This window comes from Aquimarina penaris (assembly GCF_040786285.1).
Classification (GTDB): domain Bacteria; phylum Bacteroidota; class Bacteroidia; order Flavobacteriales; family Flavobacteriaceae; genus Aquimarina.
In genome coordinates this window covers 115,344-230,686 of the sequence record NZ_JBFMKQ010000003.1, presented here as the reverse complement: position 1 = coordinate 230,686, position 115,343 = coordinate 115,344, and the positions used below count along the sequence as shown (strand labels likewise).

Annotated in this window: 97 protein-coding genes, 1 tRNA gene and 1 pseudogene (1 of these 99 only partly in view); 32 read left to right on the top strand and 67 right to left on the bottom strand. The window is 34.0% G+C overall.

The genetic code is table 11. The annotated features are described in order from the left end of the window. Together ABW637_RS14850 and ABW637_RS14845 are read left to right on the top strand one after the other, a co-directional pair. Nucleotides 1-205 carry the 3' end of an MBOAT family O-acyltransferase gene (locus ABW637_RS14850; RefSeq protein WP_367585500.1) on the top strand. Its footprint begins 1,232 nt before the window's first position, so 205 of the gene's 1,437 nt are visible here — the last part of the coding sequence; its start codon lies off the left edge, out of view; the stop codon is at nt 203-205. Nucleotides 206-211: 6 nt separating this feature from the next. Continuing rightward, nucleotides 212-1,138, top strand: a complete 927-nt coding sequence (locus tag ABW637_RS14845; protein ID WP_367585499.1) for a D-alanyl-lipoteichoic acid biosynthesis protein DltD — start codon at nt 212-214, stop codon at nt 1,136-1,138. 185 nt (nt 1,139-1,323) lie between these two features. On the opposite strand, the gene ABW637_RS14840 is transcribed toward ABW637_RS14845, so the two are convergent. The 19 genes and pseudogenes from ABW637_RS14840 to ABW637_RS14750 all read right to left on the bottom strand — a co-directional run bounded on the left by ABW637_RS14840 (nt 1,324) and on the right by ABW637_RS14750 (nt 23,531). Next, on the bottom strand, nt 1,324-2,703 hold the full coding sequence (locus tag ABW637_RS14840) for a phenylacetate--CoA ligase family protein (protein WP_367585498.1): 1,380 nt from the start codon (nt 2,701-2,703) through the stop codon (nt 1,324-1,326). 2 nt (nt 2,704-2,705) lie between these two features. Next, nucleotides 2,706-3,809 carry a glycosyltransferase family 1 protein gene (locus tag ABW637_RS14835; RefSeq protein ID WP_367585497.1) on the bottom strand — a complete coding sequence of 368 codons (1,104 nt, stop codon included), beginning with the start codon at nt 3,807-3,809 and terminating at the stop codon, nt 2,706-2,708. A 33-nt stretch (nt 3,810-3,842) separates the two neighbouring features. Further along, nucleotides 3,843-4,730, bottom strand: a complete 888-nt coding sequence (locus tag ABW637_RS14830; protein WP_367585496.1) for a glycosyltransferase family 2 protein — start codon at nt 4,728-4,730, stop codon at nt 3,843-3,845. A gap of 14 nt (nt 4,731-4,744) precedes the next feature. Then, nucleotides 4,745-5,839 (bottom strand): EpsG family protein, encoded by a 1,095-nt coding sequence (locus tag ABW637_RS14825; RefSeq protein ID WP_367585495.1) that lies wholly within the window; start codon nt 5,837-5,839, stop codon nt 4,745-4,747. Nucleotides 5,840-5,863: 24 nt separating this feature from the next. Further along, nucleotides 5,864-6,100 (bottom strand): acyl carrier protein, encoded by a 237-nt coding sequence (locus ABW637_RS14820; protein ID WP_367585494.1) that lies wholly within the window; start codon nt 6,098-6,100, stop codon nt 5,864-5,866. Beyond that, nucleotides 6,097-7,827 (bottom strand): HAD-IIIC family phosphatase, encoded by a 1,731-nt coding sequence (locus tag ABW637_RS14815; RefSeq protein WP_367585493.1) that lies wholly within the window; start codon nt 7,825-7,827, stop codon nt 6,097-6,099. Before ABW637_RS14815 ends, ABW637_RS14820 begins: the two co-directional genes overlap by 4 nt. Before the next feature lie 21 nt (nt 7,828-7,848). After that, nucleotides 7,849-8,775 (bottom strand): hypothetical protein, encoded by a 927-nt coding sequence (locus ABW637_RS14810; RefSeq protein ID WP_367585492.1) that lies wholly within the window; start codon nt 8,773-8,775, stop codon nt 7,849-7,851. Between the two features lie 6 nt (nt 8,776-8,781). After that, on the bottom strand, nt 8,782-10,152 hold the full coding sequence (locus tag ABW637_RS14805; RefSeq protein ID WP_367585491.1) for an MBOAT family O-acyltransferase: 1,371 nt from the start codon (nt 10,150-10,152) through the stop codon (nt 8,782-8,784). A gap of 124 nt (nt 10,153-10,276) precedes the next feature. Continuing rightward, nucleotides 10,277-10,453, bottom strand: a pseudogene (locus tag ABW637_RS21740) (hypothetical protein); the annotation flags it as partial. Nucleotides 10,454-10,854: 401 nt separating this feature from the next. After that, the gene (locus ABW637_RS14795) at nt 10,855-11,970 is read right to left on the bottom strand and encodes a glycosyltransferase family 4 protein (RefSeq protein WP_367585489.1); all 1,116 of its coding nucleotides are present in this window, start codon (nt 11,968-11,970) and stop codon (nt 10,855-10,857) included. A gap of 55 nt (nt 11,971-12,025) precedes the next feature. Then, nucleotides 12,026-13,003 carry a glycosyltransferase family 2 protein gene (locus ABW637_RS14790; RefSeq protein WP_367585488.1) on the bottom strand — a complete coding sequence of 326 codons (978 nt, stop codon included), beginning with the start codon at nt 13,001-13,003 and terminating at the stop codon, nt 12,026-12,028. Nucleotides 13,004-13,005: 2 nt separating this feature from the next. Further along, nucleotides 13,006-14,115 (bottom strand): glycosyltransferase family 4 protein, encoded by a 1,110-nt coding sequence (locus ABW637_RS14785; RefSeq protein ID WP_367585487.1) that lies wholly within the window; start codon nt 14,113-14,115, stop codon nt 13,006-13,008. A 15-nt stretch (nt 14,116-14,130) separates the two neighbouring features. Next, the gene (locus ABW637_RS14780; RefSeq protein WP_367585486.1) at nt 14,131-15,093 is read right to left on the bottom strand and encodes a class I SAM-dependent methyltransferase; all 963 of its coding nucleotides are present in this window, start codon (nt 15,091-15,093) and stop codon (nt 14,131-14,133) included. 42 nt (nt 15,094-15,135) lie between these two features. Next, a complete protein-coding gene (locus ABW637_RS14775; RefSeq protein WP_367585485.1) occupies nt 15,136-16,101 on the bottom strand; it encodes a polysaccharide pyruvyl transferase family protein in 966 nt (321 codons plus the stop codon). A gap of 12 nt (nt 16,102-16,113) precedes the next feature. Further along, nucleotides 16,114-17,385 carry a hypothetical protein gene (locus ABW637_RS14770; protein WP_367585484.1) on the bottom strand — a complete coding sequence of 424 codons (1,272 nt, stop codon included), beginning with the start codon at nt 17,383-17,385 and terminating at the stop codon, nt 16,114-16,116. 10 nt (nt 17,386-17,395) lie between these two features. Continuing rightward, nucleotides 17,396-18,916 carry a lipopolysaccharide biosynthesis protein gene (locus ABW637_RS14765; protein ID WP_367585483.1) on the bottom strand — a complete coding sequence of 507 codons (1,521 nt, stop codon included), beginning with the start codon at nt 18,914-18,916 and terminating at the stop codon, nt 17,396-17,398. Nucleotides 18,917-18,956: 40 nt separating this feature from the next. After that, the gene (locus tag ABW637_RS14760) at nt 18,957-20,237 is read right to left on the bottom strand and encodes a nucleotide sugar dehydrogenase (protein WP_367585482.1); all 1,281 of its coding nucleotides are present in this window, start codon (nt 20,235-20,237) and stop codon (nt 18,957-18,959) included. A 35-nt stretch (nt 20,238-20,272) separates the two neighbouring features. Further along, nucleotides 20,273-21,271 (bottom strand): SDR family oxidoreductase, encoded by a 999-nt coding sequence (locus ABW637_RS14755; protein WP_367585481.1) that lies wholly within the window; start codon nt 21,269-21,271, stop codon nt 20,273-20,275. Between the two features lie 253 nt (nt 21,272-21,524). Next, nucleotides 21,525-23,531: an alpha-ketoacid dehydrogenase subunit alpha/beta gene (locus tag ABW637_RS14750; protein WP_367585480.1), complete on the bottom strand. Its 2,007-nt coding sequence runs from the start codon at nt 23,529-23,531 to the stop codon at nt 21,525-21,527. A gap of 254 nt (nt 23,532-23,785) precedes the next feature. On the opposite strand from ABW637_RS14750, the gene ABW637_RS14745 reads away from it, so the two are divergent. Genes ABW637_RS14745 through ABW637_RS14730 form a run of 4 tightly spaced genes read left to right on the top strand, consistent with a single transcriptional unit; the run spans nt 23,786 to nt 26,908 of the window. Continuing rightward, on the top strand, nt 23,786-24,736 hold the full coding sequence (locus tag ABW637_RS14745) for an isopenicillin N synthase family dioxygenase (RefSeq protein WP_367585479.1): 951 nt from the start codon (nt 23,786-23,788) through the stop codon (nt 24,734-24,736). A gap of 9 nt (nt 24,737-24,745) precedes the next feature. After that, complete coding sequence (locus ABW637_RS14740; protein ID WP_367585478.1) at nt 24,746-25,075, top strand: translation initiation factor; 330 nt, start codon at nt 24,746-24,748, stop codon at nt 25,073-25,075. A 14-nt stretch (nt 25,076-25,089) separates the two neighbouring features. Next, a complete protein-coding gene (locus ABW637_RS14735) occupies nt 25,090-26,028 on the top strand; it encodes a DUF1835 domain-containing protein (protein ID WP_367585477.1) in 939 nt (312 codons plus the stop codon). Nucleotide 26,029: 1 nt separating this feature from the next. Further along, nucleotides 26,030-26,908: a nucleoside phosphorylase gene (locus tag ABW637_RS14730; RefSeq protein WP_367585476.1), complete on the top strand. Its 879-nt coding sequence runs from the start codon at nt 26,030-26,032 to the stop codon at nt 26,906-26,908. 88 nt (nt 26,909-26,996) lie between these two features. On the opposite strand, the gene ABW637_RS14725 is transcribed toward ABW637_RS14730, so the two are convergent. Continuing rightward, nucleotides 26,997-27,143: a hypothetical protein gene (locus tag ABW637_RS14725; protein WP_367585475.1), complete on the bottom strand. Its 147-nt coding sequence runs from the start codon at nt 27,141-27,143 to the stop codon at nt 26,997-26,999. 150 nt (nt 27,144-27,293) lie between these two features. Between ABW637_RS14725 and ABW637_RS14720 the strand changes: the two genes are divergently transcribed. Together ABW637_RS14720 and ABW637_RS14715 are read left to right on the top strand one after the other, a co-directional pair. Then, on the top strand, nt 27,294-28,145 hold the full coding sequence (locus ABW637_RS14720; protein ID WP_367585474.1) for a substrate-binding domain-containing protein: 852 nt from the start codon (nt 27,294-27,296) through the stop codon (nt 28,143-28,145). A gap of 297 nt (nt 28,146-28,442) precedes the next feature. After that, a complete protein-coding gene (locus ABW637_RS14715; protein WP_367585473.1) occupies nt 28,443-28,616 on the top strand; it encodes a hypothetical protein in 174 nt (57 codons plus the stop codon). Here ABW637_RS14715 and ung read toward each other — a convergent pair whose 3' ends face one another. Then, nucleotides 28,617-29,282, bottom strand: a complete 666-nt coding sequence (gene ung / locus ABW637_RS14710) for a uracil-DNA glycosylase (RefSeq protein ID WP_367585472.1) — start codon at nt 29,280-29,282, stop codon at nt 28,617-28,619. Nucleotides 29,283-29,369: 87 nt separating this feature from the next. Between ung and ABW637_RS14705 the strand changes: the two genes are divergently transcribed. From ABW637_RS14705 to ABW637_RS14695, 3 genes are all read left to right on the top strand, one after another. Then, nucleotides 29,370-31,544 (top strand): endonuclease MutS2, encoded by a 2,175-nt coding sequence (locus ABW637_RS14705; RefSeq protein WP_367585471.1) that lies wholly within the window; start codon nt 29,370-29,372, stop codon nt 31,542-31,544. Between the two features lie 113 nt (nt 31,545-31,657). Then, nucleotides 31,658-34,156: a PIG-L family deacetylase gene (locus tag ABW637_RS14700; RefSeq protein ID WP_367585470.1), complete on the top strand. Its 2,499-nt coding sequence runs from the start codon at nt 31,658-31,660 to the stop codon at nt 34,154-34,156. Nucleotides 34,157-34,330: 174 nt separating this feature from the next. Further along, nucleotides 34,331-36,016 (top strand): sodium:solute symporter family protein, encoded by a 1,686-nt coding sequence (locus ABW637_RS14695; protein WP_367585469.1) that lies wholly within the window; start codon nt 34,331-34,333, stop codon nt 36,014-36,016. Nucleotides 36,017-36,027: 11 nt separating this feature from the next. Here the strand turns inward: ABW637_RS14695 and ABW637_RS14690 are convergent, their stop codons facing one another. Beyond that, a complete protein-coding gene (locus tag ABW637_RS14690) occupies nt 36,028-36,363 on the bottom strand; it encodes a hypothetical protein (protein ID WP_367585468.1) in 336 nt (111 codons plus the stop codon). A gap of 241 nt (nt 36,364-36,604) precedes the next feature. Here ABW637_RS14690 and ABW637_RS14685 point away from each other — a divergent pair, with 241 nt between their 5' ends. Then, nucleotides 36,605-37,585: a Gfo/Idh/MocA family protein gene (locus tag ABW637_RS14685; RefSeq protein WP_367585467.1), complete on the top strand. Its 981-nt coding sequence runs from the start codon at nt 36,605-36,607 to the stop codon at nt 37,583-37,585. Between the two features lie 107 nt (nt 37,586-37,692). Here the strand turns inward: ABW637_RS14685 and ABW637_RS14680 are convergent, their stop codons facing one another. Then, nucleotides 37,693-38,535, bottom strand: coding sequence for a DUF2911 domain-containing protein (locus ABW637_RS14680; protein ID WP_367585466.1), 843 nt, complete (start codon nt 38,533-38,535; stop codon nt 37,693-37,695). A gap of 117 nt (nt 38,536-38,652) precedes the next feature. Here ABW637_RS14680 and ABW637_RS14675 point away from each other — a divergent pair, with 117 nt between their 5' ends. From ABW637_RS14675 to ABW637_RS14650, 6 genes are all read left to right on the top strand, one after another. Continuing rightward, nucleotides 38,653-39,312, top strand: a complete 660-nt coding sequence (locus ABW637_RS14675) for an MIP/aquaporin family protein (protein ID WP_367585465.1) — start codon at nt 38,653-38,655, stop codon at nt 39,310-39,312. Between the two features lie 85 nt (nt 39,313-39,397). Next, complete coding sequence (locus ABW637_RS14670) at nt 39,398-39,754, top strand: P-loop NTPase family protein (RefSeq protein ID WP_367585464.1); 357 nt, start codon at nt 39,398-39,400, stop codon at nt 39,752-39,754. Between the two features lie 84 nt (nt 39,755-39,838). Beyond that, nucleotides 39,839-40,333, top strand: coding sequence for an SRPBCC family protein (locus tag ABW637_RS14665; RefSeq protein ID WP_367585463.1), 495 nt, complete (start codon nt 39,839-39,841; stop codon nt 40,331-40,333). Between the two features lie 10 nt (nt 40,334-40,343). Further along, entirely contained in the window at nt 40,344-41,042 is a 699-nt protein-coding gene (locus ABW637_RS14660; protein ID WP_367585462.1) for an SDR family NAD(P)-dependent oxidoreductase, read from the top strand. Further along, complete coding sequence (locus tag ABW637_RS14655) at nt 41,043-42,350, top strand: cryptochrome/photolyase family protein (protein ID WP_367585461.1); 1,308 nt, start codon at nt 41,043-41,045, stop codon at nt 42,348-42,350. Nucleotides 42,351-42,444: 94 nt separating this feature from the next. Further along, a complete protein-coding gene (locus tag ABW637_RS14650; RefSeq protein ID WP_367585460.1) occupies nt 42,445-42,807 on the top strand; it encodes a SnoaL-like domain-containing protein in 363 nt (120 codons plus the stop codon). Between the two features lie 25 nt (nt 42,808-42,832). On the opposite strand, the gene ABW637_RS14645 is transcribed toward ABW637_RS14650, so the two are convergent. Beyond that, a complete protein-coding gene (locus ABW637_RS14645; protein ID WP_367585459.1) occupies nt 42,833-43,468 on the bottom strand; it encodes a porin family protein in 636 nt (211 codons plus the stop codon). 246 nt (nt 43,469-43,714) lie between these two features. Then, nucleotides 43,715-44,599: a LysR family transcriptional regulator gene (locus ABW637_RS14640; protein ID WP_367585458.1), complete on the bottom strand. Its 885-nt coding sequence runs from the start codon at nt 44,597-44,599 to the stop codon at nt 43,715-43,717. A gap of 84 nt (nt 44,600-44,683) precedes the next feature. On the opposite strand from ABW637_RS14640, the gene hutH reads away from it, so the two are divergent. The 7 genes from hutH to ABW637_RS14605 all read left to right on the top strand — a co-directional run bounded on the left by hutH (nt 44,684) and on the right by ABW637_RS14605 (nt 53,493). After that, entirely contained in the window at nt 44,684-46,264 is a 1,581-nt protein-coding gene (gene hutH / locus ABW637_RS14635) for a histidine ammonia-lyase (RefSeq protein ID WP_367585457.1), read from the top strand. A 39-nt stretch (nt 46,265-46,303) separates the two neighbouring features. Beyond that, nucleotides 46,304-47,557, top strand: coding sequence for an imidazolonepropionase (gene hutI / locus ABW637_RS14630; protein ID WP_367585456.1), 1,254 nt, complete (start codon nt 46,304-46,306; stop codon nt 47,555-47,557). 6 nt (nt 47,558-47,563) lie between these two features. Further along, nucleotides 47,564-49,570, top strand: a complete 2,007-nt coding sequence (gene hutU, locus ABW637_RS14625) for a urocanate hydratase (RefSeq protein ID WP_367585455.1) — start codon at nt 47,564-47,566, stop codon at nt 49,568-49,570. 23 nt (nt 49,571-49,593) lie between these two features. After that, nucleotides 49,594-50,538, top strand: a complete 945-nt coding sequence (gene hutG / locus ABW637_RS14620) for a formimidoylglutamase (protein WP_367585454.1) — start codon at nt 49,594-49,596, stop codon at nt 50,536-50,538. Between the two features lie 142 nt (nt 50,539-50,680). Then, nucleotides 50,681-51,895 (top strand): carboxypeptidase-like regulatory domain-containing protein, encoded by a 1,215-nt coding sequence (locus tag ABW637_RS14615; RefSeq protein ID WP_367585453.1) that lies wholly within the window; start codon nt 50,681-50,683, stop codon nt 51,893-51,895. Between the two features lie 717 nt (nt 51,896-52,612). Next, complete coding sequence (locus ABW637_RS14610) at nt 52,613-53,107, top strand: hypothetical protein (protein ID WP_367585452.1); 495 nt, start codon at nt 52,613-52,615, stop codon at nt 53,105-53,107. A gap of 194 nt (nt 53,108-53,301) precedes the next feature. Further along, a complete protein-coding gene (locus ABW637_RS14605; RefSeq protein WP_367585451.1) occupies nt 53,302-53,493 on the top strand; it encodes a cold-shock protein in 192 nt (63 codons plus the stop codon). Between the two features lie 73 nt (nt 53,494-53,566). Here ABW637_RS14605 and ABW637_RS14600 read toward each other — a convergent pair whose 3' ends face one another. The 12 genes from ABW637_RS14600 to ABW637_RS14545 all read right to left on the bottom strand — a co-directional run bounded on the left by ABW637_RS14600 (nt 53,567) and on the right by ABW637_RS14545 (nt 64,829). Further along, nucleotides 53,567-54,031, bottom strand: coding sequence for a MaoC family dehydratase (locus ABW637_RS14600; RefSeq protein ID WP_367585450.1), 465 nt, complete (start codon nt 54,029-54,031; stop codon nt 53,567-53,569). Between the two features lie 10 nt (nt 54,032-54,041). Continuing rightward, nucleotides 54,042-54,779, bottom strand: coding sequence for a 3-oxoacyl-ACP reductase FabG (gene fabG, locus ABW637_RS14595; protein ID WP_367585449.1), 738 nt, complete (start codon nt 54,777-54,779; stop codon nt 54,042-54,044). Nucleotides 54,780-54,985: 206 nt separating this feature from the next. Further along, nucleotides 54,986-55,963 carry an NADPH:quinone oxidoreductase family protein gene (locus tag ABW637_RS14590; RefSeq protein WP_367585448.1) on the bottom strand — a complete coding sequence of 326 codons (978 nt, stop codon included), beginning with the start codon at nt 55,961-55,963 and terminating at the stop codon, nt 54,986-54,988. Between the two features lie 163 nt (nt 55,964-56,126). Then, nucleotides 56,127-57,131, bottom strand: a complete 1,005-nt coding sequence (locus ABW637_RS14585; protein ID WP_367585447.1) for an NADP-dependent oxidoreductase — start codon at nt 57,129-57,131, stop codon at nt 56,127-56,129. Nucleotides 57,132-57,177: 46 nt separating this feature from the next. Then, nucleotides 57,178-57,933 carry an SDR family NAD(P)-dependent oxidoreductase gene (locus tag ABW637_RS14580; RefSeq protein WP_367585446.1) on the bottom strand — a complete coding sequence of 252 codons (756 nt, stop codon included), beginning with the start codon at nt 57,931-57,933 and terminating at the stop codon, nt 57,178-57,180. Nucleotides 57,934-57,943: 10 nt separating this feature from the next. Further along, nucleotides 57,944-58,330 (bottom strand): hypothetical protein, encoded by a 387-nt coding sequence (locus ABW637_RS14575; RefSeq protein WP_367585445.1) that lies wholly within the window; start codon nt 58,328-58,330, stop codon nt 57,944-57,946. Nucleotides 58,331-58,359: 29 nt separating this feature from the next. Then, on the bottom strand, nt 58,360-58,995 hold the full coding sequence (locus ABW637_RS14570) for a transglutaminase-like domain-containing protein (RefSeq protein WP_367585444.1): 636 nt from the start codon (nt 58,993-58,995) through the stop codon (nt 58,360-58,362). A gap of 71 nt (nt 58,996-59,066) precedes the next feature. Beyond that, the gene (locus ABW637_RS14565; protein WP_367585443.1) at nt 59,067-60,140 is read right to left on the bottom strand and encodes a phosphotransferase family protein; all 1,074 of its coding nucleotides are present in this window, start codon (nt 60,138-60,140) and stop codon (nt 59,067-59,069) included. A gap of 63 nt (nt 60,141-60,203) precedes the next feature. After that, entirely contained in the window at nt 60,204-61,418 is a 1,215-nt protein-coding gene (locus ABW637_RS14560; RefSeq protein ID WP_367585442.1) for an acyl-CoA dehydrogenase family protein, read from the bottom strand. Between the two features lie 50 nt (nt 61,419-61,468). Further along, nucleotides 61,469-62,245, bottom strand: a complete 777-nt coding sequence (locus tag ABW637_RS14555; protein WP_367585441.1) for an SDR family NAD(P)-dependent oxidoreductase — start codon at nt 62,243-62,245, stop codon at nt 61,469-61,471. Nucleotides 62,246-62,272: 27 nt separating this feature from the next. Next, on the bottom strand, nt 62,273-64,087 hold the full coding sequence (locus tag ABW637_RS14550) for an acyl-CoA dehydrogenase family protein (RefSeq protein WP_367585440.1): 1,815 nt from the start codon (nt 64,085-64,087) through the stop codon (nt 62,273-62,275). A gap of 166 nt (nt 64,088-64,253) precedes the next feature. Next, nucleotides 64,254-64,829 carry a Crp/Fnr family transcriptional regulator gene (locus ABW637_RS14545; protein WP_367585439.1) on the bottom strand — a complete coding sequence of 192 codons (576 nt, stop codon included), beginning with the start codon at nt 64,827-64,829 and terminating at the stop codon, nt 64,254-64,256. A 263-nt stretch (nt 64,830-65,092) separates the two neighbouring features. Between ABW637_RS14545 and ABW637_RS14540 the strand changes: the two genes are divergently transcribed. Continuing rightward, nucleotides 65,093-66,970, top strand: coding sequence for a PAS domain-containing sensor histidine kinase (locus ABW637_RS14540; protein WP_367585438.1), 1,878 nt, complete (start codon nt 65,093-65,095; stop codon nt 66,968-66,970). A gap of 510 nt (nt 66,971-67,480) precedes the next feature. Here the strand turns inward: ABW637_RS14540 and ABW637_RS14535 are convergent. The 8 genes from ABW637_RS14535 to ABW637_RS14500 form a co-directional block, all read right to left on the bottom strand. Next, nucleotides 67,481-68,278, bottom strand: a complete 798-nt coding sequence (locus tag ABW637_RS14535; protein WP_367585437.1) for a DUF3050 domain-containing protein — start codon at nt 68,276-68,278, stop codon at nt 67,481-67,483. Between the two features lie 408 nt (nt 68,279-68,686). Further along, the gene (murA, locus tag ABW637_RS14530) at nt 68,687-70,000 is read right to left on the bottom strand and encodes a UDP-N-acetylglucosamine 1-carboxyvinyltransferase (RefSeq protein WP_367585436.1); all 1,314 of its coding nucleotides are present in this window, start codon (nt 69,998-70,000) and stop codon (nt 68,687-68,689) included. 45 nt (nt 70,001-70,045) lie between these two features. Further along, a complete protein-coding gene (locus ABW637_RS14525) occupies nt 70,046-70,696 on the bottom strand; it encodes a DUF4290 domain-containing protein (RefSeq protein WP_367585435.1) in 651 nt (216 codons plus the stop codon). 156 nt (nt 70,697-70,852) lie between these two features. Beyond that, nucleotides 70,853-71,137 carry a DUF493 family protein gene (locus tag ABW637_RS14520; protein WP_367585434.1) on the bottom strand — a complete coding sequence of 95 codons (285 nt, stop codon included), beginning with the start codon at nt 71,135-71,137 and terminating at the stop codon, nt 70,853-70,855. An 87-nt stretch (nt 71,138-71,224) separates the two neighbouring features. Continuing rightward, the gene (locus tag ABW637_RS14515; RefSeq protein WP_367585433.1) at nt 71,225-71,866 is read right to left on the bottom strand and encodes a nucleotidyltransferase family protein; all 642 of its coding nucleotides are present in this window, start codon (nt 71,864-71,866) and stop codon (nt 71,225-71,227) included. Beyond that, nucleotides 71,820-72,890: an XdhC family protein gene (locus ABW637_RS14510; protein ID WP_367585432.1), complete on the bottom strand. Its 1,071-nt coding sequence runs from the start codon at nt 72,888-72,890 to the stop codon at nt 71,820-71,822. The genes ABW637_RS14515 and ABW637_RS14510 overlap by 47 nt, the downstream gene beginning before the upstream one ends. 8 nt (nt 72,891-72,898) lie before the next feature. Next, nucleotides 72,899-75,052, bottom strand: a complete 2,154-nt coding sequence (locus ABW637_RS14505) for a xanthine dehydrogenase family protein molybdopterin-binding subunit (RefSeq protein ID WP_367585431.1) — start codon at nt 75,050-75,052, stop codon at nt 72,899-72,901. A gap of 20 nt (nt 75,053-75,072) precedes the next feature. Beyond that, nucleotides 75,073-75,534 carry a (2Fe-2S)-binding protein gene (locus ABW637_RS14500; protein ID WP_367585430.1) on the bottom strand — a complete coding sequence of 154 codons (462 nt, stop codon included), beginning with the start codon at nt 75,532-75,534 and terminating at the stop codon, nt 75,073-75,075. Nucleotides 75,535-75,712: 178 nt separating this feature from the next. On the opposite strand from ABW637_RS14500, the gene ABW637_RS14495 reads away from it, so the two are divergent. The 5 genes from ABW637_RS14495 to ABW637_RS14475 all read left to right on the top strand — a co-directional run bounded on the left by ABW637_RS14495 (nt 75,713) and on the right by ABW637_RS14475 (nt 80,278). Next, complete coding sequence (locus ABW637_RS14495; protein ID WP_367585429.1) at nt 75,713-76,270, top strand: AAA family ATPase; 558 nt, start codon at nt 75,713-75,715, stop codon at nt 76,268-76,270. A gap of 1 nt (nt 76,271) precedes the next feature. Continuing rightward, nucleotides 76,272-78,179 carry a RecQ family ATP-dependent DNA helicase gene (locus ABW637_RS14490; protein WP_367585428.1) on the top strand — a complete coding sequence of 636 codons (1,908 nt, stop codon included), beginning with the start codon at nt 76,272-76,274 and terminating at the stop codon, nt 78,177-78,179. Beyond that, nucleotides 78,179-79,126, top strand: coding sequence for a methionyl-tRNA formyltransferase (fmt, locus tag ABW637_RS14485; protein WP_367585427.1), 948 nt, complete (start codon nt 78,179-78,181; stop codon nt 79,124-79,126). Before ABW637_RS14490 ends, fmt begins: the two co-directional genes overlap by 1 nt. Nucleotides 79,127-79,313: 187 nt before the next feature. Further along, nucleotides 79,314-79,586, top strand: a complete 273-nt coding sequence (locus tag ABW637_RS14480; RefSeq protein WP_024769076.1) for an HU family DNA-binding protein — start codon at nt 79,314-79,316, stop codon at nt 79,584-79,586. A gap of 131 nt (nt 79,587-79,717) precedes the next feature. Then, nucleotides 79,718-80,278 carry a YqgE/AlgH family protein gene (locus tag ABW637_RS14475; RefSeq protein WP_367585426.1) on the top strand — a complete coding sequence of 187 codons (561 nt, stop codon included), beginning with the start codon at nt 79,718-79,720 and terminating at the stop codon, nt 80,276-80,278. Here the strand turns inward: ABW637_RS14475 and ABW637_RS14470 are convergent. Together ABW637_RS14470 and ABW637_RS14465 are read right to left on the bottom strand one after the other, a co-directional pair. Further along, entirely contained in the window at nt 80,275-81,123 is an 849-nt protein-coding gene (locus ABW637_RS14470; protein WP_445012727.1) for an aminotransferase class IV, read from the bottom strand. The two genes, ABW637_RS14475 and ABW637_RS14470, sit on opposite strands and share 4 nt — an antisense overlap. Nucleotides 81,124-81,187: 64 nt before the next feature. Beyond that, the gene (locus tag ABW637_RS14465; protein ID WP_367585424.1) at nt 81,188-81,580 is read right to left on the bottom strand and encodes an START-like domain-containing protein; all 393 of its coding nucleotides are present in this window, start codon (nt 81,578-81,580) and stop codon (nt 81,188-81,190) included. 148 nt (nt 81,581-81,728) lie between these two features. Here ABW637_RS14465 and ABW637_RS14460 point away from each other — a divergent pair. Then, nucleotides 81,729-81,802: transfer RNA gene (locus ABW637_RS14460), tRNA-Met, on the top strand. A gap of 330 nt (nt 81,803-82,132) precedes the next feature. Here the strand turns inward: ABW637_RS14460 and ABW637_RS14455 are convergent. The 20 genes from ABW637_RS14455 to ABW637_RS14360 all read right to left on the bottom strand — a co-directional run bounded on the left by ABW637_RS14455 (nt 82,133) and on the right by ABW637_RS14360 (nt 115,307). Further along, complete coding sequence (locus ABW637_RS14455; protein WP_367585423.1) at nt 82,133-82,396, bottom strand: hypothetical protein; 264 nt, start codon at nt 82,394-82,396, stop codon at nt 82,133-82,135. Between the two features lie 44 nt (nt 82,397-82,440). Then, a complete protein-coding gene (locus ABW637_RS14450) occupies nt 82,441-83,886 on the bottom strand; it encodes a nicotinate phosphoribosyltransferase (RefSeq protein WP_367585422.1) in 1,446 nt (481 codons plus the stop codon). A 108-nt stretch (nt 83,887-83,994) separates the two neighbouring features. Beyond that, nucleotides 83,995-84,723 carry a metallophosphoesterase family protein gene (locus tag ABW637_RS14445; protein ID WP_367585421.1) on the bottom strand — a complete coding sequence of 243 codons (729 nt, stop codon included), beginning with the start codon at nt 84,721-84,723 and terminating at the stop codon, nt 83,995-83,997. A 4-nt stretch (nt 84,724-84,727) separates the two neighbouring features. Beyond that, a complete protein-coding gene (locus tag ABW637_RS14440; protein WP_367585420.1) occupies nt 84,728-85,639 on the bottom strand; it encodes an ADP-ribosylglycohydrolase family protein in 912 nt (303 codons plus the stop codon). Further along, on the bottom strand, nt 85,636-86,178 hold the full coding sequence (locus ABW637_RS14435) for an RNA 2'-phosphotransferase (protein ID WP_367585419.1): 543 nt from the start codon (nt 86,176-86,178) through the stop codon (nt 85,636-85,638). The genes ABW637_RS14440 and ABW637_RS14435 overlap by 4 nt, the downstream gene beginning before the upstream one ends. 1 nt (nt 86,179) lies before the next feature. Continuing rightward, complete coding sequence (locus ABW637_RS14430; protein WP_367585418.1) at nt 86,180-86,656, bottom strand: macro domain-containing protein; 477 nt, start codon at nt 86,654-86,656, stop codon at nt 86,180-86,182. Next, a complete protein-coding gene (locus tag ABW637_RS14425) occupies nt 86,653-87,288 on the bottom strand; it encodes a DUF4291 domain-containing protein (protein ID WP_367585417.1) in 636 nt (211 codons plus the stop codon). The genes ABW637_RS14430 and ABW637_RS14425 overlap by 4 nt, the downstream gene beginning before the upstream one ends. Before the next feature lie 22 nt (nt 87,289-87,310). Further along, nucleotides 87,311-87,859 carry a riboflavin biosynthesis intermediates N-glycosidase gene (gene ybiA / locus ABW637_RS14420; protein WP_367585416.1) on the bottom strand — a complete coding sequence of 183 codons (549 nt, stop codon included), beginning with the start codon at nt 87,857-87,859 and terminating at the stop codon, nt 87,311-87,313. Further along, on the bottom strand, nt 87,856-88,671 hold the full coding sequence (prs, locus tag ABW637_RS14415; protein WP_367585415.1) for a ribose-phosphate diphosphokinase: 816 nt from the start codon (nt 88,669-88,671) through the stop codon (nt 87,856-87,858). The genes ybiA and prs overlap by 4 nt, the downstream gene beginning before the upstream one ends. Nucleotides 88,672-88,786: 115 nt before the next feature. Next, entirely contained in the window at nt 88,787-89,467 is a 681-nt protein-coding gene (locus ABW637_RS14410) for an NUDIX hydrolase (RefSeq protein ID WP_367585414.1), read from the bottom strand. An 82-nt stretch (nt 89,468-89,549) separates the two neighbouring features. Next, a complete protein-coding gene (locus tag ABW637_RS14405) occupies nt 89,550-91,925 on the bottom strand; it encodes a porin family protein (protein ID WP_367585413.1) in 2,376 nt (791 codons plus the stop codon). A 179-nt stretch (nt 91,926-92,104) separates the two neighbouring features. Further along, entirely contained in the window at nt 92,105-93,883 is a 1,779-nt protein-coding gene (locus ABW637_RS14400; protein ID WP_367585412.1) for a hypothetical protein, read from the bottom strand. A gap of 147 nt (nt 93,884-94,030) precedes the next feature. Beyond that, on the bottom strand, nt 94,031-94,597 hold the full coding sequence (locus ABW637_RS14395) for a hypothetical protein (protein WP_367585411.1): 567 nt from the start codon (nt 94,595-94,597) through the stop codon (nt 94,031-94,033). A gap of 64 nt (nt 94,598-94,661) precedes the next feature. Beyond that, on the bottom strand, nt 94,662-95,549 hold the full coding sequence (locus ABW637_RS14390; protein ID WP_367585410.1) for a hypothetical protein: 888 nt from the start codon (nt 95,547-95,549) through the stop codon (nt 94,662-94,664). 8 nt (nt 95,550-95,557) lie between these two features. Next, nucleotides 95,558-102,847 carry a hypothetical protein gene (locus ABW637_RS14385; RefSeq protein ID WP_367585409.1) on the bottom strand — a complete coding sequence of 2,430 codons (7,290 nt, stop codon included), beginning with the start codon at nt 102,845-102,847 and terminating at the stop codon, nt 95,558-95,560. 43 nt (nt 102,848-102,890) lie between these two features. After that, nucleotides 102,891-104,252, bottom strand: coding sequence for a PKD domain-containing protein (locus tag ABW637_RS14380; protein ID WP_367585408.1), 1,362 nt, complete (start codon nt 104,250-104,252; stop codon nt 102,891-102,893). A gap of 75 nt (nt 104,253-104,327) precedes the next feature. Beyond that, nucleotides 104,328-107,717 (bottom strand): T9SS type A sorting domain-containing protein, encoded by a 3,390-nt coding sequence (locus ABW637_RS14375; RefSeq protein ID WP_367585407.1) that lies wholly within the window; start codon nt 107,715-107,717, stop codon nt 104,328-104,330. 1 nt (nt 107,718) lies between these two features. Then, on the bottom strand, nt 107,719-109,797 hold the full coding sequence (locus tag ABW637_RS14370) for a fibronectin type III domain-containing protein (RefSeq protein WP_367585406.1): 2,079 nt from the start codon (nt 109,795-109,797) through the stop codon (nt 107,719-107,721). After that, entirely contained in the window at nt 109,797-114,584 is a 4,788-nt protein-coding gene (locus tag ABW637_RS14365; RefSeq protein WP_367585405.1) for a hypothetical protein, read from the bottom strand. Before ABW637_RS14365 ends, ABW637_RS14370 begins: the two co-directional genes overlap by 1 nt. A gap of 243 nt (nt 114,585-114,827) precedes the next feature. Continuing rightward, complete coding sequence (locus tag ABW637_RS14360; RefSeq protein ID WP_367585404.1) at nt 114,828-115,307, bottom strand: hypothetical protein; 480 nt, start codon at nt 115,305-115,307, stop codon at nt 114,828-114,830. Nucleotides 115,308-115,343: the final 36 nt, after the last annotated feature.

Below are 115,343 nucleotides of genomic sequence, written 5' to 3'. Positions count from 1 at the left end.
GCCTCAATTTTTTCCTCTAACAGTTATATTTTTCATTATACTATTTGTGATTATCGAATGGTTACAGAGAGATAAACAGCATGCCCTAGAATTTAAAAACACAAAAATGCCACGACTGGTTAGATTTGCATTATACTATATTTTAATCGCTGTCATATTTTTATTCGGTGGTCAACAACAAGAATTTATATACTTTCAATTTTAAGTCAAAATGAAACGATTTTTAAAAACACTACTGATTTTTATAATTCCGCTAGGGATTGTAACTCTGGCGTTTGAAGTGTATCTAAGAACAATGAATACCGAATACAAGCAAAAAATCAATGGATTAACGGCTAACTATGGAGATATAGAAATATTGGCTCTGGGTAATTCTCATGCGTATAATGGTGTTGATCCGCGCCAATTTGAATTAGAGACGTACAATATGGCTGCAGGTAATCAGTCTTTATATTTTGATAAGAGAATTACACTTAAGCATATCGATAGTTTAAAAAAATTGAAATATGTGCTTATTAGTGTAGATCAACATTCGCTTTACTTTTCGAGCCAGGGAATACGAGATACCTGGCTATACTATGATTACGACATAAAATATAAAGATAAAACCGAATTTTGGAACGATATATCACACTTTTGGTTAGGGTATACTCCAAGAATTGCCGTATCTATAGTAAAAGATAAACTACTAGAGCAATTTAAAGAGAAACAAACCCATAGCGCAGAAGTAATCAAAGGTTTTATGCCACATTACGGAAGTGCTACAAACGCTTTTACTGATAAGAATATTAAACGAAAGGCTAATTTTTTTAATAGAGAAGTTAAAGATTCTAACGAAAGAGAAGAAAACCTTGCAGATTTAGAGGATTTTATTGTTCAACTCAAAAAAAGAGACATCACACCGATCTTATTTACATTACCCATGCATAATGACATATATGGATATTTGCTTAAAGAGTATGTTGATCAAAACAATGAAGATGTCCAGTATTTAAAACAAAAATATAATATCCAACATTTTAATTTTTCTAATCAAGGTGATGATCAATCTCTTTTTTATAATAGCGATCATCTTAATGGTAAAGGCGCAGAAGTATTCTCTAAAAAAATAAATACAGAGCTTAAAAAGTTATTGTAATAGCTGAAAAGAAGTATTTAACGAGTGATAACGGTATCGTGCTAAAAAACTAGGTCACTTCGAGTAATTTTTTGCAGAAAAATTGTATCGAGAAGTTTTTATAAACGAAAATTTACTTGTCTTCGATACAATTTTCTATCGAAAATCACTCAGACTGACGTAAATTTTCTAATCTATTATTCTAGCTAAACACCTTTTAGGGAGTTTTTTACGATTCTAAATTTACCACTCTTTTCTACAGGAATTTCATCTACATACTGCAATTCTATTGTCATCTTATCACCCACTCTATCTCTCAAGTTTTTAAGAAAGATTTCTTCGTATTTAGCAGTATACTGTTTTTCATCTTTTTCAATTAAGACAAAAATTTGATCCACAGTATCTTGTTGAATCTGAAACTTTACAATGCCTTTCACTCCTTTTAGGCTATTAGAAATATTGCCTAAATTAATTTTTCCTATCTCTTCAGAATATATATAATCTGATATACGGCCTAAAATCTCTTTCACCAATGGATTATGATTGCCGCAAGTACAGGATTCATCGCTCAACTCTATCTGATCACCTATGTCATAACGTATAAGAGGGGTACCATGCGTATTAAAAGAGGTAATTACTAAACGTCCTTTTTTAGAGGGATTATACGCATCATCAAACACCTCAAAGACACCACTTTGCAGTTCTAGATGTAGTTTTTTGTTTTTACATTCGAGTATAAAGGGTGCTCCTTCAGAAGATGCATATTGGTTGTATAAATTCGTTTTAAAATAGCCTTCTAACACATTCCGAATATCATCTGTTATAGTTTCTGCAGTGGGAAATATCGCCTTAATTGTTTTTGCCGGAAAATCAATATTATTGGCCATACCGTACTTGGCAATCTCATACATCGTAGAAGGAAAACCTACCATATATTCTGGTGCATACTTTATTAAATCTTGCACATAGTATCCAAGATATTTATTATGAATATGGAACGTTGAGTAATATCGTACATTATAGAAAAAATCTGTTTTCCAGAATCTATTTTTTTTAATATCGCGATTGCTCAAAAGGCTCTTACCACTAAACCATGCGGTTTTTTTACCTAAGGCATATCCAAAGCTATTTCTAAAATTATCAAGTATCGCAAATCGTTCTTCGATATCATCAAAAGTGAATACCACTTCTAGGGATTTTCCTGTAGTACCACCCGTTTTAGAAACACCCCCTTCACTTTTGTTGATCGTATATACCGTTTCTATATTCTGCCTCAGTGCTTCTTTATCAACTATGGGTAGTTTTTCAATATTATTTAGATCTTCTGGGGATTCTATACTAGCAAAAGCATTTTTATAGTATAAAGATGTATCATTTACATGGGTAATAAATCTTTTGTATTTCTCTGCTTGAATATCTTTTAGCTCTTCAATAGACAAATTATTATTGCTCTTATAGTGTTCTAAAAAGCCTTTATATTTTTTAGAATATCTTTTCCTGTACGCTAAGATATTATATAGGGATACTATACAATTTTGAATAAAATGGGGTGATTTCGAATAAACCTGTTCTTTAATATTTCCCATATTTAATTAGAAGTTAATGATAAATAAAAATCTTCAAAGGCTTTTACACCAGACTTAATATCATATCCATGTTTTTTGAGCGCATCAAAGTTATTCCCTCTTTTGTATGTATGATGCTTCAAAATGTCATCTGCCCATACCGAAGGATTGTCTAGTATTGAAAGGAAAGTAATGTCATCTGTGATATGAACTTCTTTGGTTATGGTGTCTGACGCAAAAATCTTAAGTCCGGCGGCTTGTGCTTCGATTAATGTAACCGGTAAGCCTTCATACAAAGATGGAAAAATGAAGACATCAAGCATCTGACAAAGATTAGCTATATCGGTTCTTAAGCCTAAAAAGTGTACTTTATGATCAATAGACAGGCTCTTGGCTTCATTTTCTATACTTTTACGTAAGGGTCCATCTCCTATAAGTACCAGACTACTGTCTTCTTTTTTCTGAAGTACTTTCTGAAAAACTTTAAGTAAATAGGTGTGATTCTTAGGATCTGTAAAATTTCCTATATGGCCTAGTACTAATTCATCCTCTAGGTTCAATTCTTTTTTATAATCCTCAGACACCTTTGGGTTATATGTAAATTTTTCGGCATCAATAGCATTATTCATAATCTCAAAAGACTGCTCGGCACCAAATAACCAATTTCCTGCTTTTTCTCCGCATGAAAAATAATGAGTCGTATGATTATGAATACGTTTCTTAAGTTGAAACTTTACAGATTTTTTAAGTGCTTCTTTCGCGCTTTTGGGATGAAGCATATCTTTTAACTTAATACGCTCTGTAGCCGTATGTGCATGTGCTATACGATAAGGGATTTTAAACTCCTCTGCTATTTTGAGTACAAAACTGCTAAATGTATTGAGGTGGGAATGAACGATAGTGTATTCACTATGCTCTTTAAAGAAAGATCTTAGCTCATTATAATAGCTATTCGGAAAAAACGGATTGATGGGGTTCATTCTATATATTGTACCTCCCAAGTTTTCTATTTCGTCATCAAAAGCTCCTCGCTCTTGTCGATGCACCAGGAAATCAAACTGAATTTTTTTTCTATCAATATTTCGATAGTAATTCATGATCATCGACTCTGCTCCTCCGCGCCCCATAATTGTAAAAACTTGTAAAACCCTTACCATTTGCTATAGTCCATTTTTTGTTTTCAACCGTATATACAAGTTTAACAACACCCCAAACGGAATGGCTAAAATTGTAATTAATTTCTTCGGAGATTCACTGATAAATTTCCAATTCTTAATAAAAATTGAGCTCGACACATAATGAATTGCATTCTTGAATTTATCTTTAAATGTTTTTGCCAAGCGCATTCTGTTTTTTCTTGAAAATGCAAATCCATTTGGATGTCTTCTGTATTGCTTTAACATATTCATACTAGAGCCATCCTCCATATATTCTACAATACACAACACTTCATTTAGCGTCAAAAGTTGATAATCCTGGTCAATTAATTGATACAAATACCCTAATGGAACAAATCTTTCACCTTTAAAAAGAGGATATTTGGGGTATTTTTTGACAACTTCTGTTCTGTATACTATTTTCTTATCTCCCAGTGCATTATGAATATTATACAAATCATACATCGTGGTCTGACGTAAAGTCTCAGGAATCTTAGTTCCTATTACTTCTCCGCTTACATAGGCATCAAGACCAACCATTCCCGCATATTGATCAGATCCATTTGCCTTCCAAAAGGAAATAATTTTTTCTACAGCATCATCAGGCATATAATCGTCAGAATCGATGCATACATTTAATTCGGTTTCGATCAAATCATATGCTGTATTATGAGCACCATGCATTCCTTGATTTTCTTGATACTGATACTGTATTTGGATTTTATTTTCTTTAATCCAACCTTCTACCACATTTTTGGTATCATCAGAAGACCCGTCATCAATGATCAACCATACAAAATCATTACTAGTTTGGCGCACCAAACTTTTATAACAATTATCAAGACAATACGCCCTATTATAACTAGGTGTAAAAACAGTTAAGGTCTTCATTTTATAAAATTTTATTAGCTATAATATATTAAATACATAAAATAGGTGAAACCAAAATATCCAAGCACCACCCTACCAATGGCTACATGTTGATTTTTAAAAAAATGTTGTTTTAAGAATGGGTAGATGATCACAATAGCCATCATAAACCATGATAAATATGCAAATCGATTAGAAAAATTGGCACGTATCACCAGTATCCAAAAAGCATTACATATTACATACACATTAAACAATTGATGATATAAAACATCTTCAAATTTTCGTTTAAAAATAAAATACCATCCTGCATATACTGCTCCTGCACTATAGATTAGAAAATCCCAACGAAATCCTGTTTTACCATAAGATTCTCCACTTGTATTTTCTGATAAATATCCCCCTAATCTTTCTTCTGCAAAACCAAGGCTTCCAAATAATGATTCCCAAAATCCGCCAAGTGCCAAAGACAAAGGAATAGCAACAAACCAAGCAATAATATAGGTTTTGGGTTTGTTATAAAAATACGCTAGTGCATAGGCTAATGCGGGTAACATCACTGTTTGATGAACAAGTGTTGCTAACACCATAAACGCTATCATTACCGGTAATCGTTTGTAGTATGACAATCCCAATAAAAATATTGAAGTTGCCATTCCATTTCGCATTCCGTTAACACCATAGGTCCAGAACGAAAATGAAATAATTAATAATAAAAAGCTATAATACCAGTATTCTTTAAAAAAAGATTTAGAAACACGATACAAGGGATATATATAAATCAACGCACAAGAAGCAAAGAAAAATTTTGCACTCATTACAGAAGAACAAAACTTCATAAAAAGATTAAAGGCTATGTCTTTATCTGTATTGGCAGGAGCTCCGTTAGCATAGTTTTTATATTGTATGTCATAGTTTCCCATATCACCAAATAAATAACTAATCGGCCTGAAACCCATGTATATTACAATAAAAAACAGGAGAACATATCCCATACCATTTATGAACGTAATATTTTTCTGATCATGCAATGATAGCATATAGGTATGCAATAAAGTAAACGTAACTATACCCAGGCATATATTAATATACACATCAAAATATTTTATTACGGGTATAAAATCAAACACTTTATATTGCTTTAGAAAGTAGTATTATTGTTTTTTCTCTTTTATTGCTTCTAACATTTCACCCACATTTTTCCATTCTAAAATTTGAGCACTGGTAAATTTGATACCAAAATGTTTTTCTATTTCTACAACCAAATAAATATGATTAATAGAATCCCACTCGTCAATATCACTCGCTACAGTTTCATTAGTAAGAGTAATATCATCATTTTCAAGAACTTCACGAAAAAGTAAGGTCAGTTCGTTATGAACGTCATTCATGATATATAATTATTAAAAGGTTTATAATGTAAAGGATTAAGTTTATATATATTTTTTGTTTCTGAAGCATTAAAAGTTAATTTCTCTAATAAATCAGAAACCAGTTTATTTTTTGGTGTCTCTAAATATTCGCTAACAATCAATTCTGCTCCTCTATCAAGTACATTTGAAACGATAGTGTTCATCGCATAATGTTCTACTCCACGCTTTAGCACTCTACAGCTCATAATCCAGGTATCGATAAAGAAAGAACCATCTTTGCTCTTCTCTAAAATTATAACCGAAATTAAACCATAATCACCAAACTTATCCTTTAATTTCACAGAGTATGTGAGATGATTTTCAGAGGTCATGAATGCTGTGATATCATTTTCTGTATATCGCTTCGTTCTTAAGTTAAACTGGTTGGATCGCTGGGTAAGTTGAGCTATCCTGGAAACATCTTTTTCTGTAAAGCTCTCTATCTCACCTTGCATCTCTAAAGACTTCAGGTAATCATCCATATTGGTCACCGAAGATATTAGCTTTTTACGTTCTGCTTCTTGTTGGTATTGTGCCGTTCTATCTTTATCATTATCAGAATACGAAGCTGTTTCGAATAAATTTAAGCTTGTTAAATAGGGTACGTATAAAGCAGGGTCTTCGGGTAATTCGGGTACAGTAACTTCGGGTAGACTTTGTCTTACGATATCTCGCTCAGCCGGGTTATCATCGATAAACACCATAGAATCAAAACCTATATTTAGAACTTCTTGAATGTATCGTATATTATCTGCCTTATTTTTCCAATTGGCGACAAACACAGAGATATCTTTTAGTCGAAGTACCATTTCGCTATGTTTTTCGAAAGGTTCTTTGGCTACCTCTTCGGTGTTTTTAGAACATACCGCTAAAATAATGCCTCGTTCTTTAAGTTCTTTAGCCCATTTTTGAAGTTTAGAGAAGGCTTTCCCTATTCCTAATGATCCTACCTGGATATTTTCTATTCCGTCGTCTCCAATAATACCGCCCCAGGTCGTATTATCCAGATCCAGGATCAAACATTTCTTAAAACTTCCTTTTAGTGCCTTAACAAATTGAGTAATATGATGAGTTAACACTGCAAAAGTATCAATAGAGTAGTGTAAATCTGAGTTAATAAATGCTGGCCAATCCCTATAATCGTTTATACCTTGAAGGTATTTATTAATTTCAAAGACATAGAAATCTTGTACCTCATCAGCAAGACTCATCATATCATTATTGATCTTCCATAGTTGTTTATAAAAACTATGAGGTATTTTAGAAAACAAGTTTCCATATAATTGATCATCAATTAACTCATAAGAAAAATAAATAATTTTGGCCTTAGCATTATTTGCTCTTATAAGGGATATTCTGTTTTTAACCGATTCGTTGACATCTTTATAGAATTGAGCCCTACCTTGATTATCTTCTATTGCATAAAATTTATCTTTAAGCTTTAATGCAGATTCGAAAATAATGATAACCTCGGGGTCAAATTCATACAGACCAGATTCAGCATCTATAATTGTAATATCTATTTGATCATAATCTGATTCATACACCTGAGTATCAAACCCCGCAACGGTTAACTGATTCTTTAATGCCTTAGAAAAAAAAGTGGTGGTATGATTACCCAAAACAGCTACTTTAACTTCTCTAGCATTTGAATCTATTTTTTTAGCTTCTTTCTGTAGTGCCCTAAAACTTAAAATTGGTTCCATATTTCTTCTTACTCTTACTACTTATACTTTTAATACCGACTTAATCGAATCACTAACAATTTTACTAAAATACTTGCTTCCCTCTTTATCAAGATGATGACCATCGTATGTTTTAAACTTCAATTTTGATGTTCCATTATTAAAATTAAAATAACGGGCATCGTGCTTGTTGCACACTTCATTTATATACACATCAAAATCGGTAAAGAAAGTATTCTCGATCTCTAGAAAATCATCGTCTATAGGAGTTCTTACTATAAAAACCTTACCATGCTCTTTAAGCGATATTAATAACCCTTCTAAACTTTGTAATCGTTTTTTAGATACCTGATAATCGTCTACAAATCGTAAAAGCATATCTTTTTGAGTCTTTTTCCAGCTTAAAAAAGTTGCACTATCCTCTGGAAAATATCTTTGCTCTAACCAACCGTCTTTGTGCATCTTTGAGTTCTGTCTAAAAATCCCTTTAAAATGAAAATAACTCAAATTTTTCAGAAAGTACTCATAATTCGGATTCATTGATACGTTTACCATGTTATGCGGTGGTTGGTCAACTTCTCTAAATATTTCTTCTCCTCCATCATCTGGTATTTCGTTAGCCAGCATCCATGGCGTAATAGAGATGATAAATATTCCATTTTTGGTATCTGAATCTAACTTTTTAAATATACTCTTATTATAATGTGTGCCTATGGGTGCTTGCGATACTGTAAAGCTATAGTTGAAAAAAGGTAATTCTTTTCCTAAACTTTGTAATTCTTTATCCAATATCTTAGGCTGAAGACCTTGCATGCTTCGCGAACCACCAATAATCATTGATTTGGCTTTTGGGGTAGTAAACTTTGTATAGAAAAAATCTACATATCCACCAAAATAGATAAGAATCATACTTGTAATTACAAAACAAGTGAACGAATATATAGTTGCTTTTAAAAGAAATTTTTTCATAGTCCCCTAAAATTGAAAATAAATAAACGGTGCTGGTGAAGCGCCAAATAACAGAATTAAAACAAAAAGAAACGTATAGATAAAACCTCTTGCCATCGGGAAATTGATTTTAGAGATCGATAATCCATGTTCTTCATTTCTTTGAATCCATTCACACAAAATTAATAAAGGAATCAACCCTAAAAGAATAATATTGGGCAGTGCAACGTCAAAAACAGAAGCTGTAAAAAGACCTTCAAAAATACTCACTATATAATCTATAGCATGTGACAGACTCTGTGCTCTAAAAAAGATATAGGTTAAACAAACCATAGCAAAAGTAAGGATCATCTTATGAAGATCCTTTAATGAGCTTGTATTCTTGGCTCCTTTATTAGTAGAGATTGCGGTAAACCTTTTTTTAGAAAAAATGATCGGAATATAAAACAGACCGTGTAACCCACCCCAAACAATAAAATTCCATCCTGCACCATGCCATAATCCAGACAATAAGAACGTAATAAAAACGGCAGAAAAAATACCGTATTTCTTATAGTTTCTAAGATCCACTGCTAACGGGGTAAAGACATAATCATTAAGCCAACTGGATAAGGATATATGCCATCTTTTCCAGAAATCTGATATGTTAACGGAAAAATAGGGGTAATTAAAGTTTCGTTTAAATTTAAATCCAAATAGTTTAGCGACTCCAATTGCGATATCGGTATACCCACTAAAGTCGGCATAAATTTGAAATGCAAAAACAACGACTCCTAAAATTAAGGTTCCACTGGACTGATTTCCGTAATTTTCAAAAATAGTATTCACATAAGGTGCACAATTATCTGCAATAACCACCTTTTTGAAAAGTCCCCAAAGCATCTGGCGTCCACCATCTACTGCAGTTTCATAATTAAACTTTCTTTTATTAAAAAATTGTGGTAATAGATTAGAAGCTCTTTCTATAGGACCCGCCACAAGTTGAGGAAAAAAGGCCACAAATGTAGCAAAAGCGACAAAATCTTTGGTAGGCTCTAGTCGTCTCTTACTTATATCTAAAGAATACGACATGGTCTGAAACGTATAGAAAGATATACCTACAGGTAATATTATACTTAACGAATAGTAATCCATTTCATACCCCACGGTATTAAATGCGTCAATAAAAGAAGTAATGAAAAAATTGAAGTATTTAAAAAACCCTAATAAGCTTAGGTTAAAACCCATAGACAACCATAGCCATCTTTTTCTTCTTTTCGGATTTTCTTCTTTATGAATTTGAAGGCCAACAAAATAATCAACTATGGTACTCAATAAAATTAAGGAGAGAAACCGCCAATCCCACCATCCGTAAAACACATAACTTGCGGCTAGTAATAAGAAATTCTGATATCTCAAATTTTTATTAATCACAAACCAATACAAACAAAACACTATTGGTAGAAATAAGAAAAATTCTATTGAGTTAAAAAGCATATTCGATATTCATTAATTGTTTAGACCCCTGGTTTTTATACGTTAATCATTTTTGTGACCCCTCATTCACATCAATTGTTTTAATCACTTTGGCCGGATTACCTACTGCAACAGAGTTATCCGGAATACTTTTAGTTACGACTGCTCCTGCACCAATAATGCAATTATTGCCAATCGTAATATCGCCTATTATGGTACAATTTGTATACAGCTTTACATGGTCTCCTATGACAGGCTTTTTTCCCTCTTTTTCTCCTATGGTTACTAATTGATTAATGTATAAGCCTTTACCTACTTGTTTTGCATTAATTATTGAGCTATATGGGTGTGCTAAAATCACTCCTCCATCTATTTTGGTATGCATGTCGATGGTAAAGCGCTTATCACGAGGATAAAATATCCTAAGTATATTGCTAAAAAAACCTGTAGTTCTAAAATAAAAGAGTGTTCTAAAATATTTACTTTGGGATAAGCGTCTGGTTAAATCATACGCTACACGCATAGAAGAATTAGGTATTACATCTACACAATATACATCTTCTATAATGAGAGCCTTATTTTTACTACTCAAGAAAAGTATTAAATGGGGTAGAAAAAAAAGCTGATGTATTATATAAAATATCCTCATCGTATTTCTTTTTTATTTATAATCTCCTTATCCCAAATTGTCATGATCGCATCCAAAGTATATTTCTTTGCATTCACAAATCCATTTTTTGCCAATTGTATTCTTCGGGATTCGTTTGTAGTCATATCGATTAACTCTTCTACAAATAATTCTTGATTATCCATCTCTACAAGAACACCATTATGGTTATGGGTAATTATGTTTCTGGGACCCGTAGGGCAATCGTATGAAATAATCGGAAGACCACAAGACTGCGCCTCTAAAAGAACCATAGGAAAACACTCTGCAACCGAAGTCATCAAATAAAGACCATAGCTAGCCATTTTTTCTTCTATCGTATTAGTAGATCCTTTGATTTCTACATGATCAGATAGCTTCAATGTTTTTATTTTCTGTTTTAAGAAATCTACATCTTCTTTCTCCCCATCTCCATAAATTTCTAGTTTCCAATCTTTTCTTTTCTCAATAAATTGAGCCCAAATATCGATAAGAACATCAAAACGCTTAACTCCGGATATACGACCGGCAGCCATAGCGATTTTTTTTCTATCTGTATACACGGGTACTATATCTGTATTTACCCGGATAGGGTTTGAGATCGTTACCACATTATTGTATTGATAAAATGCCCTTTCTTCTGGGTTTAGCACTACCAAAAAATCAAATTTCGACTCCAAATAGCTTTCAAACCTTCGAAAGAGCGTTTTCTTACGCTTAGAAAGGTAAAATTTGGAGAAATGAAACTCTTTAAGAATTTTTGCTTTTGTTATTAATAAAGGAAAGAAAAAAGTAACCGGAATATGGTTTGCCACAATAATAATATCGGGTTTTATTTTTCTCAATTTCGATTGTAATCGAAAAAGGTTTTTAAGAATCTTTATTAAATTTTTCGGGCTAAAATAGCTAGAATACCGATGATAATTAATATCAAGATCATGAAGTTGTACTTCACTATTCATTGGATAATAAGGCTTTTTACCTTCTTGCTCTGTAGTGATCACATGCACCTCATGTTGATCTTGAGTAACCCAATAATTAGCCTTAAGGTAAATGAGACTTGTGATCCCCCCTATTTTGCAAATCTGATCTGTTAAAATAACTATCTTCTTCATTGGTATGATATTGTTTTTAGATGTACTACTGCAGTTACTAAAAACATATACAATATTACTTTAGTACTCTTTTCACCCTACATGCAAGTAAAAAAAGAGTTTTTTTATTGGCTATACTCATAAATAATTTCTTTTTCTTATTCATGCTATTTGTTGCTATAGGATAATTCTTATTACGCCTTAATGACACTATAATTTCGTCAATAAATTGTACGCTATATTTAAACCGAAAAAGGCTAAACATTAGTCCGTACAGAAAATTATCTACCCAAGGTTTAAACGCCTTTTTTCTTCCCGGATAATCAGATTCATTAAGATCCAAAAAAAAATTAATGTTTTCGGTTACCTTGACAGTGTCTATTGCTAACCTTTCTAAATGATCTTTAGACCTTATATTACTTACAGAACTATCATTTACTACATAATTATAGCCTACATCGCTAATGGTAATCACTTTTTCAGAAAAATAAAGCGACCTAAAACTAAAATCAAAATCTTCTGCCGTAATTACACCCGTATCAAACCGTATCTTGTTTGAAGTTACAACACTTGCATTTATAACTTTGCAACATACCGAGTTACTATATATCGATGAATTAATTAACTCTTCAGATGTAAAGGTTTTATCATCATAGGTAAGGACAGAAACCTCATTACCTTCTGAAGTAACTCTTTTATACCCAAACAAAATCATTTCTGGAGTTTGGTTTACTAAAGTTTCATAAATCTTCGGAATAAAACCATGGTCGATATAATCGTCTGAATCAATAAACCATATATACTGCCCTTTGGCTTTTTCTATGCCTACATTACGAGTATACCCAACTCCATGATTCTTATGTGTAAAGAGCCTTATGTTGTTATATTCGGTTTTTAGTTGTTCTAATAGTTGGAAACTACCATCTGTAGAACCATCATCAACAACCACTAATTCAATATCCTTATATTCTTTTACTTGATTAGCAACAGAACGTATACATCTATCTATAAAATTCTCTGTATTGTAAACCGGTATAATTATACTTAAAATCATGTTTAATCTTCTATTAATGATTTAAATAACATATCCCATTGTGGTACAATATTTTCGGGCAGGTATCGCTTTACATTTTCTTTTGCGGCCGTACCCATCGAAATCCTTTTTTCTTTGTCTTCTATCAAATCGATCAATGATTGACCGAAAGATTCTATATCCCCGTTTTTAACTAAAATCCCATCTTCGTTATGCAAAATAATATCTGAAGGGCCATGAGGGCAATCATATGATACAGAAGGAACCCCACATGACATCGCTTCTATAATTACCATTCCAAAACCTTCAAATCTTGAAGCCAAGACATGTATTGATGCCTCTAAAAATTTATCTTTAATGTTTTTTACCGGAGCACAAAACCGAACACTATCCTCTACTTCTAATTCTCTTGATAGTTTTTCGAAATCATGATCAGGATTTGAAGCACCATATATTTCTAAGCACCAATTTGGGTGTTTTTTTATAACTTCTTTCCAACTCAATAACAAGCGATCATATCCTTTTTGACCACATTGTTTTCCTACCGCAATAATTTTTTTATTATCGAGTGATGCTGTTTCTTCTGGAAAAAACGATAACGGATTAGAAATTACTTTTAAATTTTTTACGTCCCATTCTTCTAAATTACCATTGGTTAGAACCACAAATGCATCAAAACTCTTTGCTCCATAGTCCATTAGCATATATTTGATAGCAGTAACCATCTTTTTTTTGAAGCTTGGTTTCCAGACTTCTTCGGCAATTAACTTAGATACATGTCTTTCATAAATTATTGGGCATGACTTACCAATAATTTTGGGAACAAAAAACCCTTTTATTCCATCATCACATACGCAGATAACATCTGGATTTACCTTATCTACAGTATCTCTGATTCCTTTCCTGTATCCTTTAATATATTGGATAGGATTACGAACTACAGTCATATCATGAAATATGATTTTAGAACTAAAATCATAAAATAAAGATGCGTCCCCTTGATTAAGAGTTAAAATATGAACTTCATAACCTAAAACATCTGCCAGATAGCTAGCTTTTATAGACAACACACGCTCTAATCCTCCTGATCCTGATATGTTATTGGTTATATATAGTAGTCTTTTAGAATTCAAAATTGTTGGTGCTGATTAGTTCTTTTTTATAATAATATCCAGATACGGATAACAAAATCCTTTTGCTAAACCTTTATGGCAACTTCTTAAAAATTTGGTATACTTCACACCTTTAAGTCCATATTTTAAAAAATGTGATTTTTCAAACTGAGCGAGGCTACTTATCACATTAATGTCTTTTAGTGGTTGAATAGCAACTTCAAACTCATGATAACTCATACCTCGTCCCCATCTTAAAAACTTATTCATTTGATCATCATCCAATTCTCTATATAAATCCTTAAAATTATCTCGTTTAGAAAATTTAGAATAGTAAAAAGCTAAATCATCTGGTAGCCAGTCATAAAATGGTAATGCGGCTGTATGCGAATCAAAATACCATAATCTGTTTGGTGTTTCTATGACTGTTAAAAAGGAGTCCTTTTTTAAGATCCCCCATGCTTGTTTTAGGGATTCGATTCTTTCACTTATCGTCATATGCTCTAATGAAGCATAAAAGATTACAAAATCAAATTGTTGATCTTTAAAATGTTCTTCGATCTGGTTGGCATTAAGCTCTAAAAAATTAGCTTCCATATTCGCTAATTTTAATCTGTCTTCTGCAACTTTTAGAGCTCCAGCGTCAATATCGACTCCGGTTACCTTAGCTCCTTGTTCGGTTAAAGCCAATGTTGATATCCCAGTACCACAACCTATTTCTAAAATACTACACTCACTTAATGGCTTCGCTTTATCAAGCCAAGGGATAATACGGTTTCTATTGTAATTAAGCCTACCCATTAATTGCCCCTGAATAGCATCTTCATAAGCCGCCTTGGTTAATTGCTTTTTGGTATCACCCCTATCCAAATAATTCTTTTCAATAGAAACGATTAATTTTTCTGTTTGATCGTTACTAAATTGAGTATGATTCTTGGTATATCTTTTAGGAATTTTTAAAAAATATTTTTTAAGTGAGTTTAATATGAGTCGTTTCATAAAAGATGGTTTATTTCTGTTTCGTTGTGAAAAATTTCGTTTTTAGCGAATAAAATCTTTACATTTTTCTTTTAAAGGTTCTGCCAATTTATGGTGAAGCCCAAGGTTCGTGACCATAGTATCCAGAGTTATTTTCCCCTGAAGATCAAAGTTGGTTGTATAACTACCATTATCTGCAACATCTATTCGATTAAATAATTCTAAAATCCCATCAAAACGGCATGTATCAACAAAAGTATTGAAGGCATTAAGAAAAATAACCGGAGTACCCATTGCCAAACATGGCAATGCACAATGAATCCGAGATGTTATGACTAATTTAGCTTTAGCATATTTCTTTAAACAGTCTTCCGCATAGGCAAACTTTTCTTCTTCAGTATGAATTCCTGATGGTAATACTTGAGTAACGTAATTCGCTTTCTCTAGTACTTCTTTAGATACTACTTTTTTTAGATGTTTCTGCAGTTTGTTTAATTGAAACGCATCTCCTTTTAAGATCCCTCTAATTAAACTTTTGTATGAAAAGAACAGTTTTTCTGTGTTTGGATAATTATAAAAAGGATCTACAATATAGATTTCATCGTTACGCTCACTATCATCAACCTTGTAGTTATCAAGAGTTAACGTAAGACAGCCTGTAAAATAGGCTTCGATTCCTTTTTCTTGCAATATTTGGGCTGTATACTTATCTCTACAACCAATGGGTTGGTGTTTTTTAAGATAATCTATTCCTTTTGGTGTTAACATAAAAGGTGCCGCTGTAGAATTCATGTGAAATGACACAAAAAGCGGATCAATCTTATCAGAAGGCACCCAGTTATGAATATTATGAGTAAACCATCCATTCATGATCAATTGTGCCTGATCACCTGTATAATCTCCTAATTCTTCACGATTTAAGAGTTCATCAACTTTTGGTAAAAATTGTTTGGCACCCAAACTTTGAACATAGTCTCCTACGTTGTAACTTTTTTTACCTTCTTCATAAGTCAATAGGCCGTGCTTCATATTATAATTTTTTTAATATCTTATTTTTCTATACAATTCTCTTAGCCAAGGGAATTTATTTCTTATTATAAATCTAAGTTTTTGTTTTGTTTTCCTGCTTTCGGACTTTTGATTAATTATCCGATCCAGATCCAAAGTCATAAACCTTTCAATTTCTTTTTGTTCTATCTCTTTATCACGCAATATGAAAAACTCAGTACTCTCTGACGCTTTTATTTGCAAGCATTTCCATTCATATTTTAACCCTTCGGTCATAGCGCTATTAGGACCAAAGTTTTTAAATATTAATTCATATAAGTTATCAGGAACCGTGAAACCAAAATCATTTGGATTAGCACCAGACAATATGAGTCCGAACATAGTACGCTGGCATTTTGCACAAACATTACAGTTATACCCATCTCTATGTTCTGAATAACAAACTCTCAAGTTTATTGAAACATCATTTTGCCGTGAATATGCAACAATGTTGTCAATCTTATCCGTACGTCTTAGATGATAACCATCATGAACTACTTCGCTATTCGCCCATTTCATTTTTTCGTCTATATTCGGACTAGAACCCCAGCCAAAATCTATCTCTTCGGTATTAGACGATCCGATAAATATTTTACTTATGTTGAAATGATATCCTAACGGTGCTATGACCCCGATGAGTGCCATACCGTGCTGAATCTTACCCCACCACCCCAGGTCTACTAATAATTCTACCTGATAAGTATAAAAATCTCTAACATTGGTTTCGATGTAGAATAATTTATCATTGTTTACGATTTTTTCCTCTTCATTATAGCGCACAAAATCACCCCAACGTTTGGTATCGGTAATTTCCACATCAGCTCCATGAATAGAAACCAAATATGGATTTAATTCATAATTTCTGGTATATGATTCGAACGAGTCTAATCCTCCACTAAATAAAAGACATGTTTCTTCGCCTTTAATATTATTTTGGACTAATTTTTCAGCTTTTAAACTTCCTCCGAATTTTTTTTCAGGATGATATTTATTAAACTCTTCTTTTAAACTTGATAATGAATGATAAAAAGTTTCATCAACTTCTGGAACATGAACATCAAACCCTACGAACCATGCAATAGGCATTATATTAGACAGAAAAGGAATAACAGCCATACTATCAGGCACTTTACTTACATCAACTCCATATTTAACATAGTACGATTGATTTTTATCAAAAAACTTCTGAGTTTGATGATCCACAGAATAATCATAATTGATCTTCTTACCGTCTTCTGTATATGTTATTTCATGAAGTTTCACCATTTCTTATCAATTACTTTCTTTTCAATATCGCGGCTATCGGTTTTGTAAATAATTCTTTTTCATAGTCAAGCATCCCCATAAAATACATCAGAATTGCGAAAACTATAGTATATGTACTTCCTTTCAAAACAAAATTCAACCATCCGTCTCCAGGTATGTAATTAATCGCATACCCTATTGCAAGTAGAATGATTACGGTAATTACCGTTTTGTTCCCCAGTTCTTTAAAAAACCTTAGAATATTAAGTTGGATTACTCGATGGTAATAAAAATTCATTACATTTTGAACAATTACCCAACCCACAACTGATCCTAACATCATACCTACAGCACCATAGGGTTTAGCTAAAAACGCTCCTAATATGGTTCCTAAAATCAAAAATACCAGGTACAGAATTGCTTTGAATGCTAATTTGTTTTTTGCCTCTAGTATAGAATTTCCAAAACCTTGTACTAGTGGTAAAGTATATGCGCCCATTATAGCTAAAGCAATGATCCAAGACTCATAACTCCCTTCATACCCCAATGATCCTCCTACCCATAAAAAGACGAACTGTTTTCCATATAGGATAAAAGCAGTTAAAATGTACATTAGTACAATAAAAGATAACCTTCCTATTTTGATCATCATATCGGTAAGTTGTTCTCCTGTTGCATTTCCTACAGACATTTGCGTGGCTTTAGGTAGAAAAACACTAGATATCGCAGTAGAAAACGCACCATAATATGTCCCCAGGGTTATACCAATACCATATACAGTAAGTACCGCTGGAGCGCTCATTCTTCCTAAAACCCAATGTCCTACCTTCCACTGAAAAACTCCTACCAAGGCAAAAACAAATATCCAGACCGAATATTTTAGTATCTCTTTGACAAATTTTTTCTGTAAACTATGAAGTTTGAATCGTACATTCAATTTTTTGAATACATAATACCCCGTTATTGTAACCACAAAAACATTAAAAACGGTGTCTATAACTACCAAAGCAACAGCCTTACCTCCTATAAGAAGAATACCAACAACGGTGAGGGATCTTAGTACATATCGCACTATATTTAGGGTCTTCGGAAATACAAATTGCTCATATCCCGAACAAATAGCAGTAAAAGCACCACCAGGAAGCCTAAATGCAAGGTTAGCTATCAAAATAAGGAATAATGTTTTTGCCAGCTGTATTTCTTGAGCATCTAATTTAGTGAAATACGAATCTATATAATAGTAAAACGAAATACCAACGATAAGTACCAGTATCGATATTATTGAATAAATCAACATGGTTGTAGCTAAAAAATTCTCTTCACCCTGTCTATCTTTTTCTGCTCTATATTTAGCGACAAAACGTACAATCGTATTATTAAGCCCAAAATCCAGGAGAGAAATTGTACCTATTAATGCCCCTATAGTTATATATATACCATACTCATCTTTACCTAAACTCTTAAGAATAAAAGGAGTTAAGACCAATCCAACTACATTAATCAGAATGATCGTTGTATAGTTTAAAACTGCTCCTTTTTTTAATTGGCTCAAAGTGGTTGGTTTTTAGTGTTATTTAATATTGTGGTTGAAATTATAATCTTCCGTGAACTTGTTCTTTTAATATCCCTTTTACATCGTATAAAACTCCATTGGGCATTAATAGCGAGTTAAGGTCAAGGTCTATATATTCTTTGTGGGCTACAGTCAAAACCACAGCATCATATTTCTTATTTGGCAATTCTTGTAAAGTATCTATTTTATATTCATGTAATACTTCTTTGGGGTTTGCCCATGGATCATATACTGTAACTTCTGTCCCAAAATCTGTTAGATGATGAATTACATCTACTGCTCTTGTATTACGTACATCGGGGCAATTTTCTTTAAACGTAATTCCTAATACTAAAACACTTGCTTCTTTAATTCGTATATCGTGTTGCACCATTAGTTTAATAACTTCAGAGGCAACATATTGTCCCATACTATCATTAAGTCTTCGTCCTGCAAGGATAATTTCGGGATGATAACCAAACTCCTGTGCGCGTTGTGCCAGGTAATACGGGTCGACCCCAATACAATGACCGCCTACAAGACCAGGTTTAAATGGAAGGAAATTCCATTTGGTTCCTGCTGCTTTTAACACATCATTGGTATCAATATCCATTAGATTAAAAATCTTAGCCAGTTCATTGACAAAAGCGATATTAATATCTCTCTGAGAGTTTTCGATAACTTTAGCGGCTTCGGCAACTTTTATCGTTGGGGCTAAATGTGTTCCTGCGGTAATAACAGAGTTATATAATGCATCAACTTTTTTACCTACTTCTGGAGTAGATCCAGCGGTAACCTTTAATATTTTTTCTACAGTATGTTTTTTATCTCCAGGATTAATTCTTTCTGGTGAATATCCTGCATAGAAATCTTCATTAAACGTTAACCCACTTATCTTTTCTAACACAGGTACACACTCTTCTTCTGTAACACCGGGATACACAGTTGATTCGTAAATAACGATATCATCCTTTTTTAATATTTTACCAACCATTTCACTTGACTTATATAAGGGAGTAAGGTCTGGTTTATTATTTTTATCGACAGGAGTGGGTACCGTTATGACATAGTAATTACAGTCTCGTATATCATCTATATTATCAGAACAATATAATCCTTTGTTCATATCAGTATTATCAGATAATACAGATTGTAATAGTTCACTTTCTATCTCTAAAGTAGAATCAATACCAGCATGTAATTCTTTTATTCTTTTTTGATTAATATCAAAACCAATCACAGGATACTTTGTTGCAAATAGTCTAGCCAAAGGCAATCCTACATATCCTAATCCGATAACGGCAATCTTAATATTATTCATGGTGGTTGTTTATTTATTTTCTATTGATGTTGAGATTATTTTAGGTTCTCCCAATACCATGTTACTGCTTCTTTTAATCCAGATTTCATATCGAATTCGGGAGTATACCCAAGTAATGTTTTTGCCTTATCAATCGACGCCAACGAATGTGGCACATCTCCTTTACGTTCGGGGCCATATTTAATTTCTATAGTACCGATAGCAGGATCAAACTTTGATAAATTCTCTTTAAGCAAAGTCGTCAATTCATTTAATGTTGTTCTCTCTCCGAAAGCAGTGTTATATACTGTATTTAATGCTTCAGAATTATCTGTTACAATAGCCAAAAGATTCATCTGAATCACATTATCTATATATGTAAAATCTCTAGAAAACAAGCCATCTCCATTAATTACAGGAGATTCGTGCTTCATAAATTGCATCACAAACTTAGGAATTACAGCTGCGTATGCTCCTTCTGGATCTTGTTTCCTTCCGAAGACATTAAAATAACGTAGACCAATGGTATCGAGGTCATACGATTTTTTGAAGTTATCGGCATACAATTCATTAACATATTTGGTAATGGCATAAGGAGATAAAGGTTTTCCTATTTTTTCTTCAATCTTAGGTAATGATTTAGAATCACCATAAGTAGAAGAACTTGCTGCATAAATAAAACGTTGTACTCCTGCATCTCGCGAAGCAACTAGCATATTAAGAAACCCTGTTACATTAACATCATTACTGGTTATTGGATCATTGATAGATCTTGGTACCGAGCCCAAAGCAGCCTGATGCAATACATAATCTACCGCATTACATGCTTTATGACAATCATCCAGGTTTCTAATATCTCCTTCGATGAAAGTAAAATTTGGATTTTCTAATAGTTTAGAGAGGTTTTTTTTATGTCCTGTTGCAAAATTATCTAATGCAACCACCGTACTACCTATTTCTAAGAGCGCTTCACATAGATTAGATCCTATAAAACCGGCGGCGCCTGTCACAAGTATTTTAGAAGAACGAAGATGTTCTAGTTGTTTAGCATTCATGAATTGTTTTTTAACTCCCTGTTTTTTAATCCCAAAGCCTATGATATTATCGTAGACTGCGCGAAATTAAGATTTACTTATAGAACATACAACATATGTTAAAGGGGATTTTACCCCTATTTAAAATTCTTAATGTACTGTTAACGTATAAAGCGATCACTTCATCTAAACAAAAAACATAATCCACTAAAAATCAACCTTTTAAAATAAAAAGTATTTTTATTAACTATAACGTTTTCGATATTGAACAATGTTAAAAATTGAATAAAGAAAGCATTTCATCTTCAAATCTACTTTTAGCTAAAAATTGGGTTTCCAAATTTGGTTCAAATGGGATTGGAGTATTTAGACTTGCTACTCTTTTTACAGGTGCATCAAGAAACGTAAAGCAATTTTCCATTAGTAATGCCGAAATATCAGAAGCTATCCCACCAAACAATGTATCTTCTTGAAGAACAATAGCTTTTCCGGTCTTTTTTACAGATTCATAGATAGTCTCTATATCCAATGGCTGTAATGTTCTCAAATCAATAACATCTACCGAGATTTCTGGATGCTTGTCTACTATTTCTAAAGCCCAATGTACTCCGGCTCCATAACTGATCACCGTAATATCATTTCCTTCTTTTAATAACGAAGCCTTACCGAGAGGTAAGTTATAATATCCTTCTGGGACTTCTTGTCGAATACTTCTATACAAAGCTTTATGCTCAAAAAACAATACTGGATTAGGATCTTCGATTGCAGTAGCCAACAATCCTTTTGCATCATACGGGAATGCTGGATACACCACTTTAAGACCTGGAGTTTTGGTAAACCAAGCTTCATTGGTTTGGCTATGAAACGGGCCAGCTCCAACACCTGCACCACAAGGCATTCGAATAACCACATCTGAAGATTGCCCCCATCGATAATTAGATTTTGCTAATAAATTGATGATTGGATTAAAGCCCGAAGAAACGAAATCTGCAAATTGCATTTCTACAATAGCTTTATAACCATTAACAGATAAACCATATGCTGTAGAGACAATTGCAGATTCACAAATAGGAGTGTTTCGAACACGTTCTTTTCCAAAAACTTCGACAAAACCTTCGGTGATTTTAAATACTCCTCCGTATTCTGCAATATCCTGCCCCATAATGACTAGGTTATTATATCGCTTCATGGATTCATTTAATCCATCAGAAATAGCATCGATTAACCTTAGTTCTTTCGTGTCAGAACTTGGTTTACTATTCGTGTAGTCAAAACTTTGATAAACGTCATTTATTTCTTTAGCTAAATCAACATTTACAGATTGCTCCTGATTCGCTTTGTCCCAATGAGATTCAATTTCTGTTTTGAGTATTGATCGTTCTTGTGAATCAATATCTTCAGATAGGACTCCTTGATTAATCAGATAGGCTTTATAATTCTCTATAGGATCTTTAGCTCCCCAATATTCCATCAATTCATCAGGAACGTACTTGGTACCACTAGCTTCTTCATGACCTCGCATTCTAAACGTCTTGAACTCTAAAAGAATGGGGCGAGGATTCTGCCGTACACTTTCGGCAAGCTCATTAACTTTATGGTACACATCCAGTACATTATTGCCATCAATGATATGTGATTCTATACCGTAACCTAATCCTCGATCAGCAAGATTTTTACAATTATATTGTTCATTAGTGGGTGTAGATAATCCATACCCATTATTTTCTATACAAAATAGAACGGGTAAACTCCAAACTGATGCTATATTTAAGGCTTCATGAAAATCCCCTTCACTAGTACCTCCTTCACCTGTAAAAACCGCAGTAACTTTATTATTTTTTTCCAACAGGTTACCCAAAGCAATACCACAAGCGACACCAAGTTGAGGACCTAAATGCGAAATCATTCCTATAACTTTGTATTCCTGTGTTCCGAAGTGAAAAGATCGATCACGACCATTGGTAAATCCGTTAGCCTTACCTTGCCATTGACTAAACAACCTATACAATGGTATATCACGAGTGGTAAACACACCTAAATTGCGATGCATTGGTAATACATACTCATCTTCATTTAATGCAGTAGTTACACCTACAGATATCGCCTCTTGACCCATACCACTAAACCACTTTGATATCTTTCCTTGCCTTAATAACACCAACATTTTTTCCTCAATCAATCTGGGTGTAAGCATTTTAAGATATAATGAAATAAGCAAATCATTACTATATGTTTTTCGGTCAAAATCCACTTGTGATTTTTCCTTTGAAATGTGCTCCATAAAAGAAAATTAGCTACGTAAATTTAATTATTTTTATTTCAGAATTCATACCAACTTTATAATATTATTAAGTAGTTGTTAATTTAACCCAAACAATCCTCCGAATTAATTAAATTTACTATGTTTAAAAGATCAATAATTCAGAAATAACGAATTTGATCATTATTTTGTAATTGTTAAAATTTTTGAATGACTATACCGTATTTTACATCAAATACAACTATTTTAGTTCTTCAATATTAAGATTAAAACCAATGAATAATATTCCAAGTGTAGATTTGGCTGATTTTTTATCTGATGAGCCTTCTCGTAAGCAAAAGTTTGTGGATGAAATAGGAAAAGCCTACGAAGAGATAGGTTTCGTAGCATTGAAAAACCATTTTCTGAGTGATGAACTTGTTAAAAATTTATATAAAGAAGTAAAAGGATTCTTTGCACTTCCTGTAGATACCAAAGAAAAATATGAAATAGAAGGGCTAGGTGGACAACGTGGTTACACCTCTTTTGGTAAAGAACACGCAAAAGGAAAGAAAGAAGGCGATCTTAAAGAATTCTGGCATTTTGGGCAAGAACCAGATCCAAATGCCAATTTAATCGAAGAATACCCAGCTAACGTTACTGTTAAAGAGCTTGAAGATTTCAATCAAGTTGGTATGGAAACCTATAGAATGCTTGAAAAAACCGGGATTTATGTGCTTAGAGCCTTAGCAATTTACATAGGACTAGACGAGCATTATTTTGATCATTGGGCGAGTAACGGAAATAGTATTTTACGTCCTATTCATTACCCTCCGATCACCGAAGAACCTAAAGGTGCAGTTCGCGCAGGTGCTCATGGAGATATTAATCTAATCACCTTACTAATGGGAGCTTCTACCGGTGGATTGCAAGTACAAAGAAAAGATGGAGAATGGATCGATGCTATACCGCAAGAAGATGAATTAGTAATTAATGTTGGTGATATGCTAGAGCGCCATACAAATAACAAACTACGGTCGACAATCCACCGAGTAATTAACCCTCCCAAAGAACAATGGGGAAAACCCAGATATTCTATTCCATTTTTCATGCATCCAAGAAGCGACATGAAATTAAATTGCCTAGAGGAGTGCATAACAGATGATAACCCTAAGCATTATGAGGATATAACCGCCGGAGAATTCTTGCATCAAAGGCTAGTAGAAATTGGATTGATAAAGAAATAAAATACTAGAATGGATTTACAAGACCAATTAAAGAACCTCTTTCCTGATCATCAACCCCAAGAAGATCCTGTAGAAAATCAAATTGAAGAAGGAATATGGATGCAAGATGCCCCCATTATTTGTAAATATGAAAAAAGGAAAGGAAAACCAATTACAATACTTGAAGGGTATACAGGTGCAGATAAGGACTTCAAGAAACTAGCTAAAGAACTAAAAACTCGTTTAAGCGTTGGTGGAAGTTTTAAAAATGATAGTATCATTATTCAAGGAGATTATAGGGATCAAATCATGAAAATTCTTACCGAAAAAGGTTTTAAAGTTAAACGAGTCGGAGGATAATAACGAATTATATTTTGGGGAAAAACATATTACATATTACCAATGGCGACAGTCTTACTCATCGTCTAAAGGATATAAAATTAGCAGAAGGAGAATTCTTAACTTGGCGTGAAATGTTATGTGAAGGACCTACCGAAATCAAAGTTGAAACTGAAAGTTCTATAAAAAAACGCAAAGCATTTTTAAAAAAATACTACAGGATTACTACTGATGATTATGAAGAAAAGTTTGTTTCACAGTTCGAAAAACTAGATAATTTACAAGATTATGACGAAGTGATTTTATGGTTTGAATATGATCTTTTCTGCCATATAAACATGATCGCTGCCATTAGTTTATTAATGCGCAAAGGCATTAAAGATACACCTGTATATCTGGTATGTAGTGGCAGAATTGAACATGAAACCAAACTCATGGGATTATGCGAGTTATCTGACAGTCAATTAAAAAACCATTATCGCAACAAAGTACTGCTATCCCTAGATGATCTCGAACTAGCAGAATACATCTGGACATTGTATTGTGAATCAAACCCAAAAAAGATCGCAGGGCAAATAAAAAAACATTCCTCTTTTGAGTATTTATCCATCTGCCTAAGAGCACATCTTCAGCGTTTTCCAAATATGCTAACCGGACTTAATGTTTTAGAACATAACATACTCGAAATGGTTGATAAATATCAAATTAAAAATGTGAAGCAACTTATGGGGTATACGCTAGAATACCAAGGATATTATGGGTATGGAGATATGCAAATGAAACGTGTTATTGCCAGACTTTTTCAATTTTTGGACCAAACTAAAGACGGACTATTACTATCAGAGCGAGGAAAACTTGCACTAGAGCACAGAAAAAACTTTTACAATACACAAATTTTAGATTGGTATTATGGCGGTGTAAAAAAATACGATTACCTCTATAATGATGAAACTCATACTTTATTAAAACTATAATATGGTCATAGCCAACTCAGAACTTATTCTTAATGAAGATGGCAGTATATACCATCTCAATATCAAACCAGAGCATCTTGCCCAAACTATAATAACCGTTGGGGATCCAGACCGAGTTGAACAAGTAACTCAGTATTTCGATCATATCGAATGCAAGATTAAAAAACGTGAATTTCACACACAGACAGGGACCTATAAAAACCATAGAATTACCGTAATCTCCACTGGTATTGGTACCGATAATATTGATATAGTGTTTAATGAATTAGATGCATTAGCAAATATTGATTTGGTAAACCGAGAGGTAAAAAAAGACCATACTTCTTTACAAATTATTAGAATAGGCACTTCGGGTGCTATACAAGCTGATATTCCTATTGATAGTTTTGTAATCTCAGAAATGGCTATTGGCTTTGATAGCTTACTTCATTTTTATGATAGTAAAAATGTACAATTACAAGAGGTTTCGAATGCATTATTAAAGCATTTGGATTGGGATGAAAATAAATCTGTACCCTATGTTGTTGCAAGTGATCAAAAATTATCAAATCATATGCAAAGTAAAATAACACGAAAAGGGGTTACAGTAACTAATGTTGGGTTTTATGGGCCACAAGGAAGAGTGTTAAGACTGCCTCTTCAGGATAAGGAATTAAATAAAAAAATGGCTTCTTTCGAGTATAATAATAAGAGAATAACAAACCTCGAAATGGAAACTGCCGCTATTTATGGCTTAGCAAAACTTTTAGGTCATGAAGCAATATCCATGAACGCAATTATTGCCAATCGTGCTACAGGTGAGTTTAGTCAAAATCCTAAGAAAGTCGTTGATCGTTTAATACAGTATACTTTAGATAAAATCGTATCACAAACGTCTTAACATTCTATAATTAAAAAGGGTAGACATCCATCTACCCAATCACACTAATATATTAAGAAAAATCTTTTCTAATTTTCAAACAAAAATACTAACCGAATAATATCTTTAGACTTATTAATAAGTTAGTAAATAATAATACTGCAATAAAAATAACAATTCCATTTTCTAAATGGTCATTTTTTAACTTAGCAACCTTAACATCTACATTTTTATTGTTTAAAAAATTCTTTTTCATAGCAATATTGTTTTATTTTGAGTTAATAGTTAGTCAAATATATCTTCTTATGGAAGAATTATAGTTCAAATATACAGTAAAAAAATCGAATACATCGTTAAAAAACCAAAATAATCGATAAAATACATAATTAATTAACATTTAGCACATATGAACACCATAAAAATAGGAGGAGTTCCCGAACATTTTAATTTACCATGGCATCTTACCATCGAAGACGGAAGCTTTTTAAAACATAATATAGAATTACAATGGACAGACTACCCTGGAGGAACTGGTGCAATGTGTGAAGCTCTTAGAACAGGAGATATAGATATGGCTATAATTCTAACCGAAGGAATTATTAAAGATATTATTGCTGGAAATCCTAGTAAAATTGTTCAAACGTATATACAAACTCCTCTTATATGGGGAATCCATGTTAGTGCAAATTCTAAGTACACCTCTCTCCCTGAATTAAAAAATAGGACAGCAGCCATTAGTAGATATGGGTCCGGATCTCATTTAATGGCATATGTAAATGCCCAAAATCAAGGATGGGATACCTCTGATCTTAAATTTGAAGTCGTAAAAAACCTCGATGGAGCTATAGAAACATTAACAAATGGTAAAGCTGATTATTTTATGTGGGAACATTTTACCACAAAGCCATTAGTAGATGATCAAACCTTTAGAAGAGTTGCAGACTGTCCTACTCCATGGCCGTGTTTTGTAATTGCGGTTAGAGAAGAATTATTAGAAACAAAAAAAGAACAACTACAAATAATTTTAGATACTATAAATACTGTCACTTCAGATTTTAAACAAATACCAAGTATTGACAAAACTTTAGCACATCGATACAATCAAAAACTTGAAGACATTCAAGAATGGTTACAACTTACAGAATGGAGCCAAACACGTATTAAAAATGAAACGCTTTCGAAAGTTCAGGATCAACTCTATATTTTACATATAATTAACAAAAAACTTCCTCCAGAGAAATTGATTTCTGAACTATAATCACATTTTGATCATAACAGAGGGGGCTTTTTTTTCGAATATAGAGGTAGGGTATTTTAAAAATCACGCGTTATATAGTAGAGGATGTTCTAAAAATTAAGATGAAAAGTATGATATAATTCGTTCAATTAGCAAATTTATAACAAATGTTTAATTATTAAACATCTAGTAAACAACTATATACATAATTAAAATATTTTTGTACATTTGCGCAGCCTACCCCAAGAATTAATTATTATCACACAAGCAACCATTTTAAAGTAAGTGCATCTAATAATTAAATAAAACAAATCTACTATGGTTACATTTATTCTGATATTGGCAGGTCTTATCACCTTCAATTTTATCCTACTAAAGTTTAGCATGCAATCTATTGATGCAGATAAAAAGAAATCAAAAAGAGGCAAAGTTAGAATTAATTCAATATCCAACAGTAAGTCGAAAGCAGAAGAGATTCCTAACGCTGCATAATTACCAATCTATATTAGATTGTTTTTTATCCTTCAGGTATTCATTTGTTTTACTAAAATGTTTGTTACCAAACCAATACCCTCTATTAGCGCTTAAAGGAGATGGATGACCACTAGTTAAAACACAGTGCTTAGTTCTATCAATTTTTGCTCCTTTTTTCTTTGCAAAACCTCCCCACAATAAAAAAACAACATTTTCTTTTTTATCAGACACCGTCTTAATAACGGCATCGGTAAACTTTTCCCAACCTTTATTTTGATGTGATCCTGCTTGATGAGCTTGAACTGTTAATGTAGCATTTAATAATAAAACTCCTTGTTTTGCCCAACGTTGTAAATTTCCATTGGTAGGAAAAGGAATAGTCAAATCTGTTTCAATCTCCTTAAAAATATTAATTAAAGAAGGTGGCATAGACACATTATCATTAACTGAGAAACACAAACCATTTGCTTGCCCTACACCATGATACGGATCCTGGCCAATAATTACAACCTTAACATCGTCAAAACTGCAATAATCAAATGCAGAAAAAATATCTGATCCTTTTGGGTAACACGTATAATTTTGATATTCTGTTTTTACAAAATCTACTAAACTTAAAAAATAAGGCTTATTAAATTCATCTTTAAGTTGGTCTTTCCAACCAGATTCGATATTTACATTCATATAGATGATAAAAATTGTTGTAATTATGTACTTTTGCTTCGTTCAAAAATCGATGGAATATAACCCAAAAATAGGGTAAAAAAAAGTATGATTCGTATTTCTAAAAAAACATTAGACGATCTAGAATTTGATACCGTGCTTACTCACGTTGCAGAACTTTGCAACACTGATTTCGGAAAATCAAAAGCTGTACAAATTGTCCCTTTCAATACTGAAGAACAACTCAATGTTGCATTACAAGAAGTATATGAATACAAATCTTCATATCTAAATGATGCCAAAATCCCCAATCATGGTTTCGAAAGTATCAATAAAGAAATACAACTATTAAATATTGAGAACACTTTTTTAGAGGCTCCCAATCTTAAAAGAATTGTATCTGTAAGTAGCACTTGCAATGATTTATTAGCTTTTTTTAGATCAAATAAGGAGCTCTATCCTGTTTTATACCAAACTTCTACCAAAGTACATTTTACCAAAGAAATTATCAATCAAATCGAAGTCATAATAGATAAATTTGGAGAAGTAAAAGATAATGCCTCTACGACATTACAAGGACTAAGAAGAGAAATTAATAGTGTTCAAGGAAAATTAAATGGTAGTTTCGGAAAAGATTTATCAAGGTATAATGGTCTTGGTTATCTTGATGAAATTAAGGAGAGTGTCGTAGATAACCGTAGAGTATTAGCTGTATCTGCAATGTATCGTCGTAAGGTAAAAGGTGCTATTATGGGCAGTTCTAAAACCGGAAGTATTGTATACATCGAACCCGAAGCTACGCTTCAATATAGCCGAGAACTAAGTAATCTGCAATATGAAGAACGTGAAGAAATCGTAAAAATACTGAAGGAACTTACCAATAAATTACGCCCGCATATAGAACTCTTGCAAGAATATCAGGAATATCTGAGTGATATAGATATTGTTTCGGCAAAATCAAAATATGCCCGTAAACTAAATGCAGTTTTACCAAAAATTTCATCAAATAGAGAATTAACCCTAAAAGAGGCTTATCACCCACTACTCTATCTTACCAATAAAGCTAAACAAGAAAAGACATATCCGCAAACCATATCACTTGATCAAAATAATCGAATCATTGTAATTTCTGGACCCAATGCAGGTGGTAAAAGTATCACTTTAAAAACGATCGGTTTATTACAGATAATGCTTCAGAGCGGAATGTTAATACCTGTTCATGAATATAGTAGAATGTGTTTATTTAATACAATCCTAACCGATATTGGAGATAATCAATCCATAGAAAATCATTTGAGCACCTATAGTTATCGTTTAAAAAACATGAACTATTTTCTACGAAAATGCAATGAAAAGACCTTATTTCTTATTGATGAATTTGGTACTGGTAGTGATCCAGAACTTGGTGGGGCTTTAGCCGAAGCCTTTCTAGAAGTATTTTATGAACGAGAATCGTATGGGATTATCACCACTCATTATGCAAACCTAAAAATGTTAGCTAATGAGTTGCCCAATATGACCAATGCAAATATGTTATTCGATGCCAGAACATTAGAACCGCTTTTTAAGTTGCACCTAGGAGAAGCGGGTAGTTCATTTACGTTTGAAGTAGCTCAAAAAAACGGTATTCCATACAGCTTGATTAACAAAGCAAAGAAAAAAGTAGAACGAGGCAAAATTCGTTTCGACAAGAGTATTGCTAACCTTCAAAAAGAGCGATCTAAACTTCAAAAAACAACATCTTCTCTAAAAACTAAAGAGCAAAAAGCAGAAGAAGAAAAAGAGCGTTTAGAAAAAACAAATGATCGCATACAACGCAAATTAGAAAGTTATCAAGAACTATATGATAGCAATCAAAAGATGATTTACCTAGGCCAAAAAATTGATGACCTAAACGAAAAGTACTTCAATAACAAAAAGAAACGTGAATTGATCGATGAGTTTATGAAAATTGTACAAATCGAAAATTCAAAACGAAAAAAGCTATCTGCCAAACAAAGAAAAGTCGAGAAAGCCAAAGAGCAAAAAGTCGTTAAAGAAGTAGAGAAAAAAGTTGAAGTTATTCGAGAAAAGAAAAAAGAAGAGAAAAAGAAAGAAGAAAAGATTATTCAACAAAAACCTAAGGTTACATTAAAAGTTGGTGATAAAGTGAGAATGATTGACGGAAAGTCTACAGGAACTATTGACACTATCGAAAAAGGAAAAGCAGTTGTTAATTATGGTATTTTTACCACGAATGTTGCTCTTGATCAATTAGAATTTGTAGAAAGAAAAAAGAAGTAAATCCCACATACCATTAGAACATAGGATCCTTGTTAAAGTATCCTTAAACAACTTTTCTGAGAATTTTATCTTTATATATTTGGTGCATTACTATTAAAATTGCAGCCACAATTATGCGAAAAACACTTCTTTTTGTCAGCCTTAGCGTGCTAATACCTTTTATGTCGAGGGCACAACAACCTAATAAACCAAATGCATCAGAGATTCATGAATCTATCAAAAAACTTAATTTTTTAGGTTCAGTTTTATACGTTGCCGCGCACCCAGATGACGAAAACACAAGGCTAATTTCATTCATGTCTAATCATGTAAAAGCAAGAACGGCATATCTATCGATGACTCGTGGAGATGGTGGACAAAACCTTGTAGGCCCAGAAATAAGAGAGCAATTAGGCGTTATACGAACCCAAGAATTATTAGCAGCAAGAAAAACTGATGGTGGAGAACAGCTATTTACACGCGCTAATGATTTTGGTTATTCTAAACATCCAGACGAAACACTTTCTATATGGAATAAAAAAGAAGTATTAAGTGATGTGGTTTGGGCTATTCGAAAATTTAGACCCGACGTTATTATAAATCGTTTTGATCATAGAACTCCGGGTAGTACCCATGGACATCATACTTCGTCTGCCATGCTAAGTGCAGAAGCTTTTGATCTTACTAACAATAAAGAAATCTACCCTGATCAACTTCAGTATACCAAAATCTGGCAACCAAAAAGATTATTTTTTAATACTTCTTGGTGGTTCTATGGTAGTAGAGAAAATTTCGAAAAAGCTGACAAATCCAAAATGTTAGAATTTGATACAGGAGTGTATTACCCGGCTCTTGGACTCTCGAATACAGAGATTGCATCATTAAGCCGAAGTCAACATAAATCTCAGGGGTTTGGTAGTACCGGAACCCGTGGTAAATTAAGCGAATATATCGAATTAATAAAGGGAGAATTACCCAAGGACAAAACTAATATTTTTGAAGGGATAGATACTTCCTGGAATCGTATCGAAGGAGGAAAAGCAATTGGAGACATCCTATATCAAGTAGAAAAAGATTTTGATTTTAGAAACCCTGCTTCTTCAATACCAAAGCTTATACAGGCATATCAGTTAATTCTACAAATAGAAGATCAACACTGGAAAACTATAAAATCTAAAGAAATTAAAGACATCATTGCTGGGGCTTCTGGACTTTATGTTGAAGCTGTAGCCGAAGAAGCTTATTCTACTAAAGGAAGTGAAATAAATTTAAAATTAGAGGTGATTAATAGAAGTACATCAAATATTATTTTAAAATCTATTACAATTGATGCCCTCAATGTAAATGATACTTCAGAAAAAGTTCTTACTTATAATATTAAAAATAATTTCGAATTTAAAGGAATGATTCCAAATGATTTTGACTATACAAATCCATATTGGTTAAATGAAAAAGGGACGTTAGGGATGTATCTGGTTAACGATCAAAAAATAATCGGTAAACCCGAAACCGATCATAAGATTAAGGCATTATTTAATCTGGAGATAGAAGGTGTTTCTGTTCCTTTTTCAAAAGAAATAGTATACAAAACTAATGACCCTGTAAAAGGCGAAGTGTATAAACCTTTTGAAGTTGTCCCTGTGATTTCTGCACATATTAAAGACAAAGTAGTTATTTATGCCAATGGACCATCAAAACAGATTCCTGTTATTCTAAAAGCAAGTAAATCCAATATAAAAGGCGCTATTTCCTTAGCACACCCGCAAGGTTGGAAAGTATCACCAGAGAAGATTGATTTCAGTTTAACACAGAAAGGAGAAGAAAAAACAATAACCTTCACTCTTACAGCGCCAGAAAATCAAAGCGAAGGTTATATTTCACCCTTGGTAGAAATCAATGGAGAGGTATTTTCTAAAGATGTAATCACTATAGATTACGACCATATCCCCTATCAAACTCTAGTAATCCCTTCAGAAACGAAAGTTGTGCGTTTGAATATCCAAAAGAAAGGTCAAAACATTGGATATATAGAAGGTGCCGGAGATGCTGTTCCAGAAAGTTTACAACAAATCGGTTATAATGTTACCACTATTGATCCCGAATCAATTTCGCCAGAGATACTAAAACCTTTCGATGCGATAGTGGTAGGAATTAGAGCGTATAATACTGTAGAACAATTAAAATTCAAGCAACAGTATTTATTAGATTATGTAAAATCCGGAGGGAATTTAATTATCCAATACAATACCAGCCACAGACTAAAGGTTAAAGAAAACCTAGGCCCGTATCCATTAAAACTATCCAGAGATCGAGTAACCGATGAGAATGCCGAGATAACTTTTTTAGCTCCCGATCATCAAGTTTTAAATTCTCCTAATAAAATCACCAAAGATGACTTTAAGGGATGGGTTCAGGAGCGTGGATTGTATTTCCCCAATGAATGGTCAAAAGAATATACGGCTATTCTGGCTTCAAATGATAAAGGAGAATCACAAAAGAAAGGACCTTTGTTAATTGCCAAACATGGAAAAGGATACTATATCTATACCGGACTTAGCTTTTTTAGAGAATTCCCGGCAGGTGTTCCTGGGGCATATCGTCTTTTTGCTAATATGTTATCTTTAGGAAAATAATCCGTAACGCATGAAAGAATCAAAAGAAAAATTCGTTTGGAAAAAATTGTACTCAGCGGTATTAGTTGCTAATGCACTGTACATTTTATTATTCTATTTGATAACAAATATGTATTCCTAATGATAGGATTATTCTCTTTTTAATTCGTTTATTAATTCATTGATTATAACTATATGCAAACCATAGATTGGATCGTACTCTCCGTAACTTTGTTATTTATTGTTTTATACGGAGCCTGGAAAACGAAGGGTAGTAAAAACGTACAAGAATATATCCGTGGAGGCAACGAAGCAAAGTGGTGGACCGTAGGGCTTTCGGTAATGGCAACCCAGGCCAGTGCGATCACATTTCTATCTACCCCAGGGCAGGCATTTCATAGCGGAATGGGTTTCGTACAATTTTACTTCGGGCTTCCGATTGCCATGGTGGTCATTTGTTTGGTTTTTATTCCATTATATCATAAACTTAATGTATATACAGCATATGAATACCTAGAAAGTAGATTTGATCAAAAAACACGTAGTCTTACTGCAATACTATTTTTAATACAACGAGGATTGGCAGCAGGAATTACCATTTTTGCTCCAGCAATTATACTATCTGCAGTTTTGGGATGGGATCTTACTATCCTAAATATCATCATAGGAATATTAGTTATAATTTACACAGTATCGGGCGGTACCAAAGCCGTAAATATTACTCAAAAACAACAAATGGCAGTCATCTTTACCGGGATGTTTATTGCATTTTTCTTAATCATAAGTTATCTCCCAGAAGGTATTACATTCTCTAAAGCATTAGATATAGCCGGTGCCAGTGGCAAAATGGAAGTACTTGATTTTTCATTTAACCTAGACAATCGCTATACATTCTGGAGTGGTATCATTGGCGGAAGTTTCTTAGCACTCTCTTATTTTGGCACAGACCAAAGCCAGGTACAACGATACTTATCGGGTAAATCTATTAAAGAAAGTCAATTGGGGTTACTTTTTAATGGATTACTCAAAGTACCCATGCAGTTTTTTATTTTATTGGTAGGTGTAATGGTTTTTGTGTTTTACCAGTTTAATCCTTCACCGCTTAATTTTAACCCTAAGGCAGCAGAGGTTATTCAGAACTCAGAATATGCCCAAGAATATAAAAATCTTGAACATAAACTTACTGAAGTTAATGAGCTTAAAGAAACATATATCCAAAAGTATATAACCGATAACAAAATCGAAGCTAATAAAGCTTCAATACAAGATCTTAATCTAGCAGATAAACAAGTTCGCGATGCCGCAAAAGCATTAATCAAAAAAGCAGACCAAGATGTAGAAACCAACGATAAAGATTATGTTTTTATACACTTTATTCTAAATAACTTACCCCGTGGATTGATCGGATTATTATTAGCAGTAATTTTATCTGCAGCCATGTCATCTACGGCTTCAGAATTAAATGCATTAGCTTCTACGACCACTATCGATTTATATAAACGAAACGTAAAAGAAGAAAAAACAGACAAGCATTATGTGAACGCTTCTAAATTCTTCACATTAACCTGGGGTGTTTTGGCAATTTTAGTTGCTTGTTTTGCTAATCTCTTTGATAATTTAATTCAGTTGGTCAACATCATCGGTTCTATCTTCTACGGAAATGTATTGGGTATATTCTTACTGGCTTTCTTTATAAAATTCGTGCACAGTAACGCCACTTTTATTGCAGCACTGATTACCCAGATAATTGTAATTATTGGTTGGTATTATGATTGGATGCCCTACTTATGGCTCAATTTATTTGGTTGTGTGTTGGTTATTGCCATAGCAATGATCATGCAATCATTAATTGGATCAAGCCCCAATCCATCGTCAGAATAATATAAAAAGTATTAGTGATGAATGACCGCTTCTGTTAAATACGAAGAGAGGGATTTTTGAAATTTATGATAGGTAATCATGATCGCATTAATCTCTTCTTTTACTTCTTTTGATGATTTTATTGAATTCTTAATTTTTTGTACAATATCATCAATGGTCTGCTTTAATAAACGCCCTTTAGTATTTAATTCTGTATATTGATCATACATTGCATAGGTGCAAGGTTCGCAACGATAAGAATTTAGTTTAGAGAGCATACTAGTAAGTTCATTATTCATAAGACTTAATCTCATAAAGTATGGTTGTCGTGTAGAAATTGCCGTTTTCGTTGAAGTTTTGTAATTCATGGTGGTGAGGTTCTAATTAGTGAGTAACTTAAATTTAACAAAACCTTCTTTAAAAACCTAGTTATAAACACCTTAGAGCATATTATTTACAATAATCTCAAAAATACTTAGAATTTCTAATAATACATCAAAAATTGAGGTAATCACAATGCTTAGAAATACTCTAAATCATGTTTTTTTGATAAACCGAAGTATTTCATTTTAATTATTTTTGAACTTAGTCCAATGTTATTTTAAATGAATGAATCGAAATAAACACATACGATGGGGAATTTTAGGTTGCGGTAAAATTGCTCATAAATTTGCCGAAGATCTGCAATCCATACCAAATGGAAATCTTTATGGTGTAGCAAGCAGAAATCTTAATAGAGCTCAAGAATTTGCAACAAAATCTAATGCCTTTAATTCTTATGGCGATTATGAATCACTATGTAAAGATCCAAATATTGATATCATCTATATAGCCACTCCACACGTTTTTCATTATGAAAATACACTTATGTGCCTTACTAATAAAAAGGCCGTATTATGTGAAAAACCATTCGCTATGAATTCGAGTCAGGTCCAAGAAATGATTACGGTTGCAAAACAAAATCAGGTTTTTCTAATGGAAGCCCTTTGGACCTATTTTTTACCTCATTACCAATATGTTTTACAGCTATTAGCATCTAAAGAATTTGGAAAAATTAAAAGCCTAAAAGCCGATTTCGGTTTTGCAACATCATTTGACCCCGAAGGACGAATATTTAATAAGAAGCTGGGTGGTGGCAGTCTACTCGATGTTGGTATATACCCGCTTTTTGCAGCTTTAAGTATTTTAGGGTATCCTGAAGAAATAGAAGCAAAAGCTACTTTTGGAAAAACAGGGGTTGACGAAACCTGTACAATGCAACTCTTATATAAAAATGGTGTCACTGCTTCATTATTTAGTGCTATCACTCAAAAAACGAATACCGAAGCGATCATAACCTTCGAAAATGGAACAATTATTATCAATAGTCGCTTTCATGAACCTTCTTCTGTTACACTTTTAAAGGATGGAAAATCAGAATTTTTAGAATTTGAAGTTAACACAAATGGGTATAGTTTTGAAGCTATTCATGCTCAGGAAATGTTATCACAAAATCATACAGAAAGCACTATAATGACTTTTGAAAAAAGCTTACAATTAATGCGTCTTTTGGATGCTGTTCGCAAAGAAATCGGATTGGATTATACTTAGAAAGTAAATTAAAGAGATCTTTTTTCTGGGTGATGAGGATTAGCTAAGAAAAAAAGCGTCCTGTAGATACAGAACGCTTTTCATGATTTGTGTGTGAAAAAGAGTGTTTATTTAGCTCCCCACTCTGCAAGGGAATCTTTATTCAATTTTACGTAATCAGCATTACCTGCCTTTTCTGCTAATTCTAACGAAGTTTTAGCTGCTTTTATTGCACCATCTTTATCCCCCTTTTTAGCATAAATTAATGACTGCTGTCTGTGATACCAAAAAGCAGGCTCTTTACGAAGAGAAATTGCTTTGTCGATATGTTCTTTAGCCTTATCAAAATTTTCGATATTTTTATAAAATACTGCTGCTTGGTAATGATCTCCAGCAGATGGTCCAGCCATCACTTTTTCGATACTTGCCATAGCAGTTTCTTTTGCAGGAACTTCAATTTTTACCGCTGCTTCTGTTTTAGCCCATAAAAAATTTAATAGAGCAGAATCCATTTTAAAATCGCTAAACACGATTGTAAAAGTCTCTATATTTACAGGAATTTCAGTCGGCTTTACAGAAACTTTAGCAGCAACTTTGGCATCATCCCATTCTCTAGGAGTACCCCAATTGTTAGCATCACTGTAAAAAATTACTTCCCAATTCTCTTTACCAGGCTTAGTAAAAATAGCATACGTACCTTTTTTCAGTTCTTTACCACCTACTTTTACATCATCACTAAAAGTAATCTGTGTGTTTTTATTAGCACCTGTTCTCCAAAGTTTATCAAAAGGTACCAAGTCTCCAAAAATAGTTCTTCCTCTCATACTAGGACGTGAGTATTCAACAGAAACATCTGTCAATCCAATAACCTGCTCAATTTTAGAAGATGGGCTAGGTTGTGGGGTTTTAACCTGAGCTTCTATCCCAAAAGATAACAAAGCCGCAGAAAGAAATAATACAATTTTTTTCATTGTGTAGAATTTAGTTTGTTTGATTATTAATAACGAAAATAAGGAATACACTTACATTAAGAGTTAACAAAAACTTAAAATAAGTAATAGTATATTTGTCGCCATATTAAGATGATCATGCAAAAATATATTTCAGAAAGTATTGGAACTTTTAGCTTAGTATTTTGCGGTACTGGTGCTATGACCATTAATGAAGTAACTGGTGGCGATGTCACGCATGTAGGAATTGCAATCACATGGGGGCTAATTGTTATGGCCATGATTTATGCTTTTGGAGAAATATCTGGTGCACATTTTAATCCAGCCGTTACCATTGCTTTTGCTTATGCTAAAAAATTTGAATGGAAAGAAGTTCCTAAATATATAATAGCCCAATGCATAGGTGCAATATTGGCAAGTAGTATTTTACTTTTTTTATTTCCTCAAAGTGAGTTTTTAGGTGGAACAATACCAACGGTTGATGATCTTAGAGCATTTATATTAGAAATATTACTTACCTATTTTCTTATGGTCGTTATCATAAATGTTTCTACCGGCTCTAAAGAAACAGGAACAATGGCCGGAATTGCAATAGGTGGTGTCGTATTATTAGAAGCCATGTTCGCAGGCCCCATTACTAGAGCATCTATGAACCCTGCTAGGTCTCTTGGTCCTGCCCTTTTATCAGGACATTGGGAACATCAATGGCTTTATTTTGTTGCTCCAATAATCGGAGCCTTATTAGCCGTGGTGACTTGTAAGTTAGTCAAACCAGATAACTGTTGTGATGATTGTTAGGACCTCTATTTCAATCTAGGGTATTAGGATTTGCATTATTCATTCTTTTTAACATATATTTATCGTATAATAAACATCCCCCATTATGGAGCATTTTTCTAACGAATTTTGCCAAATGCAGTTATATGACCAGTTCGTTATACTTACCCTAAACGAAAATGTAGATTTTAATCTGGATAAAGCATCGGTAATAAGAGACAAATTACGTAAACATTATAAGTCAGCAGATTTTTTAATGATTAGTCATCGTAAGTATACTATTCATGTCGCTCCAGACATATATAAGCAAGGGCAATTACCAAATATGAAAGGGCTTGCAATTGTCTCTAGTAATACTAAAGAAAGAGATAATGCAATTATTGAGCAACAATTATATGGCAAGTCATTCACTTTTTTCAATAACCTTGAAGATGCAAAGTCCTGGGCAGAATGCTATTTCTGACATGAAGAATTATTTTTTTGTTTAACATATTATAACTTTTAGTTAAACAAAATCGTTGTATTTTTACTTCAAATATTTCGAAGTATGAAAATCTATACGTTAAAGGCTAAACAAAACTTACCTATATCTGTCAATGAAGCTTGGGAATTTTTATCAGATCCAAGAAATTTAAAAATTATAACTCCTGATTATATGGGATTCGAAATCCTATCAGGTGCAGATCGTAAAATGTATCCTGGGCAAATTATACAATATATAGTTACTCCTGTTGCAGGAATAAAAAATAAATGGGTTACAGAGATTACTCACGTTAGAGATAAAGAATATTTTGTAGATGAGCAGCGTTTTGGGCCTTATGCATTATGGCACCACAAGCACTTTGTAAAGGAAATACCCGGAGGTGTAGAAATGGAAGATATTATCGATTATAAGGTGCCCTTTGGAATTTTAGGACAACTCATACATCCAATACTAGTAAAGCCAAAACTTAAGGAAATTTTCAAATACCGTGAAAAGAAACTTATAGAATTATTTGGAACATTAGACGCCCAAACAGCTAACCCCATTGTATTTGCATAAAAATTGAATAATGAGAAAGAATATTCTACTTATTGGAGGAAGCCATGGAATTGGTTTTGAAATAGCTCTGAAACTATATAATGAACACAACATTTTTATAGCCTCTCGAACTAATGAAAACCTTGGTAATTTAGAGGTAACTCATATTCCCTATGACGCCTCCAAAGACGAAATTGACATCACTACGCTACCCGATCGAATTGATGGATTTGTATATTGCCCAGGAAGCATTAACCTAAAACCCTTTAAAATGTTGGATCCAAAGGCTTTTGAAGAAGATATGCAGATTAATTTCATGTTTTTAATTAAAATTATACACCGTATACTACCCAACATAAAGAACTCTAATCAGGCAAGCTTAATTTTCTTTAGTACCGTTGCGGTAAAAGTTGGCATGCCTTTTCATACAAGTATTGCCGCTGCTAAAGGAGCAATCGAAGGTTTTGCAAAAGCACTTGCTGCCGAGTATGCTCCTCAATTTAGAGTCAATGTAATTGCTCCTTCTCTTACCGATACATCATTAGCGAAAAGGCTATTGGGTAATGACAAAAAAAAGGAATTAATGAATAATCGCCACCCAATGAAACGAGTTGGACAGGCAGAAGATATTGCAAATATCGCCAGTTTTTTATTAAGTGACAACAGTAGTTGGATTACGGGCCAGGTTATTGGTGTTGATGGCGGAATGTCTACGCTAAATATAAATTAAATGAATCAGAAAGTATCCATCTTTTGGTTTAGGAGAGATCTTAGACTTGATGATAATGTGGGGTTATTAAATGCACTTAAAGGGAAGCATCCTGTACTTCTAGTTTTTATTTTTGATAAAAATATTTTAGATGTTCTTCCAAAAAATGATGCAAGAGTCACATTTATTTTTGAAACTTTACAAAAAATCTGTCAAGAGCTTCAGGGAAAATACAACAGCTCCTTAGCACAATTTTACGGAAGACCAGAATCAGTTTTTCAAAATCTAATTTCCGAATATGATATACAAAAAGTGTATACTAATCATGATTATGAGCCTTATGCACAAGATCGTGATACTAAAATTGGAGCACTTTTAAACAAAAACGAAATTGAATTCTGTTCCTTTAAAGACCAAGTAATTTTTGAAAAAAATGAAATCGTAAAAGCAGATGGTAAGCCATATGTTGTGTACACTCCCTATAAAAACAAATGGAAAGAAGCCTTCAATAGTTCAAAAATTGAAATACATGACACGAGGCAGTATCTAAAAAATTTAATTAAAAACACAGAACTCCCAAAAACGTCCCTTGATGAACTAGGGTTTATCATGTCTTCAATTAAAGTTCCTAGTTATGATGCATCCACATCTCTAATTCAAAATTATGAAGCAACCAGAAACTTTCCTGCCATAGAAAAAAGCACATCAAGACTAGGTCCGCACTTGCGTTTTGGAACTGTAGGAATAAGAGGTATGGTTCAAAAAGCCATTGCCCAGGATAACGAAGTTTTCTGGTCAGAATTAATCTGGAGAGAATTTTTTATGCAAATACTTTGGCATTTCCCGCATACCCGAAATAAATCTTTTAGACCAAAATACGATAGGATAGACTGGCGTAACAATGAAACAGAATTTGGAAAATGGAAAAATGGTGAAACTGGGTATCCTATAGTAGATGCAGGAATGCGCCAACTTAATCAAACCGGATATATGCATAATAGGGTAAGAATGATTGTTGCCAGTTTTCTTTGCAAACACTTACTAATAGATTGGCGTTGGGGTGAAGCCTATTTCGCCGAAAAACTATTGGATTATGACATGTCTGCCAATGTAGGCAATTGGCAATGGGCTTCAGGTTCTGGTGTAGACGCTGCTCCATATTTTAGGATATTTAACCCAACTACTCAGATTGCAAAGTTTGATAAAAAATTAGAATATATCAATACCTGGGTAAAAGATATAAACGAACTCACTTATCCTTTGCCAATTGTAGATCATAAAATAGCACGTGAACGATGTTTAAAAATCTATAAAGAAGCCGTTAACTAAGAAAAATATAACATTTTTTTAGAGTAATTGGAGCAAAGTTTTTTGTAATTTATATGCATCTTTTTGTATTACAAACCTTTAAAACTTAAAACCAATGAACACGCAACAAGTAGCAGATCGTTTGGTAGAACTTTGCCGTATCGGTGAAAATATGCAAGCCATAAATGAACTATATGATCAAAATATTGTAAGTAAGGAAATGCCTGGTGTACCAAATTCAACAGTATCTGGCAAAGATGCCGTAACCAAAAAAAGCGAAGATTGGTATGCTACCGTAGAAGAATTTCATGGAGGAGAAATTTCGGATCCTATAGTTGCAGAAGGCCACTTTAGTTGTACAATGAAAATGGATTGTACTTTTAAAGGTCAAGGTCGAATGCAAATAGAAGAGCTTGCCGTGTATCAGGTAAACAATGGTAAAATAACCGAAGAACAGTTTTTCTATACCATGCCATAATAGCACATATTTAAAAACGCTTTATTTAAAACTTAACTCCAACTGATAGTTGAAAGACAGAATTTTGTTGATTAAGATCGTTATTATTGATGCCTTCAATGTCTGTAATATCAGCTAAGCCTATAGTATAACGTGCTTGAAAAAAAGCACCCATTTCAAACTGATACCCCAATCCTATATTTGCAGCATAATCAATTTCAGAATAAAATTCTTTAACATCAATATCTGACTTCTCTACGGCACCGTTTAAATTATTTTTTAACTGTCGTACGGCTGAAGCCAAGTATCCTACCTGCGGACCTACTTCAATACTAAACCCAGGAACTACATAGAATGGGTAATACTTAAGCATTACCGGTAGATAAATATAATCTAATTTCAGTATTTCTTTTTCAAAATTTGGTTCTTCGCTATCGTATTTCACCCCTTGAAAAGAGTATAATAATTCTGGTTGCAGAGCTAAATATTCATTAATAGGAACTTCTGCAGCTAAACCCACATGAACAATTGTTCTTGGGTTAAATCGTTTAGCATCATCACCAACAATATCTGCAACATTAATCCCGAATTTAAAGCCCATTTCAAAAGACTCTACTTGAGCATTAACCTTATTAGAAAACAAAGAAAGAACTAAAACAATAAAAAGAAGTTTTTTAATCATAACTTAAAAATTTGGAGCAAAATTATTATATAAACGAAAAAAAATACGTAAAATTTCTTCTGTCCTAATGTAATTAGCATTTCTACATTCATTCATCTACTTCATACTAACTCATACCTCAAACATTAGCGTATTAATTTGTCTTCAACGTCAATTAATACATTAAAGGAAATTAAAAACAAAAAATCAAAAGTAAAGAACACTATCCAGAAATAAAAAAATATAATCACACTGGCAATAAATCCATTACACTTCTAACAAGTTTTTAATCTGTTGTAGGGCGGGATTACGATTATTTTCTTTCCAAATTACCGATAGTTTTGCTTTTTGAGGTATTCTAGGGATTTCTAAAAATTTAACTCCGAGATCAAATCCATATTGTAATGATGTCGGAACAATTGCCACCCCTAATCCACTCTCCACCAATTTATAAATGGTTTGAGCATGAACAGATTTGTGAGATACCTTAGGCGTAAAACCTTTATCTTCACATATACTCATGATCTTATCGTAGTACAGCGAACTATAATCAGATGAAAATAACACAAAATTTTCCTTAGATACCTGATCAATTTTTTTAAATGTATCAACAGTAAGATGATGGTTCTCTGGCAAAACCAGAGAAAAAGTATCGATATATACCGTTTTCATTTCTAAACCATTAGGAACTCTAGAAAGTCTTACAAATCCAAGATCCAGTTGATCTTTTTCTATGGCATCAACTTGTAGGTGATTCGACATTTCCTCGAGACTAAACTGTATCCCAGGAAATTCTTTATTTGATTTAATCAACAACTCAGGAATAACAGTTTGCATAGCAGACCCTAAAAATCCTATACGTATTTCTCCCTCTTTTCCTTCATTAATTAAACGAGTCTGTTTAATAGAAAAATCAATATGGTTAAAGATATAATGCAATTCTTTCTTTAAATAAAGCCCGGCAGGAGTCAAATTCACATTTCTTTTATTTCTAACAAATAATGGAGCTCCAATAATCTCTTCCATTTGTTTAATCTGTCGACTCAAACCTGGCTGAGAAATAAACAACCTATCCGCTGCTTTTCTAAAATGTAACTCTTCGGCAACTGCCAAAAAATAGGTAAAGTGTCTAAGCTCTAACTGATAACCCATAGTTATTAATTATTGATTAAATAAGTATTTTGAATTATTAAAAGTATAGATTAATTTAGTATCTACAAATTTGAAGCATAGATAATGTCAGATACATCACATCATTTTTCATACGGGGAGCACTACCTAACTTCTGGAATAGCTATACAAATAGCACAGGGAGAAACCAAAGGAGTCATTTCTGAGTCCACCCGAGAGAAGATTCAAGGGAGTAGACAAGTTGTAGACAATATAGTCGAGAAAGGCCATCCGGTTTATGGGATTAATACTGGGTTTGGACCTCTTTGTACCACAAAAATTTCTAAAGAAGCAACAAAAGTTTTACAAAGTAATATTTTGCAAAGCCATAGTGTTGGCGTAGGAGACCCGATTGATTCTCAGATTGCCAAATTGATGATGATACTTAAGGTACAATCATTATCCAAAGGTTATTCTGGAATTGCAATAAAAACCATAGAAAGAATATTATGGCATATAGATAATAATGCCATTCCTGTTGTACCAAGCCAGGGGTCTGTAGGAGCTTCTGGAGATTTAGCCCCTTTATCCCATCTATTTTTACCGCTAATTGGATTAGGAAAAGTTGAGTATCAACAAAAAATAATCACTACAAAAGATTTGTTCGAGCTAACGGGATTAGCACCTCTTGATTTAGAACCAAAAGAAGGACTTGCCTTAATAAACGGCACACAATTTATTGCTGCTCATGCAGTACAGGTGGTGGCAAAACTTCATAATTGTCTTTCGCAGGCAGATATTATTGGAGCCATGATGATCGAAGGTTTACAAGGTTCTGTAAAACCTTTTTATAAAGAACTACATCAACTACGCCCTTTTAAAGGAAATATTCATACCGCCCACAGAGTAAAATCTCTGCTAAAAGGATCTGAAATCATGGAAGATCATATCGATTGTGATCGAGTTCAAGATCCATATTCTCTTCGTTGTATTCCCCAAGTTCATGGGGCATCAAGAAATGCATGGTTGCATTTAAAAGAACTACTCGAGGTAGAACTAAATTCTGTTACAGACAACCCCATTATCATAGATGAGAACCTAACCATTAGCGGTGGTAGTTTTCATGGGCAACCTTTGGCAATGGCCTTGGATTATGCTTGCTTAGCTGCTTCAGAGCTTGGTAACATTTCAGATCGAAGAATATATCTGGCTTTAGAAGGAAACTCCCCCGGGGTACCCAAATTATTAATGGAAGATACCGGAATCAATTCTGGCTATATGATTCTTCAATACACAACGGCGGCATTAGCTAGCGAGAATAAAGGATTATGTTTTCCTTCGAGTGCAGATAGTATTCCAACATCCTTAGGTCAAGAAGATCATGTTAGCATGGGATCTATAGGTGGTAGAAAAGCATTAAGAGTTATTCATAATGTTGAAAAAATTCTGGCCATCGAACTTTTAACCGCTGCTCAGGCTTTCGAATTTAGAAAACCCCTAAAATCGGGGATAATCCTTGATGAAATTCATAAAAAGATAAGAACCAAAGTCTCTTTTGCCGATAAAGACCGAGTATTTTCTGATGATATCGAAAAAGGAATTGAAATGATTAAAAATAAAACGATAATTAATATTGCTAATCAAGTATCTAAAAAGGAAAAATTATCATTAGAGACTGAATTTTCTGATGAATTTGAGGTATATTAATTAGATGATTATTTATTGGAGAAACAGCAAAGTAACAGTATGAAAAACTACAAATTAATAGGCCCAATTTCACAACTTATTAGTATGGAAAAAGTTGCTACGAAGGGTGCTATAAAAGATGAAGAAGTGTCTATATTAAAAGACATGGGAATACTTATTGAAGGAGAACAAATTCATAGTATTGGCGATTATTTAGAAATAAAACAAAAAGCAATCTCGCTTAATGCAAAAATTATAGAATTACAATCCAACTATGTCTGCATACCTGGATTTATAGATGCCCATACTCACATTTGTTTTTCGGGTTCGAGAGCAAGAGATTATGCCATGCGCAATGCAGGTAAATCCTATTTAGAAATAGCCGAAGCCGGTGGTGGGATTTGGGATACAGTAACTCAAACCAGAAAAGCTACCCAAGAAGAGTTAATCTATGGAATCCTAAAGAGAGCCAATGCACTATTAAAAACGGGAATCACTACCATTGAAGTAAAAAGTGGATATGGGTTATCTGTATCTGAAGAGTTGAAAATGCTACGTGCCATAAAAAACGCAAATGAAAACCTGGAAGCAGATCTTATTGCCACTTGTCTTGCAGGGCATATGCTTCCAAGGGACTTTGATGGTGACCATAAAGAATATCTGGAAACCATAAGTAATACTCTTTTTCCAATCCTAAAAGATGAAAATCTAACCCATAGAATTGATGCTTTTATCGAAAAAAGTGCTTTCCTCCCATCCGACATTTATCCATATTTCAAAAAGGCAAAAGCTATGGGATTTGACATCACAGTTCATGCCGATCAATTTAGTACTGGCGGTAGTGAGGTTGCTGTAAAAATAAATGCGGTTAGTGCCGACCATCTCGAGGCCAGCACCGAAGATGAAATAAAAATGTTAGCCGATAGTAATGTAGTGTCTGTTGCATTACCCGGTGCTTCTATTGGATTAGGTTGTAATTTCACCCCTGCCAGGAAAATATTAGATGCCGGAGGAGCATTGGCCATAGCTAGTGACTGGAATCCGGGTTCTGCACCTATGGGCGATCTGTTAACACAAGCCTGTATTTTAGGAACATTCGAAAAACTATCAAATACCGAAGTCTTAGCGGGAATCACATGTAGAGCTGCTGCTGCTTTAAACCTTAAAGATCGTGGAAGACTAACTACCGGGATGCTTGCTGATTTTAACTTGTTTCAGACCGATCATTTTAATGAGATCTTCTATCACCAGGGTAAACTTGTTCCTTCGCAAGTATGGAAACGAGGAGATATTGTGTATTCTGACCATAATTAAAAACAAATGAGTTTTAAAGAAAAAATACTACAAGGGATTCCCAAGATACTGCCATCAAAAAAAGCACTGGATTTTAACATTAGTCGTGCTCCAAAACGAAAACAGATCTTATCTCTAGAAGAGAAAAAATTAGCGCTTAGAAATGCCTTGAGATACTTTCCAAAAAATTGGCACCATGAACTTGCATCAGAGTTTCTAGAGGAATTAAATGAATATGGTCGTATCTATATGTATCGTTTTATTCCAGAATATGTTATGTATGCAAGACCAATTGATGAGTATCCTGCCAAAACCAAACAAGCAGCAGGTGTTATGTTAATGATCCAGAACAATTTGGATCCAGAAGTTGCACAACATCCCTATGAACTGATCACATATGGTGGTAATGGAGCCGTTTTTCAAAACTGGGCGCAGTATTTGCTTACCATGCAATACTTAGCAACAATGACCGAAGAACAGACCTTACATGTGTATTCAGGGCATCCTATGGGATTATTTCCTTCTTCGGCTAATGCACCAAGAGTAGTAGTAACAAACGGGATGATGATCCCTAACTATTCTAAACCTGATGATTGGGAAAAATACAATGCCTTAGGTGTCACTCAATACGGGCAAATGACCGCAGGAAGCTATATGTATATTGGTCCGCAAGGTATTGTACACGGTACTACAATTACAGTTATGAATGCCTTCAGAAAAACATTGAAACCTAATGAAACTCCTGCAGGTAAGATCTTTTTAACAGCGGGATTAGGAGGCATGAGTGGTGCACAACCCAAAGCAGGCACAATCGCTGGCTGTATTACCATTTGCGCCGAAGTTAATCCCCATGCTGCCATTAAGCGTCATAAACAAGGCTGGGTTGATGAGATTCATGACAATTTAAAAGACCTTGTTAATCGCACTAAAAAAGCCATAGAAAAGAGTGAGATTGTTTCTATAGCCTATCAAGGTAATATTGTAGATGTTTGGGAACGATTTTACGAAGAAAATATCTATATAGAACTTGGATCTGATCAAACATCTTTGCATAATCCATGGTCTGGTGGATATTACCCCGTAGGACTTAGTTATGAAGAATCTAACGAAATGATTGCTAACGCCCCGAAGAAGTTTAAAATTAAAGTTCAGGAATCGTTGCGCAGACATGCGACTGCCATAAATAAACATACCGACAGAGGTACTTATTTCTTTGATTATGGTAATGCTTTTCTATTAGAAGCATCTCGAGCAGGAGCAGATGTAATGGCAGAAAATGGTATTGATTTTAAATATCCATCTTATGTACAAGATATTCTTGGACCTATGTGTTTTGACTATGGGTTTGGGCCATTTCGATGGGTTTGTACTTCTGGTAAGACTGAGGATTTAGACAAAACAGATCAAATAGCTTTAGAGGTAATGAAATCTATTAAAGAAGTTTCTCCTAAAGAAATTCAACAACAAATGCAGGACAACATTACCTGGATTCGAGAAGCAAAAGAAAACAACATGGTTGTAGGTTCTCAAGCAAGAATTTTATACGCGGATGCCGAAGGGAGAATCAAAATAGCCACAGCTTTTAACGAAGCTATAAAAAATGGTGATATAACAGCTCCTATCGTTTTAGGAAGAGATCATCACGATGTAAGCGGTACCGATTCTCCTTATCGAGAGACCAGTAATATTTATGACGGTAGTAAATTTACCGCAGATATGGCTATCCATAATGTGATTGGAGATAGCTTTAGAGGAGCTACCTGGGTATCTATACATAATGGAGGTGGTGTTGGATGGGGAGAAGTAATCAATGGAGGGTTTGGATTAGTATTAGATGGATCCCAAGAAGCCCAGAAAAGAGTACAACAGATGTTGTTTTATGATGTAAATAATGGAATATCCAGAAGAAGCTGGGCAAGAAATGAAGAAGCATTATTTGCCATCAAAAGAGAAATGGAACGTACCCCGGATCTAAAAATTACGTTACCAAATCTAGTTGAAGATGATATCATAGAAACAAATTTTAATGACTGAAACACATAAGTTATATTAATAAAATGCAACATTATCAAAAACCAAATACCAAACTTTGGGCTGGGCGTTTATCTAACAAACAACTATATCTGCACGAAAAAATAACATGTATTGATCTAAAAAATGATATCCTGCCAAAAAACAAAGAGAAATCATTTGCTTTATTGGGGTATGCATGTGATGAAGGAGTAGAGAGAAATAAAGGTAGAATTGGTGCGAAAGAAGGACCAGATACAATTCGAAAAATGTTGGCTTCTTTATCAAATCATTTTTCTGATGACATCAGTATTTTTGATGTTGGTAACATAACGTGCGAAGATAAAAATCTAGAGGAAACACAAGCTAAAACTACAGATTGTATTGCGTCTCTCATAGATAATAACGTTTTTCCAATTGTTTTAGGTGGCGGACACGACCTGGCGTATGCTCATTATAACGGAATCAAAAAACAATTTCCTAATAAAACCATTGGCATCATCAATCTTGATGCACATTTTGATCTTAGAAAAGTTGAAAGCCAGGGGAATTCTGGCACCCCTTTTTACCAAATTGCCAAAGAAAACAATGTATTTAAATACTTGTGTCTTGGGATTCAAAAGGCTGCAAATAACCAAGAGTTATACAAAACTGCCAACAAATTAAATGTTCAATACATAGAAAATACTCAATTCTCTATCCACAACAAAGTGCATGTTTTTAATACTATTAAAAATTTCATTGCGTCTGTAGATCATATTTACTTAACTATTGATATTGATGGGTTTTCATCGATATATGCACCTGGAGTAAGTGCACCCTCCCCTATGGGATTCTCTATTGATATCGCAATGGAAACCATACGGTTAATCTGCGAATCAGATATATTAGCAAGTGTTGATTTGGTAGAACTCAATCCAAAATACGACATAGACCATTGTACTTCAAAACTAGCAGCAAGGTTAATCTATAATATCATAAATTGGTTATAATTTCAACAATTGTGTTACAGAATACTATCTTAGTCGTCTTGTAAAAATATAAGAACGATGATACCGATAGTTTATTCATACATTACATCTTGTTTTAGATAACATTTCGAGTGTAACTATCAATTACCGGAAAATATAACATATGAAAAGTCTATTATCTATCATTACTGTTTTAATCTTCTCATTGGTTAGTAATGCACAAAATTATATTACCATTTCAGGAAAAGTAATAGACCAAGAAACCAAAGAACCACTACCCTTTGCTTCGATTTATATAAAAAACAATGCTACAGGAACAACTTCAAATAAAGACGGTACATTTATATTTCATGTATCGACACATCTAAGCAAAGAACCTGTAATCATCTCTATGATAGGATACAAAAGCATTGAGATACCAGCGAATCAATTTACCATAAACCAGACAATTTATCTTCAGCAAAGCATAGCACAACTCGACAATGTAATTCTAACATCGGGTAAACCACTAAGCGCGAAAAAAATTGTTAAAAAAGCGTACAAAGCCATTGATACAAACTATCCAAAAGAACCTTATATTCTAGAAGGGTTTATACGCGATCTTCAGAATGAAGATGGTCAATATGTAGAACTATTAGAGTGTGCGGTGAAGTTTTACTACAAAGACTACAAAGATTACAATTCCCCAAAAGTTGAACTTCAAGAAGTAAGGCAAAGTTATATAGCGAAAAAGCATTCCTGGAATGAAGATTTTGAAAGAAAAAACTCAATTGTTGATTTAATCGAAGATGATTTCATACGATATGATTATGGCCCCATTAAAGTAAAGAATGGGTGGTCATATAAGATCGAGAGCATACTTCCTTTTGCAAATAGATTAGTATATAAAATTATAGGGAAGAATCCTCCTTTTCAAAAAACTACACTTTATATTGATACTGAAAATTTCGCTTTTGTACGAATGGAGCTAACTCGATCCAGAAATAAAGAAAAATACTATAAAAGAAGACTAACTAACGGGCAGCAAGAAGCTGGATATCATATCGTATTTGAATATCAGGAACATGAAGGTAAAATGTATTTAAAATATCTAAAGGAAGAGGATACCTGGCATATTTTTAATGGCTCTGGGTCAAATCAAATACTATTCAAAAAACATCCAAAAAAAGAGCTATTTATCAATAGGATTACCACTAAAAACTTAAATAATCATTCTTTCTCTAACAACCTAGATATTACTAAAAGCATAGAAAATCAAGCCGGTTTATATAATCCGGAGTTTTGGAAATACTATAACGCCCCTACTCTTACTCTACAAGAAAGCAAGATTGTTGAGGAACTTAAGAAGGCACAGATTAACATCTCTCGTAAAGAATAATAATCCTCCTAACTTGTTATTCTTTCTCCATACTTTCAAACTTCATAGAAAGGAAATCGTTCTTATTATTTAGAACTACAAAAAAGTTATATAAAAAAAAGACCCTTCAACTATTAGAATGAAGGGCTTTAGGGCAAAAACACAAACTCAAAATATCTTAAAGACTCCTGAAAATAGTACCAAAACATAATACTACGAGTTTACTCAGGATAAATCTATTTCTATTATTACTTACGAATTGCATAACTAGAGGCTTCAGGAAGTTCGCTTAAAAATTTTACTATACTATTAAAGTTCAGTCCGAATGTAGAATTTAAATAATTCATGATTGTGTGATTTAAGGTTATTTGATAGCAAATTAGTAAGTTATCAACACAAAACCAAATAAAATGTTTATTATTTGTTAATAATTTGTTGAAAAGAATAATTATTGCGATATAAAACACAAAATATTCATATTTATAAAATATTAGAAGGTAAAAACCCACTTTAATTGTTGATAACTATGTTAATAACTCTGAAACACCTGATAAACAAAGAGATAAACTGTTTACAACCTTCTTATAAAGCATTAAAAATCAAATAATTCTCAATATTACAACCCCTTTACATCTACCCCTCTATAGCAAAGTCAAATCACAGGTCGACAAAAAGCAAACATGAAATAAGAACCACACATACTCTATTTCAATTCAATCTTTTATCTAAATTGCACCTATGAAATCTGCTTCAGTAAAAGAAATCAAAACAGAATTATCTCAACGTTCGCATCAAGAACTTATGGAGTTGTGCCTTCGCTTGTCGAGGTTTAAAAAAGAGAATAAAGAATTACTAACTTATCTTTTGTTCGAATCCACCGATGAAGAAGAATACATACACAATGTTAAAAATGAAATTAATGAACAATTTGAGGTTATTAATACCGCATCGTACCATTACATTAAGAAGAGTGTACGTAAAATTTTAAGGACAATAAAAAAGTACATTCGGTATTCTAAAAACAAGGAAACAGAGATAGAACTACTGATACATTTTTGTAAAAAGTTAAAAAAATTCAATCCATACATACAAAAAAGCACTGTATTACAAAGCATCCTTAATCGTGAGATCATAGGAATAAAAAAGAAATTGTTAGGATTACACGAAGATTTGCAATATGACTATGCATTAGAACTTCAAAAAATACAGTCTTATAACATTTCCAATTTGTGAATAGATTTTAACAATTTTAAAAAAACTGTTATACAGTGTAATTAAAAACTTAATTGTTAAATATTTTTTATACTTTTACTAGTAATAAACACTAAAAATCTGTGTTTAATAAGTATGTAAAAACCACTTAGATGATGCTCAATTAGATATTTGGCATTATCTTTGATTTTTATTAACTAATTTAAATTATAACAATGAATAAAGGAACAGTAAAGTTCTTCAATGATGCCAAAGGTTTTGGATTTATCACTGAAGATGATTCGAACAAAGAACATTTTGTACACATCTCTGGATTAATCGATGAGATTAGAGAAGGCGATGCAGTCGAATTTGATTTGCAAGAAGGTAAAAAAGGATTAAACGCAGTAAATGTAAAAGTAATTTAATATATACTATTTAATTTTTTTAAAGCACACAACCTGTCCACTTTTAGAGGACAGGTTTTTTTGTGGTCCAAATTCATTCAAACATTAACGAAACGAACTCGGCAACACAAGCTGGCTTTTCAATATTCTCAATTTCTAGGGTACAATCCCATGTAATTTTCAACCCATTATTGGCATATTCTTCAATTTTCGTGACACGGCTATGCAATCTTAAACGACTGTCAACAAGTACCGGATGCGGAAAACGTACTTTATTTAGTCCGTAATTAAATCCCATAACCGCACTCTCTACCGTAATCAAGTCCATCAACATTTTTGAAAGCAATGATATAGATAGAAATCCATGAGCGATGGTCTTCTTAAAAGGGGATTCTTTTTTAGCTCTCTCTACATCTACATGCACCCACTGAAAATCCTGGGTTACTTCTGCAAAAGTATTGATCATTTCCTGGGTTACAACTATCCAGTTTCCCACAGGCAATTCTTTTCCTTCAAGTGCTCTAAAAGCTTCAAAATTCTTATATACTAGTTGATCCATGCTGTGTTATTTATCTTGATATACCTCCATCTATGGTTAAACAAATTCCAGAGACATAAGAAGCCTCATCAGAAGCTAGATACAAATATCCATATGCTATATCCATTGGTACAGCAGCTTTTTGAAGCGGTATTTGTTTTTTAATCCCCTCTAGATGCTCCTTAGGAATTTCCTCTGTCATTTCGGTAAGAGTGAAACCAGGAGCCAATGCATTGGCCGTAATACCATACTTACCTAACTCCATAGTCCAGGTTTTAGACATAGCAATTACACCTGCTTTTGTTGCAGCATAATTAGTTTGTCCAAAATTACCACGTAACCCTACATTAGATGCTGCAGAAACAATTCGTCCATACCCTTTCTCTTTCATATATTTAGAAACTACTTGGGTGCACAAAAACACTCCTTTTAAATTTACATCAATCACCGCATCCCATTCTGCCTCACTCATCTTATGAAGTGTTCTATCTTTAGTTATACCGGCATTATTAATCAAAATATCTATTTTGCTATATTTCTTATAAATTCTTTCCGCTTCTGCTTCTATCGCCTCTTTATCTGTTACCGAAATTTTAGTGAATTCTGCAATGTTCCCAGCTTCGACAATCTTTTGGGCAATACTCTCACCATCATCCAATAAATCCCATATAATTACGGTTGCCCCTTCTTTGGCAAACAATTCAGAAACAGCTTTCCCTATTCCTCTGGCTCCACCAGTAACAATAGCAACTTTATCTTTTAATCTCATGTATTTGTTGGTTTATTATGTTGATATATAAAATTTATCTATTTAGTACATCCGTCACATCGACTACCATGACCTAAGGAATGGTGTATCAAGATGTAATTAATACTATATTATGAATTCATGTTTCGATAGTAAATAGTTCTCGATACATTTTGTCTCCATTACATTACACCCAAATACTCAAACTGACACGAAAGATGTTCATATTAAGAACATTCAATAACTACTTTACCTCTCACCTTGCGTTGCATCATTTCTTCGAGAGCTTTTGATGCATCTTTAAGAGGATATATTTTATGAATATGTGGTTTTAGCTTGCCTGCACCATACCACTGCATTAGTTCCATTGTATTTTGCATATTCTTTTTAGGTGTTTTCATTGCAAAACTCCCCCAAAAAACTCCTACAATCGCGCAACCTTTTAGCAAAGCCAGATTAAGTGGAATCTTAGGAATATCTCCCGCTGCAAAACCTACCACCAGGTAACGACCTTCCCAAGCCATACCACGAATAGCTGCTTCAGAATAATCTCCGCCTACCGGATCATAAACCACATCCACTCCTTTTCCGTCGGTAAGTTCTTTGATCCTTGATTTTAAATCCTCTGTAGAATAATTAATCACCTCATCGGCACCAAATTCTTTACATAATTGTAGTTTTTCATCGGTAGAAGCAGCTGCAATTACCTTTGCTCCCATAAGTTTACCTAATTCTACAGCGGCCAACCCTACTCCACCAGAAGCTCCTAAGACCAAAAGCGTTTCTTCTTCTTTAAGTCTAGCTCTATCCTTAAGTGCATGATATGAAGTACCATAGGCCATCATAAAAGATGCCGCTATTGGGTAATTCATCATTGGAGGTTTTTTAAAACAGGCATTACCTGGTACGATCACCTCTTCTGCATAACCACCATGCATCACAAATCCAAAAACCTCATCCCCTGGTTTCAGGTGAGAGATTCTCTCTCCCACTTCTTTAACTACTCCTGCTATATCGCTACCAGGAGTAAAAGGCAATTCTGGCTTAAACTGATACAATCCTTGTATTATTAATGTATCGGGAAAATTAACCCCACAAGCTTTTACTTCAACCAAAACCTCATTTTCTTTAGGCTCAGGGTTTTTTATGTCTTCAAGCGAAAGACTTGAAGGCGGTCCAAATTTTTTGCATACTATTGCTTTCACAGTATTTAGGTTTAAGATTGTTCAAATTCCTTTTATTTAAATTCGTTAATTCGAGTGTCCGATGGTAATCGGGATGTATCGAGAATAAGAATTTGAATAAAAAGCGGTTCTCGATACAGTTTTTCTTCACTTTGTTACAAAAAACCACTCGAACTGACGCTTTTTAGTCATCAATTACTTTTAACACAAGTTTCCCCATTTTATCTCCAGAGAATAATCGTAAAAAAGTTTCATGAAAATTTTCTATTCCTTCATAAATATCTTCTTTACTTTTTAGTTTTCCTTGGGCCATCCAGCCACCCATTTCCATGGCTGCCTTACCGTAGTCTTTAGCATAATCCATCACTACCATCCCTTGCATTGAAGCTCGATTTACTAATAAAGATAAATAGTTACTTGGTCCTTTTATAGCCACTTTGTTATTATACTGTGAGATCGCTCCACAGACAACTATACGTGCATGCATGCGCAATCTAGCTAAAGCAGCATCAAGAATTTCTCCACCTACGTTATCAAAATACACATCGATACCTTTTGGGCATTCTCGTTTTAACCCTTCATGAATATTTTCTGATTTATAATCGATCGCCCCATCAAATCCTAATTGATCTACTACGTATTTACATTTATCAGCTCCACCGGCAATTCCGATTACTCGGCAACCTTTTATTTTGGCAATTTGCCCAACAACACTACCTACCGCACCTGCTGCACCCGATACTAGAACGGTATCTCCTTCTTTTATTTTTCCGACTTCCAAAATCCCAAAATATGCTGTCATTCCAGGCATCCCTAACGTACCGATATACATTGGCAATGGAGCTAAGCTTGGGTCAATTTGATACCAATTATCCCCATTAGTTACAGCGTATTGCTGAACACCACCCCAACCTGTAAGGTAATCTCCTTCTTTATATTTTGGATGATTATTGGATTTGATCACTTTCCCAACCGATCCGGCACGCATTACATCATTAACCTGAACAGGTTCTATGTATGACTTACCTTCGTTCATCCAGCCACGCATAGCGGGATCCAATGATATATAATGTTGTTGTACTAGAACTTCTCCTTCCTTAGGTTCTGGGATTGGATTATCTTGAAGTTCCCAAGTATCAGTTTCAGGCAGTCCAACCGGACGTTTTTTAAATATTAGTTGCTTATTCATTGGTTAATTTATTTTAATTTATTATCGTATTTGTATGTATATAATTTTATAAAGATGTACCTCCATCTAATGTAATAGTCTGGCCTGTTATAAACTTTGTGTCATCTGAAGCAAGCCAAACCACAGCTTCTGCAATCTCTTCTGCCAGCCCGTATCGTTTCATAGGAATCACACTTTTAAGCATTTGATCCATATCTGGCCGTACTGATAACAATTTATCCAATAAAGCAGACTCTGTATACCCGGGACACACCGCATTGATACGTATATTTTTGCTAGCATATTCTAAAGCAGCAGACTTTGTCATCCCAACTACAGCAAACTTACTTGCACTATAAGACAAATTATTTAATGAAGCTTTAAGACCTGCCAGGGAAGCAATATTTACTATATTTCCACCGCCTTGTTTCATCATTTGCTGCAATGCTAATTTCATGCAATAAAAAACGCCGGTCTGATTGACTGCAATAACACTATCCCAATCTTCTAAAGTATATTCCCCTGTTTTAGCCATATTTCTAGGGCCAATTCCGGCATTATTAACTATAACATCTAATCTCCCAAACTGCTCAACTGTTTTGGCTATGAGTTGCTCTACCTCATCATACTTAGCAACATTAGCAGTAATTACAGTACTCTCGCCTCCTGAAGCCTTAATTTCATCTGCTATTTTTTGTGCTTTTTCTTCTCTAATATCCGAAACCACAACTTTGGCTTGATGTTTTGCAAAATGCTTGGCCGTGGCGGCACCAATCCCAGAACCGGCACCGGTTACTATTACTACTTTATCTTTTACTTGCATATATTAAGTTTTATTTAGCTGTACATACTATTAATCTCGAGTCTTGCAGAGCACGACTACGCATTTTTGCAGGATACCCTTCAGAAGTGATCATGCCTAAAAAATCTTTTTTACTCGCATACTCTACAATCAGTACCTTATCCCATTCTAAATTCTTTTCTGGACCAATAAGAGTAAACATTGGTTTTCCTTGATAAATAATTTTGGCTTTTGAAGCTTGAAAAAATGGCAGTACAGCTTGCATATACTGACCGTAAGCCTGAGCACCCGTTATATCTGCATCTTCTACCTTAGTCTTAAACTTTAAAAGATTCAACATCTGAAAAGCCCCTTCTAAGGGTAAGGTTGAAAACTCTTGAAATTGTTCTGGGGTAACTTCTATATGTTTATGATCCATGTGTGATTTTTTAGTTTTAGTTACACTATTTACAACTTGATTACATCAGCATCCTTTGATAAACTAATAATTTCCGGATAATGTTCCTTCATGTTATTCAACATAAAATCAACGGGAACATCTTCAAAATGCCCATAATCCTCAAGGTATTCCATAAAAACATTCCCTTCATTATTAAACTCCTGAAGAATGGAATCGTTTTCTCCATCAAACTCTAAAGGCGCCACATTACACATTTTACACAAAGACGCATTAAAAGCCGGGGATGCTTTAAGCCATTTACCATTTAAATAAACGTTAATCATTCCATGTGGAGTGAGCTCATTAGTTCCAAATTTTTCTGTCAATCGTTCTACAGCGATATGGTTTTTTACCTTTGCTAAATGAATTCTTGCCGGGATTCCAACTGCTCTTAAACAAGCAATTAAAAGAATAGACTTATCCACACAATGACCTGTCGTCTTTTTAGCTACATAACTTGCTTTATAAGCTTCTTTTAAAAGGCTTATGGTATAAGGATCATACTTCCATTCATCCCTTATTTTAAGGTATAATTGCTCAGCTTTTTCTTTATCCGTTAACCTATCCGTCTTAAATTCTTTTACGATTTTCTGAATTTCATCAGTTTCATAATCGAAATACTCTGTAGCAGCTAAATAATCCATTTAATATTTTTAATGTACTTCTAAAACCAACCTTAAAGATTTTGGAAAACCCTAAGACTAATTAATTTATATCAATCTATTTTATTTTTCTGAATAGCTTGTAGTGCCAAATTACAAAGCAATTCTGCAGCTTTATTTAATTGCGCAAATCGAGGATCTGTCGTAAGGCCTTTACTATATCGATAATAAATCTGTTGAGCAATTACCGCGATCTTAAACAACCCAAATGCATAATAAAACACTAAATGATTTACTTCTCTTCCACTTTTTTGGGTATAGCGTTCTACGATCTCACTTCTACTGGGGTTACCATCCATAATTGTAGGTGAAGGAATACCTTGTTGTACAAATGGATGATCACTTGCCATGGTCCAATATCCTAGAGAAGTTCCTAAATCCATCAATGGATCTCCCAAGGTGGCCATTTCCCAATCCAATACCGCCACAACTTCTTTCCAGGTATCATCTTTAAAAACTACATTATCATCTTTAAAAACTACATTATCATATTTAAAATCATTATGTACTAAACTATGTCGATATTCTTTGGGTTGATTCTCTTCCATCCATTTCATCACCTTCTCTGCGGCGGGTACATCTTCTGTAGCCGCTTTTAGATATTGTTTACCCCAATTAAGCACTTGTCTTTCAACATATCCTTCGGGTTTTCCTAAATCAGATAATCCTGCCGCCTGGTAATCCACATTATGGAGTTCTACAAAAGTATCCAGCCATGAATCTGCAATGGTTTTAAAATCATCTGCAGGGATATTTCTTTTTTTAGCTTCATGCACATTAAGAATGATTCCGTCAACTTTTTCCATAATGTAAAAAGGACATCCCAAAACATCTTTGTCTTCTGTGTAGGCAAACATTTTTGGTACTTTCGGAAAAGCACTATATATCCCGGATTGTACTTTAAACTCGCGTCCCATATCATGCCCTCTTTTTATGGCTCCAAAAGGGGGTCTGCGTAGTACATATTCTTTGTTTTCTATTTCTAATAAATATGTGAGGTTGGAATACCCATGAGTAAACTGAGTTACACTCCAATCACTTTGATCATTATTAATAAGTCCTTCTTTTTTCAAGAAGGATTTCAATGTTTTTTCGTTTAATTCTTCTCCTTTGCGTACGTTTTGCATGGTTTTGTTTATATATCAAATTGGTAATAAACTTCCTTCTTACTACTTCAATAAAATCACTAACTATTGCGCATGTTTATGAATCACACTTTTACCTAACTGGTACATATGTACTTCATCGGGCCCATCTGCCAATCGAAGCATCCGAGCTGCAACAAAGAAGTGCGCTAATGGGGTATCTGGCCCCACGCCTTTACCTCCATGAATTTGCATCGCTCGATCAATCACTTTTAGTGCCATATTAGGAGCTACAATTTTAATCATTGCAATAAGGTCTTTTGATGTTTTGTTACCCTCTTTATCCATCTTATCTGCTGCAGAAAGTGTTAACAACCTTGCTTGTTCGATTTCGCATTGTGAAAGGGCAATTTCCTGACGGATACTACTATAATCCTTAAAGGTTTTACCAAAAGCTATACGTTCTGAAGCTCTTTTTGACATCAACTCTAATGAGCGTTGTGCCATTCCGATCAATCGCATACAATGATGAATCCGTCCAGGGCCTAAGCGGCCTTGGGCAATCTCGAAACCTCGGCCTTCTCCCAATATTAAATTTTCTTTAGGTACACGAACATTATCTAATACAATTTCGGCATGTCCCTCTGGAGAGTCATAAAATCCAAAAACAGATAATGGTCTTATAATTTTTAACCCTGGCGTATCCATAGGAACCAAAACCATACTTTGTTGTTGATGTCTATGCGCATTTGGATCTGTTTTACCCATTACAATGGCAATCTTGCAATGCGGATCCATCCCTCCCGAAGACCACCATTTACGGCCATTGATTACATAATCATCACCGTCTAATACAATCGAAGTTTCAATATTTGTAGCATCTGAAGAAGCCACCTGGGGTTCTGTCATTAAAAAAGCAGATCGAATTTCTCCTTTCATTAAGGGTTCTAACCACTGTTTTTTATGTGCTGTAGAACCATATTTTGCCAATACCTCCATATTTCCGGTATCTGGAGCATTACAATTAAACACTTCAGAAGACCATAATACACGCCCCATGATCTCTGCTAAAGGAGCATATTCTAAATTGGTTAATCCCGGGCTCAAATCCCCGTAACTTTTAGGTAAAAAAAGATTCCACAACCCAGCTGCTTTTGCTTTTTCTTTAAGTGCTTCCATTCCTGGCCAACGTTTCCATCGATTATCAGGATTATAATTAAAAGCACCCACTTCTTCTTCAACAGGGAGAATATGTTCTTCAAAAAAGGCATTGAGTTTCTCTTGAAGTGATATTATTTTTTCTGAATATTCGAAATTCATAGTAGATAGTATTAAAGATTTCCGCATAAGCGGAATAACATAAATGTGAATTAACCGGCAATCATATATCCACCATCAGCATTATAAACACTACCGGTCATATAAGCTCCGGCATCAGATGCCAATAGACACACCATTCCTGCCATTTCTTCTGGCATTCCCATTCTGGCTGTAGGTAATGTTTTTTCAATTTTCTTAAGCAATTGTTCATTTTGCCAAAGTGCTGCACTAAACTTTGTTTTGATTAATCCAGGACATAATACATTAGCACGAATACCGTATTTACCCCATTCTTTAGCCTGATTTTTGGTAAGCATCAATAATGCTGCTTTACTAGTACTGTATAATCCTAATCCAGCTCCGGGGTGCAATGCTTCTACAGAGGCTATATTAATAATACTTCCATTTCCTCGTTCTTTCATTGAAGGTAAAGCAAGGTTAGAAAGCATCCAGGGCGCTTTAACATTAATATCCATAATTTTATCAAAAACGCCTTCTTCGGCATCTTCAATAGGTCCGTAAATGGGATTAATGGCTGCATTATTTACTAAAATATCAATCCCTCCATAATGCGCTATGGTTTTTTCTATAAGATTTTTTCTTTGGTCTTCTTTTCCGATATGGCAAGCTATTCCAACAGCTTCGAGTCCAGCTTTTTTAAATTCGGCTACAACTTCATCAACAGCTTCTTGACTCCTGCTACTGATAACAACTTTGGCACCGTGTTCGGCTAAACCTTGAGCTATAGCCTTTCCTATTCCTTTACTGGAGCCAGTGATAATGGCTACTCTTCCTTCTAGATTGAAGGATTGTTTAATACTATTCATGTATTGGTCAGTGATTTATTACTATTATTAATTAAAGAGCTCTTTTTCTCCTGCTATGGTAAGTACTTCTTCGTCCAATAAAATTTCTGCTAGTCCGTTGGTTTTAGGCAATTCATACTTGAAAAAGAATTTCATGGCATGGATTTTACTTTCATAGAAATCTTCAGAATAATTCTTTTGCCCGGTTACCAGAGCATTTTTTGCATGTGATGCAATATCTAACCATACCCATGACAATGTGATTGTACTAAAGAACTCCATAAATGGTGTTGCATCAGATAGGAAACGTTCGTAATCTCCTTTTTGAGCAAAACCCACTAAGAAACCGATTACTTTTTGTGCTAGTTGTAGTTTTTCGCCAAGTTTAGTGGCATATCCTCGCAGGTCATCATATTTGGATGCATTTTGAATGGTTTGCATTATTTCTGCAGTAAGCAACTCTAAGGCTTTTCCATTTTCCATTAATAATTTTCTACCAAGTAGGTCTTGTGATTGGATCCCGGTAGTACCTTCATAAATTGGAAAAATACGGATATCTCTAAGGTATTGTTGTAATATAAAATCTGAACAGAAACCATAGCCCCCAAGTACTTGCACTCCGTTAGAAACAGCTTCTGCTCCCATTTCTGAAGGATACGTTTTTACCATAGGAATGATCAATTCGAGTAACAATGCGTATTTTTCTTTTTCGGCCTTATCCTGCAATGTATCTTTAAGATCTAAATATCTTGAAGCAAGAAGCACTAAACTCAATGAACCTTCGGCTACTACTTTTTGAAGTAAAAGCATTCGACGCACATCGGGATGATTTATAATTAATGTTTGCCCTTGTTCTGGGTTTTTCTTTCCTGCACTGGTTAATTTTCTTCCTTGCGGACGTTCTTTTGCATATTGCAAAGATGCCTGATATGCTGCGGTTGCAATTGCTGCAGCTCCTCGACCAACGGCAATACGAGCTCCATTCATCATTAAGAACATATATTTGAGGCCTTGATGAGCTTCACCAACCAGCCATCCATGACAATCATCTGCATCTCCAAATCCAAGATGTGTGGTGCAATATCCTCGCTGTCCTAATTTTTGAAAATCTGCGACTGTGGTTACATCATTTGAAACTAATCCTCCTTTCCCATCAGGGCGGTTTTTTGGAACCACTAATAATGAAATCCCTTTAGTCCCGGCAGAAGCTCCTTCAATACGTGCTAATACCAAATGCACAAAATTATCTGCATATTGGTGATCCCCACCTGAGATAAATATTTTTTGACCAGAAACTTTATAATAACCATCCTTTGTAGGTACTGCTTTGGTTACTACATCAGACAATGAACTTCCAGCTTGTGGCTCGGTAAGACACATCGTACCTCCCCATTGTCCAGAAAGCATATTAGGAACATAGGTGTCATTAAGATCTTTATTTCCAAAATGCACAATTAGTTCTGCTGCTCCTAATGTAAGTCCTGCATATCCCGGTAAGTGGTTATTGGCTGCATCTTGGATAAATGCAGATGCCGTATACATCATCATAGGCAATTGTAGCCCTCCAGCATCATAATCAAAAGTACCGGAAATAAGTCCCATTTCACCTCCTTTTTTCATCATAACCTCAACCTGTTTATGCACGATTACTTTGCCATCTTTATGATATGCAGGTTGCTCATCCATTTCTTTGATATAAGGAAACAACTCTCTATCAGAAAACTCTTTAACAGAGTCTAAAAACATGTCTAATGATTCCTTATCATGATCTTCAAAACGATCATTTTGTAATACTTCTTCTAACTGATGTACATCATATAAAAGGTATTTTAGCGTCTCTAAATCTATATATTCTTTGGCCATTATGTGAAGTTTTTTGACGTTAAGTAAAAATAACACAATAAAGTACGTAAATATTTGATAGATTCTTATTAAACTAGTTTAATAAATATCAAATTTTTGATACTCTTAACTTTTATATAATGACAAACCATAAGAAGTATGTGGGAAATTATTAGAAATGATTATTTCAACGCTTTTCACTTAGTCGTTTTCGGATTTTAGAGAGTCCGACGGGAGTTAGTCCTAAATAAGAAGCAATTAAATATTGAGGAACCCTTTGAAAGAGAGACGGACGTTTTTCTAGCAATTGCAAGTAACGTTCTTGATTAGAAAGGTTTCTAAGTTGATTAATACGTTGAAAATTTATAACGAATGTCCTTTGCATAGATAAACGACCGAAACGTTCTAACTGATGCGAATGATCAAATACCTTTTGTTGATCTATTTTTGAAATAGAATATACCACAGAATCCTCGGTTGCTTCTAGATATGATTCTGATGGGATTTCTTGTATATAAGCATACAAATCTGTAAAAAAATAACCTTCAGTAAAAAACTCCATGACCCTAATGGTACCATTTTCTACCGTATAATAAGAAACACATCCTTGCTTGACGAAATAAAAATCATTTATAAACTGGTCAGGTTTCAGCAAAAATGCTCCTTTCTTAAAAATCTCCTTCTTAAAAAACTGGAGCCCAAACTCCATATCTGAGTCACTAACATGAGTGAAGGATCGTATTGTTTTCTTTAAGTCTTCCAAGGTTTGATTCGTATTTTTAGCGAAAGAACAAAATATTTTACTATTAACAAAAGTAAACCATTGGTCTAAAAACTAATGCAAATTGAAAATTCTATTCTACACGAATTAAATATTAACACAAGTACGTAAAAATTACGGTTTTACCACAATAAATATTTAACTATTGTTCGTAGCTTTAAGGGCACCAAAGGCAAATAAAAACTTATACCCGCAGATTTCTAAAAAAGTCTAAAACAACCTATCCAATGTAGTATTGGATTTTTATGGATACAATTAACTTTTATCAAATATCAATTTTCATTTTTCAAGGGCTTGTCGTTGCATCATTAATACTACTATTATTTCGCATGCGAACTATAATGGGCTTGGGTTTATTATTTACGGTATTAGGTTTATTTCAGTTTATACAGGTTTTTTTGGCCAGCACACTTTATTTTGAAATTTCTGAATACCTTGTGGTCTCTCCTGGTTCTTCTATCTTATTCTCGGCAACTATGTTCGCTGTGCTTCTAATCTATATTAAAGAGGATGCTATTACTGCAAGAAAACTAATTTATGCATTGGTAATTGCTAACATCGTATTATGTTTTTTACTACTTTCTTTTCGCTTAAATATCGAAGGAGCATATAGTTATAACCCCTTTGATATCTCTACCGAATTCTTTTACACCAATGTTTTTGTTCTTTTTGTTGGCACAGGTATTCTTTTCATAGATTCTATATTGATTATTTTCATCTTTGAGTTTATTTCAAAATACATTTCGAATTTATTTTTCAGAATACTGATTACCATGGTTTTAGTTTTAAGTTTTGATGCCATTTGTTTCTCTCTTGGTTCCTTTTGGTATTTTGAAAATATCCCCCGAATACTTTATTCTGGATTAATCTCAAAAATCTTTATGGCTTTCTTCTTTAGCATACTTTTTACGGTTTATCTAAAATATTTTGAAAAAGAAACCTATCACACCAATTATTTAACTTTCAAAGACGTTTACCATTCTCTTACCTATAAGCAGAAATTCGAAGTTGCCGAAAAAGCTATACAGCTTACCGAGAGCAGGTACCATACGCTTACTAATCTGGTTCCTGTAGGTATTTTTATGACTCGTGCAGATGGTAAAACTACATTTGTAAATCCAAAATGGTGCACTATATCTGGGTTGTCTCAAGAAGAAGCACTTAATGACGGTTGGTTAAATGCTGTACATCCTGAAGATAGGAAAAAATTAAAACAAGGCTGGTATGACGATGCTAGTGAAAAAAAAGATTCTGATGCCGAATACAGATTCTTAAAACCCGATGGTTCTATTACATGGGTATTGGGCCAGGCTATTCCGGAATATAATGATAAGCAGCAGGTTATTGGTTATGTAGGTACTATTACTGACATTACTGACATTAAACTGTATGAACAAGAACTCAATCGATTAAAAGAAAAAGCCGAGGAAAGTGATCGCCTAAAGTCTGCTTTTCTAGCTAATATGAGCCATGAGATCCGCACACCTATGAATGGGATATTAGGTTTAGCAGAATTATTAAAAGAACCCAGACTTACTGGAGATGAACAACAACTCTACTTGGACCTTATTAAAGAAAGTGGTGACCGTATGCTTAATATTATCAAAGACATTATTGATATCTCTAAAATCGAATCAGGTCAGGTAAAAGTTTTTGTTAGTGAAGTAAATATTAATGAGCAAACCGAATATCTTTATAACTTCTTTAAAACCGAAACAGATAAAAAAGGAATAACACTAGAATTACATAACGGTTTGACTAGAGAAGAAGCTATTATCAATACAGATAAAGAAAAATTTAATGCAGTACTCACTAATTTGGTCAAAAATGCTATTAAGTATACAAAGGAAGGGAATATTGAATTTGGGTATGTACATAAAGACGGGTTCTTACAATTTTATGTAAAAGACACCGGAATGGGAATCCCAAAAAATCGTCAAGAAGCTATTTTTGATAGATTTGTACAGGCAGATATAGGAGATCGATATGCATTAGAAGGCGCAGGTATTGGATTATCAATTGCTAAGGCATATACAGAAATGTTAGATGGTGATATATGGGTTAAAAGCAAAAAAGACAAAGGGTCCACCTTTTATTTTACTATTCCTTACCATAAGAATTAAAATACTCTCTTCCATTAAAACAATACTGTCTTTAGGACAAAATGGAACACATGTCCTTCTTTTAAAACAATATAGGTAACTGGAAAGGTAATAGAAGAAGTACTGAAGGATCTTCAACCATACTATATTATGGAAACGATTGAAATCAAACAAACCCTGATGATGCAGGAAATAGAAAAAGTGATTTGTACGCTTATAACAATACTAATTTAGTGTAAAAGAACACCTTCTCCCAGTAAAGGAAGTCAACCAATTGAATTGGTTATCCATACAATGGTTAACTGTCACAATCTACAAACGACAGAAAGGTTCTTAATGATATACTATTTCAAGTCTAACAATGATGATAGTATCCATGGTAATCAAAATGTCATCATAAAAAGTTATCTGGTTTGAAAAAATTACAGCTAGAGAACTAACCATAAGCAATCAAAGGCAAAATAAGGGCTGTGATTCAAAAAATATATGGACCTTACGTATTGCATTTCAATCCAGATAACTTATCATAATTTATAGTCCTCCTATATTAAAATGTAATTCATTACTTTCTATAGCTTCCAAAATACCATCCCACAAGTTCAACCGCTTCTCTAATGCCTTTTTGCTAATTTCCATGCAATCCGTCCACTTATTAATATCATGACCACATAATTCTTCAATCATTCTCATAGCCAGTGGACCATGAACATCTGCATCCAATTCTATATGTCTATCTAAATAATATATTAACTTGTTTAGCTTTCTTGGAAACTTACTGTTTAAATCCTTCACCAATGCATTGAACATTTCAGGTATCAGATCTTCTCTACCAAACGTAAATGCTGCTGCAATTTTATGGGCTTCATTCGTTTCTATTACAGAAAAAGTATAAAACACAAATTCTTTTACTGATGCTGGTAAGTTAAGCTGTATGAGCGAGGTTTTTATATCAAATCCTTGATGCAAAAGATCAATCAAGTGTCGTACCTGTGTAGTATCTGCCTGACACTCTTCCATGGCCTTAAGGTACAGTTCAAAATGGCTTGCGGGATGCCCATTCTTATCCTGATCGGTTTCTTCATCCATTACAATTTCGTTAATTAGTTTTCGGATTGATGGATTTCCTTTGGGTGTCCAGGGAACCGACACACAAGTTAACTCTTTTTGCAATGCTTTTAACAAGGACATAAAATCCCATACGGCAAACACATGATGTTCTAAAAATTTTTGCAAATCTTCAATAGAATTAATAGATCTGTACACTTTGTGATTGAGAAGTTTAGTTCGTAAATGCTCAATCTCTTTTTGAATAACTGGGGTTGCAATCATCGATCTTTTCTTTTATGCTGAACAATCAGCGGTTAATACTGGGGTAACTAGAAAAGAATTATTTCACTAATTATTTTCTAAAAGTAGTAGGTTTGAGTATAAATTAAAAAAAATAGATATCCCGATATATTGACAAACAACTGTTAGTCAATATCTTGACACTTAAATTCTGCATGTTTACAATGATATTAATACAGTTCGTTTTATGTTTCTTTAATCTCTGGTATATAGGTTTGGAAAACGTGCATTAATCATTATAAAAACGTCAAATTTATAAGAGGAATTCATTACTGGATATAAAAAAATGCCTTTCTAGAATTAATTCTAGAAAGGCATTTTTTCTTGCATCTAAGCAAATTTTACTCGATAATCGAGATTTAAATGCTCCGAGGCTTGCCTCGAGGTAGTTTACTCTTTTCGAATAATTTTGGCTCCAATAGCTCTAAGACGCTCATCAATATTTTCGTAACCACGATCTATCTGTTCTATATTGTGTATGGTAGATGTACCTTTGGCACTCAAAGCAGCTATCAATAGAGAAATTCCTGCTCTAATATCTGGAGACACCATAGTGGTAGCTTTTAATGTAGATGTAAAGTCATGTCCGATAATTGTTGCTCTATGTGGGTCACATAATATAATTTTTGCTCCCATATCTATAAGCTTATCAACAAAAAACAAACGACTTTCAAACATTTTTTGATGCACCATCACTTCTCCTCTAGCCTGTGTAGCTATAACCAATACTATACTTAATAAATCTGGAGTAAATCCCGGCCAGGGTGCATCTGCTATCGTCATAAATGACCCATCTATATAACTCTCTATTTGGTATCCATCTTTATGTGCTGGAATATATATATCATCTCCAACTCGCTCTAACGTAATTCCTAGTTTTCTAAAGGTATTTGGTATTATGCCTAAGTTTTCCCAACTAACATTTTTGATCGTTATTTCGCTCTTAGTCATTGCTGCCAGTCCAATCCATGATCCAATTTCAATCATATCTGGTAATATTCGGTGTTCACAACCTCCTAAAGCCTCTACCCCTTCAATTGTCAATAAATTTGAGCCAACTCCTGTGATTTTTGCTCCCATTGAGTTGAGCATCTTACATAATTGCTGCAAATAAGGTTCACAAGCGGCATTATATATAGTGGTGGTACCTTTTGCCAATACGGCAGCCATTACAATATTGGCTGTACCTGTTACCGAGGCTTCATCAAGCAGCATATAAGTGCCTTTCAATCCCTGGGGAGCTTCAACACCATAAAAGCGCTCTTCTTTATTATATCTAAATTTTGCTCCAAGGCTAATAAACCCCTCAAAATGAGTGTCTAAACGTCTTCTCCCAATCTTATCCCCTCCTGGGCGTGGGATATACCCTTTCCCAAAACGAGCCAATAATGGTCCTACGATCATGATGGATCCTCTTAAACCACTTCCTTCTTTCTTAAACTGCTCGCTTTCGAGATATTTTAAGTTCAGTTCATCGCTTTTAAAAGAATACTTTCCTTTTTCAAGTTTCTGGATTTTTACTCCTAAATTTTTAAGGATTTCAATTAATTTATTGACATCACGAATGTCTGGTATATTAGAAATTGTTACTTCATCTGGAGTTAATAAAACAGCACAAAGAATCTGTAAAGCTTCATTTTTAGCTCCTTGAGGTGTAATTTCCCCTTTGAGCTGGTGCCCTCCTTCTATTTGAAAAGTACCCATTTAATCTTAATAATTAGTGGTTAGTAATTCGTAGTTGGTTAAGATCTAGTAACGTTTTTTACCGCGACTTCTGTAGTTCTTTTTGCTACCGCTGGTATTGCTACTTGTATGCTTTTTCTTTTTACCTCTTAGCAAATTCGAAGAATCTGTAAGATCTTCACTACTTCCCTTCAGGTTGATTTTACCATCACTTAGCTCATAAAGATGATTAAAAATCGCACTATCCTCTACTGTGTCTTTATTCCAGTTCAGGTAGCATTTTTTCATATGATTCGCAATGGTATATGTAAGAGCAGTTTTTAAATCACCATCTTCCCAACTATTGGCCACATCAATCATTCTCTTGATATTATTTCCGTAAAAACGATATTTAGGAAAGTTTTGAGGGTATTTTAATGGCTCTGGTCGTTCTTGTAGTTTTTCTTTAGTCAAAACCGGAAACGGTGTATCTACGTCTAACTTAAAATCACTAATAATAAATAGTTGATCCCACAACTTATGTTGAAACTCGGGCACATCACGTAAATGCGGCTGCAGATTACCCATTACAGCAATTATAGCTTTAGCAACTTTGTTCCGCTCTTCGCGATTTTCAATAGCTACAGCATGGTTTATCATTTTCTGTAAATGACGACCATATTCGGGTATGATGAGCATTTCGCGCTCAGTATTATATTCTAAATTATCAATTTCCATAAAATATGTATAAATAAAAAAGTGAAGTATTTATTACGCTTTCTTCATAAAAATAATTCGTTTCGCAAAATACTAAAATAAAATAAGTAAGTTATTGTACTCCGGTAATTTTATTCATAAACCATAGCAACGGTCTACTATAAAAACACGCTTTGTTTAGAGTGAAATAACACCTTCGACCTTAGTGGCAACTTCTTTATATTTAAGAATCACGTGATCCGGATTTTTCATACGTACATTGATAGATACACTTGTGTACTTACCATTTTTAGATTTCTTAGTACTAATTACCGCTCCCAGGTTATCAAATATGGTTTCAATTTGTATAATTCTGGTCGTATCTGTAGGTACAATAAATTTATACAAATATGCAGTGGGCCAAAGTGCTGTGTCAGCCAATTGCTCTTTTAATTTCTTATAAAATTCTTCAGGGTTATTCATATTCTTTAACAAGCAAATTTCAAGCCAAAGATACGGGTTATGATTTATAAAACCGAAGTTAACTTACAAACACTTTTTCGACCCATTTTAAGAAGGAAATTTACCTTGCACTAGGGCCTGGTATTCCTTCTTAGTGTCTAGATCAACACCTTTACCAGAAGCAGTAACAACCTTTGTTTTGTCTTTATGTTTTTCAATAATATACCGAGCTCCATAATCAGATTTCAACATCGATAATTCATCAAAGCAGCTTGCAGGAAAAATTGCTGGCGCCCCAGTTCTTCCACCTAGATCTGTAGCTACTATACTTTCTGGGTTCGCATTATATTTAGAAATCAAAGCCTCGAGATGCACAGCATCAATCAAAGGTTGGTCAATTAATGAGATTAGTACAGCATCAAATGTCAATTTGTCTTGTGTTGCTGTTTTAACCCCAAAACGAATTGATGATCCCATTCCCATTTTCCAATTAGGATGTTCTAAAATTGTAACCGGAAAATTACATACCTCTTTATAAATCAAATCGTAATATGCTCCTAAAACCACAAAAACAGAAGAAGTTTCTACTTGTAACGCTTCTTTTATCGCGTGACCAATCAACGTAGTACCATGCCAGGGTAATAGCTGTTTGGGTTCACCCATTCTACTTGATGCACCGGCCGCAAGGATAATCTGAGCTATTTTAGGTTCCTGAAGAGAAGACATCAATACTTTTCCTTTTTGGGTCATCGTGAATCGCTCCGTCTTTTTCTTGTAATGGTATTGGATTTTGACCTCTACATACCGATAAAATTTCTGCGATTATAGAAATTGCAATCTCTTGCGGAGTCTCTGCTCCCAAGTTTAAACCAGCAGGTCCATGAATCGAATCCATAAACTCATCAGTTACCTCTGGGTAATACTCTATGAATGCAGAAAGTAACTTCTCTCGACGCCGTGCAGGCCCAAGTAAGCCAATATAAACAGGTTTAAGATCTTTGATGGCTTGTAGATATAATAGGTCCTTTGCAAAATTATGTGTCATTAAAACTACTGCCGTTTGATCATCAACATGATCCAGTCTTAAATTTTCTGGAGCGCTATTAACTACTTTATTGGCTCCAGGAAATTCTTCTAGTCGTTTAGGGTTCTTAGGAGAACCTATGATCTCAATTTCCCATCCTGTAGCCGAGGCCAATTGACATAAATTTCCTGCATCATGCTCTGTTCCTATAATAATCAGTCGAAAACAAGGTTGCATTTCTCTTTTAAAACTTTGTGAAGTACTATCACAGGGTTTTCTTTTTAAATCTAGAGTATCAGAAAAAGCAAATTCCCGACCTCCATTAAACCGAACAACAGAACCCATTTCGTTACAATCCTGATCTGTTTTGTGATAGAAAGATGTAATTTCGAATGGTTTTCTAGAGGCTAATTGTTGTTTAATTGCGGAAATAACATCTTCATTAATATCAAAGGTTTCGATCAGGATATACAGTACCCCTTCGCAACCCAAACGATATTTCCCGTCATAGGTCATAATTTTTGGAATCCCTGTTGTAAAGACAGATTGTGATTGCCTGAATACTTCCTTTTCAACACAGCCACCACTAACCGCTCCTTTTGTTATTCCGTTTTGAAGAATAAGCATCCCTACACCAGGTCTTCGATATGAAGAACCTTCTACATCAACAACGGTGGCCATAACAGCAGGTATACCCTGCTGCCTGGCTATAGTATAGGATTCTATAATTTCTTTAAATTCGTGTGTCATAAATACTTTTATCCAATAGGAGCTTTAGCTTTCATATGCTTTATAAAAGGTTGTTTGTATAATCGAATACCTTTTGCCGCTTTGATTGCATTAGCTACCGCTGCTCCAGCTGGTGGTAAAGTAGGTTCTCCTAGTCCTGTAGGAGCAACGTCACTCTCGATAAAATGTGTTTCTACCACCGGAGTTTCATTAATTCGTATCAAACGATATGTATCAAAGTTTTTATCTACTGGTTCTCCATTTTTAAATGAAAAATCACCGTACATCGCATGGCCTACACCGTCAATGACACCTCCTTCTATTTGATTTTTTGCTCCTAATGGATTGACTACGATTCCGCAATCAACCACACAAGTCACTTTCTTTACCACGGGAATATCATTTTCTAAGACGACATCGGCTACTTCGGCTACATGCGTATTATGACAATAGTAAGCACTAAAACCTTGATAAACTCCTTCTTTGGCATTGCCCCATCCAGATTTTTCAACAGCCATATTGATCACTCCCTCTAATCGTTCGGGTGAGTATTGGATTCTTTCATCTGTGGTACCCTTTACTTTTTGGAGTAAATCTAAACGAAGCTTAATACGATCAATTTCAAGAATTTCTGCTAATTCATCAAAGAAACTTTGTTCTGCAAATGATAAAAAGTTAGTATATGGCGCTCGCCAAGCCCCGGTCGTTATTTTACTATCATAAGCCGCAGCATCTACCTGGTAGTTTTCGATAGCTCCGGCAGGAAAAAAGTTAGGGATTAATCCATACATGTTCGAATTTACGGAAGCTTCTTTAAGGTGATATCCTGTGATTTGTCCGTCTTTGATTGATGCACTAATTTTATATTTTATCGATGGTCGATATATCCCTGCAGACATATCATCCTCTCTAGAATACACTACTTTTACCGGTTTTTTTGCCAAATTGGATATTTCGGCCGCTTCTAATGCAAAATCACCATATAAACGTCTACCAAAACCACCTCCCATTCTGGTCATCTCTACCGAAACATCTTTTACATCTCTTTCTAGTAATTCGGCAACTCTACTTGCCGTACGTTGCGGAGTTTGTATAGGTCCCACCAGTCTAACTTTCTCGGCAGTTACATCAGCAAAGAAATTCATAGGCTCCATGCAATTGTGTGGCAAGAAAGGTGAATCATATGTTCTTTCTATTACCTGATCTGCTCCTGCAAACGCCTTTTTTACATCTCCATCGGCTCGAAGGGTTTTAAATTCTTTGCCATTAAGAAGATCAGTCAGTATTTTATCATGTTCTTCGGTATTTTCTAATTTAGCATCAGAAGTCCAGTTGGCATTAAGTGCTTTTTTACCTTTCATTGCGGTCCAGGTATCTTTGGCCAAAACGGCTACTTTATCTCCAAACTTAATTACATCGTGTATTCCAGAAATAGCTTTTGCCGCAGCATCATCAACACTCTCTAGTTTTTTACCAAATGCTGGCGGTCTAAGTACCGAAGCTATTAGCATATTATCTTCCTTATAATCAAGCCCAAAAAGTGGTTTTCCGGTAATGATCTCATCAATATCTACATTACTGGCATCAGACCCAATAATTTTAAAATCTTTAGGGTCTTTTAAGGTAACATTTTCGGGTACTTTAAGAGCTGCGGCTTCTTTTACCACATCGCCATATCCTAATTTTTCACCTTTTGCATTAGTAATGACACCATTATTTGTTTTACATTCTGAAGGGTCTACTCCCCATTTGGCCGCCGCTGCATTAACAAGCATTTGTCTAGCTGTGGCTCCCGTTTGTCGCAAAGGTTCCCAACCATGTCGAATAGACTGGCTTCCTCCTGCTACTTGTCGCGTAAAATTTTCGGTATCCAAAGCCCCTTGTACAACATGAACATTTTCCCAGGCGATGTCTAACTCCTCTGCAATAAGCATCGGCATCGATGTTTTGACCCCTTGGCCTATTTCGGGATTTGGTGAGTAAATAGTCACCATACCGTTATCTGCTATTTTAATAAAAGCGTTAAAATCATTAAAGTTCAGTTTAGAAATATCCACAGGAGGTGCTGCTTCAGGCTTACAAGCTTGAAACAGATTAAACCCAATTAACATTCCACCACCGGCTAAAGCCGATGTTCTTATAAAAGACCTTCTACTAAAGGAAGGCGATACTATATTTTTCATTATGTGAAGATTTAAAAGGGTTAGCTCATTTTACTCGCAGCAACTTCTACCGCTTTTTCGATTCTATTGTACGATGCGCATCTGCAAATATTACCACTCATCGCATCTCTGATCTCAGATTTACTCGGTTTTGCATTTTGGTTTAGAAATGCGGTAGCCGACATGATTTGCCCGGCTTGGCAATATCCACATTGGGGAACATCTACCTCTTTCCAGGCTTGTTGCACAGGATGAGATGCATCTTCAGAAATTCCTTCAATGGTAATAATCTCCATATCTCCTACCATAGAAACCTGAAGCAAGCAGCTTCTGGTAGCAGATCCATCTACATGAATGGTGCATGCGCCACATTGACCTATACCGCAGCCAAATTTTGTACCCACCATATTTAAGTGATCTCTAAGTACCCACAATAAGGGAGTGTCTTGATCTGCCTCAATATCATGAGACTGGCCATTTATTTTTAAATTGTATACCGGCATGAGTTTTAGTTTTTGATTTGTGTTTAACTAGTCTAAATAAAGCAATTATTGGTCATTCGTTATTGAAGTTACTAAAAATTCACTTTTACAAATCCAACTTTAACAGAGCTTTATACTTCTATTAATAGTATTTTTTAATTCCTTTTATAATTCCGAAATTTGCACCAAAATTATTCCTTTGATAAAGAAAAGAATCGTAATTACCGGAGCGCCTGGAACAGGCAAGACCTCTGTTATCGTAAAGCTCGAAGAATCTAAATTCTATTGTTTTCATGAAGTTATACGAACCATGACTCAAGAAGCAAAAAAAAATAATGGATCTCATTCTATGGTTTCAAATCCAATAGTATCGGTTTCTGATCCCTATGAGTTCAATACAAAAATCCTGAATGCAAGAGTGCAACAGTTTAATGATGCTTTATCCCAACAGAATGATGTCTTGTTTTACGATAGAGGTATCCCGGATGTGCTTGCCTATATGGATTATTTTAAACAATCCTATGAACATCATTTTATAAATGAATGTAAGAAACATGTTTATGATCATATTTTTATATTACCCCCCTGGAAGGAAATCTATGTTTCTGATGAAGAGCGTTTCGAAAGTTTTGAACAAGCAGAAGAGATTCATCATCATTTAGTAGAAACCTATCGTAAATTGGGATATAATTGCATTGAGGTTCCTTTTGGGACTGTATCAGAACGTAACGATTTCATTCTTAAAAACATAAAATAGATTGGTAGAATCTGCTCTCCAAATATTAGAAAAGCATTGGAAATATGATAGTTTCAAGCCTTTACAGGAAGAGATTATCAATTCGGTTGTAGATGCAAGGGATACTTTTGCTTTATTACCGACTGGAGGAGGAAAATCAATTTGTTTTCAGGTTCCCGCATTACTAAAAGAAGGCATCTGCATTGTAATTTCGCCTTTAATTGCTTTAATGCAGGACCAGGTGCAGCAACTTCAGCAAAAGGATATAAAAGCCATAGCGCTACCCAGCGGAATACCCTATTCAGAATTAGACACATTACTTGATAATTGCATTTATGGGAATTATAAATTCTTATATCTTTCTCCAGAACGCCTTCAGCAGGATATTGTAAAAGAGCGATTAAAACAAATGAATATCAATCTTATCGCTGTAGATGAAGCACATTGTATTTCACAATGGGGAAATGATTTTAGACCCTCCTATAAAAAGATTAACATTCTAAGAGAATTACATCCAACGGTACCCATGATCGCCTTAACAGCATCGGCAACAACAAAAGTTGTTGACGATATTATTACCGAATTAGATCTTTTTCAACCACAAGTATACAGGCAATCTTTTTTTAGAGCTAACTTAGGATACATGGTAGTAAATGCAGTCGATAAAAACTACAAACTCACGCAGATTCTAGAGAAATACCCTGGTACATCAATTGTATATGTTAGAAACAGAAGAGCCGCTATAGAACTCAGTGACTTTCTTAATGCCAATGCCATTACTGCCGCCTTCTATCATGGCGGTGTAGATGCTAAAGACAAAACAAAACGATTCGAACAATGGATGAATGAAGAAATTAGGGTAATGGTGGCTACTAATGCATTTGGCATGGGCATCGACAAACCCAATGTGCGCACTGTGATCCATTATAATGTACCCGAAAGTATAGAAAGTTATTTTCAGGAAGCAGGAAGAGCAGGAAGAGATGGAAAACCATCATTTGCATTTCTTTTGAAAAATCAGAACGACAATACCCGATTAAACAATCAATTTATAAAAGTATTACCCAGTGTAGAGGGGACCAAATTGGTGTACCGTAAGCTATGTAACTACTTTCAGATATCCTATGGAGAAGGAGAACAAACTTCTCATGACTTTAACTTTAATGCGTTCTGTAAAACCTATGAGCTAAACACCTTAATTACCTATAATACCATACAATTTTTAGATCGTTGTGGCGTCATCAGGTTTATGCAACGGTTTACTAAAAAAAGCACTGTACATATCCTGGTAACAGGAAATCATCTATTAGAGTTTTTAAAAAGCAATACACAATACGAGTTAGTGGTCAAGGCTATACTTAGAACCTATGGTGGTATTTTTGATGAAGAAGTGAGCATAAATCTTCCGGTAATATCTTCTAAAATCGGAATACCAGAAGCCGAAATAGTACAAGTGCTACATAAATTGCAAGACTCAGAATTACTAGAATTTAATCATAAAACTTTTGATGCCGAAATTATTTTCTTGATTCCCAGAGAAGATGACCATACTATAAACAGTATAAAACATCATCTAATAGAACAAAACCGCTCTAAAATTAAAAAGGTAGAAGCCATACTACAATTTATAGACAATACTACAATATGCAAAAGTAAGCTACTACTCGCCTATTTTGGAGAACAAGATAGTAGTGATTGTAGTATTTGTAGTTTTTGTACTAGTAAGAACCGAAATAAGGACACAATAGATCTGAGTAAAATTCAGGGAGATATTATCAGGCTTTTACAAGAAAAAAAATTATCTTCAAGGGATTTGATTTCTAAGTTAGAGTACCCCGAAAAAATCACATTAGAAGTGTTACGCGAGATGAATGAACATCAACTCATAACAATCAATCACGACAACAACTATCAATTAGTACAAAAATAATGAGAGACTTACGAATTCTATTTATGGGAACTCCGGATTTTGCCGTCGAAACCCTAAAAGCAATAATTGAAAACGACTATACGGTAGTTGGTGTTATTACCGCTCCAGATAAACCTGCGGGCCGAGGCAGAAAGCTTAAAGCATCTGCAGTGAAAGAATATGCTTTATCTAAAAATCTTAGGGTACTACAACCTACCAACCTAAAAGACGAGCATTTTATTGAAGAATTAAAATCTCTACGTGCAAATCTTAATATAGTAGTAGCCTTTAGAATGTTGCCTAAAGTAGTTTGGGATATGCCAGAATATGGTACTTTTAATTTACATGCATCTTTGCTCCCTGCTTATCGAGGTGCCGCCCCTATAAACTGGGCAGTTATCAATGGAGAACAAAAAACAGGAATTACAACATTTTTTATCGACGAAAAAATAGATACAGGACATATTATCTTACAAAAAGAGGTTCCCATTAATGATGATGACACGGCAGGAATCTTGCATGATACATTAATGACCGAAGGAGCTGAATTAGTTGTACAAACTATAAAAGCAATCGAAAACGATACTGTAGAGGTACAACCTCAACCTAAGGATACCAGTTTTAAAACAGCTTACAAACTAAATCGTGAGAACACCAAAATCAATTGGGAAAAAGATATTCGTACTATTAATAATCTTATTAGAGGCTTAAGCCCTTATCCAGCTGCCTGGTGTGAATTATACAATAAGGGCAATAGCGAACATATAAAGATTTATTCGGCTAAACTTGTAGAGGAACCCCATAATTTTGATATCGGTAAAGTAATTATTGAGGACTCTACGATTAAAGTAGCAGTAAAAAATGGATATATGATTATCGAAAAACTTCAGCTTCCTGGAAAAAAGGCTATGGACTCTAAAGCCCTACTAAATGGGTATGTTTTTTACAGAGACGCAAAAATGAGCTGAAATACCAGTGTTACTAGGGTTTAAAAATTGATAAAAAAGACCGTTGTTTATTAACAATCCCCCTGAGTTATCAACAAATGCCTGTATTTACTGGGCTAATCCTTGCATGAATCATAAATCCGTATAAATTTGTAAAGCGTTTAACATAAAGATTGGTTTAACCAACAATTAATTTAAAAACAGAATTATGAACAAAACAGAATTAATCGATGCAATGGCAGCTGACGCTGGAATCACTAAAGCAGCGGCTAAAAAAGCCTTAGAATCTTTTTTAGGAAACGTTGAAGGAACTCTTAAAAAAGGGGGACGTGTTTCTTTAGTAGGTTTTGGATCTTGGTCAGTTTCTAGAAGAGCTGCAAGAGAAGGTAGAAATCCACAAACTGGAAAAACTATCAAAATCGCTGCTAAAAACGTTGTGAAGTTTAAGGCTGGTGCTGACTTATCTAGTTCAGTAAACTAATCAGTCCGTTTTCGATATTATTTAAAAGCTCCCACATTGGGAGCTTTTTTTATGGTTTTACCACAAAAATGGATCAACTACTTTGATTATTAGAAATAATTATTTAGCTTTAAGATAAAGAAAACCATCGTATGATATCACTTCAACCCTCAAAAGGACACCTGTTAGTTGCCGAGCCTTCCATTATAGGGGATGTATCATTTAATCGTTCTGTGGTTCTTCTTGCAGACCATAGTGAGCAAGGATCCATTGGTTTTATAATGAATAAACCTTTAGAATATTCTCTGGCTGATCTTGTACCCGATGTAGAAGCTGATTTTAAAATATATAATGGGGGTCCTGTAGAACAAGATAATCTCTATTTTATTCATAAAGTACCTGATTTAATCCCAAACAGTGTAGAAATTTCTGGTGGTATCTATTGGGGAGGAGATTTTACAATTGTGTCCAAATTGATTGCTGAAGATAGAATCACATCTAACGAGATTCGGTTTTTCTTAGGGTATTCTGGTTGGGACTCAGAACAGCTTAATCAAGAGCTAGAAGCCAATTCATGGGTAATTGTTGAAAACAACTATAAAAAAAATATCTTCGGTAAATCATATAATACCTTCTGGAAAGAAAAAATGATAGAACTTGGAGGTGATTATTTACTCTGGTCTAATGCGCCAGAAAACCCCACCTACAATTAATCGGCTAATCTAATCCTGGTATTTAATATTCCTAATAGCCTTCTGCTTATCGCAGTATTATACTCTTTTTTTCTGAATTTGGTAATAGGTTGAATACCACTAATCACATTGGTAACAAACAATTCATCAGCTTTTTGTAACTCGAACGGAGAAATTGAATCTTCTTGTACTTCAAATTCTGGTAATTTTTCGAGAATTCTTAATAATTGCGTTCTAAGTACTCCTTTTAGGCATCCATCGGCAACGGGAGGTGTTTTTATAGTATTCCCTTTGATCAAAAAAATATTTCCGTTTAAAGCCTCGATAACCATTTTATTAGAATTTAAAACAATACAATTATCGAAACCATTTTCTTTAGCAAAAATACTTCCTAAAATATTAACTAGTTTATTATTTGATTTTAGAGTAGACAGTAAATCTGGTGCTACATAATGGTCTTTAAAAAGAGTTACCTCACATTTATTTTCAGAAATTGTATAAAATGGAGTATCTAATTGAGATGTAGATATTACATACTCAACCTCATTAGAAAGAGGAGTATATAACCCTCCCGAAACCCTATTGACCATGATCTTTACCCGTATAGAGGTATCCAATCCGTGATTCTTTGCAATTAGATCCAGAATTTCTTTTTCTAAAAATTCTGGAGTAAACTGCATTGGGATTTGCATTCTTAGAATGCGCATAGAAGCCATTAATCTAAAATAATGGTCCTCCCAAAATAATAGTTTCCCAGAATTAACCCTTATCGTTTCGAATAAAGCATCTCCGTATGTATATCCTCTATTGGTAATCGTAATACTTGCTATATTATCTTCAAGCAAATTTCCATTAACATTAACCATAAAAAAAGTCCCATACACTTTTAATGGTATGGGGGAATAAAATTGATATTAAAAAAAGAAAAAATTAAGCCGAACCGAGTACGTGTTTAAGATTGCTAATCATATTATCCCAAAGCATCTTATTTTCGTCTATTTCATCGTCATCAGAATAATCAGTAACCATAAGTGAGACATCTTTTGTTATCTCATCTACCTGAATACGTAATTCGAAGAAATAATCATTACCATTATCCTCATCCTCTACCCATCTAAATTTTATACGTTCTCCACTTTTTTTACTCAAGAGTTTTGCTTCTTCTTCAGAATCATCCCATATAAAAGTAAACAACTCTCCTCTAGAATTTACATTATCGGCAAACCACTCAGAAAGCCCTGAGGGAGTAGAAATATATTGATATAATAGTTGTGGTGAAGATTGAACTACAAACTCAAGTTCATATTTTGTTTTTTCAGACATATCATTAATTGTTGATAAGCCAATATATAGATTAATTGTCGACTTTAAAAGGACATTGAAAAAAAAATTAATTCCACATTATTGTTTGTGACATTGTATTTTGTTTTTATATTTGCACCCGCATTTATTATTAATGTAGCATCTATTTGGCGAGGTAGCTCAGCTGGTTAGAGCGTTGGATTCATAACCCAGAGGTCGGGGGATCGTGCCCCCCTCTCGCTACGATTAAAATAATATCTGCGATATCAATAAAAAATGCGTCTATAGGACGCATTTTTTTATGGTATTTATTTAAGAATTACTTTGTACTGTATAGAAAATAAAATATACACCACTCCAAAAAAGAACAAAGCTTTTGTGATAGAGAAGGTAATTGCTATTTTTAATCAACCGCTAAAAGAATATACAAAATTAGTATTTGATACTGTTAAAATAGTACAGGAGCAAAATTGGGGAGAATAATTGCTTTATGTTATCTATTTCTTTTTTTAGGATAAACATCAAAAGATACTATTGCTCTTCCTAATTCTGTTTCTCAAAATTAATTAAAAATCAACAGCTCACACGTTCACTTACTCGCTCTTTTGAATAAAAGCCAAACGTAAAGTCCACTGCTTTTTCATATACAAAACTCTGCATGTTAAAATTGTATTCTATTGGGGCTTCCAGTTGTTTCATCAATTTAATGATACGATATAGTTTCGTTTTAGAGATCCCTAATTTGCATGCAAATTCATCAGGTGATCCAGTGGCTTGCAAACGAATCAGTCTATCAATTCTTTCTATAAGTTCTATTTGTTTAATGATAATATTCATTTTTTTCTGTCATGTTATCTATACTTTCTCTTTTTATTTATGATTCAACTAATTAATCGTTCTCTTATCCGTATTAGATTGTCGTCAACAATTAATTTACCATCAAGAAAAACTGTTTGTAATAAACCTTCATTTTCTTCATCTTTAGACACTTGATCTTTAAATTTTACGTGTCCGTTTTCGTTATATAATTGAATTAAACCTTTAGCAGATTTCTTGGTACCGTCATCGGTAATAGGATCTTTAAATATCTCTCGGCCTTTACCTTCCACTTCAACATAGGTAGCTTTCATGGCAAATCCAAAAGTATCTCTGGTATTATATTGATAGGTAAAGCTTCCTATACCCAATACAACATTTGTTGAGGCAAATCCCTTTTTCTTCAGGCGTTCACATATCTGTTTTGCCCTTTCTATGGTAATACTGTCACCATAAATAGCACCAATTTTGGGGTCTAAAACTTTATATCCTTGCTTATTTATGGTTCCTCCAAATTCGTCCCAAAGCAGTTCAATTACTCCCTTCGCTATTACAGGATTTTCATGTTGACATCCACAAGTAATATCTACAGGGTTTCCAGAATCGGGTCTGATCACTAGTTTTCCATCACGTTCAAGGATTTCTTCTTTTAACATTGGTAAGTACTCTGTAAGTACTTTCCATAAATCCCATGTATCAGATACTACAGATAAAATCCCTGTTGGATAGGTGTCTAATAATCTTCTAAACGTACCTATTTCGTCATCCTTGCTACCAGCACACATCACACTGTGTTCCGTTGCATTTACACTACCAATCACTAGTTCTTTGGTTACATCGGTATTATAAAATGTTTCATATGCCTTAGCTACCGCAAGTGTATCGCTGCCCGAAAAAGCCAGTGCATGTGCCATACCACTGAGTATTGAAGATTCGGTTCCAGACATTCCTCTCATTGAGAAATCATGCCCTTGCCAAGTCACAAAATCCAAATTTGCTTCATCAGTTTCTGAGGCATATTGCATCAATATCTTTCTGTATTGTTTGGCAATGGTAGCTGAAGTACATGGCTGCCAAATAATATTAGACAAAAGAGTTTCTAAGTAATTTGTTAACCAAAAGAATTCTGGTTTTGTATTTACCATAGTGAACATAGGTACTCTAATTGGTACTTCTGTCCCTTCCGGTAATGCTTTGATTTCTATAGGTAGATATCCTAAATCATGTAAGTCTTCTATATGCGAAATATCATAATTTATTCCTAAGTAATTATCAACATACTTTTTATATTCTGCAGTAACAGCTTCCTTAGGTTGATTAAAGAAGTCCTCTTTAAATCGTTTAATCAAATACTCTTTAACGAAATATTGAAGTCCAAAAAACACTACATTATCAACGCCTTCTACTCGACTCTTACGTGGTGTCCAATTAGAATAGACTAATGTAGTTCCTTCTGGGTATTGTTCTCTGTGACCTAATTTGTAACCGTCTGTTAATAGTAGTGGATTCATTATTTAATATTTTGTGTTATTTATACGCAAATATAGATTACACTTTTTAAACCACAAAGTATTTTGCGTATTTTTTACATAAAATATTTAGAAACTATGATAAACAAATTAGTTTCTCCCTTTCTCTGTTGGATATAAAGATGGTAAAGGATCACTTTGCCAAAATTCTTTGGTATCGATATCCATAATGGTTAATTTACCTTTAAAGGCAGCTCCCGTATCGATATTCCAAAGATGATAGGCTTTCATAGGTATAAATTGGTCATAATTAGTAGTTGGTGTATGACCTATGTAGATTTCAGAATAATGCTCGAATCTCTTTGGAGGATTATCTTTTAAGTCTTCTTTATTTACTTTTTCGGCCAATAGTGCAGCTTCCCACAGCGTTCGATCCCAATAATAATTAGAATCGTATTCCTCTCTACCTACTCCATGCATAGATGTGAAACCTGCATGCACAAACAATCGATTATCTTCATCCAAATAGTAATCCTGCAAGTTGTCGAAAAACGTTCTATGAGAATCTTTGGTCAGAAAACCGGATTGTATATAACTGTTCATGGTCTCTTTACCTCCGTGCGCTAACCATACTGGGTTGGTTGCACCTTTATCCAACCATAACCCACACCAAAGGTCGTGATTTCCTCTAATGAAAATACAAGTATTGGATTGAGATAGTTCTATTAATTTCTCAATGGTCTCAGCCGATTCGCTCCATCCATCCACGTAATCTCCTAAAAAAATCAAGATATCCTCTGGTGTTACTTCAGCTCTATCTAACACTTGAAGTAAAGCTATATGTCCGCCATGTATGTCTCCTATAACAAGTGTTCTCATGATTTTATAATTTGTCGCCTAACTTTTCAGCATTTTTACTAACCCAATCGTATTCTGCTAACATCTCTAATTGGTTCAATAAATGTTGCGGCACACAGTTTATGCCTATATAGGCACCTACAATATGCCCAGTCATTGAACAATTTGTATCAGTATCCCCTTTACTTTGTATTAATTCATCAAAAATAGAGTCAATAGACCGTTCTTTAATCTTATTGGCGGAAAAGATTGCCAAAGGCACTGAATTTACAACATATCCATCATTTCCAAATTGATTAGCCACTTCTATTATGGAGATTGTCTTCGAAAGATTGTTTAATTCGATAATTCTATCTCTCACTTTGGAATCTGGTAAATCATTCATAATCAGTTTCATTAGACTTATGTCATCTTTCCAATTTTGGTTAATAATATGTTTAATAGACAGAACTATCGATAAAGCTCCAACATATGCTTCTGTATTTTTATGAGTTATCGAACAAATTTCTTCTATTCGTTCTCTTAAAATATGATTAAAGAAAGCTAAAGGAGCTATTCTCATGGCTGCACCATTTCCCGCAGCATATTCTCCTCTTCTACCCACTTGACTCCAGTGCCCTCCGGCTTGAAGTTCTTGAAAGGCTTTAAGTGTCGATCCTCCTATGCCTCTTATTTTTCCATTTGAAAAAAGCGTAATAAAATATTTAACTAATATATTCGGTTCTAAATTAATATCTTCTAGAAACGCTTGACAAGTGGCAATTGTTAACTGAGTATCATCGGTAATATTCCACTTTGGAATTTCTTCTTTAGGTTTTCCAAAAGGATAATAGACATTATCATCCAGTTTTATTTTATTTTCATAGGCACTACCCATTGCATCTCCTATTGCTCCTAGCAATATTGACCCAAGAAATCTTTCTTTTTTTGATATCATTTAAACTCAATATATTCTGACTCAACATTGTCGGTTAACCATACCCCATTATCAGATTGAAAGAATTCGGCACCGTTTGCATACATTGCTCCAGATCTTATCGTTAGAATAAATGGCTTTCCTCTTCTTGCTCCTACTTTGGTTGCTGTATCTCTCTCTTCGCTGAGATGCACATGATGTCTGCTCATTTTTAGCAAACCTTTTTCTCTGATTGCGTCCATAAATTTTGCAACGGTACCGTGATATAAAAACTCTGGTGGTTGTTTAGGATTGTATTCTAAGTCTATTTTTATAGAATGCCCTTGATTTGCTCTTATTCTAGTGCAATCTTCGTTAAAAGCGAATCGTCTTTTGTCATTGGTTTCAACAATTTTATTTAACAGGTCAATATCCAAATTTGGCTGATGTTTTTGTGTTTTATTTAGTAATTCATTTACATCTGCCCAGCCATTTTCATCGAGTTGTAATCCTATTTTAACGGGATCATGTCTTAGAATAAGACTTAAAAATTTACTTATATGTTTATGATTTATTTTCATTTTAATTAAAATCGTATACAAAAACGTCTATGTCTTTTTGTATTAGTGTTTCTTTAATAATAGGTTCTATTTTATCCCATTTTCCTCCGGCTAGCCCGCAACCTATTCTTGGCATGTGGATACTTGCTTCTAACTTCTTAGCTTCTAAAGCTATCTTTTCTAAACATGTTTTAACGGCTTCATATCGAATAGGAACTCCATTGCTACCCGTTTTCATTCCTTGTTGCGCTATCATGTTACCAATATAGATATAATCAGATACTTGTATTAACTGAATTGCTCCTAACTCAAAATCATTTTTTGCTCGGTTTCGATGCCATTCTCTATAAGATTTTTCAGGTTCTGGCCACCTTTTGGAAATAACCAGCACAAAACCTTTTCCCCAACCCCCAAGATTATTGCACACATGAACAATAATCTTAGTTCCTTTGGCTTGCGGAACTGTAGCATCTCCTTTTATATAATTTATCTCTTTCATTTCAACATTAAATATTTGTTTAACTCCGCATTTTCAAAAACCAATGGTTTCTCATCCGGAATTACAAGTTCATCAAGGTTTTTAGATTTCACAAACTCATATTGCTCTTTCATAAAATCAGAAATATCTTCTATTTCTAAGATATCATCTTTGGAATATGACCTTATAAATTCATTTCGCAACCCAATTTGAATCGCTCTTCTTTCTAACTTAGCTCCATACGGATCATGATCTGGATCCCATTGTAATCTAACATTGGATTGTTGCACATCTTCCTGCCATGAATCATACGATTTATACAATTCAGATTTAAAAGAAGAATACACAGCATTTTGTAAATAATTTTCAAAAGCTTCCCTTTTTAGATGTATGGCTAACACCACTTCTTGTCCTTCTTTTGTTCCCCATCCATTTCTATACATCATCCATAAAAAATTGGGTTTTATCCAGGTCATTCGTTCTAAACTAAAGGCGCCTCCAAAATATTGATTGTGAGTAGCAAAATTTCCAATCTCTGGTCGATACGATTGATATACTATGATCTTCTCAGCATCGTACTGTGCCATAATATGATAACCACTTTGTGGCCAGTCATTTTGTTGTTCTTTATATTTTTTTAATTGTAGTTTCATTTTCTAATTTTTAATAAGTCATTTATAGACTTAATTCACCTCTCACCTCCATCAAGGCAAATCCTAAGAGGTTCTGCCCTCTCCACAAGTTTGGGTTTTGCGCTTTTTCATTGTTTTGACTCATTCCTATTCCCCATATTCTGTCTCTTGGACTTGCTTCTACGATTATTCTATTTTTTGTATTCAATAGAAACTCCTTTAAATCTTCGTGTTGAGAAAACTTGTACAAACTTCCTTCTTTTACAATTTCATATTTATGTTCATCCCATGTCTGCGGATCAAATTTTTTAACCTTTCTGCCTAATTGTTTTGCTTCCATAGGATGATTACAAGCAATTATTTGTTTTTGAATGTCTGCATCTTCAAATAATCGTGCTTTTTCTGCCATCATCCAATGTTCTGACGTTTTATACGTCCTGCCTTTAACTTCAAAAGAAGATGACCACCATTGACTAAAACAGCTTTTACCGATATTACCATCTTTATTTGGTGTGTGCCCCCAGAAGAACAAATATTTTAAACTTTTTCCCTTATTAAATTGTTCCTGTATATTTTGTAATGTGTATTTCATAATTCTATCTGTATAACTTTTTCTTCTTCAATATTTTTAACCGAATTCGTTGTAAATACATTATCAAATGATTTCTTTAATTCTTTGGTTCCATTGCTAAAAATCCCATGACTAACAATAAGACTTAACTTACCCGCATTTTTTTCTTTTAACGCCTTTGCAAGCCCAAGAAAAGTTCCTCCCCCATCGCAGATATCGTCTACAACTACACAATGTTTATCTTTTAAGTCCTTTTCATATACCCTAAAACCTGATAATTCACCTGTTTTAACGTCTCTTTTCTTGGAGCATTCTATGACTTCTACACCACCTAAATACTCTGATACTTTATAAATCTTTTTTAATGCCCCTCCATCGGGTGCAACCAATGCTACTTCTTCATCTATTGTTTGTAAGCACTGCTGCACAAACTCATAATTCTGAATTACCTTTACATTATTCAGTAATGCCGGAGTGACCTCAGAATGTGGATCAAAAATAGTTACCTTATTATAGTTTTGAGCATTGATAATATCTGCATATACCTTTACGCTTAATGCTTCTCCTGAAACCATAACTCGATCTTGTCTTGCTCCAGGAAAGTATGGGATAAAAACATTAATCACTTTTACATCCATTCTGCGCAAGGCATCTGTTGCAATCAATAACAACCCCAAATCATTAAAAGAATTAATACGCTGTGTAATCGTTACCGAATCTTCAATATCTTGTTCTTGTATTTTTATATGGGGTTCTCCCCCACTAAAAATGAAAGTTTCAAAATCTATCGATTTACCATATGGAGTAAATAAAGGGTCTAAATGTAAAAACATTACTATTGTGTTATTTTTACGCAAATTTATATTTCGAAAATGATTTTACCAAATATTTTGCGTAAAAAATACAATAAATTATAATCTAAATCTCTCTGACGTTAATTGAAAACTGTTATTTAATATCAAAAAGGAAGCCCTCTTTCTGATGCTTGAAGTATTGTTTTTTATTGAATTTGAATAGGTTAGCCGGTCTTCCCCTACCTTCAGATATTTTTTCATCCAGTTCTTCTAGGATATCAAAGCTAAGTATTTTTTTTCTGAAGTTTCTTCGATCGATTTGCTTCTCCAGGATCGTCATATACAACTTTTCTAGATCTGAAAACAAGAATTTATCATCTAGTAGATCAAAACCAATAGGCTCATAAGTTAATTTACTTCGTAGTCTTTTTTTTGCCTTTTCTAAGATTGTTTTATGATCAAATGCCAATTCTGGAAGCTTTTGTATATCAAACCATGCCACGTCCTTTGCATCAGTATCAGCTTTGATATCATGATGTTCTGGCTTTACCAACACAAAATATGTAACACTGATAACCCTATTTCTTGGATCTCTATTAGGTTCTCCAAAAGAATATAACTGTTCCATATAATCAACAGTTACATTAGTTTCTTCCTTTAATTCCCGTTCTACAGCTTGCTCCAGGCTTTCATGTTCTAAAACCAACCCGCCTGGTAATGCCCAAGAATCTTTATAAGGTTCTATATTTCTTTTGATTAATAATACATTGAGGGCTTTGTCTTTGTACCCAAAGACCACAGCGTCTACTGCAACTTTAATATTTTGGCGTATCATATACGCAAAACTATGAATTTAACTTAAAAACTAATAAATAAAAGAGTAGAAGTTTCTCATTACTTACTGTCTTATTCATTCTTTACTCTTTCAATAGCTTATGAAACATATCTGCCAATCGTATTTCAATAAACTTAACGATATGTTCTTCAGACTTTTCATTTTGGTACATCGAGAAGACTTTTGATGCATTTCGCTTTTTAAGCACTTTGATATCCCCTTCTGGGTTTTCGATATCTTGTGGTTTTAAATTCCATTTAATCAACGATTGTAAAAGTATGGTGTGCGATTCATATCGTTTTTCAAGTACTTTTTGTCGTTTGAGATCTTCAGGATCTTTCTCTTCTGCACTATTAATTTTTGCACTTAGCACCGTGTATTCATCTCGTATTTGTCGATCAATCTCTCTAGCCTCTTGTACCAATTTCAAATAGGCTTCGTACACCTTTTCATTATAGAACTCTGCAAAATCAAAATATGCGTCCATCGCTTTGAGGTAGCTAATCCCAATTTCTTTATATACTCTTTTATCCTTTTCTTCAGTTTCTTTAAGTTGTTCTCCTAAGTCACTTAATTCGCCTTTTTGATCTCTTATAATATGAGCAAACCCTTCTTTTTCTGGTAATGCCAATAATTGTGGTGTAATATCTTTTGGTAAACCTTCGAAACGATATTTTCTATATTGAATCCTTATAGAATCATTATCTTTTTTCGGTTTCTTTGGTTTTTTATTGAAGTTAATTTTAGGTTTCTTCAATCCAAAGGCATAATTGTATCCAAAAGTAGCGGTAAACTCACTTAAATCTCCATTACTGCCGCCGCTTCTAAACAATTGCACTCCATTAAGATTGAAATTGTGTCTCTCTTTTAGCGTATAAGTCACCGCACCTCTTAGGTTAGCTATATTTGTTTTTGCTGTACTACTATTTGAAGTATTATATCCTGTAGAAAGTCGTGTACTTAAGGTTTTTTCAAAATAACGTTTCCCAACACTTACGGTAGGCCCCCAGGTAGTGGCTTCTTCACGACCAATCGTATTGTATGTACCATTTACCGACGTGCTTATACTAAGGTTTCTTTCAGAAAAATCTATAGTATGCCCTAAATTCATGTTATGAAAAGTAGATGCGTCTCCTAGCCTTACTATTCCGCCTTGCTCATTGGCCACATCATTTAATGCATAATTCAGAGTAAGATTTTGGCGGGATGTTTCTTTTTGAGAAAGCCCATAACTGATCGTCATGGTTGCCGTCTGGGATAACTGTTTGTAATCCAAATCTTCAATTTGTTCATCTAATAAATCAGCATCATTAATCTCATCAAATTGATTTGGTTTTACATTGGTGAATGTTGTAAAATTAGAATACGACCCTGCTATATTTAACCTTTCAGACACTGCCAAGGTAGCATTTAATGACCCTATTGTTCTATTGGTATTATTGGCCTTTAAATTATCGAGGTCATCTCTTTGATACCCTACATTAATGGCCAAGGTAAGTTTATCTTTAAAAAAAGTATTAGAAACATCGAGCGTTATATTTTCGAAATCATTATTAAAGAAATATGCGCCAAGGGTTTCATATCCCGGATCAATACGTTCATATCCCAAACCAAGATTTATTCTTCCGATTGCGTATCCTAATCTAGTACGCAACGCATTATAATACTCTGTAGAGGCCCGATTATTAAAAAAGGCGGCTATTGGTGACACCTCTGAAAGGTCGGTTTCTTCTGCCCGCGTATCTCTGGTAATGGCTGTAGAAGCGTATTCTGCTTGCAAACTGAAACTTTTTCCTAGTTTAACCTCTCCTTCTACACTAATCACCAGGTTTTCTTGAGGCAGCACACCTTTAGCTTCTGGAATAGAATCAATCGAATTTTGGTCATCTTTAGCATAAAAACCTATGACTCCGATTTTATACCTTTCTTTTTCATAACTGGTTTTGAGTCCATACCCCATTCTGTTAAACGCTGGGATTGTTCTGGCATCTCCATCATCATTAGTTGCTTTAAGCAAACGACCGGCCATAGCACTAACTTTTAAGGGACCAGGCGGTGTAAGATCTACTCCTCCTCCTGTAAATTGATGCCCACTTAAGGTATATGGCGAAAATGTCATGTTTACATTTCCAATATGCCCGGTAACCCATTTATATTTTGGATGCAGGCTTATACGATTAAAATCAAAAGGCAATTGGTATCCCAAGTCTTCTCCTTGGTTAGAAAAACTATAAGATATCGGAATAGAAAAACTATAAATACTAATATTTAGAGCTCCTTGCAAAAAATAAGTAAATGGCTCTCTACTATTATTTTGATTGGATGTGTAATATACCCCGTTTGCAGAAATTTGCCCACTAACTTTAAAGGGCTTACTTTGAGTAATAGTCTCATAGTCCAGCGTTTGGCTGAAAGACACAAGAGGTATCAATAAGAATACTAGTAGTAGTTTTCTCAAACGCTTTGCATTAGTAGGTTTTAATCAAAAAAAGGCTATACTCTGTTTTTCCCACAACTTCTTAATACTAAAGAAATTGAAGGCGCGAAATAACAAAAAATTAAGGAAATTTCAAAGAAAAAACCACTCTATTTGGAGTGGTTTTTTTATCTGTTTTTACAAGTAGTATATGGTTATACTTAGTACGCTACTTTAACAATTGCAGCTTTATCTAAAATTTTCTCACCGGTTTGCGCCTTGGTGTAATATTGATGAAGGATATAAAGCTCTTTTTTATCTTCATTAACCAATGCAAAATCGTGCATATAGCTTCCGAAATAAAGCTTTGATGACGATTTTTTACCATATTCTGTATCTAAGCCAATGGTTGTAATACCATCTTGTGGAGTAATCGTAGTAAGAAAGTATCTCCCCGCTCTTTCTGCTAAAGTTACATAACGATCATTTGTCAATTCTATATCTTGAAAACTGAAGCTTTCCTGATCGTTTATAGATGATCGTAAGGCTCCAAATTTAACTGGTTTAAAGCCATTATCTAGCAAGATAAAATTATATCCATTATAATACGTCACTTTTTGTGGAAGAGAACTGTTTGGATCACTAGACGGAACACTTGTTTCTCTGACATCATTTTTGCGTATTACATAATAATCGCCCATTTTATCAATAGAATTAAAATCTACAAGATAATCGTAGTAGTTTCTTTTTGTTTCTCCTTCGACTTTGAAAAAATCCTCTGATGTTTCTACATTTAGTGTACCCTCTTGGTTAATTGTAAATATTTCGAATGTACTACTCAACAAGGATAATTGATGATTGTTGACAAATTTTAATGTATTATCACCTTGATCAATCATTAGTATCGGCGAAACTACTCTCTTATATTTCTTTTCGGTACCGTGAGAAAACCTGGTTTGAAACTTTGTTTTTCCGGTGGCATCTGTATATAGTATATCAAAATCTGTCTTTGTATACGTCTCTGATTTTTTTCCTTTTTTATGGTATCCAAAAACAGTAACAAATCCCATCGCTTCTAAATCTTTATTGTAAGCAATTTTACTTAATACTTTAGGCTTTCTGGGTGTATCAAATACAAAAGATTGAATCTTAGTCTCTTTCGTTTCTTCATTAAAAGACAACATTTTATAATTAGAATCATCTTTCTCTTTAACAAACCAAACGATATGATTTTTACCTATCGCATTATCACTATATCGTACTACCTCGTACCCATCGAGTTCTGGATTATCTTTAAGATTAATAAGATCTTTCTTTTCTGTCTCACTCATATACCCTTTAAAAGGAACGTATCTAAAAAATGCCTTGCGTTCTATCATCCAGGGCTTTATATTTTTTATCCCTAACAACCCTTCTCCTTTTAACTTCATCTCGGTTAACGACAAGAGCTCTTTATCTAATTGAGGTGCATACTTATAGGCCGTATTAAGATCATTGTAGTGATAATCCAGCGCTGTACCCGTTTCAAAACCAGTAATGTCAATAACATTTTCTTTGGGTTTAAAGAACACCTTTTTTCCTTCGGAAAGTTCCTCTATTTTATGAAACAAATTTCGTTTAGTTTCGGTAGCAGTTAAATCTTCGGTAGATACAACTCCTTCCATTACTACAGGAATGGTCGTATCATTATACATATTGTCTTTTGCCATAGAAGAAAACATTTTACCAAAAAAACCTTTGTTGTCATGTTCTTTTTTGGCCGCTTCCATCTCTTCTGCACTACTTATAAATTGAGATCCGGAGACATGGCTATAGGCATATATATAGATTTTATTTTCTTCTTTATCTAATGCCCAATTAAGCATATGGGCACCGCCTAATTTACCTATATTGGGAATATCAAGCAGTACAGAATCTTTAATAGCTTCCTGACTCGTGGCTAAGTTACTACAACATAGCATACTAATGGCTAGGATTGTTTTTAGAAAATTTGGGTTCATTATTGTTTATTTAAGTTATTTGAAGGTGCGAATTTAGTTAATTTTTAAGGATACGGTCGTATATTAATTATTACGAAATTATATATCTTGGTTTAGTTAAAGATTACTATAGGTTTTGCAGAAGTAGTTCGTTTATTTTTTTGATGATTAAGTGTTATAATCTAAAATAATATCTTTAATAATCTCTAACCATTGATTGGGAAGATAATTACCGCTACCAATATTTTCTATATTTAAGATGGCGGTATTAATTACTCCCTCTGTTAAATTTGCTATGCATAAGACTAAAGTAAAACATAAGAGACCTACTCTACTAGAACCATGTCGAAATTTAAAATCATATTTTTCATTTAACATTTGAGCTTTAGAAGATAACTCATCAAGTAAATCCTCAGAAAAGAAACAGTTATCTGATAAATAATCGATCGCTGTAAAAAAGTCATCAAAATTATCCTCATTCGAAAAAGAAAGTAAAAACTTTTCGTCAGCAAAAATACCCCTTGTATAGAAAATCTCAAGTTCTCTATTTATTATATAATCTTCTTTTACTTGTTCTTGACTGCTTAAAAATGAAAAGCCGGTAAAATATCTCTCTTCGAAAAATGAATTTAGTTCGTTTTGATTAATTTTTGTAAACTCATCGAGAATTTGTTTTAGTGTAATATCAACCTCTTTTGTAGGAATTACAGATAATTCTCCAGCTATTATTTTCATAATTCAATAATTAATATTACTTGTGCCAAAAAAAATTAATCTCTGTTATTTAATCTTTTTGATATTATCCCCTGACAGCATACCAATTTCCATTAACATCTCTATTATAATTATGCCATTTTTTATGAAAAGAAGAAAAACTGTTAAAACTCCAATCATTAATTATCTTTTGAAGTGACCCAACAAGAAAACCCATTGTATAATTACTAATATTTTCATTTAAATCATATAAATCCAAAGGTTTTTTAGTAGAATCCACAATTTCGAATTCGTTTAGCTCTAATGCTTTTTCAACTTCAATTCTAAACAAATCGGTATATGCAATTAACTGTCCATCTTCTATAAATAATGAATTAATTCTAACTATACTATTGCTAAACAAACGTCTTACTTTACCGAAATAGGTAAGCTTCATTTCATTATCTTCTTGAAAATAGAATGCGATACATTTAAAGTCACTTTTTGAAGGATAAAATAAATCCCATGAAGGATTACGAATTGAAGAATCATAAAACTTAGTTCGTTTATAATCCTCTTGCATTATATCGCCTAACTTAATGAAATCTCCTACTTTTAGAATATCTTCTTCTTTAGAAACCTTCTTACTAATAGGTTCTTTTATTTTTTCAAATTTATCCTTATAATCTAAAGTCAAATCTTGTTTTAGTATCCCATTATATCGATATATTTCATGTAATAGGCTACAAAAACCATCTAGAAGATTTTTGTTTTGGTTATAAGCATAGTGATCTATTTGCTCTATTAAGGTTGTGTATTCTATATTAATATGATGTTCCTGATTTAAATATGTACTTATATAGTTGATAAGTTTCTTGTCATTTTTACCAAGAAGATAGCCCTCAATAAAAGAAACAAGTGTATTTATTTCTTTATCAGGAATACGGTAATTAACCCATTTCAAATTTTCAATATCTTCTTCGGATAACATCATTAGATTAATTAATAGTTTATATTAAACATCCCTTTAAAAGATCCCATTTCAGGATTATCAATGATCAGTTGTTTATAGTTTTCAATGGCTTCCTCAATTTCTTTCAATTTAGGAGCAGATAACGACTCTTCTCCAAGTCTAAATTCAACTAATCTTTTATCTACAAGTCCATTATCTACCAAATATCTTAATTCTGTAATGGTTCCTCCTTTAAAAAACTCACTACTTGTGTCATATAAAGCTTTAAAATCAGTTAAGTCATCTGTATGAAAAAATATTTTACCTCCTCGATCATGAGATTTTTTTATGGATTGAGCAACTAACTTCAACCAATCTTCAATATCTGTCATTAGCGTTATTCCTTCTGTGGATATAAAACCTCTTGTATAAAAATCACTAAAACTAGTGCTATATAACTTATCTGCATAGGATTTAAGAGATGAACTACGAACTCCTAGAGAAATATTAATTGGGGGATTGGATTTGTTCATAAAAAAAACAAACCTCCAATCTTTAAAAAATTCTTTCCTTTCAACTGATTGAGCAAAATTTGCCCATCCATTGTTACCAGGAAAAAGAGTGGTTCTTGCCCAATCCATCACCTCATAAGATACACGTTCTTGCTTAGAATAGGTTGTAGAGGCTTTGGCAATATTAATCTTATCAAGAAGGGTTGTTTCTATTGCTTCATCAAAAAGTGCTTTTTGTGAATTGGACCAGCTATCAATTATTCTATTGACATGTTTTTCAACATTTGAATCTGAATAGATGCTACTAGACGAAGTTCGCTTAAAATTAACAACAACTTCATCTGGTTTATTAGTTATGATTTCGGGTTCGGCATCAAAACCATTTCTTTTATAGATTTTTCCAGTCGGTGTTTCAAAAACAGCCTTTTTAGGATCCATACCCCCCGAAACTTTCTGTTTAAAAATAGTTAAACCAGCAGCTTCTCCTCCAGGGTATCTGGCGGAGGTTGTCCATTCTTCTTTTATAATATTAGTGGTATTAGAAGATAATGCTTTTTCAATAATCGCAGAAGAGACTCCTTGTTTTTGTAAGAAGACCGGTATATTAATATCAAACTCTAATACTCCATCGGTTAAAAATGTTTTTGCTACTCCTTCTTTCGCTCCACCAATATATTCAACACTATAAATAGTATTAGATTCGGTTACTTGAGTCCATAACTTATTTGATTTCCCTGAATTAGTGAGCTTCCATTTATTATACCCTCCAATTGCTTTGATATGTGTTACTACTGCTTCTAGGTCATCAATATTCTTTCTTATAGATTCGCTTACCCCAATATCATCTAATGCTTTCCAGGCATCTACATAATTAGGCTCTTTGCCAATTTTTTCAACAACAGAGGTAGAAGCGTTTGCAAAATCATCATAAAACTTTTTCCCGTTATTCGAGATTCCTAAATCCTTAACTCTTTTGGTTATATCAGAAAACTTATCAAATACATGAGTTGCTTCGCTTTGACCTCCTACAAGCTTATAGTTTTTAAATAAAATTTCTTTACCATTTTTGCCTATGATCTTAATCTCCTTAAAAACTTTTCTTTTATCACCAAAAACAAAAGGTCTACGATCAACAGGTAAACTATTATAATATGCTAATATTTCATCAGCGGTAAAAGTTTTTACATCACATCTGATATAGGTATTTGCCTGATCATTAAATTTAACATATTGTGTTATTAACTCATCTCCTTTTTGATAACCTTCAAGAATCGATTTTTCGTTGTCTTTTATTTCCCTAAAAACATTTTTTGCTCCATCTGGTTTATACTCTGGTTTAACTTCTTTCAGAGAAACCGGTATTTTCTCTCCATTAATAGTTATAAAAACCCCTTCTATTCCCTGTTGCGAATTAGGGAAATGAATGGAACCACCCCCAAGTTCTTTACCAAGTATTTGTATTTGGTCAAATTCATGAGTCTTATAATCGCCTGTAACCGTAACCGAACTACCTCCAGCATTACTTGTTGTTGAAGTAGATTTAAGATAGAACTGTCCCGGATTTCTCTTATCTTTTATGATATCCAGCGTACCAACTTTTGAAGCACCACTTGGATCACTATAGCTTATATTTTTTATTTGCCCTACAATACCTGTGTTTTCTACGGCAATAGTTGCCGGCAACCACCTTACAGATTGTAATGATAGTTTTGCTGCAGTACTAGAAGCATTAGTAACATTAGCAACTGCTGTAGATACACCTCCATTAGCAACTTTTAAATAAGGTAAAAATGAAGTTGCTGAAGCTTCAACCCCCATTGTAATACCAGTAGCATTAAACTGTATGTTTGCTAATTTTAATCGTGCAGAAATCATATTTCTATACAATGTTGGTGGTATATATGCAGTTCTACTGATTCTTGGTGTATTTCTTAAAGCCAAGATTATATTATCTAAAAGAGCTATTTCACTAGCAATTTTAGCCGCTCTTTCTGTTTCTGATAAATTTTTAAATTGATTAACATAGTCATCAATATATTGTGGGCTAACAACGATCTTATTCCATTTAGCAGCTGTAGAAGTGTTTTTTACAAAGGATATAAAACCTTTAGCAGCACCGGCCGTTGCTACAACAGCTCGTGGTATATTAGCAATATTATAAAAATTGTAAATTGAATTCCAAACCTTTTCAATTTCAGGATCAATATTATCAGAAGATTCGTTAGCAATTTGAAAAACAAAATCCGTCCCAAACACTATTAAATCTAATGTTAACAAAGGCGTAGTAGCACCACCTGTAGCCAAAATACTTGCTACAATCAAACCATCTGCTGCCACTCTAATAATAACTTGATTTTGTTCTTTATCTATCGAAGAATCTAACCAATGAAGAAATATAGCAGGAACAGTTGCTATTTGATCTTTCTTTAGGATGACTTTCCCATCTAATTTGATGTCTTCTCTAATAACCAAGACAATTGGCTTAAACGGAGCTACATCTGAGTTAAATAAACTCGTACCACTTGTTAAGAAATACGTCCAATAATCTTCAATCTCATTGAAATTAATATAATTTGTACTGGCGTCTATACTTACATTTCCACCACTTTCTGAAGTTTCTAGAGAGTAATCAAATTCATGAGCTAAACCTCCTGGTCCAAGATCGAAAGAAAAATCAACAACATTTAAGGCATTGGCCCTCCATAATGGAAGAATTTTATATTCATTTAAATCACAATCGGCACCAATGGCATTTTCGCAATTTTCTTTGTATGTTTCATAAGCTACTTTTCCCGCATTCTTTGTAGTTGCAGTAATCAATTTTGTATTTAAATAACTGATTAAGACACCTCTTTGTTCTGCATCTAATTCACTCCAAACCTTCCAGAATAATTTATAATTTTCCTTCTCAAGTTCAGATATCATAGTACTTACATCTTTCTCGTTAACAACGAGATACAAAAGAATTTCTTCGCTTCTATCATTTCCTCTATTAGTTGCTGAAATCTGATTTATTGCATACAACCTATCGTCCATAGAAATATTTTCCCATAAACAAAAAATGTCATCATATTGTCTTTGTAGCTGTGAACCTGTTATATTTTGTATTTTATCCAATACGACTCCAGATTCCCAGTATGTAGTACCCCAACGAAGTTTATACGAATTTACATTTGATTGTGAAATTTGTTCAGGCACATACCGCATGAGGAAGTCGTGTAATGCAAATTGATCACTACTCGCTGAAAAAGTACTTTTTAGCTTTTTGAATTTTTCAATATTATTTTTTAATGTAGTAAAACCATTGATATTTTTTTCTTGCCATTCTTTAACAACAGCAAAATGAAATTTATCGGTATCTGTATTTTCATCGTAAAAAAATAAAGGCACACCAGTTTTAAAACATCCTAAGTATTCTTTGTTTTTTTGTAATTGAGTTGCATACACAAATCCATAGGCAGTCGCTACAAAATCATTTTCACCGCAAAAGCAAAATTCAGAAGCTAAAAAATCAACTACATCCTGATCAAATTTAGGATCAAAATCCGCTGGCAAATAAACAAGTTGATCATCAGAGACAGTATTAAAATCTTCTAATATATAATCATAAGGCTTTAATTCTCCACTTCCGTTATATGATGAAGTTATACTGTTAAAATCAAAATCTTTAAAGTAATTATCTAATTGTAGCACTTTAAAAATCACTGCATTATCCTTAACACATGGTAAACCAGCAAGAGCATTTTTATTGTTTTGATTTGAAAGGGTATCTATATATTTACTTGAAGAATCGCAACCCGTACCCTGTTTAAAATATCCAGCAAAATTAGAACTATTACAAGATGCACAAAAAGAATATTTCACATTATCAATTATAAAACCTTTTAATGATCCAAATGGTTCTATTCTGAATTCATCTTTACAATTATCTAAATTTAAATCATCACCTGAACTAAATGTTACAGAAGAAGTATTTGAAGGTAATGATATTGGTTTGCCAGACATTGAAATGAATGTGAAAGAACCATCTTCGTTTTGAAAAGGTTCCAATAATTCCATATTCGAAACTGTAGCTTTCTCACCATCTTCATCATCCTGAAATAGATAGAATTTAAAGTCTGGATTATGAATTTGTGACCAATCTAAATGTGATAATAGTGTACCATCTCCGTAATCCATTAACCATTTGGTAGCTTTTTCTGTGGTACCCAATTCTGTAAATGGATGTTCTAAACCAAAGATCCCGTGACCTAGTTCATGAGAAATCGTTCCTGCAAGGCTGTTTTTACCTTCTTCTTCTGTAGACAGGTTACCACTAAATATAAACCCAAACTGTCTTTTGATCGGCATAAATCCACCTATAGCTCGGCTTGGTTTGATATTATTACCAAAAACAAATAAATAATATGCCTCTAATGATGTAGAACCTTTTGATTTATAATCCTTGATGATCGCCTGTTGATCATTGGTATAGTTAGCAAATACACCACTCTCGCCGATCTCTATAGTATCATCACCATACAAAGATGCATCTACCCTAAATGTATTGGCTAAAGTAATATTCACATTTACAGAGGCTTTACCAAATATTTTATTGATCTTAGAACGAAGATCAGATTCGCTTGGTAAGGATGCCCCTTCTACAGGGATTATAGTTACATTAACATCTTTCTTTGCCAAGTGCCATAAAGAAAACAGTCCTGCAACAGCCTGTTTTTCTGAAGCTTTCATTGGCTTTAGAATTGCATAAATATTTTCATGCTCAAAAGAATAATACCCTTTCAAGTCTATTGTAATTTCTTTTTTTGTAGCATCGTATTTGTGGGCTAGCACCTCACCTCTGGCAGTTTTGATCACTAAACTATCCATTGAAATCTTACTATCAGAAATTTCAACTTTTCCTTTAAGTACATCTATACCACCGTTAGCAACAGCCTTATTAATGATATTGTATGGTTTACCATCTGCATCTTTTATAATCTCATAATGCTTCCCTAATTCACTTTCTTGCCCAGCAGGTATTTCATCAAATCCATACGTATAGCTATCGCTTTTTATAAATGTTATTTTGACACCTTTTGCTGTAAGTTGAGAAACGTTTCCGTCTTTATCAACACCCGGTGTGTTTTCGGAATCAACCCCTCCACCATCTGCTATAGGATCTCCTTCTCTAATATTACCTTCTTCATCTATATGAAACGTATCACTTGTTCCGTCATTATTAGTATCTCTAATGACAACATCATCACCGGCTGGATAATCTGTGGTGACGCCACTAACAGGGTGGGTAACGGTAATACTTCCATCTTCATTTACAGTAATGTCGTCTATTGTGATATCAAAATTTAGGTCAATTTCTTTAAGATCATTATCACCTTCAAAAAGTTCTCCTAACTCATTTACAGACCCCATACCACCCCAATCTTCATCGTAGTCTGTAACTACAACACCATCAAGCAATTGATAATCTGTATTAATTTTAATGTTATCAAAACTCACCTTGATTTTGGTATCTTGCAAATAAGGAACAACAATAAATCCCCATCCCGAAAAAGTACCGTCTCTACCATTTACTTCACGCACGGTAACTGGAAAATCTCCTGCTGTAAACGTTTCATTAGCACCCATAAATTCTAATGGATCCTGGTTATTGATCACAATCTCTGGGGTAATCCCACAATTATAAGTAGATTCCTCGTCTACGGTCAAAGTGGTCGTAAACTCATAAATCTGCGAATAGGTAAACGGGCCATTATCTAAACACTGCCCTCCTACTCTAAATTCATACGTAGTACCAGGCTCCAGATTATAAATACTGGTGTATTCGTTAATCGTACCTCCTTCAAACCAAATACTATTATCTGCATCTTTCTTACGATATTCTACATTATAACGAATATGGCCTTCTCCTTGCCAAAGAATTTTCTCTGTAGTAGGATTCTTTGCTTCGGCTAAAACATAAGCTGGCTCTGCACAGCTACCTGTATATGTAAAATGATTAATCTCACTAAATCCATCATTTTTAAATACCGAGGTTTCACTGATCCCATCACTAACTATTGCGCGAACACGCCATCCATACATTTTATCATTTAGTAATTGCGGCTCTGCAGGACCATATAATAAAGTAGTGGCTCTGGTAGTTGTTTGATATAATGGACGACTTGCCAGAAAACCTGCCTGGGGATCCATTTGGGTATCCCAAAGTTCTGATATCGTAAACTCATATTCTACATTGGTGGCATTAAGATGACGAGGGGTCCAATCGAAAACAATGTTCTGAGGATTACGTAACAACACCTGCTCTCCTCGTTTTGGTGTATTTAAAAAGGGTGGATCATTAAGTACTAGGTATACTGCTGTACAACTCTTACGAGAAATTTGACGGCCCGACAAACCATCATACACCTCGTAACAAAACTTATATAATCCTTCTTTTAAAGGTACACTATATTGTCGTGGATTAATCCCTCGCAAATTTTGAAGCTCAAAATAAGGGCGCAAATCAATATTACTTAATCGCAAAGGAACTCCTCCATCCAAAAAAATTGGGCTGGCACCAATAACCACATCACTACTTTGTACTGATAAACCTGCATTATTTTCTAAATAAAATTTTAACCGAACCTGGCGATTAGATTCTGTGATATCGGTAAGTAATAAATTAAGCAATAACTTCTCTGATGTTGAAGAACCATACTCAGATAATTTTAAGCTATATGGAGGTATAACCTGCGGCGTAACATTAACAGGAAAAACCTGTGCGTTTACTGTTAATGAAAACAGAAATAATATATGTAAAAAATAAAATGTAACTTTTTTTAGCATAATGTCATTTTTCTTTATTCAAAATTAGTGAGCTAATTTTATTTTAATTTGGTTCCTTTTGAGCTTTTATATCTACCGATATATAAGAATTCTGTCCGTCTGCAACAAAGTTCTTTATTTTAACAGCTCCTTTTCTACCATCTTGCATTTGAAATAAGACAATTCTTGGAACCGTCATATCATCAAAAGCCTGTAATCCACCCGGAGTTTCTTCTATAGTAAGGTTTTTAAGTAAAGCATCTGTTTGCATTGCATCGAACTGTGTTGATGTTAATGAAGCAGAACAATTACATAACTCTTGAGAATTAATAAAGATCGTAGTCTTTGGATTTTGTAATGATTCGAATACAACAGCATCAGAAGCTATCTTATCTGGGCTTACAAATCGGTTACGTTCAAACGTATCGTCTAAACCAAAAAAGACAAGATCCACACCTTCACCTAATGTAGGTGTAGAGGTAATCTCTTCTTTAGTATATACTTTACGGTCATTAACACTATAAAAACTTCCTACAGTATTCATTGAATGCGCTGTATTAATACCTAGTCGAATATCTTTTAATTCTCTTAAATTAGTATTCGCAAAAAAATTGAATTGTTGTGTAATTGTTTTAGTATCCTTTCCGTTAGATGCTCTAAACGTAACAGTTTTAACTCCGGTTTCTGTAAATATGACTTCTGGATTTTCTTCTGTTGACACTCTAGGCGTTCCTCCTTCGAAACTCCAATCGTATGATGTTGCGCTTATAGAATTATTTTGAAATTGAATACGAACAGGTATTTGAAAATCGTCATCTACAAAAGCTACTTCGCTATCAAAACCAGCAATCAAAAACGGGGCAACGTTAATGATTTTTTCGAGATCATAAGTCTCCCGACCATTACTAATCTCTAATCGTATTGTATGTTCTCCAGGTTCTATAAAGACTACTTCTCCGGGGTTTTGTTCATTCGAAGAAGCTGGTGTCCCACCCTCGAATGTCCAGCTATAGCTATCTGCTCCCATAGAGTTATTCTGAAATGTAAAACTTGCAGGAGAGAAGTTATCAATAAGGTTGGTGATTTCGAAATCAATAATAACCGGATCATCTATCTGTATTTCTAACACTTTGGTATCAACAGAACCATCCTGATTACTTGCAGTAAGTTCTATAGAGTACACTCCTTTTTCGTTATATTGAATTACTCCTGGATTTCGTTCTACCGAACGAGATGGCACACCACCTTCGAAGCTCCATTCGTAATCTTCACCACCTTCGGTTCTATTGAAGAAAACCACTTGAACCGGAATTGAGAAATCATCATTGAATACTTCAAATTCGAAATCTGCAAAAACGGGAACAGCTTCCTCTTTGGCACAATTTAAAAAGCTAAATATTGATAATATGTATACTATTTTCTTCATTTAGGGCTGATCTACATTCAAATTTCTAACCATCTTCTTTCTAATCTACTCTACTATATAATTATCAAGTTGTTTTTATTCAAATACTAATTTCAAAGTTTTAGAAGATCCATTAGGTGTTTCCAATAACATTAGATATACCCCTGTAGACATAGACATCGAATAATCGAGTAAGAAATCTAAACTATTTGTCTCTTCTCTCTCATGAACTGTTTTACCAGACATAAGATCAATTATTTTAACTTTAATATTAGAATTTTCTGCAAGGGCTATTTTTGTTTTAAACGTTCCTTCACTTGGGTTAGGATATATTATAAACTCTTCGATAAACTCTCCTTGAGTGGTATTTAATTCTGGAGCTTCGATTGCAGGTTGAACCAAAATAGTTTTGGTATAATCTTCATAACAATCCATTTGGTATGATCTCAAATTAATATCATAGGCTCCTTCTTCGGCAAATCGTAATATTAGTTCCTCATTACTTTTTGAAACAACATCAATCCCTTCGGGTATAGTCCATTCTATACGTTCGCCCATAGGCTCACTTACATTTACCAAAATAATATCTTCTCCGGTATATGCTTGAGTGGTAATCAAAAAGTCGGCATCAATTGCTGTATCAAAAACTTCGACTACAATATCGCCTATCCCTATACACCCCAAACCACTGGTTATTGTAGCAGTATATCTACCAGCTTTTACTATCTCAATAGCACTATCAGTACTTGTAAACCCATTATCAGAACTCCAAGAATATGTAGCCGACGGGTCATCTATTGCAATGTCCAGGTTTAAGGTTTGATCTGCACAAAGTGACCTTTTTTCTTCCATATCGACAATAATAGGATCTGGATCTTCTAACACTATTTCCTTAAAAGCTTTACATTTTTTACTATCGGTAATTTCTATGATATAATTGCCTTTGGTCAATCCGGATATCTTATTAGAAGTACTGCCTGTATTCCACTTATATTCGTATGGTTTTACTCCTCCTGTTATAGTTACTTCGATTACCCCATCGCTCCCTTCAAAACACGTTGGAAATTTCACTTCTGGATCTATAACTAATCCGTTAGGTTGTTCTATAACAACACTGCCTTCGAGTTGACAACCTTTTGCATCTTCTACATATAATATATACGTCCCAGCAAAAAGATTTTCTATACTTGGCGTGTCTTTTGCTCCATTACTCCATCTATATGTATAAGGCGCTGTACCCCCTTTTACAAAAGCAGTCGCCATAGCATCATTACCTTCTGCACAACTTATTACGGTTTTTGTAAAAGAAACTTCGAGTACATCAGGTTGTGGTAAATATTTCTCGACATCGATCGCCTCATCCAGTACATATTCTTGTCCATCTGGAGTGCTTATCGGAAGGTATGTTCCTAAAACAATTCCATTCTTATCTTCAATATTAAGAGCAAAGGTACCTTCGCTAACATTTTCTATAACATCATTATTAATTCCAAGGTCTATCCATACTCCTCCAACGAACTTTTTCCATGAAAAATAGTAAGGTAACAGGTCTCCGTTAGCATTTACAGGAAAATCCTGACTAAAATCAGGGTTCGCGATATCATAAGCTACTCCACCTTTTGCATATGCTATTAATGCTCCATCTTGAAATTGATCAAACACTCCCAATGGGTCATTAAAATCTCTTCCATCATTATACTGATTTAGTCGATTACAAGAGACTTCATTAAGAATTTCTATTTTTACCTCTAATGGGTCCGGTTGATCAAGTGTAAATTCTGAATTAATCTCAAAACATCCGGTTTTATATTTTGCATCATCATATTTATCATCCCAAACATCCAAATAGTACTTTCCTGCACCTACAGAATGAAGTATTAATTGATATCCTTGATTACCTGGTAAAACTTCTGCGTTAATTGTATTTAATTCTTGACCAGACTCATTACGCCATTTAAATTTATATGTACCATCACTCTGAGCAGTACCACCAAAGACTCTAGCACTAATTCTACCGTCCTCGAAACCAAAAGCTCTTGGTTCATTAAGTAAGGTATACTCTATTTGCAAAGGTTCTGTCGGTTCTGTTATAGTGATTGGTACTATTTTAACTACAGATGTAGGCACCTGACTGGCATTTAACACATAGGCAATACAATCCTCGGTTCCATTTCTAACTTTCTTCTTTACCTTAATTTCGTAATCTGCAGGCTTTAAATCGATAATACGATGTTCTGTAGCGCTACTAAAATTTTGCCAATTAGAAAAAGTTTCACCTACTATTCTGTATGAAAATTGATATACTCCCAGGGCTCCCCCTTTTGCAGTAATCAATATTTCTCCATCATTGTTATTATTTTCATCTAAATCACCATCATTACATCTAGAGTTAATAAACTCTGTTACATCATATTCAACAACAGTAGGTCGCCCGATGGTAAACGTAGATGAATGGGCAGGATCTAAGGTATAGGTATTAAATCTACCATAAAATCCTAGAACAGTAGCTTCATAATTTCCAGGAGATAAATTCTCAATAGTATAACTATCCTTAACACCTGTATTAGGGTTGGTTTGTAATTCGGAGAGATCACCACTGGATGTAAAAGTTGCACTTCCCGTTTGGGGTAATATTGCGAGTTTCTCTCCAGGAATCAAAGGTCTCGAAAAAGTAAAACGTACGCTTCCATTTCCACTTTCGTAACAACTGGTAATTTGTTCTACTTTATTTACAAAAGTAGGTGCAGAGGGTACAATAGTATACGTTCTAGGAAATTGAGAATATCTTCGAGTTCCGCATGACTTAATTCTAAACTGTATCTTTTTCCCTAGATGAGACGCCGCATTAGTTCCCAAAATTTCTCTAGCACTTGCACTAATAGTAGAACGACCATTAAATGCAGCAGGAAAATCTTGATAATTACGTCCGCTATCGAGACTATATTGCCAAGTATATGTACTTAATCTTTCTGGAAATCCTGTTGTTGCGTTAAGATCAACTCTGTGATCTAAAGGTAAAAAATCATCTATTCCAGGAGATAACACCTCTACTAAAGGGTTAACTTGTACAGTAAGGTTTGACGACCATAAACCATCACCAAACAAATCTGATCCATGATCAGCTCGAGTAGAATATAAACAATCATAAGGAAACCTAACAAACACCGTTTTTCCACCTTGGTGCTTACTTGGAGTTCTACAGTTTCTCTTATGATGCCGTCTTGCATAAAATCGAACTTCTTTTACCTTGTACTGGTTCGATACTCGTATGGATGCATTGATATTAAGAGTTACATCCTCTGCAAAAGAACCTTGGTCTATTATCCTCTCATCGTTGTTTGTGAATACAGCCTTAATCTCGTAATACGAACAATATGCATTACTCGAATGCATGGCATTACCATTTACCTTTACTTCATAGAATCCTTGCCCAAAAGACATGGCAGTCATCAGAATGGTTACCATTAATAATATTTCCTTCTTCATATTAATAAGTTACATTAACTATTTCTATTTTACCATAGGCATTAGTCTTTAACAACGCCTTTAGTTGATATGTATAATTCGTGTTTGGATTGACACTATTATCTGTTATTTTTTTAACTCCTGCGGGTAATTGTTTCCACAAAACTGGTTTATTTCCATCTTTATTCTTATAAATTAAAACCTCAATTACATTTTCATCTATAATTTTCCAGGATAAATCTATTTTATAGGCAACTCTATCAGCAAATGCCGTGAAATTTTTAACCACACGTGTTGGTCCTAGTCCTTGAACAGTCAAACTTAATGGTGTCGATGGTAAAGAGGTTAATCCTGATTCGTCTTCTGCAAAAATTGCATATCTATATTTATTACCTGCTTCTACTTCACTGTCTGTAAACCTTGATATAGTATCTGTTTGTTGTATCAACAACCATCCTTTATCGGCTTCGGTCGCAGTTTGTCTATATAATTTATGATATTGTACATCATCACTAGTACTATTAATCCATTGTATAAAAACACCTTCTTTCTTTACTTTATAATCAGAAAAAATTGGTGATGAAGGTGGTACTACATCGGGCTTCTTTAGTGCCAATTTATCAGAATAATCAGACATATTAAATCGTTGATCAACTGCCACAACCTGATAGAAAACTTTAGTATTCAATGACTTAACCTGCACTGTGTCGGTAAATACAGTTTCTTCAATTGGGGATATGGTTATCTGTGCTAATTCTTCTTTGCTCAAATTACCTCTAAATACACGATACCCTAACATATCTTTTTCTGTATTGGCTTCCCATTTTAATTTTACAACTCCCAGAGAATCTACAACTCCAATCAAACCAATTGGTTTTGCAGGAGGTATAGAATCAATTGTTTGCGCAAATGCACTTAATGAGGTTGTTTTCTGATTTCCTTTTCCAAGGGCTGTAATCGTAAAATAGTTCGACGGTTCTGGGTCTTTATATTCAATTTTTCGGGCATTAGGAGGAATCCCCGTTTTCACTACCTTATATGGACCTTTTTCTTGTGGTGCCCAATTAAGTTCGAATCCTAGAATTTCTTTTTCGGCTTCTTTTAAAAACTCCCACAGGATAATAAATCCTCCAGATTTATCATAATTATGTCTAGAAATGTGCGGTACAGCCTCTAGTTTTTTAATCCCTTCAGCAGAAACCACTTTCGAAGTTGGGCTTTCTTCTCCAAAAGGAGAAATCCCCCTTACTCTATAATAGTACTTCTTATTATTTTGCGACAACGTATCTACATAGTACATACGTTCTGCTGGATGATTAGGTTTATCATTAAGATTAACCAGAGGAGTATCTCCTAAACGTTTAAAATTCGTTCCATCTTCAGAACGTTCTACATAATAAGATGTAAATATGGATTTAAACATTTTATATTCCCACGTCAACAAAATATTTCTATCATCACCAATAGCTATAAGATCTATTGGTTGTGGCAATTCACTAATCTTATTAGATTCTACTAGGACAGTACCTTCTTTTACTTTTAAGAGTTCTTCGGGTATCGCAGTTTTTATTTTATAAAAATAGGTTTCATTTTCATTTATAGTAGTATCAACAAACCCTAAACCTCCCAAAACAGCGGCTTCAAAATTCATATCTGCAGCAAACAATGCAAAAGAGAACCTTTGTTCGATTTCTTTTGCCTTATTAATAATTTGCGCCAATGCACCTTCTGTTTCTTCCACTACAAAAGTTTCTCCATATAATGCTTGTGCAAGAATAGCAGCATAATTATTATTTTCTATAACCTTCTCCCAGTCTGCTACAGGTTTAGGAAGTATCGGATTACTTGTTAAAAGTTTTCTTTCTGGAGTATCTAATTGTTGACCTCCTCTTTTAACGGTAAACCTTTCTATTATATATCCGTATTTATTTGCTTTAGTCCAAGATGATGGATTTGTAACCGCCCATCGAAGTTTTACTTCACCAGATGCAACTCTTGTTACCACTTTAATTGATGGCACCACAACCACAGACTCCTGAGAATAAACATTACCATTAATGATAGATAAGGATGCTATAAATAAAAATAAAATCTTACGCATTATCTAAACTTTAAAGTGTTTTTAAAATCAACATTAGCTTCTGATCCTGAAATCCCTCCAGGTAACATATACTTAAGTTTTATTCTGTACTTACCATATCTCATGAAATAGTAATCTGCATTAGTCAAGGACATAGCCGGATGTTGTGCATTTATTTTACCACTAGTAAAATCACTATAGACTTGATCTCGTAAATCAACAAAATCTTCTTTATAGATTCTTGCCAGATTATACCTGTAAGGAAAATGAGTTTGTATTAAATTTATATTAACATCTTCTTCTAAACTGGTTATATAATCGCTTTCTATAGGCAACGCTCTTTTTGGAGGAGCTCCTAATAAATCAACCTCTCTACTTGTAATTGCGTACTTACCTGCAATTGGATAATTATTATATATTATTGGGTTAATATCCTGAGTAAAATAAGTATCTGTTAAGATTGCTTCTTGTGATACTAAAGGAATGTTATCCGAATGTTTACTACCTCTTAATTCTACTAAATCGAATCCTTCATATGAAGATGTTGTATTGAATAAGAATATAACATCTGAGGTGATTTTACCAACACTATAATCTCTTACAGACATTGTATTTATTTTATCCCTAAATGTTCTATGTTTACTCGATTTAAACTCATAAGAAAGTCGTTCAATTTCTCCTTCTTTCAGAACATTTTCTGCTTTATTTTTTCGAACCTGCATGGTATTATCATCTCCATAATCCTGGGTATCTGTTGTCGTTTGATCACCTCCAGAATCACCTGATGATTTTGTAGAACTCACAATAGTCATTAAATAACCAGTTTCTTTATTCACCTTGGGAAGTTTATAATTTACTTTATTATCAGCATTACTATAGTTAAAATCCGATTTTCCGATTTTACCATTATCATCAATATACTTAACAGTACTTTTCCATTGTGCATTGTCAAAAAGATAATCTTGTCCTCTTAAAAGTTGTATATATCCTTTATCATATTCTCCTGGATAAAATAACTTTTGGTCTACAACAGGGTATGAGTATTGGATGTTATGTAATGGAATAAAATTAGGAGCTGTACCTGTAGTAAAGTTTCTTTCTTCAATTTCTACAGCTTTTTTTCCATCTTCCAGAATAGTTACAAAGCTACCATTAATCTTTTGTTGAAAACTCACTTCGACGGCAACCTTTAGCTTAGTTTCCGGAGGTAAAATATCATCAGAAATAAATGTAGCACGATCATTCATATACCCCCATTCTAATTCTCCTATAATTTCTTTTCCGGCTTCATCTGTAACATTAAACCTTTCAAGAATCACCTTATATATATTATCACCACTATCCTCAGGGATTACAATAGGCTCATTAACTCTCATTGCAAATGCAGCCTGTGGTGCAGCAAAAACATCTACTTTATTACTTCCGTCTTTTGGAGTGACATCGGTAATCATTTTAATACCTCCAAGCGGAGCTGTATTTTCCAATTCGCATTCTTTACCAATAGTAATTTTAAATCTAAAACTTCCTTTCACCAGTCCTCCTAATAAATCATAGTATCCACCTGCATATCCGCGCATCCAGAATGGATTAGGTCCTTTTGCTTGCAATAAAATTGCGGCTCCTCCTTTGATAATAGGGATTTTCTTTTTTAGAAAGAATAATTTTATATTAATTCCGAGCTCTCCCTGCATATATGCATATGATTGACCATTAGCATACCACCCATTAACACCGATCTCATCACTACTTCCTTTACAACGAGCTGACCCATAATCTTTTAACATGATATCAAAACCAACCCCCATTTTAAAACTTGCATACAGCATCAAGAATCTTAAATCACCTGTATCTATCTTAAAATCTGCACCAAAGGCAAATCCTTTTCCTTCGCCTAATGCATTTAAATCACGCATATAATCGAGTTCTTCTGCATCAACACCTAATATTTCTGCAACTTCTGGTGGTGGTGGTGGACTCCCTGGTATACGATGTCCGGCCATAAAATACCCTCCTGTTTCCATAGAAAAACCACCCACTCCGATCTTTATTCCTAATCTATCTGTAGGAGTACCCATGTGTACATACCATTCCTCTGGTGATATATGAACTACTCCCCATCCTGCTCGACCTTTTGAAGCTCTTCCTTGTATGATCCCTCCTGCCACTGTGATATATACATCAAGAGTGGCATGGAATGACTTATTAACAAAATCTAATTCCATTGCTAATTTGGCACTAATTGCAGCTTCACCCACAACCTCAGGTTCATACTCTTCGGTAGCCTTGTCTAAAAGGTTCTTACCTACTGTACTATCCATGACACCTTTGAGCATTTCATTATTTACCATTCCGCTAAGCTTATCGGTAAGCTTACCTAAAGGGTTAGGAAAATCGAAAGCTTTCATGACTTGAGCTTCACCAAAGAAACCTAATCTATTTACTCCTCCTCGATTATTAAATTCTATTTCAAACCCAGCACCTACGGCTATTGCCGTTTCATCAGGAATTGCACCAAAGATCATTGCTTTAACTCCCAGACTTGATTTTGCATTTGGCACATAAGAAAGTCCGGAAGGAGAAAAATCGGGTCCTGCATCAGGTCTTCTCGTCATTTTATAAAATGCGCCACCTGCAAAACCAGAAATTTGTAATGGACCAGCTTGTATTTTTAACCCATGAACAGCTGCGTCTACGTACCAGTATCTAAATTCATTTCTACCAAAAATAGCCTTACATGTAATTGGTCCAAAGCTCCCAAAAGTACCTTCTATCTCAGCAGAAAAACCATCTCCATATATAGGATCATCATCCATGAGTTCCAATCCTCCTTTAAGCTCAATTGCCCCCATGTTGGCTTCGATATTGATCCTAGATAAATCTAAGCGATCATACTTCCACCGTTGTTTATAATTTACTTCTTCAAACTTTCCGAAGATTCCTAAACGAGCATCTGCAGCAAAACCTTTACTTTCTTTACCCATAAGATTGACCATAAGGTCAAATTCGATACCGGCCTCATATTCATTAGAGGTAAAAGCGATATTTGCAATAGAAACCGGGAAATTTGCAAGTTTCACTTCATCTTTATATCCAAAATAGTCAACAGATATTACCGGCGATGTGGTTTGCAATACTAGATTCTGAAATTCTATTCCTTTAAACTGGACGGTTTCTTTTTTTGCATCTTTACCTTCACCTGTAGTATATTCTTGTCCTTCATTCTCTAAAGATTCTTTTTGACTGGCCGAAATAGCCATACGACCATTTAGTACCGCCTTAGGTCGAAAATTACCCTCAATCACCATAAGTTCTACCGAAGAATTTGGCAATAACTCTGCTTTTGCTTTAAACACATTAAAACTTAAGGTATCCATTGTAGACACTACGAGTCCGTATTCATCTTCAGAAATGATACCTTTATATCCTAATCCCATTCTACCATCTTCGCCTTCGGCAGTGGTTCCGTTTTTATCTCCTTTATCCGAAATCGGAAGTAATACTTGTCCTTCAAATCTTGCTCCGACAAGTTTATTAGATGCTAGTTCAATGCCGATTTTATCTACAGAGTATGCCCAGGATTTTTTTTCTGAAGTTCTTCCTGATTTCAGCGGAATTAAATTTTCTGCAGAAAAATATCCCGAAACACCATAGCTATCTATTAAGAGATTAGCGGCTTCAAAAGTAACCCGTTTCTTAGTAGGAATACTTTCTTCCGTTTTAAATTCTTGTGGCAAACCTACTTTTAGAGATTGAACATAAACTCCTCGCCAAGTTTCTGGACTAGGTAATAACAATCCATTATCATGATAATGCTGAGGGAAATTGACGTTTTCGGTTCTTAAATCACTAAAATCAAACACTGCCTGATTTACAGAAAACATAAACTTGTCTGGCTGACTGGCTAATACAAAAGGAGAAAGCCCTATTTCAACAATAAGATCATTCCAATCTGAAGCAACTGCTTTAAAAGTTCCTGAAACACGATTGGGTATTTGAATTGTTTCTTTAAGTGCTCCTTTATACTCTCGAGTTTCTGGAAGAAGTTTACCGGTTTCATCAACCGGAACCACCATACTACGAGAAAACTGCACTTCGCCTTCAATTCCCATTTCTTTTACACCATCGCAGTTAATGGTGACAAAAGTTTTGTTTTGCGTATCTCCTGTTTTATAATCAAATCCTCCTTTAAGAATCAATAACCAATTACCCCCGTTAAAAGGGATAAACATATCTCCAAGCAATACAAGGCTAGTATCCCCCATAAGACCTCCCTGATGAGAAAGCTTAACGTTATTTGCTCCAAAAAAAAGTTCTATTGGCAACCCATCTTCTTTGGATTGAGGAAGGATAACTTTCACAAAAGCCGTAAGCTCTGTATATTCTTTAGTAAATACTGCTTTAGTAATACCCAGTTGATACTCTACTTCTCCTAACTTATGTTTAACTCCTACAGGAAGAGATTGCATATCTTCGGTACCGAATGAAGAAATCCAACTATCGGCACTATCAATTTTTTTGAATCCTGCTTCGGCTTCTTCCTTTGAATCTGTAATAGCTGTTGCAGCCGGAAATTCTTTGCGGATGTTACCAAAAGTAAATTCTGGTGCAGAAACAATATTAATAGATTTTTGAATTGGAAATTTCTTATCTAATTCGGGGAAATGAACAAATTCTGAGGTAGAAGAAGTAGTTTTTTCTTCTTTTACAGGATTAGTTTTTCTTACAGACAAAGAATCCTTTTCACTAGCAGCTAGATAAAAAGAATTAAAACTTAAGCACCACAAAAGTAGGAGTAACTTTATTTTCATAAAATAATGTTAAGATTCAGGAAGGCAATAATACGAAAAATATTTTTTGTTAACAACTGAAAATCAACTAATATAACACGTTCAACAATGCTTTGGGAGCTATTGTCAGTAAAGAAAAAATAGGTAAAAAACTCTTCTTTTCCATCATGAAATCATAATACAATAGATGGTTTCACCATATTTTCACAACAAAAAAGCCATTTCGAGTGTTTCAAAATGGCTTTAAAAAATGGCTTTAAACTCTTACATTTTTGCGGATAATTCTGCCAATTGCTGTGACTTTATTTGCATGTATTTACTCAGTTTTTCTATTTCCTCTCCAGGAAGTTTTGCCATTAATCGATTATATTGACTTGTAAGTGCATTACTTTCATCGCTTAACTTAAAGAAAGCTTCGGTATCCTGAGATGTTACAGCCTTTCTATAATTTGATACATATCGTTCATAACTCTTGATATACTTCTTCGCATCCACATTCTTAGTCGAGTAAGAAGTTCCCGGTATACGCATTGACTTATCTACCTTTACTGTTTTTTTCTTTTTAGGAGTTTTTTTCTTTTTTACTACAGGTTTTTTCTCTTCTACAACTTCTTCAACAGCTACACTTGTAGTATCTTGAACTACATCAGCCGGATCTAATTTATCAGATTTAGGGTCTTTCTTACAAGAAACAATCGACAATATTAACAAGCTAATAAAAGTAATAAAAATACTATTTTTCATAATTTCAATTTTAGTACACTACGGGGTTTAAATTAT

Bases quoted from the DNA above. Each gene is read 5' to 3' on its own strand.
- ABW637_RS14705 (WP_367585471.1), top strand. From the start codon at position 29,370: ATGATTCGTATTTCTAAAAAAACATTAGACGATCTAGAATTTGATACC.
- ABW637_RS14480 (WP_024769076.1), top strand. From the start codon at position 79,314: ATGAACAAAACAGAATTAATCGATGCAATGGCAGCTGACGCTGGAATC.
- ABW637_RS14645 (WP_367585459.1), bottom strand. From the start codon at position 43,468: ATGATTAAAAAACTTCTTTTTATTGTTTTAGTTCTTTCTTTGTTTTCT.
- ABW637_RS14610 (WP_367585452.1), top strand. From the start codon at position 52,613: ATGAAATCTGCTTCAGTAAAAGAAATCAAAACAGAATTATCTCAACGT.
- ABW637_RS14435 (WP_367585419.1), bottom strand. From the start codon at position 86,178: ATGAAAATAAATCATAAACATATAAGTAAATTTTTAAGTCTTATTCTA.
- ABW637_RS14505 (WP_367585431.1), bottom strand. From the start codon at position 75,052: ATGAAAAATATAGTATCGCCTTCCTTTAGTAGAAGGTCTTTTATAAGA.
- ABW637_RS14520 (WP_367585434.1), bottom strand. From the start codon at position 71,137: ATGAATAACCCTGAAGAATTTTATAAGAAATTAAAAGAGCAATTGGCT.
- ABW637_RS14400 (WP_367585412.1), bottom strand. From the start codon at position 93,883: ATGAACCCAAATTTTCTAAAAACAATCCTAGCCATTAGTATGCTATGT.
- ABW637_RS14570 (WP_367585444.1), bottom strand. From the start codon at position 58,995: ATGGATTATTTAGCTGCTACAGAGTATTTCGATTATGAAACTGATGAA.
- ABW637_RS14550 (WP_367585440.1), bottom strand. From the start codon at position 64,087: ATGGCCAAAGAATATATAGATTTAGAGACGCTAAAATACCTTTTATAT.
- ABW637_RS14560 (WP_367585442.1), bottom strand. From the start codon at position 61,418: ATGAATTTCGAATATTCAGAAAAAATAATATCACTTCAAGAGAAACTC.
- fmt (WP_367585427.1), top strand. From the start codon at position 78,179: ATGAGAGACTTACGAATTCTATTTATGGGAACTCCGGATTTTGCCGTC.
- ABW637_RS14815 (WP_367585493.1), bottom strand. From the start codon at position 7,827: ATGGAACCAATTTTAAGTTTTAGGGCACTACAGAAAGAAGCTAAAAAA.
- prs (WP_367585415.1), bottom strand. From the start codon at position 88,671: ATGTTTTTACATTTAGACCCTTTATTTACTCCATATGGTAAATCGATA.
- fabG (WP_367585449.1), bottom strand. From the start codon at position 54,779: ATGAGATTAAAAGATAAAGTTGCTATTGTTACTGGTGGAGCCAGAGGA.
- ABW637_RS14660 (WP_367585462.1), top strand. From the start codon at position 40,344: ATGAGAAAGAATATTCTACTTATTGGAGGAAGCCATGGAATTGGTTTT.
- ABW637_RS14450 (WP_367585422.1), bottom strand. From the start codon at position 83,886: ATGAATCCACTACTATTAACAGACGGTTACAAATTAGGTCACAGAGAA.
- ABW637_RS14715 (WP_367585473.1), top strand. From the start codon at position 28,443: ATGGTTACATTTATTCTGATATTGGCAGGTCTTATCACCTTCAATTTT.
- ABW637_RS14780 (WP_367585486.1), bottom strand. From the start codon at position 15,093: ATGAAACGACTCATATTAAACTCACTTAAAAAATATTTTTTAAAAATT.
- ABW637_RS14820 (WP_367585494.1), bottom strand. From the start codon at position 6,100: ATGAATGACGTTCATAACGAACTGACCTTACTTTTTCGTGAAGTTCTT.
- ABW637_RS14475 (WP_367585426.1), top strand. From the start codon at position 79,718: ATGATATCACTTCAACCCTCAAAAGGACACCTGTTAGTTGCCGAGCCT.
- ABW637_RS14555 (WP_367585441.1), bottom strand. From the start codon at position 62,245: ATGAATAGTATTAAACAATCCTTCAATCTAGAAGGAAGAGTAGCCATT.
- ABW637_RS14760 (WP_367585482.1), bottom strand. From the start codon at position 20,237: ATGAATAATATTAAGATTGCCGTTATCGGATTAGGATATGTAGGATTG.
- ABW637_RS14515 (WP_367585433.1), bottom strand. From the start codon at position 71,866: ATGACCCAAAAAGGAAAAGTATTGATGTCTTCTCTTCAGGAACCTAAA.
- ABW637_RS14640 (WP_367585458.1), bottom strand. From the start codon at position 44,599: ATGGGTTATCAGTTAGAGCTTAGACACTTTACCTATTTTTTGGCAGTT.
- ABW637_RS14370 (WP_367585406.1), bottom strand. From the start codon at position 109,797: ATGCGTAAGATTTTATTTTTATTTATAGCATCCTTATCTATCATTAAT.
- ABW637_RS14670 (WP_367585464.1), top strand. From the start codon at position 39,398: ATGGAGCATTTTTCTAACGAATTTTGCCAAATGCAGTTATATGACCAG.
- ABW637_RS14790 (WP_367585488.1), bottom strand. From the start codon at position 13,003: ATGATTTTAAGTATAATTATACCGGTTTACAATACAGAGAATTTTATA.
- ABW637_RS14775 (WP_367585485.1), bottom strand. From the start codon at position 16,101: ATGAAGCACGGCCTATTGACTTATGAAGAAGGTAAAAAAAGTTACAAC.
- ABW637_RS14410 (WP_367585414.1), bottom strand. From the start codon at position 89,467: ATGATACGCCAAAATATTAAAGTTGCAGTAGACGCTGTGGTCTTTGGG.
- ABW637_RS14700 (WP_367585470.1), top strand. From the start codon at position 31,658: ATGCGAAAAACACTTCTTTTTGTCAGCCTTAGCGTGCTAATACCTTTT.
- ABW637_RS14665 (WP_367585463.1), top strand. From the start codon at position 39,839: ATGAAAATCTATACGTTAAAGGCTAAACAAAACTTACCTATATCTGTC.
- ABW637_RS14835 (WP_367585497.1), bottom strand. From the start codon at position 3,809: ATGGGGCGCGGAGGAGCAGAGTCGATGATCATGAATTACTATCGAAAT.
- ABW637_RS14510 (WP_367585432.1), bottom strand. From the start codon at position 72,890: ATGACACACGAATTTAAAGAAATTATAGAATCCTATACTATAGCCAGG.
- ABW637_RS14465 (WP_367585424.1), bottom strand. From the start codon at position 81,580: ATGTCTGAAAAAACAAAATATGAACTTGAGTTTGTAGTTCAATCTTCA.
- hutI (WP_367585456.1), top strand. From the start codon at position 46,304: ATGAAAAACTACAAATTAATAGGCCCAATTTCACAACTTATTAGTATG.
- ABW637_RS14745 (WP_367585479.1), top strand. From the start codon at position 23,786: ATGAATAATATTCCAAGTGTAGATTTGGCTGATTTTTTATCTGATGAG.
- ybiA (WP_367585416.1), bottom strand. From the start codon at position 87,859: ATGAAATACACATTACAAAATATACAGGAACAATTTAATAAGGGAAAA.
- hutH (WP_367585457.1), top strand. From the start codon at position 44,684: ATGTCAGATACATCACATCATTTTTCATACGGGGAGCACTACCTAACT.
- ABW637_RS14440 (WP_367585420.1), bottom strand. From the start codon at position 85,639: ATGATATCAAAAAAAGAAAGATTTCTTGGGTCAATATTGCTAGGAGCA.
- ABW637_RS14380 (WP_367585408.1), bottom strand. From the start codon at position 104,252: ATGAAGAAAATAGTATACATATTATCAATATTTAGCTTTTTAAATTGT.
- ung (WP_367585472.1), bottom strand. From the start codon at position 29,282: ATGAATGTAAATATCGAATCTGGTTGGAAAGACCAACTTAAAGATGAA.
- ABW637_RS14385 (WP_367585409.1), bottom strand. From the start codon at position 102,847: ATGCTAAAAAAAGTTACATTTTATTTTTTACATATATTATTTCTGTTT.
- ABW637_RS14390 (WP_367585410.1), bottom strand. From the start codon at position 95,549: ATGATGTTATCCGAAGAAGATATTGAAAATTTGAAATGGGTTAATTAC.
- ABW637_RS14425 (WP_367585417.1), bottom strand. From the start codon at position 87,288: ATGAAACTACAATTAAAAAAATATAAAGAACAACAAAATGACTGGCCA.
- ABW637_RS14430 (WP_367585418.1), bottom strand. From the start codon at position 86,656: ATGAAAGAGATAAATTATATAAAAGGAGATGCTACAGTTCCGCAAGCC.
- murA (WP_367585436.1), bottom strand. From the start codon at position 70,000: ATGGGTACTTTTCAAATAGAAGGAGGGCACCAGCTCAAAGGGGAAATT.
- ABW637_RS14565 (WP_367585443.1), bottom strand. From the start codon at position 60,140: ATGCAAAACGTACGCAAAGGAGAAGAATTAAACGAAAAAACATTGAAA.
- ABW637_RS14830 (WP_367585496.1), bottom strand. From the start codon at position 4,730: ATGAAGACCTTAACTGTTTTTACACCTAGTTATAATAGGGCGTATTGT.
- ABW637_RS14470 (WP_445012727.1), bottom strand. From the start codon at position 81,123: ATGGTTAATGTTAATGGAAATTTGCTTGAAGATAATATAGCAAGTATT.
- ABW637_RS14500 (WP_367585430.1), bottom strand. From the start codon at position 75,534: ATGCCGGTATACAATTTAAAAATAAATGGCCAGTCTCATGATATTGAG.
- ABW637_RS14605 (WP_367585451.1), top strand. From the start codon at position 53,302: ATGAATAAAGGAACAGTAAAGTTCTTCAATGATGCCAAAGGTTTTGGA.
- ABW637_RS14695 (WP_367585469.1), top strand. From the start codon at position 34,331: ATGCAAACCATAGATTGGATCGTACTCTCCGTAACTTTGTTATTTATT.
- ABW637_RS14525 (WP_367585435.1), bottom strand. From the start codon at position 70,696: ATGGAAATTGATAATTTAGAATATAATACTGAGCGCGAAATGCTCATC.
- ABW637_RS14600 (WP_367585450.1), bottom strand. From the start codon at position 54,031: ATGGATCAACTAGTATATAAGAATTTTGAAGCTTTTAGAGCACTTGAA.
- ABW637_RS14680 (WP_367585466.1), bottom strand. From the start codon at position 38,535: ATGAAAAAAATTGTATTATTTCTTTCTGCGGCTTTGTTATCTTTTGGG.
- ABW637_RS14770 (WP_367585484.1), bottom strand. From the start codon at position 17,385: ATGGTGAAACTTCATGAAATAACATATACAGAAGACGGTAAGAAGATC.
- ABW637_RS14675 (WP_367585465.1), top strand. From the start codon at position 38,653: ATGCAAAAATATATTTCAGAAAGTATTGGAACTTTTAGCTTAGTATTT.
- ABW637_RS14360 (WP_367585404.1), bottom strand. From the start codon at position 115,307: ATGAAAAATAGTATTTTTATTACTTTTATTAGCTTGTTAATATTGTCG.
- ABW637_RS14580 (WP_367585446.1), bottom strand. From the start codon at position 57,933: ATGCAAGTAAAAGATAAAGTAGTAATAGTAACCGGTGCCGGTTCTGGG.
- ABW637_RS14585 (WP_367585447.1), bottom strand. From the start codon at position 57,131: ATGAATAAGCAACTAATATTTAAAAAACGTCCGGTTGGACTGCCTGAA.
- ABW637_RS14535 (WP_367585437.1), bottom strand. From the start codon at position 68,278: ATGATTGCAACCCCAGTTATTCAAAAAGAGATTGAGCATTTACGAACT.
- ABW637_RS14615 (WP_367585453.1), top strand. From the start codon at position 50,681: ATGAAAAGTCTATTATCTATCATTACTGTTTTAATCTTCTCATTGGTT.
- ABW637_RS14650 (WP_367585460.1), top strand. From the start codon at position 42,445: ATGAACACGCAACAAGTAGCAGATCGTTTGGTAGAACTTTGCCGTATC.
- ABW637_RS14655 (WP_367585461.1), top strand. From the start codon at position 41,043: ATGAATCAGAAAGTATCCATCTTTTGGTTTAGGAGAGATCTTAGACTT.
- ABW637_RS14365 (WP_367585405.1), bottom strand. From the start codon at position 114,584: ATGAAAATAAAGTTACTCCTACTTTTGTGGTGCTTAAGTTTTAATTCT.
- ABW637_RS14375 (WP_367585407.1), bottom strand. From the start codon at position 107,717: ATGAAGAAGGAAATATTATTAATGGTAACCATTCTGATGACTGCCATG.
- ABW637_RS14540 (WP_367585438.1), top strand. From the start codon at position 65,093: ATGGATACAATTAACTTTTATCAAATATCAATTTTCATTTTTCAAGGG.
- ABW637_RS14725 (WP_367585475.1), bottom strand. From the start codon at position 27,143: ATGAAAAAGAATTTTTTAAACAATAAAAATGTAGATGTTAAGGTTGCT.
- ABW637_RS14575 (WP_367585445.1), bottom strand. From the start codon at position 58,330: ATGGATCATAAACATATAGAAGTTACCCCAGAACAATTTCAAGAGTTT.
- ABW637_RS14720 (WP_367585474.1), top strand. From the start codon at position 27,294: ATGAACACCATAAAAATAGGAGGAGTTCCCGAACATTTTAATTTACCA.
- ABW637_RS14810 (WP_367585492.1), bottom strand. From the start codon at position 8,775: ATGAAAAAATTTCTTTTAAAAGCAACTATATATTCGTTCACTTGTTTT.
- hutU (WP_367585455.1), top strand. From the start codon at position 47,564: ATGAGTTTTAAAGAAAAAATACTACAAGGGATTCCCAAGATACTGCCA.
- ABW637_RS14690 (WP_367585468.1), bottom strand. From the start codon at position 36,363: ATGAATTACAAAACTTCAACGAAAACGGCAATTTCTACACGACAACCA.
- ABW637_RS14840 (WP_367585498.1), bottom strand. From the start codon at position 2,703: ATGGGAAATATTAAAGAACAGGTTTATTCGAAATCACCCCATTTTATT.
- ABW637_RS14755 (WP_367585481.1), bottom strand. From the start codon at position 21,271: ATGAATGCTAAACAACTAGAACATCTTCGTTCTTCTAAAATACTTGTG.
- ABW637_RS14750 (WP_367585480.1), bottom strand. From the start codon at position 23,531: ATGGAGCACATTTCAAAGGAAAAATCACAAGTGGATTTTGACCGAAAA.
- ABW637_RS14685 (WP_367585467.1), top strand. From the start codon at position 36,605: ATGAATCGAAATAAACACATACGATGGGGAATTTTAGGTTGCGGTAAA.
- hutG (WP_367585454.1), top strand. From the start codon at position 49,594: ATGCAACATTATCAAAAACCAAATACCAAACTTTGGGCTGGGCGTTTA.
- ABW637_RS14795 (WP_367585489.1), bottom strand. From the start codon at position 11,970: ATGAAGAAGATAGTTATTTTAACAGATCAGATTTGCAAAATAGGGGGG.
- ABW637_RS14445 (WP_367585421.1), bottom strand. From the start codon at position 84,723: ATGAGAACACTTGTTATAGGAGACATACATGGCGGACATATAGCTTTA.
- ABW637_RS14740 (WP_367585478.1), top strand. From the start codon at position 24,746: ATGGATTTACAAGACCAATTAAAGAACCTCTTTCCTGATCATCAACCC.
- ABW637_RS14730 (WP_367585476.1), top strand. From the start codon at position 26,030: ATGGTCATAGCCAACTCAGAACTTATTCTTAATGAAGATGGCAGTATA.
- ABW637_RS14395 (WP_367585411.1), bottom strand. From the start codon at position 94,597: ATGAAAATAATAGCTGGAGAATTATCTGTAATTCCTACAAAAGAGGTT.
- ABW637_RS14845 (WP_367585499.1), top strand. From the start codon at position 212: ATGAAACGATTTTTAAAAACACTACTGATTTTTATAATTCCGCTAGGG.
- ABW637_RS14455 (WP_367585423.1), bottom strand. From the start codon at position 82,396: ATGAATATTATCATTAAACAAATAGAACTTATAGAAAGAATTGATAGA.